107 protein-coding genes and 1 tRNA gene (2 of these 108 cut by a window edge) are annotated in these 111,016 nt (G+C 68.9%); 58 read left to right on the forward strand and 50 right to left on the reverse strand.

The genetic code is table 11. The features are described from left to right. From glpD to ABLE93_RS17240, 4 genes are all read right to left on the reverse strand, one after another. Positions 1-656 carry the beginning of a glycerol-3-phosphate dehydrogenase gene (gene glpD, locus ABLE93_RS17225; protein ID WP_348841079.1) on the reverse strand. Its footprint begins 847 nt before the window's first position, so 656 of the gene's 1,503 nt are visible here — the first part of the coding sequence; its start codon is at positions 654-656; the stop codon falls past the left edge of the window. Between the two features lie 140 nt (positions 657-796). After that, positions 797-1,558: an SDR family NAD(P)-dependent oxidoreductase gene (locus tag ABLE93_RS17230; RefSeq protein WP_348841080.1), complete on the reverse strand. Its 762-nt coding sequence runs from the start codon at positions 1,556-1,558 to the stop codon at positions 797-799. Positions 1,559-1,598: 40 nt separating this feature from the next. Further along, positions 1,599-3,221 (reverse strand): acyl-CoA synthetase, encoded by a 1,623-nt coding sequence (locus ABLE93_RS17235; RefSeq protein WP_348841081.1) that lies wholly within the window; start codon positions 3,219-3,221, stop codon positions 1,599-1,601. A gap of 82 nt (positions 3,222-3,303) precedes the next feature. Beyond that, positions 3,304-4,200 carry an IclR family transcriptional regulator gene (locus ABLE93_RS17240; RefSeq protein ID WP_510183048.1) on the reverse strand — a complete coding sequence of 299 codons (897 nt, stop codon included), beginning with the start codon at positions 4,198-4,200 and terminating at the stop codon, positions 3,304-3,306. Positions 4,201-4,403: 203 nt separating this feature from the next. Here ABLE93_RS17240 and ABLE93_RS17245 point away from each other — a divergent pair, with 203 nt between their 5' ends. Further along, on the forward strand, positions 4,404-5,438 hold the full coding sequence (locus ABLE93_RS17245) for a TRAP transporter substrate-binding protein (RefSeq protein WP_348841082.1): 1,035 nt from the start codon (positions 4,404-4,406) through the stop codon (positions 5,436-5,438). A gap of 259 nt (positions 5,439-5,697) precedes the next feature. Beyond that, positions 5,698-7,560, forward strand: coding sequence for a TRAP transporter large permease (locus ABLE93_RS17250; protein ID WP_348841083.1), 1,863 nt, complete (start codon positions 5,698-5,700; stop codon positions 7,558-7,560). Positions 7,561-7,593: 33 nt separating this feature from the next. On the opposite strand, the gene ABLE93_RS17255 is transcribed toward ABLE93_RS17250, so the two are convergent. Then, a complete protein-coding gene (locus tag ABLE93_RS17255) occupies positions 7,594-9,216 on the reverse strand; it encodes an alpha-amylase family glycosyl hydrolase (protein ID WP_348841084.1) in 1,623 nt (540 codons plus the stop codon). 155 nt (positions 9,217-9,371) lie between these two features. Between ABLE93_RS17255 and ABLE93_RS17260 the strand changes: the two genes are divergently transcribed. After that, complete coding sequence (locus ABLE93_RS17260) at positions 9,372-10,487, forward strand: NAD(P)/FAD-dependent oxidoreductase (protein WP_348841085.1); 1,116 nt, start codon at positions 9,372-9,374, stop codon at positions 10,485-10,487. Positions 10,488-10,771: 284 nt separating this feature from the next. Here ABLE93_RS17260 and typA read toward each other — a convergent pair whose 3' ends face one another. Next, the gene (typA, locus tag ABLE93_RS17265; RefSeq protein WP_348841086.1) at positions 10,772-12,601 is read right to left on the reverse strand and encodes a translational GTPase TypA; all 1,830 of its coding nucleotides are present in this window, start codon (positions 12,599-12,601) and stop codon (positions 10,772-10,774) included. 217 nt (positions 12,602-12,818) lie between these two features. On the opposite strand from typA, the gene ABLE93_RS17270 reads away from it, so the two are divergent. After that, positions 12,819-13,244, forward strand: a complete 426-nt coding sequence (locus ABLE93_RS17270; RefSeq protein WP_348841087.1) for an ion channel — start codon at positions 12,819-12,821, stop codon at positions 13,242-13,244. 54 nt (positions 13,245-13,298) lie between these two features. After that, positions 13,299-14,675 carry a PP2C family protein-serine/threonine phosphatase gene (locus tag ABLE93_RS17275; RefSeq protein ID WP_348841088.1) on the forward strand — a complete coding sequence of 459 codons (1,377 nt, stop codon included), beginning with the start codon at positions 13,299-13,301 and terminating at the stop codon, positions 14,673-14,675. A 316-nt stretch (positions 14,676-14,991) separates the two neighbouring features. Here the strand turns inward: ABLE93_RS17275 and ABLE93_RS17280 are convergent, their stop codons facing one another. Continuing rightward, positions 14,992-15,549 carry a hypothetical protein gene (locus ABLE93_RS17280; RefSeq protein ID WP_348841089.1) on the reverse strand — a complete coding sequence of 186 codons (558 nt, stop codon included), beginning with the start codon at positions 15,547-15,549 and terminating at the stop codon, positions 14,992-14,994. Between the two features lie 78 nt (positions 15,550-15,627). Further along, a complete protein-coding gene (locus ABLE93_RS17285; RefSeq protein ID WP_348841090.1) occupies positions 15,628-16,620 on the reverse strand; it encodes a GlxA family transcriptional regulator in 993 nt (330 codons plus the stop codon). Positions 16,621-16,808: 188 nt separating this feature from the next. On the opposite strand from ABLE93_RS17285, the gene ABLE93_RS17290 reads away from it, so the two are divergent. The 5 genes from ABLE93_RS17290 (at position 16,809) to ABLE93_RS17310 (ending at position 23,363) form a co-directional block, all read left to right on the forward strand. Continuing rightward, entirely contained in the window at positions 16,809-18,155 is a 1,347-nt protein-coding gene (locus tag ABLE93_RS17290) for an L-serine ammonia-lyase (RefSeq protein WP_348841091.1), read from the forward strand. A gap of 118 nt (positions 18,156-18,273) precedes the next feature. After that, positions 18,274-19,527 (forward strand): sarcosine oxidase subunit beta family protein, encoded by a 1,254-nt coding sequence (locus ABLE93_RS17295; protein WP_348841092.1) that lies wholly within the window; start codon positions 18,274-18,276, stop codon positions 19,525-19,527. Positions 19,528-19,535: 8 nt separating this feature from the next. Further along, positions 19,536-19,823, forward strand: coding sequence for a sarcosine oxidase subunit delta (locus ABLE93_RS17300; protein WP_348841093.1), 288 nt, complete (start codon positions 19,536-19,538; stop codon positions 19,821-19,823). Beyond that, positions 19,823-22,828, forward strand: coding sequence for a sarcosine oxidase subunit alpha family protein (locus tag ABLE93_RS17305; protein ID WP_348841094.1), 3,006 nt, complete (start codon positions 19,823-19,825; stop codon positions 22,826-22,828). Before ABLE93_RS17300 ends, ABLE93_RS17305 begins: the two co-directional genes overlap by 1 nt. Then, entirely contained in the window at positions 22,821-23,363 is a 543-nt protein-coding gene (locus ABLE93_RS17310; RefSeq protein ID WP_348841095.1) for a sarcosine oxidase subunit gamma, read from the forward strand. The genes ABLE93_RS17305 and ABLE93_RS17310 overlap by 8 nt, the downstream gene beginning before the upstream one ends. 127 nt (positions 23,364-23,490) lie before the next feature. Here ABLE93_RS17310 and ABLE93_RS17315 read toward each other — a convergent pair whose 3' ends face one another. The 3 genes from ABLE93_RS17315 to ABLE93_RS17325 form a co-directional block, all read right to left on the reverse strand. After that, positions 23,491-24,510: a peptidoglycan -binding protein gene (locus tag ABLE93_RS17315; RefSeq protein WP_348841096.1), complete on the reverse strand. Its 1,020-nt coding sequence runs from the start codon at positions 24,508-24,510 to the stop codon at positions 23,491-23,493. A gap of 12 nt (positions 24,511-24,522) precedes the next feature. Further along, positions 24,523-25,632, reverse strand: coding sequence for a flagellar motor protein MotA (locus ABLE93_RS17320; protein WP_348841097.1), 1,110 nt, complete (start codon positions 25,630-25,632; stop codon positions 24,523-24,525). A 72-nt stretch (positions 25,633-25,704) separates the two neighbouring features. Beyond that, entirely contained in the window at positions 25,705-26,352 is a 648-nt protein-coding gene (locus tag ABLE93_RS17325; protein ID WP_348841098.1) for a DUF938 domain-containing protein, read from the reverse strand. Positions 26,353-26,754: 402 nt separating this feature from the next. Between ABLE93_RS17325 and ABLE93_RS17330 the strand changes: the two genes are divergently transcribed. Genes ABLE93_RS17330 through ABLE93_RS17355 form a run of 6 tightly spaced genes read left to right on the forward strand, consistent with a single transcriptional unit; the run spans position 26,755 to position 34,182 of the window. Next, on the forward strand, positions 26,755-27,675 hold the full coding sequence (locus tag ABLE93_RS17330) for an AAA family ATPase (RefSeq protein ID WP_348841200.1): 921 nt from the start codon (positions 26,755-26,757) through the stop codon (positions 27,673-27,675). 13 nt (positions 27,676-27,688) lie between these two features. Beyond that, positions 27,689-28,786, forward strand: a complete 1,098-nt coding sequence (locus tag ABLE93_RS17335; protein ID WP_348841099.1) for a DUF58 domain-containing protein — start codon at positions 27,689-27,691, stop codon at positions 28,784-28,786. After that, on the forward strand, positions 28,783-29,307 hold the full coding sequence (locus ABLE93_RS17340) for a DUF4381 domain-containing protein (RefSeq protein WP_348841100.1): 525 nt from the start codon (positions 28,783-28,785) through the stop codon (positions 29,305-29,307). The genes ABLE93_RS17335 and ABLE93_RS17340 overlap by 4 nt, the downstream gene beginning before the upstream one ends. Then, on the forward strand, positions 29,304-30,323 hold the full coding sequence (locus tag ABLE93_RS17345; RefSeq protein ID WP_348841101.1) for a vWA domain-containing protein: 1,020 nt from the start codon (positions 29,304-29,306) through the stop codon (positions 30,321-30,323). Before ABLE93_RS17340 ends, ABLE93_RS17345 begins: the two co-directional genes overlap by 4 nt. Next, positions 30,323-32,392, forward strand: coding sequence for a tetratricopeptide repeat protein (locus ABLE93_RS17350; protein WP_348841102.1), 2,070 nt, complete (start codon positions 30,323-30,325; stop codon positions 32,390-32,392). The genes ABLE93_RS17345 and ABLE93_RS17350 overlap by 1 nt, the downstream gene beginning before the upstream one ends. Next, entirely contained in the window at positions 32,389-34,182 is a 1,794-nt protein-coding gene (locus ABLE93_RS17355) for a BatD family protein (RefSeq protein ID WP_348841103.1), read from the forward strand. The genes ABLE93_RS17350 and ABLE93_RS17355 overlap by 4 nt, the downstream gene beginning before the upstream one ends. 70 nt (positions 34,183-34,252) lie before the next feature. On the opposite strand, the gene ABLE93_RS17360 is transcribed toward ABLE93_RS17355, so the two are convergent. Then, positions 34,253-35,218 (reverse strand): DUF1775 domain-containing protein, encoded by a 966-nt coding sequence (locus tag ABLE93_RS17360; protein ID WP_348841104.1) that lies wholly within the window; start codon positions 35,216-35,218, stop codon positions 34,253-34,255. 78 nt (positions 35,219-35,296) lie between these two features. Beyond that, positions 35,297-35,665, reverse strand: a complete 369-nt coding sequence (locus ABLE93_RS17365) for a hypothetical protein (protein ID WP_348841105.1) — start codon at positions 35,663-35,665, stop codon at positions 35,297-35,299. A 161-nt stretch (positions 35,666-35,826) separates the two neighbouring features. Here ABLE93_RS17365 and ABLE93_RS17370 point away from each other — a divergent pair, with 161 nt between their 5' ends. After that, positions 35,827-37,302 carry a protein adenylyltransferase SelO gene (locus ABLE93_RS17370; protein WP_348841106.1) on the forward strand — a complete coding sequence of 492 codons (1,476 nt, stop codon included), beginning with the start codon at positions 35,827-35,829 and terminating at the stop codon, positions 37,300-37,302. Between the two features lie 311 nt (positions 37,303-37,613). Here ABLE93_RS17370 and groL read toward each other — a convergent pair whose 3' ends face one another. Together groL and groES are read right to left on the reverse strand one after the other, a co-directional pair. After that, positions 37,614-39,260 carry a chaperonin GroEL gene (gene groL, locus ABLE93_RS17375; RefSeq protein ID WP_348841107.1) on the reverse strand — a complete coding sequence of 549 codons (1,647 nt, stop codon included), beginning with the start codon at positions 39,258-39,260 and terminating at the stop codon, positions 37,614-37,616. Between the two features lie 80 nt (positions 39,261-39,340). Continuing rightward, on the reverse strand, positions 39,341-39,628 hold the full coding sequence (gene groES, locus ABLE93_RS17380; RefSeq protein ID WP_348841108.1) for a co-chaperone GroES: 288 nt from the start codon (positions 39,626-39,628) through the stop codon (positions 39,341-39,343). Between the two features lie 347 nt (positions 39,629-39,975). Between groES and ABLE93_RS17385 the strand changes: the two genes are divergently transcribed. After that, positions 39,976-40,479: a hypothetical protein gene (locus ABLE93_RS17385; protein WP_510183051.1), complete on the forward strand. Its 504-nt coding sequence runs from the start codon at positions 39,976-39,978 to the stop codon at positions 40,477-40,479. Between the two features lie 23 nt (positions 40,480-40,502). Here the strand turns inward: ABLE93_RS17385 and glsA are convergent, their stop codons facing one another. The 6 genes from glsA to hemC form a co-directional block, all read right to left on the reverse strand. Next, positions 40,503-41,510 (reverse strand): glutaminase A, encoded by a 1,008-nt coding sequence (gene glsA, locus ABLE93_RS17390; protein ID WP_348841110.1) that lies wholly within the window; start codon positions 41,508-41,510, stop codon positions 40,503-40,505. A 248-nt stretch (positions 41,511-41,758) separates the two neighbouring features. Beyond that, positions 41,759-43,564 carry a translation elongation factor 4 gene (lepA, locus tag ABLE93_RS17395; RefSeq protein WP_348841111.1) on the reverse strand — a complete coding sequence of 602 codons (1,806 nt, stop codon included), beginning with the start codon at positions 43,562-43,564 and terminating at the stop codon, positions 41,759-41,761. 91 nt (positions 43,565-43,655) lie between these two features. After that, positions 43,656-45,455 (reverse strand): heme biosynthesis protein HemY, encoded by a 1,800-nt coding sequence (locus tag ABLE93_RS17400; RefSeq protein ID WP_348841112.1) that lies wholly within the window; start codon positions 45,453-45,455, stop codon positions 43,656-43,658. After that, entirely contained in the window at positions 45,452-46,996 is a 1,545-nt protein-coding gene (locus ABLE93_RS17405) for a COG4223 family protein (RefSeq protein ID WP_348841113.1), read from the reverse strand. The genes ABLE93_RS17400 and ABLE93_RS17405 overlap by 4 nt, the downstream gene beginning before the upstream one ends. A 107-nt stretch (positions 46,997-47,103) precedes the next feature. After that, positions 47,104-47,802: a uroporphyrinogen-III synthase gene (locus ABLE93_RS17410; protein ID WP_348841114.1), complete on the reverse strand. Its 699-nt coding sequence runs from the start codon at positions 47,800-47,802 to the stop codon at positions 47,104-47,106. Between the two features lie 187 nt (positions 47,803-47,989). Continuing rightward, positions 47,990-48,949, reverse strand: a complete 960-nt coding sequence (gene hemC, locus ABLE93_RS17415; RefSeq protein WP_348841115.1) for a hydroxymethylbilane synthase — start codon at positions 48,947-48,949, stop codon at positions 47,990-47,992. A gap of 81 nt (positions 48,950-49,030) precedes the next feature. On the opposite strand from hemC, the gene tsaD reads away from it, so the two are divergent. Then, positions 49,031-50,101, forward strand: coding sequence for a tRNA (adenosine(37)-N6)-threonylcarbamoyltransferase complex transferase subunit TsaD (gene tsaD / locus ABLE93_RS17420; protein WP_348841116.1), 1,071 nt, complete (start codon positions 49,031-49,033; stop codon positions 50,099-50,101). Between the two features lie 3 nt (positions 50,102-50,104). Continuing rightward, positions 50,105-51,088, forward strand: coding sequence for an NAD(P)H-dependent glycerol-3-phosphate dehydrogenase (locus ABLE93_RS17425; protein ID WP_348841117.1), 984 nt, complete (start codon positions 50,105-50,107; stop codon positions 51,086-51,088). Between the two features lie 20 nt (positions 51,089-51,108). Here the strand turns inward: ABLE93_RS17425 and ABLE93_RS17430 are convergent, their stop codons facing one another. Both ABLE93_RS17430 and ABLE93_RS17435 read right to left on the reverse strand, forming a co-directional pair. Further along, positions 51,109-51,858 carry a YkgJ family cysteine cluster protein gene (locus ABLE93_RS17430; protein ID WP_348841118.1) on the reverse strand — a complete coding sequence of 250 codons (750 nt, stop codon included), beginning with the start codon at positions 51,856-51,858 and terminating at the stop codon, positions 51,109-51,111. 196 nt (positions 51,859-52,054) lie between these two features. Then, the gene (locus ABLE93_RS17435; protein ID WP_348841119.1) at positions 52,055-52,354 is read right to left on the reverse strand and encodes an antibiotic biosynthesis monooxygenase family protein; all 300 of its coding nucleotides are present in this window, start codon (positions 52,352-52,354) and stop codon (positions 52,055-52,057) included. A gap of 200 nt (positions 52,355-52,554) precedes the next feature. On the opposite strand from ABLE93_RS17435, the gene ABLE93_RS17440 reads away from it, so the two are divergent. Both ABLE93_RS17440 and ABLE93_RS17445 read left to right on the forward strand, forming a co-directional pair. Next, on the forward strand, positions 52,555-52,968 hold the full coding sequence (locus tag ABLE93_RS17440; RefSeq protein ID WP_348841120.1) for an EVE domain-containing protein: 414 nt from the start codon (positions 52,555-52,557) through the stop codon (positions 52,966-52,968). Then, complete coding sequence (locus tag ABLE93_RS17445) at positions 52,935-53,618, forward strand: class I SAM-dependent methyltransferase (protein ID WP_348841121.1); 684 nt, start codon at positions 52,935-52,937, stop codon at positions 53,616-53,618. Before ABLE93_RS17440 ends, ABLE93_RS17445 begins: the two co-directional genes overlap by 34 nt. 13 nt (positions 53,619-53,631) lie before the next feature. Here ABLE93_RS17445 and ABLE93_RS17450 read toward each other — a convergent pair whose 3' ends face one another. Then, positions 53,632-53,940, reverse strand: a complete 309-nt coding sequence (locus ABLE93_RS17450; RefSeq protein ID WP_348841122.1) for a metalloregulator ArsR/SmtB family transcription factor — start codon at positions 53,938-53,940, stop codon at positions 53,632-53,634. 324 nt (positions 53,941-54,264) lie between these two features. Between ABLE93_RS17450 and ABLE93_RS17455 the strand changes: the two genes are divergently transcribed. Continuing rightward, positions 54,265-54,340: transfer RNA gene (locus tag ABLE93_RS17455), tRNA-Ala, on the forward strand. Positions 54,341-54,602: 262 nt separating this feature from the next. Further along, complete coding sequence (locus tag ABLE93_RS17460) at positions 54,603-55,694, forward strand: patatin-like phospholipase family protein (RefSeq protein ID WP_348841123.1); 1,092 nt, start codon at positions 54,603-54,605, stop codon at positions 55,692-55,694. Positions 55,695-55,708: 14 nt separating this feature from the next. Here ABLE93_RS17460 and ABLE93_RS17465 read toward each other — a convergent pair whose 3' ends face one another. Continuing rightward, on the reverse strand, positions 55,709-56,599 hold the full coding sequence (locus tag ABLE93_RS17465; RefSeq protein ID WP_348841124.1) for an AraC family transcriptional regulator: 891 nt from the start codon (positions 56,597-56,599) through the stop codon (positions 55,709-55,711). A gap of 134 nt (positions 56,600-56,733) precedes the next feature. On the opposite strand from ABLE93_RS17465, the gene ABLE93_RS17470 reads away from it, so the two are divergent. Beyond that, positions 56,734-57,489, forward strand: coding sequence for an SDR family oxidoreductase (locus ABLE93_RS17470; RefSeq protein WP_348841125.1), 756 nt, complete (start codon positions 56,734-56,736; stop codon positions 57,487-57,489). A gap of 46 nt (positions 57,490-57,535) precedes the next feature. Here the strand turns inward: ABLE93_RS17470 and ABLE93_RS17475 are convergent, their stop codons facing one another. Next, positions 57,536-58,225 (reverse strand): GntR family transcriptional regulator, encoded by a 690-nt coding sequence (locus ABLE93_RS17475; RefSeq protein WP_348841126.1) that lies wholly within the window; start codon positions 58,223-58,225, stop codon positions 57,536-57,538. Between the two features lie 448 nt (positions 58,226-58,673). Between ABLE93_RS17475 and ABLE93_RS17480 the strand changes: the two genes are divergently transcribed. The 7 genes from ABLE93_RS17480 (at position 58,674) to ABLE93_RS17510 (ending at position 64,731) form a co-directional block, all read left to right on the forward strand. After that, the gene (locus tag ABLE93_RS17480) at positions 58,674-59,468 is read left to right on the forward strand and encodes an SDR family NAD(P)-dependent oxidoreductase (protein WP_348841127.1); all 795 of its coding nucleotides are present in this window, start codon (positions 58,674-58,676) and stop codon (positions 59,466-59,468) included. Between the two features lie 4 nt (positions 59,469-59,472). Beyond that, positions 59,473-60,279 (forward strand): SDR family NAD(P)-dependent oxidoreductase, encoded by an 807-nt coding sequence (locus tag ABLE93_RS17485; protein WP_348841128.1) that lies wholly within the window; start codon positions 59,473-59,475, stop codon positions 60,277-60,279. Positions 60,280-60,289: 10 nt separating this feature from the next. Beyond that, positions 60,290-61,054 (forward strand): SDR family NAD(P)-dependent oxidoreductase, encoded by a 765-nt coding sequence (locus ABLE93_RS17490; RefSeq protein WP_348841129.1) that lies wholly within the window; start codon positions 60,290-60,292, stop codon positions 61,052-61,054. A 13-nt stretch (positions 61,055-61,067) separates the two neighbouring features. Then, positions 61,068-61,838, forward strand: coding sequence for an ABC transporter ATP-binding protein (locus ABLE93_RS17495; protein WP_348841130.1), 771 nt, complete (start codon positions 61,068-61,070; stop codon positions 61,836-61,838). After that, entirely contained in the window at positions 61,835-62,698 is an 864-nt protein-coding gene (locus ABLE93_RS17500) for an ABC transporter permease (protein WP_348841131.1), read from the forward strand. The genes ABLE93_RS17495 and ABLE93_RS17500 overlap by 4 nt, the downstream gene beginning before the upstream one ends. Positions 62,699-62,780: 82 nt before the next feature. Next, entirely contained in the window at positions 62,781-63,773 is a 993-nt protein-coding gene (locus ABLE93_RS17505) for an ABC transporter substrate-binding protein (RefSeq protein WP_348841132.1), read from the forward strand. A 7-nt stretch (positions 63,774-63,780) separates the two neighbouring features. After that, the gene (locus tag ABLE93_RS17510; protein WP_348841133.1) at positions 63,781-64,731 is read left to right on the forward strand and encodes an alpha/beta fold hydrolase; all 951 of its coding nucleotides are present in this window, start codon (positions 63,781-63,783) and stop codon (positions 64,729-64,731) included. On the opposite strand, the gene ABLE93_RS17515 is transcribed toward ABLE93_RS17510, so the two are convergent. From ABLE93_RS17515 to ABLE93_RS17525, 3 genes are all read right to left on the reverse strand, one after another. Further along, positions 64,728-65,306 (reverse strand): FtsH/Yme1/Tma family ATP-dependent metallopeptidase, encoded by a 579-nt coding sequence (locus ABLE93_RS17515; RefSeq protein ID WP_348841134.1) that lies wholly within the window; start codon positions 65,304-65,306, stop codon positions 64,728-64,730. The two genes, ABLE93_RS17510 and ABLE93_RS17515, sit on opposite strands and share 4 nt — an antisense overlap. A 94-nt stretch (positions 65,307-65,400) precedes the next feature. Continuing rightward, on the reverse strand, positions 65,401-66,207 hold the full coding sequence (locus ABLE93_RS17520) for an SDR family NAD(P)-dependent oxidoreductase (RefSeq protein WP_348841135.1): 807 nt from the start codon (positions 66,205-66,207) through the stop codon (positions 65,401-65,403). Between the two features lie 22 nt (positions 66,208-66,229). After that, entirely contained in the window at positions 66,230-66,940 is a 711-nt protein-coding gene (locus ABLE93_RS17525; RefSeq protein WP_348841136.1) for a glutathione S-transferase family protein, read from the reverse strand. A 184-nt stretch (positions 66,941-67,124) separates the two neighbouring features. Between ABLE93_RS17525 and ABLE93_RS17530 the strand changes: the two genes are divergently transcribed. The 8 genes from ABLE93_RS17530 to mtnK all read left to right on the forward strand — a co-directional run bounded on the left by ABLE93_RS17530 (position 67,125) and on the right by mtnK (position 74,252). Then, positions 67,125-67,838: a glutathione binding-like protein gene (locus ABLE93_RS17530; protein ID WP_348841137.1), complete on the forward strand. Its 714-nt coding sequence runs from the start codon at positions 67,125-67,127 to the stop codon at positions 67,836-67,838. Between the two features lie 60 nt (positions 67,839-67,898). After that, positions 67,899-68,489 (forward strand): TetR/AcrR family transcriptional regulator, encoded by a 591-nt coding sequence (locus ABLE93_RS17535; RefSeq protein ID WP_348841138.1) that lies wholly within the window; start codon positions 67,899-67,901, stop codon positions 68,487-68,489. A gap of 40 nt (positions 68,490-68,529) precedes the next feature. Next, positions 68,530-69,276, forward strand: a complete 747-nt coding sequence (locus ABLE93_RS17540) for a haloacid dehalogenase type II (RefSeq protein WP_348841139.1) — start codon at positions 68,530-68,532, stop codon at positions 69,274-69,276. A 141-nt stretch (positions 69,277-69,417) separates the two neighbouring features. Beyond that, positions 69,418-70,254: a TIGR04282 family arsenosugar biosynthesis glycosyltransferase gene (locus tag ABLE93_RS17545; protein ID WP_348841140.1), complete on the forward strand. Its 837-nt coding sequence runs from the start codon at positions 69,418-69,420 to the stop codon at positions 70,252-70,254. Between the two features lie 30 nt (positions 70,255-70,284). Next, the gene (locus ABLE93_RS17550; RefSeq protein ID WP_348841141.1) at positions 70,285-71,367 is read left to right on the forward strand and encodes a radical SAM protein; all 1,083 of its coding nucleotides are present in this window, start codon (positions 70,285-70,287) and stop codon (positions 71,365-71,367) included. Next, the gene (locus ABLE93_RS17555) at positions 71,367-72,086 is read left to right on the forward strand and encodes a glycosyltransferase family 2 protein (RefSeq protein WP_348841142.1); all 720 of its coding nucleotides are present in this window, start codon (positions 71,367-71,369) and stop codon (positions 72,084-72,086) included. The genes ABLE93_RS17550 and ABLE93_RS17555 overlap by 1 nt, the downstream gene beginning before the upstream one ends. 9 nt (positions 72,087-72,095) lie before the next feature. After that, positions 72,096-72,974 carry a nucleoside phosphorylase gene (locus ABLE93_RS17560; RefSeq protein ID WP_348841143.1) on the forward strand — a complete coding sequence of 293 codons (879 nt, stop codon included), beginning with the start codon at positions 72,096-72,098 and terminating at the stop codon, positions 72,972-72,974. 18 nt (positions 72,975-72,992) lie between these two features. Beyond that, positions 72,993-74,252, forward strand: a complete 1,260-nt coding sequence (gene mtnK, locus ABLE93_RS17565) for an S-methyl-5-thioribose kinase (protein ID WP_348841144.1) — start codon at positions 72,993-72,995, stop codon at positions 74,250-74,252. Positions 74,253-74,292: 40 nt separating this feature from the next. Here the strand turns inward: mtnK and ABLE93_RS17570 are convergent, their stop codons facing one another. Next, positions 74,293-74,757, reverse strand: a complete 465-nt coding sequence (locus ABLE93_RS17570) for a PRC-barrel domain-containing protein (RefSeq protein ID WP_348841145.1) — start codon at positions 74,755-74,757, stop codon at positions 74,293-74,295. A 128-nt stretch (positions 74,758-74,885) separates the two neighbouring features. Here ABLE93_RS17570 and ABLE93_RS17575 point away from each other — a divergent pair, with 128 nt between their 5' ends. From ABLE93_RS17575 to ABLE93_RS17595, 5 genes are all read left to right on the forward strand, one after another. Then, positions 74,886-75,524, forward strand: a complete 639-nt coding sequence (locus tag ABLE93_RS17575; RefSeq protein ID WP_510183049.1) for a cytochrome b/b6 domain-containing protein — start codon at positions 74,886-74,888, stop codon at positions 75,522-75,524. Between the two features lie 12 nt (positions 75,525-75,536). Further along, on the forward strand, positions 75,537-76,325 hold the full coding sequence (locus tag ABLE93_RS17580; protein ID WP_348841147.1) for a molybdopterin-dependent oxidoreductase: 789 nt from the start codon (positions 75,537-75,539) through the stop codon (positions 76,323-76,325). 37 nt (positions 76,326-76,362) lie between these two features. Then, entirely contained in the window at positions 76,363-78,360 is a 1,998-nt protein-coding gene (locus ABLE93_RS17585; protein WP_348841148.1) for a hypothetical protein, read from the forward strand. Between the two features lie 257 nt (positions 78,361-78,617). Then, complete coding sequence (locus tag ABLE93_RS17590) at positions 78,618-79,295, forward strand: NrsF family protein (RefSeq protein ID WP_348841149.1); 678 nt, start codon at positions 78,618-78,620, stop codon at positions 79,293-79,295. Positions 79,296-79,384: 89 nt separating this feature from the next. Continuing rightward, the gene (locus tag ABLE93_RS17595) at positions 79,385-79,924 is read left to right on the forward strand and encodes a sigma-70 family RNA polymerase sigma factor (RefSeq protein ID WP_348841150.1); all 540 of its coding nucleotides are present in this window, start codon (positions 79,385-79,387) and stop codon (positions 79,922-79,924) included. Between the two features lie 246 nt (positions 79,925-80,170). On the opposite strand, the gene ABLE93_RS17600 is transcribed toward ABLE93_RS17595, so the two are convergent. From ABLE93_RS17600 to ABLE93_RS17610, 3 genes are all read right to left on the reverse strand, one after another. After that, positions 80,171-80,464: a substrate-binding domain-containing protein gene (locus tag ABLE93_RS17600; RefSeq protein WP_348841151.1), complete on the reverse strand. Its 294-nt coding sequence runs from the start codon at positions 80,462-80,464 to the stop codon at positions 80,171-80,173. A 237-nt stretch (positions 80,465-80,701) separates the two neighbouring features. Beyond that, entirely contained in the window at positions 80,702-81,325 is a 624-nt protein-coding gene (locus ABLE93_RS17605; protein WP_348841201.1) for a pyridoxamine 5'-phosphate oxidase family protein, read from the reverse strand. 125 nt (positions 81,326-81,450) lie between these two features. After that, entirely contained in the window at positions 81,451-82,344 is an 894-nt protein-coding gene (locus ABLE93_RS17610) for a LysR family transcriptional regulator (RefSeq protein WP_348841152.1), read from the reverse strand. A gap of 123 nt (positions 82,345-82,467) precedes the next feature. Between ABLE93_RS17610 and ABLE93_RS17615 the strand changes: the two genes are divergently transcribed. From ABLE93_RS17615 to ABLE93_RS17635, 5 genes are all read left to right on the forward strand, one after another. Beyond that, a complete protein-coding gene (locus ABLE93_RS17615) occupies positions 82,468-83,079 on the forward strand; it encodes a glutathione S-transferase family protein (protein WP_348841153.1) in 612 nt (203 codons plus the stop codon). Positions 83,080-83,282: 203 nt separating this feature from the next. Then, positions 83,283-83,771, forward strand: coding sequence for an ester cyclase (locus ABLE93_RS17620; RefSeq protein ID WP_348841155.1), 489 nt, complete (start codon positions 83,283-83,285; stop codon positions 83,769-83,771). A gap of 35 nt (positions 83,772-83,806) precedes the next feature. Beyond that, a complete protein-coding gene (gene nthA, locus ABLE93_RS17625; RefSeq protein ID WP_348841156.1) occupies positions 83,807-84,439 on the forward strand; it encodes a nitrile hydratase subunit alpha in 633 nt (210 codons plus the stop codon). Then, positions 84,436-85,098, forward strand: coding sequence for a nitrile hydratase subunit beta (nthB, locus tag ABLE93_RS17630; protein ID WP_348841157.1), 663 nt, complete (start codon positions 84,436-84,438; stop codon positions 85,096-85,098). The genes nthA and nthB overlap by 4 nt, the downstream gene beginning before the upstream one ends. After that, entirely contained in the window at positions 85,082-85,453 is a 372-nt protein-coding gene (locus ABLE93_RS17635) for a nitrile hydratase accessory protein (protein ID WP_348841158.1), read from the forward strand. Before nthB ends, ABLE93_RS17635 begins: the two co-directional genes overlap by 17 nt. An 18-nt stretch (positions 85,454-85,471) precedes the next feature. On the opposite strand, the gene ABLE93_RS17640 is transcribed toward ABLE93_RS17635, so the two are convergent. The 5 genes from ABLE93_RS17640 to ABLE93_RS17660 all read right to left on the reverse strand — a co-directional run bounded on the left by ABLE93_RS17640 (position 85,472) and on the right by ABLE93_RS17660 (position 90,589). Further along, positions 85,472-86,263 (reverse strand): ABC transporter ATP-binding protein, encoded by a 792-nt coding sequence (locus tag ABLE93_RS17640; RefSeq protein WP_348841159.1) that lies wholly within the window; start codon positions 86,261-86,263, stop codon positions 85,472-85,474. A 4-nt stretch (positions 86,264-86,267) separates the two neighbouring features. Next, positions 86,268-87,074: an ABC transporter permease gene (locus ABLE93_RS17645; RefSeq protein WP_348841160.1), complete on the reverse strand. Its 807-nt coding sequence runs from the start codon at positions 87,072-87,074 to the stop codon at positions 86,268-86,270. Beyond that, on the reverse strand, positions 87,071-88,477 hold the full coding sequence (locus ABLE93_RS17650) for a dihydroorotase (RefSeq protein WP_348841161.1): 1,407 nt from the start codon (positions 88,475-88,477) through the stop codon (positions 87,071-87,073). Before ABLE93_RS17650 ends, ABLE93_RS17645 begins: the two co-directional genes overlap by 4 nt. Positions 88,478-88,538: 61 nt before the next feature. Beyond that, positions 88,539-89,567, reverse strand: a complete 1,029-nt coding sequence (locus ABLE93_RS17655; protein WP_348841162.1) for a CobW family GTP-binding protein — start codon at positions 89,565-89,567, stop codon at positions 88,539-88,541. A 20-nt stretch (positions 89,568-89,587) separates the two neighbouring features. Next, complete coding sequence (locus ABLE93_RS17660) at positions 89,588-90,589, reverse strand: ABC transporter substrate-binding protein (RefSeq protein ID WP_348841163.1); 1,002 nt, start codon at positions 90,587-90,589, stop codon at positions 89,588-89,590. 152 nt (positions 90,590-90,741) lie between these two features. On the opposite strand from ABLE93_RS17660, the gene ABLE93_RS17665 reads away from it, so the two are divergent. Beyond that, complete coding sequence (locus tag ABLE93_RS17665) at positions 90,742-91,500, forward strand: IclR family transcriptional regulator (RefSeq protein ID WP_348841164.1); 759 nt, start codon at positions 90,742-90,744, stop codon at positions 91,498-91,500. 110 nt (positions 91,501-91,610) lie between these two features. Here the strand turns inward: ABLE93_RS17665 and ABLE93_RS17670 are convergent, their stop codons facing one another. Further along, positions 91,611-92,126, reverse strand: coding sequence for an SDR family oxidoreductase (locus ABLE93_RS17670; protein WP_348841165.1), 516 nt, complete (start codon positions 92,124-92,126; stop codon positions 91,611-91,613). Positions 92,127-92,135: 9 nt separating this feature from the next. Between ABLE93_RS17670 and ABLE93_RS17675 the strand changes: the two genes are divergently transcribed. The 3 genes from ABLE93_RS17675 to ABLE93_RS17685 all read left to right on the forward strand — a co-directional run bounded on the left by ABLE93_RS17675 (position 92,136) and on the right by ABLE93_RS17685 (position 94,834). Further along, the gene (locus ABLE93_RS17675; protein WP_348841166.1) at positions 92,136-92,630 is read left to right on the forward strand and encodes a hypothetical protein; all 495 of its coding nucleotides are present in this window, start codon (positions 92,136-92,138) and stop codon (positions 92,628-92,630) included. 141 nt (positions 92,631-92,771) lie between these two features. Then, the gene (locus ABLE93_RS17680; RefSeq protein ID WP_348841167.1) at positions 92,772-94,007 is read left to right on the forward strand and encodes an ABC transporter substrate-binding protein; all 1,236 of its coding nucleotides are present in this window, start codon (positions 92,772-92,774) and stop codon (positions 94,005-94,007) included. 56 nt (positions 94,008-94,063) lie between these two features. After that, a complete protein-coding gene (locus ABLE93_RS17685) occupies positions 94,064-94,834 on the forward strand; it encodes an MOSC domain-containing protein (RefSeq protein ID WP_348841168.1) in 771 nt (256 codons plus the stop codon). Positions 94,835-94,866: 32 nt separating this feature from the next. Here ABLE93_RS17685 and ABLE93_RS17690 read toward each other — a convergent pair whose 3' ends face one another. The 5 genes from ABLE93_RS17690 to ABLE93_RS17710 all read right to left on the reverse strand — a co-directional run bounded on the left by ABLE93_RS17690 (position 94,867) and on the right by ABLE93_RS17710 (position 99,154). After that, complete coding sequence (locus ABLE93_RS17690; RefSeq protein WP_348841169.1) at positions 94,867-95,796, reverse strand: LysR substrate-binding domain-containing protein; 930 nt, start codon at positions 95,794-95,796, stop codon at positions 94,867-94,869. A gap of 123 nt (positions 95,797-95,919) precedes the next feature. Then, positions 95,920-96,954 (reverse strand): CobW family GTP-binding protein, encoded by a 1,035-nt coding sequence (locus tag ABLE93_RS17695; RefSeq protein ID WP_348841170.1) that lies wholly within the window; start codon positions 96,952-96,954, stop codon positions 95,920-95,922. Continuing rightward, entirely contained in the window at positions 96,951-97,178 is a 228-nt protein-coding gene (locus ABLE93_RS17700) for a hypothetical protein (protein WP_348841171.1), read from the reverse strand. Before ABLE93_RS17700 ends, ABLE93_RS17695 begins: the two co-directional genes overlap by 4 nt. A 106-nt stretch (positions 97,179-97,284) precedes the next feature. Then, complete coding sequence (locus ABLE93_RS17705; protein WP_348841172.1) at positions 97,285-98,166, reverse strand: polysaccharide deacetylase family protein; 882 nt, start codon at positions 98,164-98,166, stop codon at positions 97,285-97,287. A 19-nt stretch (positions 98,167-98,185) separates the two neighbouring features. Then, the gene (locus ABLE93_RS17710) at positions 98,186-99,154 is read right to left on the reverse strand and encodes a PDR/VanB family oxidoreductase (protein ID WP_348841173.1); all 969 of its coding nucleotides are present in this window, start codon (positions 99,152-99,154) and stop codon (positions 98,186-98,188) included. A 220-nt stretch (positions 99,155-99,374) separates the two neighbouring features. On the opposite strand from ABLE93_RS17710, the gene ABLE93_RS17715 reads away from it, so the two are divergent. Further along, positions 99,375-100,055 (forward strand): hypothetical protein, encoded by a 681-nt coding sequence (locus ABLE93_RS17715; RefSeq protein WP_348841174.1) that lies wholly within the window; start codon positions 99,375-99,377, stop codon positions 100,053-100,055. Between the two features lie 124 nt (positions 100,056-100,179). On the opposite strand, the gene ABLE93_RS17720 is transcribed toward ABLE93_RS17715, so the two are convergent. Both ABLE93_RS17720 and ABLE93_RS17725 read right to left on the reverse strand, forming a co-directional pair. After that, positions 100,180-102,270 (reverse strand): Ig-like domain repeat protein, encoded by a 2,091-nt coding sequence (locus ABLE93_RS17720; RefSeq protein ID WP_348841175.1) that lies wholly within the window; start codon positions 102,268-102,270, stop codon positions 100,180-100,182. Positions 102,271-103,582: 1,312 nt separating this feature from the next. Then, positions 103,583-104,473 carry an EamA family transporter gene (locus tag ABLE93_RS17725; protein ID WP_348841176.1) on the reverse strand — a complete coding sequence of 297 codons (891 nt, stop codon included), beginning with the start codon at positions 104,471-104,473 and terminating at the stop codon, positions 103,583-103,585. A gap of 285 nt (positions 104,474-104,758) precedes the next feature. Here ABLE93_RS17725 and hglS point away from each other — a divergent pair, with 285 nt between their 5' ends. Further along, a complete protein-coding gene (hglS, locus tag ABLE93_RS17730) occupies positions 104,759-106,123 on the forward strand; it encodes a 2-oxoadipate dioxygenase/decarboxylase HglS (RefSeq protein WP_348841177.1) in 1,365 nt (454 codons plus the stop codon). A gap of 46 nt (positions 106,124-106,169) precedes the next feature. Here the strand turns inward: hglS and ABLE93_RS17735 are convergent, their stop codons facing one another. Next, positions 106,170-106,859, reverse strand: a complete 690-nt coding sequence (locus ABLE93_RS17735) for an MSMEG_1061 family FMN-dependent PPOX-type flavoprotein (RefSeq protein WP_348841178.1) — start codon at positions 106,857-106,859, stop codon at positions 106,170-106,172. 254 nt (positions 106,860-107,113) lie between these two features. Here ABLE93_RS17735 and ABLE93_RS17740 point away from each other — a divergent pair, with 254 nt between their 5' ends. After that, a complete protein-coding gene (locus ABLE93_RS17740) occupies positions 107,114-107,893 on the forward strand; it encodes a class I SAM-dependent methyltransferase (protein ID WP_348841179.1) in 780 nt (259 codons plus the stop codon). Positions 107,894-107,903: 10 nt separating this feature from the next. Continuing rightward, positions 107,904-108,884, forward strand: coding sequence for a LysR substrate-binding domain-containing protein (locus ABLE93_RS17745; protein ID WP_348841180.1), 981 nt, complete (start codon positions 107,904-107,906; stop codon positions 108,882-108,884). An 18-nt stretch (positions 108,885-108,902) separates the two neighbouring features. Here ABLE93_RS17745 and ABLE93_RS17750 read toward each other — a convergent pair whose 3' ends face one another. The 3 genes in view from ABLE93_RS17750 to ABLE93_RS17760 are tightly spaced (at most 9 nt apart) and all read right to left on the reverse strand, a layout consistent with a single transcriptional unit that may run on beyond the window. Further along, positions 108,903-109,193, reverse strand: a complete 291-nt coding sequence (locus tag ABLE93_RS17750; protein WP_348841181.1) for a YciI family protein — start codon at positions 109,191-109,193, stop codon at positions 108,903-108,905. Positions 109,194-109,202: 9 nt separating this feature from the next. Further along, the gene (locus ABLE93_RS17755; RefSeq protein ID WP_348841182.1) at positions 109,203-110,129 is read right to left on the reverse strand and encodes a carbon-nitrogen hydrolase family protein; all 927 of its coding nucleotides are present in this window, start codon (positions 110,127-110,129) and stop codon (positions 109,203-109,205) included. After that, positions 110,130-111,016: the 3' portion of an FAD-binding oxidoreductase gene (locus ABLE93_RS17760; RefSeq protein WP_348841183.1), read on the reverse strand. 139 nt of this gene lie beyond the right edge of the window; only the last 887 of its 1,026 coding nucleotides appear in the window; its start codon lies off the right edge, out of view; it ends in the stop codon at positions 110,130-110,132.

The following is a 111,016-nucleotide window of genomic DNA, read 5'->3' on the forward strand; positions in this document are numbered from 1 at the left end:
AGCACCTCCCCCGCCCACGGGCCGGCGGCGTCCACCAGCACCCGCGCCTCCACCGTTTCGGCCAGGCCGGCGCGCTCGGTGGCGATCACCCACCGCCCCGCCGCACGCTGGGCCCCGGTGACGCGGGTGCGCGGGCGGATGGAGGCGCCGCGATCGGCGGCATCGCGGGCGTTGAGCACCACGAGGCGCGAATCCTCCACCCAGCAGTCGGAATATTCAAACGCCCGCGCAAGGCCCGGTCGCAGCGGCAGGCCGGCGGGGTCGCGCCGCAGGTCGAGCGTTCGGGTGGGGGGCAGCAGGCGGCGCCCGCCCAGGTGGTCGTAGATCCACAGGCCGAGCCGCAGCATCCAGGCGGGCCGCAGGCCCGGATGGTGCGGCAGCACGAAGCGCAGCGGCCAGACGATGTGCGGGGCGATGCCCCACAGCACCTCGCGCTCGGCCAGCGCCTCGCGCACCAGGCGGAACTCGTAATATTCGAGATAGCGCAACCCGCCGTGGATGAGCTTGGTGGAGGCCGAGGAGGTGCCTGAGGCGAGGTCGGCCTTCTCGAACAGCACCACCGAGAGCCCGCGCCCAGCCGCATCGCGGGCGATGCCGCAGCCGTTGATGCCGCCGCCGACGATGGCGAGGTCGAAGACTTGCCCGCTCTCATCCATCTCCGCCTCCGGGGCGCGCCGCCCGGCGGCGGCCGCCAGAATCGGTGCGTGCTCCCCCAGGGACGATGACCGAGCGGCGGGCGGCGTCAACGCCCTCCGCGCCCGTCCGCCGTAGTCGGGTGTGGACGACGATGCCGGCGCTACAGGCCGATCAGGCCGCCGGCGGTGAAGCCGCCGTCCACGTTAATGGTCTGGCCGGTGACGTAGGACGATTTCTCCGGGTCGAGCAGGAAGGCGATGGTCCCCGCCATTTCCTTCGGCTCGGCATAGCGCTTCAGCGGCACCGTGCGCAGCCACGCGGCGCGGGATTCGGCGGTGTGGACCGCCTTGACCAGCGGCGTCTCCACCGGTCCGGGGGCGATGGCGTTGACGCGGATGCCCATCGCCGCGAACTCCACAGCGAGGATCTTGGTGAGCACCACCACCGCGCCCTTGGACGAGCCATAAGCCGAGCGCCCGAGATTGCCCCGGATGCCGGAGACCGAGGCGATGTTGACGATGGAGCCGGCGCCGCGCGCCTGCATCACCTTCGCCGCCTCGCGCGCCATCAGGAAGGTGCCCACCACGTTCACGTCTAGGATCTTGCGGAACAGCTCCGCAGAGGTCTCCAGCGCCGGGATATCGCGGGCGATGCCGGCGGAATTGACCATGCCCCACAGCGGTCCGAAGCTCGCCTCCGTCTCGGTGACGAGCTTCACCACCTGCGCCTCGTCGGAAATGTCCGCCTCAACCACGCGCGCCGCGTCGCCATGGGCGGCGAGGGCCGCGCGGGCCTTCTCCACATTTTCCGGCACGAGGTCCGCAGCGACGACGCGCCAGCCCTCGGCCAGAAGCTCCTCCACCACAGCGAGCCCGATGCCGGACGCCCCGCCCGTCACGATGATGCTTCCCTGCCTTGCCACGGCGTTCCTCCCTAAGGGTGATGGATGGTGATGGTTGCGCTCAGATCAGCCCGCGCTCGGCCAGCGCCTCGCGCACCATTTTCTTGGTGATCTTGCCGTAGGCCGATTTCGGCAGCTCGGCCCAGAAATGCACCCGGCGGGGCAGTTTGTAGCGGGCGACCTTGCCATCGAGGAAGGCGACCAGTTCCTCGTCGGTGACGCTCTGCCCGTCTCTCAGCACGCAGACGGCGACGCCCACCTCGCCCCACATGGGATCGGGCACGCCGAGGATCGCCACCTCGGCGATAGCGGGGTGGGTGAGCACCTTCTCCTCCACCTCGCGCGGATAGACGTTGGAGCCGCCGGAAATGTACATGTCCGAGGCGCGGCCGGTGATGTAGACGAAGCCCTCCGCGTCCATGTGGCCGAGGTCGCCGGTGCGGAACCAGCCGTCGCGGAACGCCTTCGCATTGGCTTCGGGGTTGTCGTAATAGCCGGCCAGCACCGCCGGGCCGCAGACGCAGATCTCCCCGGTCTCGAAGGGCGCGACCTCGCGGCCTGCGTCGTCCTGGATCTGCACCTGCATGCCGGTGCGCTCGAAGCCGCAGGTGCCGATCTTCACATGCGGGCCGTCCTCGGGATCGTGCAGGCGCGGCGGCAGGACGGTGATGTTGCCCGTCACCTCGCCGAGGCCGAAATACTGCACCAGCACCTTGCCCAGCTTCCTCAAGGCAAACTTCTGATCCTCCCGGTACATGGGCGCGCCGGCGTAGATCACATAGCGCAACGAGGAATGGTCGAACCGGTCCACCGACGGGTGCTCGGTGAGGAGCTTGGTGATGGTGGGCACGGTGAACATGTTGGTCACGCGCCATTCCTCCACCAGCCGCCACGCCTCGGCCGCGTCGAACCGCTCGGAGGGCATGAGGATGGTCTTCACCCCGCGCGCCACCTGCACCAGCTGGTGGATGCCCGCCCCGTGGGAGAGCGGCGCCACCACCAGGGAGGCGTCCTCCTCCGTGGTGCCGGGCATCAGGTCGCACAGGTGATTGGTGATGACGAAGGCCATCTGGCCGTGGGTGAGCACCGCCGCCTTGGGCCTGCCGGTGGTGCCGGAGGTGAAGAAGAACCAGCAGGGATCGTCGTGCTCCACGTCGGCCACGGGCACGCGCTCCCCGAGCCGGGCGGCGACGAGGGCGCCATAGTCCGGCCCGAAGGGCGCTTCGCCGATGGCGATGACCGTGCCGAGGTCCGGCACCGCCGCTTGCACCGCTGCCACATGGGCGGGAAAGTCGCGATGGCAGATCATCACCCGCGCCCCGGCGGCGGAGGCGAGATAGGCGACCTCGTCCGGGGTCTGGCGGAAATTGGTCGGCACCCACACCGCGCCGAGGCGGAAGGTGGCGAACAGGCTCTCGAACATTTCGAGGCAGTTCTTCGACTGCACCAGGATGCGGTCGCCCTTGGTCACGCCGCGGGCGGCAAGCTCCGCCGCCATGGCATCCGCACGCGCGTCCATCTCGCTCCAGGTCACGGTGCGCTCACCCTCGACGAAGGCGATGTGCGCCGGCAGCCGCCGCGCCTGCTGGCGCAGGAAATGGGACAGGTTCATCACCCTCCGGCTGATCCGGGCGACGCCGCCCTTGGGCGCGTCGGCCGGGGCGGAAAGGGGACTTGCGGACATGGACGTGCTCCAATGGATAGGCGGGGCAGGGACGGCAGGAGGCCTGCGCCTCGGCCGCATCCTCCCGGCGATGGTGCGGGTTTCAGGGGACCGCCTTGGCGACGATGCGGGCGGGCCGTGGCGGCGGGGGGTGCTCGGCGCGCGCTCCGCCCAACTGGGCCTCCAGCAGCGCGGCCTCGCGTTTGAGAAGGGGCACGAGCTCGCCTTGCCGTTCGGCCGTCAGGCGGCTCTCGATGGCGGCGAGGGAGAGGGCGCCCAGGGGTCGCCCGTTCGGTGCGCGCACCGGCACGCCGATGCCCCACGAGCCGGCCACGTAGAGGCCGGGGTTCAGGGCATAGCCGCGAGCCCGCGTATCGGCGATGGCGGCGCGCAGCACCGCAGGCGGATAGCCGGGATAGGCGGCGGCCAGCGCATCGGCATTCGCCTCCAGCACCCACTCCGCCTCCGCATCCGGCAAGGCGGCGAGCAGAGCGAGGCCGCCGGCGCCGATACCGAGGGGGTGCCGGTCCCCGGCCTGGAGCACGTGGGTGCGGATGGGAAAAGTGCCCTCCTCGCGGTGCAGGCACACGGAGAAGGCGCCCCGCGGCACCGACAGGAAGGCGCAGTCGCCGCTGGAGCGGGCGATGCGCGACAGCCCGTCAAGGGCGAGGGCATGGATCCCGAAACGCGTCCCGGCTAGGGTGCCGAGGACATAGGCTTCCGGCCCCACATGGTAGCGGCGGGTCGTCTCGTCCTGATCGAGCAGGCCGGTGCGCACCAGGGCGAGGAGCACCCGGCGCACGGTGGGCTTGGGCAGACCCGAGAGGGAGACGAGATCGGCAAGGCGCGCCCCGGCCGGCGCGGCGCGGCCCACCAGCAGCAGCAGGCGGACCGCGCGCTCGATGCTCTGGGTGCCTCCGACCGCGGCCTCGGGCGCGCCGGTGCCCGCCTCATGCCGCTGCCCCGATCGGACCGAAGGCAGCTTCGGTGCCCGTCCCACGCGCGCTCCCTGATCCATGATATGGACCTAGATGTTGATATCATTGAGATCGCAGCAACGCAGCGTCTGCATCGACCTTAACCCCCTTGCGAAATCGCGACAAGCGGGCCAGCATGTGCGTCGGGAAAAGAGGTCCATATATTGGACCCAATGGAAACAAGGCCGGCCATTCGAGCGCCGCGCCACCAGGAGGAGCACCGAGGATGAACGTGACCCGTCGCACCCTGATGAAGGCGGGCGCCGCCACGGCGCTGGCCGGAGGCGTGTTCGCCCCGGCGGTCTTCGCCCCCCATGTCGCGCGGGCGCAGAGCGCGGAATTCTCCTACAAATACGCCAACAACCTGCCCGTCACGCACCCCATGAACGTGCGCGCCGGCGAGATGGCGGAAAAGATCAAGGCCGAGACGCAGGGCCGGGTCGAGATCAAGGTGTTCCCCTCCAGCCAGCTCGGCGGCGACACCGACATGCTGAGCCAGCTGCGCTCGGGCGGCATCGAATTCTTCACCCTCTCCCCGCTGATCCTCTCGACGCTGGTGCCCAACGCCTCCATCAGCGGCATCGGCTTCGCGTTCCCCGGCTATGGCGAAGTGTGGAAGGCCATGGATGGCGACCTCGGCGCCTATGTGCGCGGCCAGATCGCCAAGGCCGGCATCGTCGCCATGGACAAGATCTGGGACAACGGCTTCCGCCAGATCACCACGTCCACCAAGCCCATCGAGACCGCCGCCGATCTCAAGGGCCTGAAGATCCGCGTGCCGGTCTCGCCGCTGTGGACCTCCATGTTCAAGGCGTTCGAGAGCGCCCCCGCCTCCCTCAACTTCGCCGAGGTCTACACCGCGCTGCAGACCCGCACGGTGGATGCGCAGGAGAATCCCCTCGCCATCATCTCCACGGCGAAGCTCTACGAGGTGCAGAAATACTGCTCCGTCACCAACCACATGTGGGACGGCTTCTGGTTCCTCGCCAACCGCCGCGCGTTCGAGAAGCTGCCGGAGGACCTGCGCGCCGTGGTGGCGAAGCACATCAACGCCGCCGGCGTGCTGGAGCGCGAGGATGTGTTCGCGCTCAACGGCACCCTGCGCAAGGAGCTCACCGAGAAGGGCCTCGTCTTCAACGAGCCGAAGGTGGAGTCCTTCCGCGACCAGCTGCGCAAGGCCGGCTTCTACGCCGAGTGGAAGGGCAAGTATGGCGACGAGGCCTGGGCCACTCTGGAGAAGTACACCGGTCCCCTGTCCTGAGCCGTCGGAAGCGCCGCGGCCCGGCACAATAGTGGCGCCCCACCCTCTCCCTTGGGGAGGGTGAGGGGCCGCCGCGAAGCGCCAGCACCCGTGTCCCGCAAATCTCGCCGCCTTCGGCCCGGATCCTCCCGCAAGGGAGGGTTCGGAAGGCGGCGTCGGGGGCAGACGTCTCCTTCGGCGAGACGCACGGCGCATTCTTGCCTATGGTTCTGGCCGGCCCGGAGGGGCCCCATCGAGAAGACCCAACGGACCCGTAAAGATGGCCTCAGCCGCCGACGACACCCTGACCCTCGCCGCCGAAAGCGAAGCCCCCCGCGCCGGCTCGCGCTTCATGCGCCCGGTGGAGGCGCTCGCCGCCCTCCTTCTGGTGGTGGTGGTGTCGCTGCTTCTGGCGGGCGCGCTGTCGCGCTATCTGCTTTCGCTGCCCATCATCTGGGGTGATGAGGTGGCGTCCATCGCCTTCATCTGGCTCGCCATGCTCGGCTCGATCATCGCCATCGACCGCAACGAGCATCTGCGCCTCACCCTGTTCCTCAAGGCCCTTCCGGACGGCGCGCGACGCTTCGTCGACACCTTCGCCCTGCTGCTGGTGGCCGCGCTGCTCCTCGCCCTCGCCTACCCGGCCTATGACTACGCGTCGGAAGAGAGCTTCATCACCTTGCCGGCGCTGGGCATCGCCGGCAGCTACCGGGCGGCGGCATTGCCGGTGGGCATCTGCGCCATGGCGGCGCTGGCGGTGGCCCATGCGGTGCGCCGCGCCAGCCTGCGCGACCTCGCGCTCTCCCTCGCCATCATCGCCGCCGTGCTGGGCGCCCTGTGGCTGGCGAGCCCCGCCCTCATCAAGGCCGGCAACGGCGCCATTGCCCTCTTCCTCATCGGCTTCGTGGCGCTGGCGCTCGCCGCCGGCGTGCCTATCGCCTTCTGCTTCGGCATCGGCACGGTGTGCTATCTCGCCTTTGCCACCCATGTGCCTCTGCTGGTCATGATCGGCCGCATGGACGAGGGCATGAGCAGCCTCATCCTTCTCTCCGTGCCCGTCTTCGTGCTGCTCGGCTGCATTCTCGATTCCACCGGCATGGGCAAGGCCATCGTCGATTTCCTCGCCTCCCTGCTGGGCCACGTGAAGGCCGGCATGTCCTACGTGCTGCTCGGGTCGCTGTTCGTGGTCTCGGGCATCTCCGGCTCCAAGGTGTCGGACATGGCGACCGTCGCCCCGGCCCTCTTTCCGGAGATGAAGCGCCGCGGCCACAAGCCGAAGGAGATGATCGCCCTCCTCGCCACGGGCGCGGCCATGGCGGACACGGTGCCGCCCTCCATCGTGCTCATCGTGCTCGGCTCGGTGGCCGGCGTCTCCATCGCGGCCCTGTTCACCTCCGGCTTCGTGGTGGCCATGGTGCTGCTGGCGGCGCTGGCGGCGCTCGCCCGCTTCAAGGCGCGGGACGAGGACATGACCGGCGTGCGCCGGCCCACCATGGCGATGGTCTGGCGCACCGCTCTCGTGGCCATTCCGGCGCTGGTGCTGCCCTTCCTGATCCGCAGCGCGGTGTCCGGCGGCGTCGCCACCGCCACGGAGGTCTCGACCATCGCCGTGGTCTACGCCCTGTTCGTCGGCATCGTGCTCTATGGCGGCATCAGCCTGAGAACCTTCTACGGCATGCTGGTGGAGACGGCGGCCCTCACCGGCGCTATCCTCGTCATCCTCGCCTGCGCCGTCGCCATGGCGTGGGCCATCACCCAGGCCGGCATCGCCGGCTCGCTGGCCGATTTCATGGCCGGCCTGCCGGGCGGCTGGATCGGCTTCATGGCGGTGAGCATCCTCGTCTTCCTGGTGCTCGGCTGCATCCTGGAAGGCCTGCCGGCCATCGTGCTCATGGCGCCGCTGATGTATCCCATCGCCCGCAAGCTCGGCATCAACGACGTGCATTATTCCATGGTCATCGTCACGGCCATGAACATCGGGCTGATGACCCCGCCCATCGGCATCGGCTTCTATCTCGCCTGCAAGATCGGCAACGTCTCGCCCGACGAGGCCATCAGCGCGATCTGGCCCTATCTCGTGGCGCTCTTCGCCGGCCTCATCCTCGTGGCGGCGGTGCCCTGGATCTCCATCGGCCTTCTGTGAGGCGCCTCGCGCCGGCGAGCGCGATCGCGCGCCTCAGGGCTCGAGCCGCACCACCACGCCCTCGTTGGGCCTGAGGTCGATGGTTCCGGCCACGTGCTCCTCCGCCCGGTCGCACCAGGTGGATAGCAGGATGCGCCCGGCCACCACCATGTCCGGGATAGTGGCGCTCAAAGGCTCGCCGCCGAGGTTGAGCGCCACCAGCAGCGTCTCCCCCTCCCCCTGACGCAGATAGGCGAGGAGATCGCCCGCCGCCGTGAGCGGCAGCCAGGAGCCCACCGAGAGGGCCGGATGGCTGCGCCGCAGGGCAAGCAGCGCGCGCGTGAGCGTCAGCATGGAGGCCGCCGCCCCCTGCTCCGCCTTCACGTTCACCTCGGTGTAGTCGTCCGCGAGCGGCAGCCACGGATCCACGGTGGAGAAGCCGGCGAAGGGACCATCGTCCCACTGCATGGGCGTGCGGGCGCCGTCGCGGCCGAGGCCGAGGCCGGGCACGTTCTTCTCGAACGGGTCCTGGATGCGGTCCGGCGGGATCTCCACCTGGGTCATGCCGATCTCGTCGCCGTAATAGAGCGTGGGGGTGCCGCGCAGGGTCAGAAGCAGCATGGCCGCGACGCGCGCCTGATCGGGCCCGAGCCGGCCGGCGACGCGGGGCCGGTCATGGTTGGAGAGCACCCAATTGGGCCAGCCTCCCTCCGGAATCGCCGCCTCGTAGGCTGCGATCAGCGGCGCCAGAGCGCGCGCGGTCCAGGGCGCGTTCAGCAAGGTGAAGTTGAAAGGCAGGTGCACGCCGTCGTTGTTGGCACCGTAATAGGCGGCGATGCGGTCCAGCGGCAGATAGGCCTCCCCCACCAGCACCCGCCCCGGATAGGCGTCGGCCACCGCGCGCATGCCGGCGATCACCCCCATCAGCTCCGGCCGGTCGCCGGTGTAGAGATGGATCAGCGCCGCGTGCGGGTTCATCCCGCTGGTGAAATCCGGATTGGGCGGATTGTCGCGAAATTCCTCGTCCTTGACGACATGCCACAGCGCGTCGACGCGGAAGCCGTCCACGCCGCGGTCGAACCAGAAGCGCAGCACGTCGTGCATCGCTTCCACCACAGTCGGATTGCGCCAGTTGAGGTCCGGCTGCTCCTTCAGGAAGGCGTGGTAGTAATATTGCTTGGTCTTGGCGTCGTATTCCCAGGCGCTGCCGCCAAATTCCGACAGCCAGTTGTTGGGCGGCCCGCCGTCGGCCGCGCCGTCGTGCCAGATGTACCAGTCCCGCTTGGGATTATCCCGGCTGGAGCGCGATTCCTCGAACCACGGATGAGCCTGCGAGGAATGGTTGGGCACGAAGTCGAGGATGATCCTGATCTCGCGCGCATGCGCCGCGGCGATCAGGCGGTCGAAGTCGTCGAGCGTGCCGAACAGCGGATGGACGTCTGTATAGTCGGCCACGTCATAGCCAAAATCGTCCATCGGCGAGGGATAGATGGGCGAAATCCAGATGGCGTCGATGCCGAGCTCGGCGAGATAGTCCAGACGCGAAAGGATGCCGGCGAGGTCGCCGACGCCGTCGCCGTTGGCATCCTGAAACGAGCGGGGATAGATCTGATAGATCACGCCGGACTGCCACCACAGCGGCCCCGGCCGCACCTGTCCCGTTCCGTCCGCCGCCATGCGCAAGCCTCCGCTCGGTCCGGCTCCGCACGCCGGCCTCCCCTGGAGAAGTGTCAGCAGCTTGGTTCGGTTTCATGACGCGGACAGGGCACGAGGTTCAATCGGGCGATACAGCGCTCTAATCTCGTCGGCGATTCGGAGCGGACGGGGCCGGCATGGATCGGGTGGACTGCATCGTGGCGGGGGCGGGCGTCGTCGGACTCGCAGTGGGGCGGGCGCTGGCGCAGGCCGGCCGCGAGGTGGTGGTCGTGGAGGCGGCGGACGCCATCGGCACCGGCACGTCCTCGCGCAATTCCGAGGTCATCCACGCCGGCATCTATTACGACCCCGGCAGCCTGAAGGCCGAGCTGTGCGTGAAGGGCCGCGACCTGCTCTATGCCTACTGCGCCAGCCACGGCGTCGGCCACAAGCGCATCGGCAAGCTCATCGTCGCCGCATCCCCCGAGGAGGTGGGCTATCTTGAAAAGCTGGCGAAGACCGGCGCCGCCAACGGCGTCAATGACCTCGTGCTGCTCGACGCGGCGCAGGCAATGGCGCTGGAGCCCGCGCTGGCGGTGCACGCGGCGCTGCTCTCCCCTTCCACCGGCATCGTCGATTCCCACGGCCTGATGCTGGCCCTGCTGGGCGACATGGAGGCTGCGGGCGGCATGCTGGCCCTGTCGTCGCCCATCGTCTCGGCCGGGTCGGACGCCGAAGGGCTGGTGGTGCGCACCGGCGGCGCCGAACCGCTGACGCTGGGCTGCCGGCTGCTGGTGAACGCCGCCGGCCTCGATGCCCCGGCCCTCGCCCGCGCCATCGACGGCCTGCCGGCGGACGCCGTGCCGCGCGAGACCATGGCCAAGGGCAATTATTTCACCTGCGGCCGCAAGGTGCCGTTCCGCCACCTCATCTATCCGGTGCCCGAGCCCGGCGGCCTCGGCACCCACCTCACCCTCGACCTTGCGGGCCAGGGGCGGTTCGGTCCGGACGTGGAGTGGGTGGGCGAGCGGCGCTACGAGGTGGACCCGACCCGCAAGGGCGCCATGATGGCCTCCATCCGCCGCTATTGGCCGGACGTGCGCGAGGACGACCTTTCCCCCGGCTACAGCGGCATCCGGCCCAAGATCCCGGGCGTGGACGGGAAGGCTCCGGATTTCGTCATCCAGGGGCCGGCGGACCACGGCGTGCCGGGGCTCATCAACCTCTTCGGCATCGAATCACCGGGGTTGACGAGCTGCCTCGCCATTGCGGAAAGGGTGGTGGAGGTGGAGGTGGCGGTGGTGGAAGGATAGGGCGGCATCGCGCCCGCTTCCGCGCCCCCGATCCTCACCGGCCGTCGCCCTCCGGCTTGACCGGAGGGCCCATGGTCGCGCTTGTTCCGGTGTCCGCGCGATGGTTCTGGCGGGGGGATGGACCCTCCGGTCAAGCCGGAGGGCGACGGCGGTTTAGGTCCGCGCCAAGCGAGAACATCCTGCAAACACAGAAGCGCTACCGGTCAGGAGCAGTCGGTCCCCCCAAACAAAAAGGGCAGCGGCCGGAACCGCTGCCCTCTTCGAAATCCCGTCGCGGACGGCCCTCAGGCCAGCTCGGATTCCTTCTCGCGCTCCTTGCGCTTGCGCTCGTTGGGATCGAGGTAGCGCTTGCGCAGGCGGATGGACTTGGGCGTCACCTCCACCAGCTCGTCGTCCTGGATCCAGGCCAGCGCGCGCTCCAGCGTCATGCGGATGGGCGGGGTCAGGCGCACCGCCTCATCCTTGGAGGTGGTGCGGATGTTGGTGAGCTTCTTGCCCTTCAGCACGTTCACTTCCAGGTCGTTGTCCCGGTTGTGGATGCCCACCAGCATGCCCTGATACACCTTCCAGCCCGGCTCGATGATCATCGGGCCGCGGTCTTCCAGGTTCCAAAGGGCATAGGCCACCGCCTCGCCGGGCTCGTTGGCGATCAGCACGCCGTTGATGCGGCCGGCGATCTCGCCCTTGTAGGGGGCGTAGCCGTGGAAGAGGCGGTTCATGATGGCGGTGCCGCGCGTATCGGTGAGCAGCTCCGACTGGTAGCCGATGAGGCCTCGGGTGGGGGCGTAGAACACGAGGCGCTGGCGGTTGCCGCCGGAGGGGCGCATCTCCACCATCTCGGCCTTGCGCTCGCTCATCTTCTGCACGACCGTGCCGGAATATTCCTCGTCCACGTCGATGAGGACTTCCTCGATGGGCTCCATGACGGCGCCGGTGGCCTCGTCCTTCTGGAACACCACGCGGGGCCGCGACACGGCGAGCTCGAAGCCCTCGCGGCGCATGGTCTCGATCAGCACCGCAAGCTGGAGTTCGCCGCGGCCGGAGACGAAGAAGGAGTCCTTCTCGGTGGACTCTTCGATCTTCAGCGCCACGTTGCCTTCCGCCTCGCGCAGCAGGCGATCACGGATGACGCGGCTCGTCACCTTGTCGCCCTCGGTGCCGGCGAGCGGCGAATCGTTGACGATGAAGGTCATGGTGACGGTGGGCGGGTCGATGGGCTGGGCCGCCATGGGCTCGGTGACTTCGAGCGCGCAGAAGGTGTCGGCGACCGTGCCCTTGGAGAGGCCGGCGATGGCGACGATGTCGCCCTGCACGCCTTCCTCGATGGGCTGGCGCTCAATGCCGCGGAAGGCGAGGATCTTGGAGACCCGGCCCTGCTCCACCAGCGTTCCGTCCTGCGCCAGCACCTTGACGGACTGGTTGGGCTTGATGGAGCCGGAGGTGATGCGGCCGGTGATCATGCGGCCGAGGAAGGGGTTGGCCTCCAGCAGCGTGCCGATCATGCGGAACGGGCCGTCGTCCACGGTGGGCTCGGGCACGTGCTTCAGCACCAGGTCGAACAGCGGCGCCATGCCCTGGTCGGACGGGCCTTCCGGGCTTTCGGCCATCCAGCCGTTGCGGCCGGAGCCGTAGAGGATGGGGAAGTCGAGCTGCTCGTCGGTCGCGTCAAGCGCCGCGAACAGGTCGAACACCTCGTTGATGACCTCGGTGGCCCGGGCGTCGGAGCGGTCCACCTTGTTGATGGCCACGATGGGACGCAGGCCGATCTTCAGCGCCTTGCCGACCACGAACTTGGTCTGCGGCATGGGGCCCTCGGCGGCGTCCACCAGCACGATGGCGCCGTCCACCATGTTCAGGATGCGCTCCACCTCGCCGCCGAAGTCGGCGTGGCCGGGGGTGTCGACGATGTTGATGCGCGTGTCCTTCCAGACCACCGAGGTGGCCTTGGCGAGGATGGTGATGCCGCGCTCCTTTTCCAGGTCGTTGGAATCCATCACGCGCTCGGCCACCCGCTGGTTCTCGCGGTAGGAGCCCGACTGCTTGAGCAGCTCGTCCACCAGCGTGGTCTTGCCGTGGTCGACGTGGGCGATGATGGCGATGTTGCGCAGCTTCATGGGCCGTCCAGCACGAAAACGCGGGTCCGAAGTGCTCGGGCCCGCCTGAGAACAGGGATATTGCGGCGCAAAATACACACAAACCGATCAAGATCAATGCGCGCGCCGCGGCGAGGCTGGGACACGACGGCCGGGCTCAGGCTTAAACCTTGTCCGCGGCCTTCGCCTGGGCCATTGCCAAAGGCGTGTCGCCGGGCGGTTCCGGCAGGGGTGGACCATGGGCGAGTCATTCGTCATCGGCGTTCTGACCAGCGTGCTCACCATCGCCATTCAGGCGCTGGCGACCATCCTCGCCATCCGGCTGGTCCGGCTCATCGCCCGCCATCTGCCGCCGCGCCAGCGGGTGGGCGCCCTGGTGCTGGTGATGGCGAGCGCCGGCACCATGCTCACCCTTGCCCATCTCGTGGAGGTGGCCGTCTGGGCGCAGCTCTACGCGCTGGTGGGGGCGGTCCCGATGGAGGATGCCTATTACCTCGCCTTCGTGAACTTCACGACGCTCGGCTACGGCGACATCCTGCCGGCGCCGGACTGGCGGGTGCTGGGCCCCTTCGCCGCGGCAAACGGCATGCTGCTGTTCGGCTGGTCCACTGCCGTCCTGTTCGCCGTTCTCACGCGCTCCCTGCACATCCTGCATTTGCGGTAAGGCCGTCCCGCCCGGTGCGCTATAATGGCGGCAGGCGAGGAAGCTTCAGGCCGCATGACCCTGGTGACGAACAAGATGCCCGAAACGCCCGCCATGGGCCTGCCCGACGCGGAAGCGGCGGCGCGGACCATGGCGCAGCATCCCTATTTCGCGGATTTTCCCAAGGCGGAGCTCCGCGCCCTCATCGCCGACGGCGAGTGGATCGAGGCCGAGCCGGGCACGCGCCTTATCCGGCGGGGCGATCTCGGCACCTTCGCCTTGCTGGTGCTGGAAGGCACGGCCGGGGTCACCATCGACACGCCCTATGCCCATGTGGAGCTGGCCCAGCTCGAGGCGCCGGCCGTGGTGGGCGAGATCGCCGCCTTTACCGGCGTGGCGCGCACCGCCCATGTGGACGCGCTGACCCCGCTGCGCGCCGTGCGCCTGCCCGCCGCGGCGCTGGAGGCGGCCGGGCGGGCCCATCCGGGGCTGCTGTCCGCGGTGATGCGCCAGTTCGGCCACCGGTTCGAGACCTTCAACCGCGCCTTCGGCTTCTACGCCAACGCGCTGAACGCGCTGGAGCGCCGCGACTTCGACCTGCGGCTGCTCGACGAGCTGCGCAATCCCCTGCCGGAGCTGGAGGACTTCACCCAGTCCTTCCGCCGCCTCGCCGAGGCCATCATGACCCGCGCGGCGGAACGGCGGGAGATGGCGAATGCCGCCGCCATACAGCGCTCCATGCTTCCGGCGCCCCTGCCCGAGGCGGCGCTCGCCGGCCGGGCGGAGATCTTCGCCGCCATGCAGCCGGCCAAGGAGGTCGGCGGCGACTTCTACGATTATTTCGTCCTGGACGGGCACCGTCTGGTGGTGACGCTGGGCGACGTGGCCGGCAAGGGCACGCCGGCGGCGCTGTTCATGAGCGCGACGCAGACGGCGCTGCGCATGGTGCTGAGGAGCGAGCCGGACCTCGCCGTGGCGCTCGCCCGCGTCAACGATCTGCTGTGCGCCACCAATGGCGAGGACATGTTCGTCACGGTGTTCTGCGGCGTGCTCGACCTCGACACCGGGATCCTGACCTACTGCAATTGCGGCCATACGGACTGCATGATCCTGCGGGCCGACGGCACCCTGGCGCGCCCGCTTGCCACCGGCATGGCCCTCGCCATCATGGCCGGCGCCCGCACGCGAGCCGAGACGGTCCGGCTCGAGGCGGGCGACCGTCTGTTCCTGTTCTCGGATGGCCTGACGGACGCAGTGGATGCCGCCGAGGCGGTGTTCGGCGAGGCCCGCCTCGACGCCGCCGCCACCGCGCTGCGCCATCTGCCGCCGGACGGCTTCATCACCGCCCTGTTCGACCACATCACCGCATGGTCCGGCCCGGAGCCGCAGTTCGACGACATGACGGCGCTGGCGGTGACGCTTCGCGGCAATGCGGGCGCCGGTGCTGATTAGGCGAAACGCTGGCCGCCCGACGGCGAGCGCCGATCATCCTCCGCAGGAAGCCGGAAGGTGACGACCAGACCACGATCCTTGTCCCGGTAAATGCCACTATCGAGGACATGCTCGTCTTCCTCGTTGAGCGACCATCGGGGGACCCCAGTGATCTCCTGGAACGCCCACAGTCGGAATTCTGCCCGGGAGAGTTCGGAGCGGGGCTGGAGACATCTCCCATGGGCCGTGTTGTTTTCCACGGTGCACAACGGAGTGTATCCGTCGGGGCACGTCATTGTTCCCCCAGGCGGGTTGTCGCATGTACACGTGTCCGCCATCAGACCCTCCTTACAATGTAATTTCCACTCACAAGATCCACCGTATATGACGGAATACTTCCGGATGGTGCGAGGTATTGCAGGCCGATCAAGGCATTTTCGACACTTTTAAATCTGTACTCTTGAGGGGCGATTTTCTGATGAAGAGCTGATGACGTGAAGCCTTTAATCGTCACAGTTACGCCTGCCGCCTGACGAATCAGATCAACGGCCTCTTCGAACGTGCATCCCGGCAGAAACTTGAGGCACCAGGATGTGATCCCCGATCCCGGCATCCAGCGGACCACCGCAACTGACGCCGCGATCAGAGCAAGACCGATGATCGTTGAAGCCCAGACGGGCACGTCAGTCCGCGATATGGGTCGGCCGGTCAAATACTCGATGGCAGCATATGCGAGATCAGCCCACCACGGGCTCGAAATTGCGCCAACCGCAAGGGCGCCAAACGCGATCGCAATGCGCGGATACGCACTTCCCCGTATCCGCTGCCACAGGCCCACAATCCTTTCGATGATCGCGAGCAATTCCTCGATCCAAGGACGCATCGGCACGTTCACCTAAAAGCGGATGCCGCATTGCGCGAGAGTGTGCCACAGCACACTTAAAAGTCGAGTTCAAGTTTCGTCGGGGCGTCCTCAGGACGGCTCGAACACCCGCGCTGAGGCACCCTCGCCCGACGGCCGCGCGGCGCTGCGGCGGAAGGCGGCCGGGGTCATCCCGAAGCGGGCCTTGAAGGCGCGACCGAGGTGGGAGCCGTCGGCAAATCCAAGGTCGGCGGCGATGCGGGCGGCGGAGAATGCCGTATTGGCCAGCATCCAGCGGGCGTGACGAAGGCGCAGCGCGAGATAGCTTTCCTGCGGGCTCTCCTTCAGCCGCTCGGCGAACAGACGCTCAAGCTGGCGGGCTCCCACCCCCAGCGCGGTGGCGAGGGCAGCAACGGTCAACGGCTCGGCGAGGTTCTGCTCCATCAGAAGCAGCGCGCGGGACACCCGGTCGTCGCCCACGCTCCCCTCGGCGAGGCGCGGCGCCGGCTGGGCGCTCTCGGCCGCGCGCGGCCGGTCGATGAGCAGGATGTTGAGCGCCTTCTGCGCCGCCGCTGCACCGAGATGCTCGGTCACCAGCCTGGCCGCAAGGTCCGCTACGCCGGCCCCGCCGGAGCAGGTGATGCGATCGCGGTCCACCACGAAGAGCTGGTCGGCCACCGGCACCAGAGCCGGAAACTCCTCCAGGAAGTCATGGTAGTGATACCAGCTCACGCAGCATTTGCGCTGCGCCATCAGCCCCAGCCGGCACAGCACGAAGGATCCCGTGCACACGCCGATCAGCGTCACCCCGGCCGCCGCCGCCCGCGCCAGATAGGCTCCGATGGCATCCGGCAGAGGCGGCGTGCCGTGCAGCAGGCCGCCGACCACAGCGATATAATCGAAGCCGGCGGGGTCGGCGAGATCGCTGCCGGGCTGGATATCGATGCCGCAGGAGGAGCGCGCGGCACGCCGGTGCGGGCTCATCACCTGCCAGGAGCAGTCGATGGGGCGCGAGCGATCCCCCTCGTCGGCGGCGAGCCGCAACACGTCCACAAAGCTGGAGAAGGCCGTCAGGGTGAAATTGTGCATCAGCACGAAGCCCACGCGGAGCTTCGCGGTCTCACCGGCTCGGAAGGGGCGCAGATGTCGCATCTGTTATAGACAATGTCGCAGGACGACGGGACCGGCAAGCCGACACCCGTCATGATGCAGACGCGTCCGTTCGCACGACACGCGGGGTGCCGCCGCCGCGTGGCGCCGGCCGGACAAGGACGCGCAGGCGGAGGAACGGGATGACCGGGGTGTTCGACCTGTTCAAGATCGGCATCGGGCCCTCGTCGTCCCACACGGTCGGCCCCATGGTGGCGGCGCGCCGGTTCCGCGAGGCGCTGCCGGAGGGGGCCGCGCGCATCACCGCCGAGCTGTTCGGCTCGCTGGCCTGGACCGGCAAGGGCCACGGATCCGACCAGGCCATCTTCCTCGGCCTCATGGGCGCGCGCCCCGACACCCTCGACCCGGACGAGGTGCCGGCGCTGGTGGCGAAGCTCCATATCCGCAAGCAGATCGACCTTGGCGCGCGGACCCTCGCCTTCGATCCCGAGCGCGACCTGACCCTTGATTTCGACACCCTGCTGCCGCTGCACTCCAACGCCATGCGCTTCCGCGCGCTTTCGGCGACGGATGAGGTGTTGGCCGAGCGGGTGTTCTATTCCATCGGCGGCGGCTTCGTGGTGGAGGAGGGCGAGCCCCGCGAGGCTGAGGGGGCGAACGTCCCCCACCCCTTTTCCACCGCCGCGGAGCTGCTTTCCGCCTGTGCCCGCTCGGGCCTGTCCATCGCCGGACTGCAGATGGCCAACGAATGCGCGCTTCGCCCGCCCGGCGAGGTGGAGGCGGGGCTCGACGCGCTCCTCGCCGCCATGTTCGCCTCCATCGACCGCGGCCTGGCGCAGGACGGCGCCTTGCCCGGCAAGCTCAGGGTCCGGCGGCGGGCCAAGGCGATCCGCGAGAAGCTGGAGGCCGACCGCGTCGCCAACCTCAGGCCCCCGCACGAGATCATGGACTGGGTCTCGGTGTTCGCCATGGCGGTGAATGAGGAGAATGCGGCCGGCGGGCGCATCGTCACCGCGCCCACCAACGGCGCGGCAGGCATCATCCCCGCAGTGCTGCGCTACGTCCGCGACATCTGCCCCGGCACCACCCACGCCCAGCTGCGCGACTTCCTGCTCACCGCCGCGGCGGTGGGCGCGCTTATCAAGCGCAACGCCTCCATCTCCGGTGCGGAGGTCGGCTGCCAGGGCGAGGTCGGCTCCGCCGCCGCCATGGCCGCGGCGGGCCTCGCCGCGGTGCTGGGCGCCACGCCGGCGCAGATCGAGAATGCCGCCGAGATCGCCATGGAGCACCACCTCGGCATGACATGCGATCCCATCGGCGGGCTGGTGCAGATCCCCTGCATCGAGCGCAACGCCTTCGGCGCCAACAAGGCCATCGCCGCCGCCTCCCTGGCGCTGAGGGGCGACGGGGTGCACCACGTCTCCCTCGACCAGGTCATCGAGACCATGCGCCAGACGGGTGCCGACATGCAGTCCAAATACAAGGAGACCTCCCAGGGCGGTCTCGCGGTCAACGTCCCGGAGTGCTGAGGGCTGCCGCACGCTTTCGCCTACTTGTCGGATTCATTCCAGAAAATCGTCGCATGCGTTCAAGAGCGGTCGCCGGCCGGGGCGCATCATGCGCGGCGAAACATCGGGACAGAGGTCCATGCGCCGCTTCTCCATCTCCTCCCTTCTTTCCGAGGCGCTGAACGCCCACCAGGGCTGGAGCCGCCAGTGGCGCAACCCGGAGCCCAAGCCGGCCTATGACGCCATCATTATCGGCGGTGGCGGCCACGGCCTCGGCGCGGCCTATTACCTGGCGAAGGAGCACGGCCTCACAAACATCGCCGTGCTGGAGAAGGGCTGGATCGGCGGCGGCAACTCGGGGCGCAACACCACCATCATCCGCTCCAACTATCTCTATGACGAGAGCGCCGCCCTCTACGAGCATGCGGTGAAGCTGTGGGAAGGCTTGTCGCAGGACCTCAACTACAACGTCATGTTCTCCCAGCGCGGCGTGCTGATGCTGGCCCACACCCAGCACGACGTGCAGAGCTTCAAGCGCCACGTCTATGCCAACCGCCTCAACGGCATCGACAATGAATGGCTGACGCGGGAGGAGGCCAAGGCCTTCTGCCCGCCGCTGAACATCTCCCCCGACATCCGCTACCCGGTGATGGGCGCTGCCCTCCAGCGGCGCGGCGGCACGGCGCGGCATGACGCGGTGGTGTGGGGCTATGCCCGCGCCGCCGACGCGCTGGGCGTCGACATCCTCCAGAATTGCGAGGTCACGGCCATCACCCGCGGGCCGGACGGCGCCGTGACCGGCGTGGAGACCACCCGCGGCCCCATCCGGGCGAAGAAGATCGGCGTCTCGGCCGCCGGGCACACCTCCATGGTGATGGCGATGGCAGGCGTGAGGATGCCGCTGGAGAGCTTCCCGCTACAGGCGCTCGTCTCCGAGCCGGTGAAGCCGTGCTTCCCCTGCGTGCTCATGTCCAATGCGGTGCACGCCTACATCTCGCAATCGGACAAGGGCGAGCTCGTCATCGGCGCGGGCACGGACCAGTACGTGTCCTACAGCCAGCAGGGCGGTCTCCACATCACCACCCACACGCTGGACGCCATCTGCGAGCTGTTCCCCCAGTTCACGCGCATGAAGATGCTGCGCAACTGGGGCGGCATCGTCGACGTGACGCCGGACCGCTCGCCCATCATCGGCAAGACGCCGGTGCCCGGCCTCTATGTGAATTGCGGCTGGGGAACGGGCGGCTTCAAGGCGACGCCGGGCTCGGCCCATGTGTTCGCCCACACCATCGCCCGCGACGCGCCCCACCCCATCAACGCCCCCTTCACCCTCGACCGCTTCCGCACCGGCCGCCTCATCGACGAGGCGGCAGCGGCGGCTGTTGCGCATTGAGGCCCAAGATGCTGCTCGTTCCCTGTCCCTATTGCGGCCCGCGCCCAGAGGTGGAATTCCGCTGCGGCGGCGAGGCGCACATTGCCCGTCCGGCCGATCCCGACGCCCTCGATGATGCCGCCTGGGCCGAATATCTCTTCATCCGCAAGAGCCCCAAGGGCGTCCATGCGGAGCGCTGGCTGCACGCCCACGGCTGCGGGCGCTGGTTCAACGCGCTGCGCAACACGGTGAGCGACGCCTTCATCGCATCCTATGAGATGGGCCAGCCCCGTCCCGACAGCGCGGGAGGCCGCTGATGGCGCAGGATTTCCGCCTTGCGAATGGCGGCCGCATCGACCGGTCGCGGCCGCTGGCCTTCACCTTCAACGGCCGCGCCGTGGACGGCTATGACGGCGACACGCTCGCCTCCGCGCTGCTCGCCAACGGCATCCGGCTGATGGGGCGCTCGTTCAAGTATCACCGCCCGCGCGGCGTGCTGACCCACGGCGCGGATGAGCCCAATGCCCTGTTCAACGTGGACCGCGGCCCTGGCCGCGCCGATCCCAACAACCGCGCCACGATGGTGGAGGCGGTGGCGGGGCTCAAGGTGTCCTCGCAGAACCATTGGCCGTCGCTGGAGCACGACATCGGCCAGGTGAACGATCTCGTGGCGCCGGTGCTCACCGCCGGCTTCTACTACAAGACCTTCATGTGGCCGCGGTCCTTCTGGGACAAGCTCTACGAGCCAGCCATCCGCGCTGCGGCCGGCCTCGGCGTCGCTCCGGACGTGCCGGATGCCGACCGCTACGTCCACCGCAACGCCCATTGCGACGTGCTGGTGGTCGGCGCGGGGCCGGCCGGCCTCGCGGCGGCCCTGGCGGCGTCGGAGAGCGGCAAGCGCGTCATCCTCGCCGACGAGCAGGCGGAGATGGGCGGGAGCCTGCTGGCGGACCTCACGTCCGGCATCGACGGCCAGAGCGCATCGGCCTTCGTGACGGAAGCCTTGGCGACGCTCAAGACGCGGCCGAACGTGACACTGCTCACCCGCACCACGGCGTTCGGCTACTACAACCACAACCACGTCGTCCTCACCGAGCGCGTCACCGACCATCTCGCCATGCCCGATCCGAAGCTGCCGCGCGAGCGGCTGTGGCAGGTGCGCGCAAGCCAGGTGGTGCTCGCGACCGGCGCCCACGAGCGTCCGCTCGCCTTCGCCGACAATGACCGGCCGGGCATCCTGCTGGCCGAAAGCGTGCGCACCTATGTGAACCGCTACGCCGTCGCGCCGGGCCGGCGCATCGTCTTCGCCACCAACGGCGCCTCCGCCTATCGCGCTGCGGCCGATGCCAAGGCGGTGGGGCTGGACGTGACGATCGTGGACCTCCGCCCCGAGGCGGAGATCGGCCCGGAGCGCGCGCTCGTTTCCGGCATCGAGCTTCTCGCCGGCCACACGGTGGTGGGCTCCACCGGCGGCAAGGCGGTGAGCGGGCTGATCGTGGCGCCGCTGTCCGCCGGCCGGGTCGGCGCACGGCGCACGCTGGCCTGCGATTGCGTGGGGATGTCTGGCGGCTGGACGCCGGCCGTGCATCTCTTTTCCCAGTCGCGCGGCAAGCTCGCCTTCCGGAGCGAGATCGACGCCTTCGTGCCGGGCACCTCGGTGCAGGCGGAGCGTTCCGCTGGCGCCTGCAACGGCACCTATGGGCTGGGCGATATCCTCGCCGAGGGCTGGGCTGCGGGCGCCGATGCCGCGGGTGCGCCCGCCGCGCGGAGCTTCGCGACCGCGCCGCCCACCCCCACCGGCTTCAGGCCCGCACGGGTGCTGCCCACCGACGGCGATCCCAGGAAGGTGCGCGCCTTCCTCGATTTCCAGAACGACGTGACCGCCAAGGACATCGGCCTCGCCGTGCGCGAGGGGTTCGAGAGCGTCGAGCATGTGAAGCGCTACACCACCAACGGCATGGCCACCGACCAGGGCAAGACCTCCAACATGGCCGCCCTCGGCCTCGTTTCGGAGATCCTGGCGAAGGACATCCCGCAGGTGGGCACCACCACCTTTCGCCCGCCCTATACGCCCGTCACCTTCGGCGCCATCGTCGGCTCGGCGCGCGGGGAAACCTTCGACCCCATCCGCACCGCGCCGCTGCACGCGTGGGCGGTGGAGCAGGGGGCGACATTCGAGAACGTCGCGCTCTGGCGCCGCGCCTGGTACTTCCCGAAGGCGGGGGAGGACATGCACGCCGCGGTTGCCCGCGAATGCCGGGCGGTGCGCGAGGCCGTCGGCATCTTCGATTCCTCCACCCTGGGCAAGATCGAGGTGACGGGGCCGGATGCGGCGGAATTCCTCAACCGCATCTTTCCCAACAGCTGGCTGAAGCTGGCGAGCGGCAGCTGCCGCTACGGCCTGATGCTGAAGGAGGACGGCTTCGTCTTCGACGACGGCATCGTCGCGCGCATGGCGCCCGACCGCTTCCACGTCACCACCTCCACCGGCGGCGCGCCGCGCGTGCTCGCCCACATGGAGGACTATCTCCAGACCGAATGGCCGGAGCTGAAGGTGTTCCTCACCTCCGTCACCGAGCAATGGGCGGTGATCGCCCTGCAGGGGCCGCGCGCCCGCGCCGTGCTGGCGCCCTTCGTGGAGGGCATCGACCTCTCGCCCGAAGCCTTCCCCCACATGGCGGTGCGCGAAGGCACCATCCTCGGCGTGCCGACGCGCCTGATGCGCGTCTCCTTCACCGGCGAAGCGGGCTACGAGATCAACGTGCCGTCCGATTACGCCCGGGCGGTCTGGGAGGCGCTCTACGACCATGGCCAGCGCTTCGGCATCACGCCCTACGGCACCGAGGCCATGCACCTGCTGCGGGCCGAGCGCGGCTTCGTCATCGTCGGGCAGGACACCGACGGCACGGTGACGCCCGACGACCTCGGCCTGTCGGGCATGGTCTCCAAGGTGAAGCGGGATTTCGTCGGCAGGCGCTCGCTGGCCCGGCCGGATATGGCGCGGGCCGACCGCAAGCAGCTGGTGGGCCTCCTCAGCGATGACGGGCGCACGGTGCTGGAGGAAGGCGCGCAGATCGTCGCCGATCCGGCCCAGGCGCTGCCCATGACCATGCTGGGTCACGTCACCTCGTCCTATCTCAGCCCCACCCTCGGCCATCCCATCGCCCTGGCGCTCGTGTCCGGCGGGCGCGGCCGGCTGGGCGAACGGCTGCATGTCACCACCCCGGCCGGCTTCACGGCGGTGAAGGTGGTGGCGCCGGTGTTTCTCGATCCCGAAGGCAAGCGGGTGAACGGACCCGCGGAAGGAGCGCTCCATGTCTGAGCCGACATTCGCCCCGGCGCGCCGCACGCCGATCCTCCCGGCGGGCGGCGCCGGACTGCTGCGCGTCCTGCTGCCGGCGGATCGCCTCGTCCTTCGGCTGCGGGGCTTTTCCGGCGTGGCGGGCGGCTTCGACCTTTCCGGGCCGCTCAACAGCGTCCGCGGCACACCGGAGCGCTTCGCCGCGCGGCTCGGGCCGGACGAGTGGCTGCTGGTGTGCCCGCCCGGCGATGGCGCCATGGCGCAGGCCGCGCTGGCTGCGGATCTCGCAGGGCATTTTCACGCGCTGGTGGACGTGAGCCATCGCAACGTTGCCCTTGCGGTGAGCGGCCCCCATGCGGCGGAGATCCTCAACGCGGGCATCGCCCTCGACCTCACCGATGCCGCCTTCCCGGCGGGCTCGGCGACACGCACCCTGCTGGGCAAGGCCGAGGTGGTGCTGGTGCGCGCCGGCACGGACTACCGGGTGGAGTGCTGGCGCTCGTTCGCGCCCTATGTCCACGCCTTCCTGGGCGATGCCGCGCAGGCGTTCGACTGACCCGACAGAGCCGGTCTGCCTTCTCAGCTCAAGGGGAGCGGCAGCGGGTGAGGAGATGCGTCGGCGTGTGCCGCGGCACCGCGTCTCCATGCCCTCGGCAGCGCGCCGTCGTCCGCCGGCCGAGCTCCTACCGCTCGGTGAGCTTAAGCTCGATGCGGCGGTTGCGGGCGCGGGCGTCGTCAGAGGTGGCGGAATCGAGAGGCTGGAATTCGCCGAAGCCGGCAGCAATCAGATGCCCCGGGCTCACGCCCTTTGAGATGAGATACTGCACCACCGCGATGGCGCGGGCGGACGACAATTCCCAGTTGGAGGGGAATTGAGCGTTGGAGATGGGCCGGCTGTCGGTGTGCCCGTCGATGCGCAGGGCCCAGGGAATATCCGCCGGGATGCTCCGCTCCAGCTCCAGGATGGCGCCGGCGAGCTTGTCCAGCTCGCCACGCGCCTCCGGCCGGGGGGTCGCGGCGCCCGGATCGAAGAAGACTTCCGACTGGAACACGAAGCGGTCGCCCACGACGCGCACGTCGGGCCGGTTGCCGAGGATATCGCGCAGGCGGCCGAAGAATTCCGAGCGGAAGCGCGTCAGTTCCTGCACCCGCTGCGCCAGCGCCACGTTCAGGCGCCGCCCGAGGTCGGTGATCTTGGACTGGCTCTCGACGTCGCGCTTCTCGGCGATGTTGAGGGCCTCCTCCAGCGCCGCCATCTGCCGGCGCAGGGCGGAGATCTGCTGGTTGAGCAGCTCGATCTGGGCCGCGGCGCGGGCGGCGAGATCCTTCTGCAGGTCGACTTCGCGGGAGAGCGCCTGGGTGCGACCCTGGTCCGTCGGGGCGGGGACGGCGACGATCTGCCCGCGCAGCCGGTCGCGCTCGGATTCGCTCGCCTCAAGCGAGGCGCGGACCGAGGCGATCTCGCTCTCGCTGGACTGGGCGGTGGCGCGCTCCAGCGCCAGAAGGTCGGTGAGCTGGCGGATCTGCGCCTGGAGGCGCTGCATCACGTCGTCCTTGCCCGCCATCTCCTGGGTGAGGAAGAACTGGGTCAGCATGAACACCGACAGCAGGAAGATGAACACCAGGAGCAGCGTGGACAGGGCGTCCACGAAGCCGGGCCAGTAGTCGATGTGACGGTCGCGTCCGCGCCTGCCGAGGGCCATGCCGCGCTCCGCTCAGGACCGCCGCGCGCCGGGGGCGGGGGCGGGAGCCGGAGCGTCCGCCTCGTCCTCGATGCGGCGGAGGATGCGGCGCAGCTGCTCCTGCTGGGCGCCCTGGACCTCGATCATCTGCTTCAGCAGGGCCTGCTCGGAGCGCATGTGGGTGACGAGGCCCTGGAGGCTCTCGGCAAGCTGCGCCATGGCCGTGGTGACGCGCTGGGAGCCCGCCTCGGTCATGGTCTTCTCCAGCCGGCCGATGGCGGTGACGAGGGGGTCCATGTCGATGACCGGCGGCGGCAGCGCGAGCGGGGCGGCGGGCGCCGGCGTCATCAGAGGCGGCGGGGCGACGGTCCCGACCGGCACCGTGGCAGACAGGGGCGGCCGGGGCGCCTCGCGCGGCGTCTCGTCGAGGTCGCGGACGGTGGTGGAGAGCCAGTCCTCGAGGTCGGTATAGAAGCGGGTCTGCGCCTGGCCCGCCTGGAGGTCGAGGAAGCCCAGCACCAGCGAGCCGGCAAGGCCGAACAGGGAGGAGGAGAATGCCGTGCCCATGCCGCCCAGCGGCGCGGCAAGACCGCTCTTCATGTCCTCGAAGATCGAGCCGGCATCCGGCCCCACCTGCAGCGACCCGATGACGGCGCCGATGGACGACACCGTCTCCAGCAGACCCCAGAAGGTGCCGAGCAGGCCGAGGAACACCAGCAGGCCGGTGAGGTAGCGCCCCATGTCCCGGCTCTCGTCCAGGCGGGTGCCGATGGAATCGAGGATGGAGCGCATGGTCGCCTGAGAGATCGACATGCGGCCCACCCGGTCGCCCAGAAGCGCGGCCATGGGCGCGAGCAGGGTGGGCGGGCGCGCCACGGCAAGGCCGGGATCGGACAGGCGGAAGGAATTGACCCAGTCCACTTCCGGAAACAGCCGCGCCGCCTGACGGATCGACAGGATGATGCCGACCGCCAGCACACCGAAGATGACGCCGTTGAGCCCCGGATTGTTCAGGAAGGCGCTGACGATCTGCCGGTGCAGCACGGCCGCAAGGGCCGCGCAAAGCGCAAGGAACACCAGCATCCGCACCAGGAAGATGCGCGGGGAGGAGACCTTGATGAAGGGATCGACGACGCGCGCCATGCGGTTTCCTCGAACAGGGACGGGTCACGAGCGCAGAATCGGGGCGGGGTTGTGGCCCACACCGCCGTTTGACTATGGCACAGGGGCGGCACCCGGCGAAACATCCATAACCTTGCGGAACACCAGAGAAAGATTGTTGGCCGGCATTTCCACCACCCGGGCAAGGACGAGGCCGTGCCGCGAAGCGCAGGCGGCCACCTCCGCGAGGGGCCGCAGGCCGAAGCGCGGGTCCTGGCGCTTGAGGTCGAGGTCGAAGGCGATGTTGCTGGGCGCGGTGGGCACGCCGTCCCTGAGATAGGCGCCATAGGTGAACAGGATCCCGTCCGGCGGCAGGCGCGCGCCGGCGCCGCGCATCAGGCCCTCGGTCGCCTCCCACGGGCTGATGTGGATCATGTTGATGCACACCACCGCATCCACCTTGCCCACCGGCCACGTCTCAGCCGAGGCATCGAGGGCAAGCGGCTCCCTGACGTTCGCGAGGCCTTCGGCAGCGATCCAGGCGGCGATGGACGCGCGGGCATAGGGCGAGGGATCGGAAGGCTGGAACACGAGATGGGGGGCGCGACGGGCGAAATGCACCGCATGCTCGCCAGTGCCGCTGGCGATCTCCAGAACCAGGCCTGAGCTCGGCAGCAGCGGCAGCAGGATGTCGCCGATGGGGCCGCGGTTGTTGAGCGTGGCCGGCGCCGAGCGGCGCGCGTCGGGAACTTCGGCGGACAAGGCGGGCTCCGGGGCGGCAGGGCAGTGATGACGCGATCTTGACCCCTCCGCCGCCCCCGCTCAACCGCGGCCTTGTCCGAGGGTGCCGTCTGCCGCCATCTGCCGCATGGGCGGGCACGCCGCGGATGCACGGGCGGTTTTCCGCTGCCCGTCCTTGCGCCACCGGGTGCGCCGGCTGAATTATGAACGCAAGATTAGATGTGACGCCGCAGCCGCGGCGATATAAGGAGCCGACGAGATTGGCGGGACCGGCCCCCCGCCTTCGGGATTACCGCCTCAATGACCAGCAGCCGTGACGCCTCATTTCTGGACGCCGCCCGCAAGGAGCCCCTGCCCCGCCCTCGCCCCGGCGCGGCGGACCGGGCCGCGCTCGCCCGCGCGTTCGACGAGCTCTCGGCCTATATGAACGCCTGCATCCTGGGCCAGCCGGCCTTCGTGGAACTGCTGCTGATCGCCGTCTTGGCCGACGGCCACCTCTTGGTGGAGGGCGCGCCGGGCCTCGCCAAGACCAAGGCCATCAAGGCCCTGGCCCACGCCATCGACCTCACCGACCAGCGCATCCAGTTCACCCCGGACCTTCTGCCCTCCGACCTCACCGGGACCGACATCTACCGCCCCGAGGACGGCAGCTTCCAGTTCCAGGAAGGTCCGGTGTTCCACAATTTCATCCTGGCGGACGAGATCAACCGTGCCCCGGCCAAGGTGCAGTCGGCCTTGCTGGAGGCCATGGCCGAGCGGCAGGTGACGGTGGGGCGCACCACCCGCCGCCTGCCGGCGCTGTTCATGGTCATGGCCACCCAGAACCCCATCGAGCAGGAGGGTACCTATCCCCTGCCCGAGGCCCAGCTCGACCGCTTCCTGCTGCATGTGCGCATCGACTTCCCGGACGTGGACGCCGAGCGCCAGATCCTGCGCCTGGTGCGCGGCGAGGCGCGGGGCGAGGCACCGGACTTCGGGGCGCCGCTGCCGCAGGAGGTGGTGTTCGCCGCCCGGCGCGAGGTGCAGGGGGTGCACATGGCAGAGCAGGTGGAGGAATATCTGCTTCAGCTGGTGCAGGCGACGCGCCGGCCCGAGCTCTATGGCGCCGATCTGGCGGGGCTCGTCGGCTTCGGTGCCAGCCCGCGCGGCACCATCGCCCTCGACCGCTGCGCCCGCGCCCACGCCTGGCGGCGCAAGCGCGACTATGTCATTCCGGAGGATGTGCAGGCCGTGGCCAAGCCCGTGCTGCGCCATCGCGTGCTCATGACCTTCGAGGCGGAGGCCGACGGCGTGACCAGCGACGACTTCATCGACCTGCTGCTCGCCCGGGTGCCGGTGGGCTGAGGGCGGCTTTCGAATGGCCGGACCCGATTCCCGAGCGAAAGCATCGACCGGCCTCCTGGGCGTGCTGGCTGGCCGGCGCCCCGAGGCGCCCGCGCGCGCCCGGACCGCCGAGCCCGCACCCGCGGCCCACGCGCAGCACCAGGACGCGGTCGCCCGCCAGCCCGCGCCCGCGTCCCACGCGCACCATGGCGTGGTCGCCCGCCTCTCCGACCTCATCGCCACCCGGCCGCGCGGCGGCGGCAGCTTCGCGTCCGCCAACCGGGTCAGCACCCAGCTTTACGGGGGCCACCGCTCCGCCTTCCGCGGCCGCGGCATGGAATTCGATGAAGTGCGTGCCTACCACCCCGGCGACGATGTGCGCACCATCGACTGGCGCGTGACGGCCCGCACCGGCCGCACCCACACCAAGCTGTTCCAGGAGGAGCGCGAGCGCCCGGTGCTGCTACTGGTGGATGCCCGCGCCGCCATGCGCTTCGGCACCCGCGAGAGCTTCAAGTCGGTGCTGGCGGCCAAGGCGGCGGCGGTGCTGTCGTGGGTCGGCATCGCCGGCGGCGACCGGGTGGGCGGCGTCGTGCTCTCGCCCTCCGGCCTCGCCGCCTTCCGGCCCGAGCGCAGCCGGCGACGCATCCTCGCCTTCATCGGCGCCATCGCCGACGCCACCGCCGAGCGGACCGGCCCCCCCGCCGCGGAGCCCTCCCTCGCCGACGCCCTCGCCCGGCTGCGGACCCTGATGCGGCCGGGCACGCTGGTGTTCCTTATCAGCGACTTCGGCGATCTCGACGCCCATGCGGCGCGGGAGGCGGGCCGCCTCGCCATGGACGGGCCGGTGACCTGCGTCTTCACCTTCGACCGGCTGGAGGCGCAGATGCCGGGCCCCGGCGTTTTCCCGGTGACCGACGGCGCCGCCGTGGCGCGTCTCGATGCCGATCGAGCGGCCTTGAGGAGCGCCTATGCCCGGCGCTTCGCCGAGCGGCGGGGCGCGCTGGAGCACCTCGCCCGCGAGCGCGGCATGGTGCTGGTGGACCTCGAGACCGGCACGGACCCGGCCGACGCGCTGAACCCCGAGCGGCTGCGCCGGGCCGGCCCGCCCGCGCGGCGGACCGTGGCATGATCGCGCCGGCCATGGCCGCCCCCGATTTCTCCACCCCCACGGTCCCTGGATCGCCGGGCACCGAGGATCCCCTGGCCGCCCTGCGCGACATCCACCTGCCGCCGGAGGTGCCGGTCTGGCCGCCCGCCCCGGGCTGGTATGCCCTCGCCGGTCTGGTGGTGCTCGTTCTGATCGTGCTCGCCATCCGCGAATGGCGGTGGCGCCAGACCCTCGCCTACAAGGCGCTCAAGGCGTTCGACGCGGCGCTGGGGCCGCCCGGCGCGGCCGATGCCCAGCAGGTGGCGGTCGCCGCCTCGGACGTGCTGCGGCGTCTCGTCCGCGCGCAGGGCGGCGATAGGCAGGCGGCGCTCACCGGCGCCGCGTGGTCGGGGCTCCTCGCCTCCGGCCGGCGGGGGCTTGCCCCGGCGGAGGCGGCCTTTCTTGCCGAGGCGCCCTATGTCCCGCCCGGATCGGCGGCCGGCGGCGTCTCGGCCGACGCCCTCGCCGCCGCGGTGCGGCGCTTCATCCGGGCGCGCGCATGATCACGCTGGAATGGCCCCTCATGCTGGCGCTGCTGCCGCTGCCGCTGCTGGTCCGTCTGCTGCTGCCAAGGGCGCGGGAGGAGCGGGCCGGCGCCCTGCGCCTGCCGTTCTTCGCCGACCTGGCCCTTGCCGGGCTGGTGACGCCCGGCCGGCCGCGCTGGCGGCGCACCCGGCTCGCGGCGCTCGCCTTCATCTGGACCCTGCTGGTGATCGCCGCCGCCCGCCCCGTGCATGTGGGCCGGCCGCTGGAAATCCCGGTGGAAGGCCGCGAGATCATGCTGGTCATCGACCTCTCCGCCTCCATGTCGCAGCGCGACCTCTCACGCGGCGGGGGACCCATGGACCGGCTGCAGGTGGTGAAGGGCGTTGCCGACGACTTCATCGCCCGCCGCGCCGGCGACCGGGTGGGACTGATCCTGTTCAGCACCCGCGCCTATGTGCAGGCGCCGCTCACCCTCGACCGCCGGGTGGTACGCGACCTGCTCGCCGAAGCCAGCATCGGCATGACCGGGCGCAATACCTCCATCGGCGATGCCATCGGCCTTGCGGTGAAGACCCTGCGCGACCGGCCCTCCAAGGACCGCGTCGTCATCCTCCTCACCGACGGCGCCAACACCTCCGGCGTGCTCGATCCGCTGGAGGCGGCCGCCATCGCTGCCAAGGAGAACCTGCGCATCCACACCATCGGCGTCGGCGCCGACGGCCTCGATTTTACCCCCGGCGGGGCGATCAACCCCTCGGCCGATCTCGACGAGGCGTCGCTGAAGGCCATCGCCGCCTTGACCGGCGGCAAGTATTTCCGCGCCCGCGACGAGAAGGGCCTGACCGCCATCTATGCGGACATCGACCAGCTGGAACCGGTGGCGGGCGACCCGCAATATGTGCGGCCCACCTATGCCCTGTTCTTCTGGCCGCTGGGCGCCGCGCTCGCGGCGAGCTTTCTGTTCGCCGCTGCGCTGCTCCTCCCCCGGGCCGCCGGGCGCAAGGCCCCAGCCCCCGTCGCGGAGGCGCCGTGATGGCCGGGGCGTTCCACTTCCTGCGGCCGGAATGGCTGCTGGCCCTGCTGCCGGCGGCGCTCCTCGCCGGCCTCCTGCACCGCCGGCTGCGCCAGGGCCGCAACGACTGGGAGCGGGAGGTGGACCCGCATCTGCTCGTCCATCTCGCCTCCCCCGGCCGGCGGACCGCCGGGCAATGGCCGGCCGTGCTGGCCTTCGCCGCATGGACCGCCGCCGTCTTCGCCATGGCCGGGCCCACCTGGCAGAAGCTGCCGCAGCCGGTCAGCGGGCGCCTCGACCCCGTGGTGGTGGCGCTGAGCCTTGCCCCCAGCATGGCCACCACGGACGCCAGCCCCGACCGGCTCGCCGCCGCCCGCTTCAAGATCGCCGACGTGCTGACTCGCATGCGCGGCGGCGAGGTGGCGCTCGTGCTCTACGCCGACATGCCGTTCACCGCGGCGCCCTTGACCGAGGACGCCCGGGTGGTGTCGCAGATGCTGCCGGACCTCGCCACCGACCTGATGCGCGGCAATGCCGACCGCCCCGAGGACGCCATCGACCGGGCGGTGGTGCTGCTGAAGGGCGTGGGCGCCATGAGCGGGCGCATCCTGCTGGTCACCGATGGGCCGGGCGACGACCCGCGCCTCGCCCAGACGGCGGCGAAGACGGCAGCGGCGGCCGGTTTCAAGGTGAACGTCATCGGCGTCGGTGGCAGCACGGTCGCACCCATCGATGATGCCGGCCTGAAGGCCCTCGCCGCGGCGGGTCAGGGCAGCTATTCCCCCCTGACCGCCGACGACCGCGACATCGAGCGCACGCTGCCGCCGGTCACCGCGGGTGGCGGCGGGGTCACCGACAGCGAGGGCTTCACCGCCGACGTCTGGGCCGACATGGGGCCATTCGTGTTGCTGCTCGCCGTGCTGCTGGCGCCCCTCGCCTTCCGCCGGGGCTGGATCGCCGTGCTGGCGCTCGCGGCGCTGCCGGCCCTGATGCCACACGGCGGAGCGCAGGCGCAGGCGCTGCCGGCGACCTGGGACGATCTGTGGTGGCGGCCCGACCAGCAGGGCGCCGCCGCCTTCGACGCCGGCGACTATGCCGGTGCAGCGCAGCGCTTCGAGGATCCTGCGTGGCGGGCGAGTGCGCTCTACAAGGCCGGAGACTATGCCGGCGCGGCCACCGGCTTCGCCGGCCTGCCCGGCGCCGACTACAACCGTGGCAATGCGTTGGCGCGCGCCGGACGGCTGGAAGAAGCGGTGGCGGCCTATGATGCCGCCCTCGCCGCGACGCCGGACGACGCCGACGCCCAGTTCAACCGCGACCTCGTGCAGAAGCTGATCGACGCCCGCAAGAAGCCCGATCCCCCACCCGGCGGTGGCGGTAGCGGTGGTGGCGGCGGAGGTGGAGGCGGCGGAGGTGGAGGCGGCGTTGGGGGCCAGTCCTCCGGCGGCGACGGACAACGGCAGAAGCCGGACGACAAGCAAGGCGCCGGCAATCCGCCCCCCGACCAGAACAAGCCGGGCCAGCAGGCCGGGGATGGCACCAAGCCGCCCGCCCCGCCCCCGCCGGACGCCGGATCGCCTCCGGGTGCCACGAACCCGCCACCCGGACCTGCGCCGCTGCCGCCGCGCCGGCCGTCCGAGCTCGCGTCCAACGCCCAGCAGCCGCAGTCCCCCCAGCAACAGCCGCCCCAGCAGCAGCCCGCGCAGCAACCGCCGCCCCAAAGCCCACCGCAGCAGCAGCAGCCTCAGGCGGCCCTGCCGCCGACGCCCCCACCGCCCACGCCGCCTGCGGATGCGCCGCCCCCCATTCCGCCGGCGCCCCAGCCCGGCGCCGGCCTGCCGAAAGGCAAGGAGGATCCGAACACCGCCTTCGACGCGCCGCCAGCTGCCCCCTCGCAGCCGCAGGCTCCGCCTGCGTCGCCGCCGCCAGCGGCCAGTCCGCAGACTCCTCCTGCCATCTCCGACGACGCCCAAAGCCGCGAGCAGGCGCTGCGCCAGGTGCCGGATGATCCCGGCGGCCTTCTGCGCGCCCGCATCCGCGCGCAATATACCGGCCGTCCCGTCGCCGTCCCCGAGGAGGACCAGCAGTGACCCGCCTGGCCCGACCCCCGCGCCTGATGTTCGCGACGCTGCTCGCCTGTGCGCTCCTCCTTGTCGCGACGCCGCTCCTCGCCGGGCCGTTCAAGGCGAGCATCGAGCGCCTTCCCATGGACCAGGGCGACACCTTCGAGCTGGTGCTGAGCCTGACCGGCCGCGACAGCCTGGAGCCGCCCAACGTGACCCCGCTGACGCGGGATTTCGACATTCTCCAGCGCGCCAAGCGCAGCCGCACCGAGACCGTGGCCGGGCGGCCGGTGGAGGTGAACGAGTGGGTGCTGACGCTGTCGCCCAAGCGCGCCGGCCGCCTCACCATCCCGCCGCTGACCCTCGGCACCGAGACGAGCCAGCCCATCGACATGGACATCGCCGCCGGCAGAGCCATCGAGCCGCCGGACGACGGCCCGATCTCGATGGCGGTGGAGGTACAGGCGAGCCCGCCCTTCTACCTGCAGAGCGAGATACCCGTGGTCGTGCGCATGTTCGACCGGGTCGGCGCCATGGAGGCCAATGCGGAGCAGCCCGCCGCCGACGGCGCCACCTTCGCTCCCGATGGCCAGCTGCGCCGCTACACCCGCAGCTTCGGCCGCCTGCGCTACCGCATTGTCGAGCTGCGCTACATCATGCGGCCGCAGCGCGCCGGCACCCTGCTCATCACCCCCGTGGCGCTGCGTGCCACCATCCCCACCTCGCCCCCCGGCCAGCAGGAGCAGGCGCGCACCCTCGGCCGGCCGGCCATGCCGTGGCTCGGGGGAGCGTTCGATGCCGGGCGCAAGATCACCGTTCTGTCCAACCCGGTGGAGGTGGAGGTGCGGCCCCGCCCGTCAGGCGTCACCGGCTGGTTCCTGCCGGCCCGCGCCGTTCGCCTCACCGAGGGCTGGTCCAAGCCGCCCGCCGATGCACGGGTCGGCGTCGCCTTGACCCGTACGCTGCGGCTGGAGGTGAAGGGCGCGAGCCCCGGTCAGCTTCCGCCCCTCAAGGCGGGAGAAGCGGACGGCGTGCGCCAGTATGCGGACGAGGACCGGCCCCAGGCGACCCAGGTGGAGGGCGGTCCGGGCGCGGTGGTGGAAACCCGCGTCACCGTGGTGCCCACCCGGCCGGGCACCCTCACCCTGCCCGCGGTGTCCGTGCCGTGGTGGAACGTCGCCACCAACCGCGCCGAGACGGCCACCCTGCCGGCCGTGGTGCTGAACGTGGCGCCGAGCGCAGATCCGGCCGGCGCACCCGCGCCTGCGCCCGTTGCGGCCGCGCCGCGCACGGCGGCGCCGGCCCCCGCCGCGGCCGAGGAACCGGGCTGGCCGATCCGCGACGTGCTCGCCATCGGCGCAGTGGCCGCGCTGATCCTGACCTTCATCACCCTTTCGGGCCGCCGCGGTGGCCGGCGGCCGGCTGAACGGGCGGCCACGCCCGAGCGTCTCGCCGCGCCGCCCTCGGTGCGTCGACGCCCACCCTTGCGGCGCGCCCCGGCGGTGCCCCTGGATGAGAAGGCCGCCGCCCGCGCCGTGGAGGCCGCCTGCCGCCAGGGCGACGCGAAGGCCGCCCACCGCGCCTTCCTCGCCTGGAATCGCGCGGCCGGGCCGGGCCACGCCGGAACCGCATCCGCCCGCACGCCGGCCATGGCGGCGGCCCTCGACGGGGTGAGCCACCACCTTTATGCCGCCACCGGCGACCGGTGGGATGGCAGCGCCTTTCGCGCCGCCTTCGCCGCCGAGCGCAAGGCCGCCCGCAAGCCCGTCGCCCGCGGGGCCCGTGGCCTTGCGCCGCTCTATCCCCGAACGCGCTAGGTTCTGAGGACCGCGCGCCGGGACCCGCGCGCGTTACGTCAACGCGCGCGGTCAGGCCGATCGGCGGGCCTCAATGGTGCTGGTGGCCGCCGGCCGCAGCGGCGGCATCGCCGGCCTTGGCGCCGATGCTCCGCACCTCGTAGCTCACGTCGACCTTGCCCGCCTTTTCGAAGGTCAGGGTTCCGCTCACCGTCTCGCCCTCCTTCAGCGGGGTGGTGAGGCCGGTGAACATCAGATGATAGCCGCCGGGCGCAAGCTCCACCGTCTGGCCGGGCGGGATCTCCAGCCCGCCGGTGAGCTGGCGCATGGTCATGACGCCGTTGGACATGCCCATCTCGTGGACCTGCACTTCCGAGGAGCGGGCGAAGGTGCCGCCCACCAGCCGGTCGGGGGTGGTGCCGGTGTTGGTGATGCGCAGGAATCCGCCGGCCACCTTGGCGCCGCCGGGCGTGGCGCGGCTCCACGGCGCGTCGATGACCAGCGCATCGGCCTGGGCGACCCTGGCGACGGCAGGCGTGCCGCCAGGGGCCGCGATCTTCAGCACCGGGGCGGGCTGCGCCGCCTTCTCGCCGGGGCGGGCGACCTCCACCCAGCGAAGCTCGCCCTTCTCGCAGGTCTGCACCACCGGCACGGGCACGGCGCGCGCGCCGGCCTCGGGCGCGAGATAGGCGATGAAGACGAACTCGTCATACTGGCCGTCCGGCAGACTGCCGCCGCTCCAGCGGATGGACTTCACCCCCTCCCTGACCTCCTTGCCGTGGAAGGCATAGGCGCGGTCATAGGCGCCGGCCTCGGCGGCGAGGGTCCAGCCGGGCTTGGGCATGGGCTTGGCGGCGACGAGCCCGTCGGGGATGGTCACCTTGAGGGAGGTGGTGGGCGAGCCCTCGCAGCCGTGCCCCACCTTGAGCACGGCCTTGTAATAGGTGCCGGCGACGGCGTCGGACTTCTCCAGCGTGACATGGGCGGAGGCGGGAGCGGCGGCGAGGCCGGCTGCGACGGCAGCGGCGAGCGCGCCGAAAATGGCGGTACGGGTCATGAAAAATCCTTGCGGCAGGCGCCGGCCCCGCGGGGCCGCGACGCGTCCGGTTTCAGCTCTGAGTGACGAAACGGGCGGTCAGGCGCGGGCCGGCGGGCCGGTGGCCTCGAAGGCGAGGCGCAGTGCGGGCGCCACCGCGCCAGCAGCATCGGGGCCGAAGCCGAGGGCGATGAGGTGCGGCGCGGGCGGGGCGAAGGCTTCGGCCGGAGCATCGAGCAGCGGCGCAGGGGCGCTCGCCGCGCAGCCGAGCACGCAACATAAGGCTGCGGAATCATGCCCGGTATCGGGATCGGACGCGCCGCCCGAGCACAGCAGGTCGGTGCCCGCCGCAAGGCGCAGCCCCGCATGCTGCGCCATCGCCGCGCCGCCCAGCACCGCCTGGGCGAGGACGAGATAGGCGAGAGCGAAGCGGACGAGGACCGCCTGCCATGAAAAGCGCCGGAGCATGGGCCATGGCTTAAGGCCCGTGCCCGCCCGCGGCAAGGCCCGCCAAGCGCGGCGGGTGCGCGCGGCGGCCGCGCTGGACAGGGGCGGGCGAAGCCTGCACCCTTCCCGGGATCGTTCGTGTCCCGGGACTGCCCCATTCCGAGCCCGGGGGAGATTTGCCCATGTCCGCCCCGTTTCCCTTCGACAATTCCTATGCCCGCGAGCTTCCGGGCTTCTATGCCCCGGCGGCGCCGACGCCGGTGGCCGCGCCCGCGCTGGTCAAGGTCAACGCCCCCCTTGCCGAGGCCCTCGGCCTCGACGCCGCGGCGCTGGCCGCGCCGGAAGGCGTCGCGGTGTTCGCCGGCCTCGCGGTGCCGGAGGGCGCCGAGCCCATCGCGCTCGCCTATGCCGGGCACCAGTTCGGGCACTTCTCGCCGCAGCTCGGGGACGGCCGCGCCATCCTCCTCGGCGAGGTGGTGGGGCGCGACGGGGTGCGCCGCGACATCCAGCTCAAGGGCTCCGGCCCCACGCCCTTCTCCCGCCGCGGCGACGGCCGCGCGGCGCTCGGGCCGGTGCTGCGCGAATATATCGTGAGCGAGGCCATGGCGGCGCTGGGCATCCCCACCACGCGGGCGCTCGCCGCCGTCACCACCGGCGAGAGCGTGGTGCGCGAGCGGGCGCTGCCCGGAGCGGTTCTGGCGCGGGTGGCGGCGAGCCACATCCGCATCGGCACCTTCCAGTTCTTCGCCGCCCGCAAGGCGACCGATGCGGTGAAGCAGCTCGCGGACTACACCATCGCCCGCCACTATCCCGAGCTTCAGGGGGCGAAGGAGCCGTATCTCGCCCTGCTCGACGCGGTGATCGGCCGGCAGGCGGCGCTGATCGGCCGCTGGCTCAACGTGGGCTTCATCCACGGCGTGATGAACACCGACAACATGTCGGTCTCGGGCGAGACCATCGATTACGGCCCCTGCGCCTTCATGGACGCCTACGACCCCAACACCGTGTTCTCGTCCATCGACGAGATGGGCCGCTACGCCTACGGCAACCAGCCGGACATCGCCCACTGGAACCTCGCCCGCTTCGCCGAATGCCTCATCCCCATCGTGGACGCGGACAAGGACGCGGCCATCGCCGCCGCCAACGCCACGCTGGGCACCTTCCCCGCGCGCTTCTATGCCGCCTATCACGCGGGCCTTTCCGCCAAGATCGGCCTGCCGGAGGCGGGCGAAGAGGACGTGGCGCTGGCCCACGATCTCCTCAACCTGATGATCCCCTCCAAGGCCGACTTCACCCTCACCTTCCGCCGCCTCGGCGCGCTGGCGGAGAATGCGGGCGCGGGCGGGCCGGTGCGCGACCTGTTCCTCGACCGCGAGGCCTTCGACGCCTGGGCCGAGCGCTGGCGCGCACGGCTCGCCGCGACGGGACGCACGGGCGCCGACATCCGCGCCGGGATGGACCGGGTGAACCCGCTGTTCGTCCCACGCAACCATCTGGTGGAAGGGGTGATCTCCGCCGCCATCGAGCGCGGCGACTACGGCCCGTTCGAGGAGCTGAACCGCGTGCTGGCGCGGCCCTACGAGGAGCAGCCGCAGTTCGCCGCCTATGCGGGGCTGCCGCCGTCCATGGAGGGGTATCGGACATTTTGCGGGACGTGAGGGACGAGCGGCGATCGCCCGCTGCGCCGGTTTCGCTCTGGTCCTCGGATCGGCGCTTCGGCAGGCGAGTTGGTTTCCGTGCAGCTCGCGGCGCCGTCGTCCTCCGACTTGATCGGAGGACCCGTGGGGTTGCTCGTCCCTGTCTCCGGACACCCGCTCCAGCGGATGGATGGGCCCTCCGGTCACGCCGGAGGGCGACGGCAGCGAAAGGATGAGGGTGTCGGCCCTTCGACCGCCCCCCGGGCACACTCCCAAAAGAAAAGGGCGCGGCCGAAGCCGCGCCCTCTCTCATTTCTGGACCGCTGGATGGATCAGAAATCCATGCCGCCCATGCCGCCCATGCCGCCGCCGGGCATGGAGGGCATGCCGCTGTCCTTCTTCGGCAGCTCGGCGACGAGCGCCTCGGTGGTGACGAGAAGGCCGGCCACGGAGGCGGCGTCCTGCAGGGCGGTGCGCACCACCTTCGCCGGATCGACGATGCCGGTGGCGATCATGTCCACATACTCTTCGGTCTGGGCATTGAAACCGAAGGTCGGATCGTTGGACTCCTGCACCTTGCCCACCACGATGGAGCCTTCCACGCCGGAGTTCTCGGCGATCTGGCGGATGGGGGCCTCGAGGGCGCGCAGGACGATCTTGATGCCGGCAGTGATGTCGGGATTGTCCGACTTCACCAGCTCAACGGCCTTCTTGGCGCGCAGCAGGGCGACGCCGCCACCGGGAACGATGCCCTCTTCCACCGCGGCGCGGGTGGCGTTGAGCGCGTCGTCCACGCGGTCCTTCTTCTCCTTCACCTCGACCTCGGTCGAGCCACCGACGCGGATTACCGCGACGCCGCCCGCGAGCTTGGCCAGCCGCTCCTGGAGCTTCTCGCGGTCGTAGTCCGAGGAGGTCTCCTCGATCTGCGCCTTGATCTGGTTCACGCGGGCCTCGATGTCGGCCTTCTCGCCGACGCCGTCCACGATGGTGGTCTTCTCCTTCTCGAGGATCACCTTCTTGGCGCGGCCGAGCTGGGCGAGGGTGACGCTCTCCAGCTTGATGCCGAGGTCTTCCGAGATCACCGTGCCGCCGGTGAGGATGGCGATATCCTCCAGCATGGCCTTGCGGCGGTCACCGAAGCCGGGGGCCTTCACCGCCGCGACCTTGAGGCCGCCGCGCAGCTTGTTCACCACGAGGGTGGCGAGGGCCTCGCCTTCCACGTCCTCGGCGACGATGACGAGCGGACGGCCGGTCTGCACCACGGCCTCGAGGACCGGCAGGATCGGCTGAAGGCCGGAGAGCTTCTTCTCGAAGATGAGGAGGTAGGGCTCTTCCAGGTCGGCGATCATCTTCTCCGCATTGGTGATGAAGTAGGGAGAAAGATAGCCGCGGTCGAACTGCATGCCCTCGACCACCTCGAGCTCGGTCTCGGCGGTCTTGGCTTCCTCGACGGTGATGACGCCCTCGTTGCCCACGCGCTGCATGGCGCCGGCGATCATCTCGCCGATGGAGGCATCGCCGTTGGCGGAGATGGTGCCCACCTGCGCGACTTCCGCGGAGGACGACACCTTCTTGGCGCGGCCCTGGATGTCGGCGATGGCAGCGGCGACGGCGAGGTCGATGCCGCGCTTCAGGTCCATCGGGTTCATGCCGGCGGCAACCGCCTTGGCGCCTTCCTTCACGATGGACTGGGCGAGCACGGTGGCGGTGGTGGTGCCGTCGCCGGCCTTGTCGTTGGTCTTGGAGGCGACCTCACGCACCAGCTGGGCGCCGAGGTTCTCGAAGCGGTCCTCGAGCTCGATCTCCTTGGCGACGGAGACGCCGTCCTTGGTGATGCGCGGGGCGCCGAAGGACTTCTCGATGACCACGTTGCGGCCCTTGGGGCCGAGCGTGACCTTCACGGCATTGGCGAGGATATCGACGCCACGCAGCAGCTTCTCGCGCGCATCGCCGGAAAACTTGACTTCTTTGGCAGCCATGACGGCCTCCTGATTGGATTTATCGTTGCCGGGTCAGGCGCACAGCGAGTGGTGCGCCACGTCGGGCTCGGCGGTTCGGATCAGCCGATCACGCCGAGGATGTCGCTTTCCTTCATGATGAGCAGATCCTGCCCGTCGATCTTCACCTCGGTGCCGGACCACTTGCCGAACAGCACCTTGTCGCCGGACTTCACGTCCAGGGGCACGAGTTTGCCGGCCTCGTCGCGGGCGCCGGGTCCCACCGCGATCACCTCGCCCTCCTGGGGCTTCTCCTTGGCGGTGTCGGGGATGATGATGCCGCCGGCGGTCTTCTGCTCGGCTTCGATGCGCTTGACCACAACGCGGTCGTGCAGGGGGCGGAAGGTCATTGATGATACCTCTTCGGGGAGCGCGAGCCAGATGCCCGCCGGTTCTGGCACTCTTGATAGAGGAGTGCCAAGCTCGACGCCGGAGATAAGCGGCCGCCTGCTCCCCGTCAAGGCGCGCCGCAGCATCGAACCCGGACGCGGGCGCGAACGAGGGCGTGGGGGCCGGCTAGCAAAACGGTAACGCGCCGTGGTTTATGCTTCCTACAAGCTGGACCGTAGCCGGAGGCGCTGAGGCCCCCGACGGCATCGACGCGGGCGGCGCCAGCCTTTATGGTCGGTCAACCGGCTGGGTATGGTCGAGTTTCTGGTTCCAGGCGGCGGGAGGCCTCGGAGAGCACATGACGAAGATGATTGCGGGATCCAAGTCCGGGGTGGGGCGCACGCGCCGCGCCATGCTCACCGGCGCGACCCTGACCCTGCTGGCCCTCGGGCTCGCCGCCTGCGAGACCACCCCCACGGCTCCGCCGCCGCCGGCCCGGCCGCAATACACCAGCCCGATCCCGGCCGAGCGCCTCGTGGGCCGCTGGGGCCTTGCCGCCTACCATCGCCCGGACGACGCCACCCGCACGGAAAACCAGGCCCGCGCCACCTGCGGCAGCAATCCCTACGTCATCACCGCCGGCCCCAACGGCGGCGTCATGATGTATCTCGCCGACGACAACAAGCTGACCGAGCTGGTCTCCAAGCAGTCGGGCAACGGCCCGGTCTATATCGGCCCGCCCGAGGACCCGGCCGGCGGCGAGCGCGACCGCCAGGTGGTGCGCTTCGACGGCAATGTGCTGGTGCTGAAGTTCGTCGACCCCGAGGTCGCCAAGCGCTACGGCAGCATGATCTACGTGCGCTGCTCCTGACCTGACCCGCCTTTCGCCGGCGCTCACCGCCCGAAGGCGGTGAGCATGGCGGAGCCGCGGTTGGTGGGATCGAACAGGTGGAGGCCGAGCTCCTCGGCCAGTTCGCGGAAGGCGGCGATGCCGCGCACCGAATTGCCCTTGGCGTCGAGCCGCGGCGAATAGGTGGCGATGCCGAGCTGCCGGTTGACCACGCCGAGGATGCCGCCCCCCACCCCGCTCTTGGCCGGCACGCCCACGTCGAAGGCCCAGTTGCCGGCGAAATTGTACATGCCGCAGGTGAACATCACCGCCAGCGTGGCGCGCACCGCCTCCACCGAGAAGGCGGCGCTGCCGGTGAGCGGGTTCTCGCCGATGTTGGCCAGCGTCGCCCCCATGCGGGCGAGGTCGGATGCGGTGACCAGGATGGAGCACTGGCGGAAATAGAGGTCCAGGGTGGCGTCCACGTCGGCCACCAGCGCCCCCGCGCTGGTCAGCAGATGGGCAATGCCGCGGTTGCGGTGCCCGGTTGCCGCTTCCGAGCTGTAGACCGCCTCATCGACCGACAGGCTGCGTCCGGCGGCGGCCGAGAAGCGGTCCAGCACCATGGGGAAGGCATCCGCCCCCAATTCCTCGGCGATGAGCCCGGACACGGTGATGGCGCCGGCATTCACCATGGGGTTGAACGGGCGGTTGGTGTGCGGATCGAACACGATGGCGTTGAAGGCATCGCCCGAGGGCTCGACGCCCACCCGCGACAGCACCTTGTCCCGCCCGGCGATCTCCAGCGCGAGGCAGAAGGCGAAGGCCTTGGAGATGGACTGGATGGTGAACGGCACCTCGGCATCGCCGGCGGAGACCACCTCGCCCTCCACCGACACCACGGAAATGCCGAAGCGCTCGGGATCGACCCGCGCCAGCTCGGGGATATAGCCCGCAAGCTCGCCGGAGGTGTCGCCGCGCACCCGCTCGAGCGTGTGCTGCACCACAAGTTCGAAGCCGTAGCCGGACGGCGTGCTCGGATTCTCGGCCGGTGCGTGCGGGCTCATCGCCATGAAAATCCCCCTGGCCCAATTGCGGCCGCCGCAGGACGGTGGCGGCAGGCACGCGCGGGCATCCCACAGCCAAGCATGATGCGTGCCATCGGGTCCGTCACCCGCGGATGAGGCGGCTTCCGAAACGGAACGCGCGGGGACCGGTTTGGAGCGCCGGCCCAGGAAAAAATCGGACCGCGCCGGGCCGGCGTCAGGGTCTTCGCTGCCTTTCGCGATACCTCTTTAAGGCTCGGAAGAGACGTGCCGCCTCACTCGTCCATCTTCAGGGCGGCGATGAAGGCTTCCTGGGGAATCTCCACCTTGCCGAACTGGCGCATCTTCTTCTTGCCTTCCTTCTGCTTGTCCAGAAGCTTGCGCTTGCGGCTGATGTCGCCGCCATAGCACTTGGCCGTCACGTCCTTGCGCAGCGCCTTGATGGTCTCGCGGGCGATGATCTTGGCGCCGATGGCCGCCTGGATCGGAATGTTGAACAGGTGCTGGGGAATGAGGTCCTTCAGCTTCTCGCACATCACCCGGCCGCGGGCGTCGGCGCGGGCGCGGTGCACCAGCATGGAGAGCGCGTCCACCGGCTCACCATTCACCAGGATCGACATCTTCACGAGGTCGCCGGGGCGATACTCGGTGATCTGGTAGTCGAACGAGGCATAGCCCTTGGAGATGGATTTCAGCCGGTCGTAGAAGTCGAACACCACCTCGTTCAGCGGCAGATCATAGGTGACCATGGCGCGCGCGCCCACATAGGTCAGCTCGATCTGGGTGCCGCGCCGGTCCTGGCAGAGCTTCAGCACGCTCCCCAGATAATCGTCCGGAGTGAGGATGGTGGCGCGGATCCACGGCTCGCGGATCTCCTCGATCTTCACCACGTCCGGCATGTCGGCCGGATTGTGTAGGTCGATCACCGAGCCGTCGGTCATCTGGATCTCATAGATGACCGAGGGGGCGGTGGCGATGAGGTCGAGGTTGAACTCGCGCTCCAGCCGCTCCTGGATGATCTCCAGGTGCAGCAGCCCGAGGAAGCCGCAGCGGAAGCCGAAGCCCAGCGCGGCGGAGGTTTCCATCTCGAACGAGAAGCTGGCGTCGTTGAGGCGCAGCTTGCCCATGGCGGCGCGCAGGTCCTCGAACTGGGCCGCATCCACCGGGAACAGGCCGCAGAACACCACCGGCTGGGCCGGCTTGAAGCCCGGCAGCGCCGCCTCGCACGGGCGCTTCTCCTCGGTGATGGTGTCGCCGACACGGGTGTCCGCCACCTCCTTGATGGAGCCGTTGAGGAAGCCGATCTCGCCCGGCCCCAGCTCCGCCAGCGCCACCATCTTGGGGGTGAACACGCCCACCCGGTCCACGTCGTAGGTCGCGTCGGCCGCCATCATCTTGATGCGCTGGCCCTTCTTCAGCACGCCGTCGACCACGCGCACCAGCACGACGACGCCGAGGTAGGTGTCGTACCAGGAGTCCACCAGCAGCGCCTTCAGCGGCGCCTCGCGGTCGCCGAGGGGCGGCGGCAGGCGGGTGACGATGGCCTCCAGCACCTGGTCCACGTTGAGCCCGGTCTTGGCCGAGATGCCGATGGCATTGGAGGCGTCGAGGCCGATCACGTCCTCGATCTGCGCCTTCACCTTCTCCGGTTCGGCGGCGGGCAGGTCGATCTTGTTGAGGACGGGGACGATATCGTGGTTGTTGTCGATGGCCTGGTAGACGTTGGCCAGCGTCTGCGCCTCCACGCCCTGGGAGGCGTCCACCACCAGGAGGGAGCCCTCCACGGCGGCGAGCGAGCGGTTCACCTCATAGGCGAAGTCCACGTGCCCGGGGGTGTCGATGAGGTTGAGCGTGTAGGTCTCGCCGTCCAGCGCCTTGTAGGACAGGCGGACGGTCTGCGCCTTGATGGTGATGCCGCGCTCGCGCTCGATGTCCATGTTGTCGAGCACCTGCTCGGTCATCTCGCGCTCGGAGAGCCCGCCCGTCATCTGGATGAGGCGGTCGGCGAGTGTCGACTTGCCATGGTCGATATGGGCGACGATGGAGAAGTTGCGGATGTGCTTCTGGGCGCTGGCGGTCATCCGCGCCGCATAGCATCGGCGCGGGGCGGCCACAAGGCGCGCCGCTCCGGCGCGCAACCCGCGGAGCGGGCGAAAGCCCGCCCCGTCCGGGTCACAATCCCATCAGGCGGCGGGACTTGGGCGCGGGAGCCGGCTCCTCCGTCGCATCCGCCTCGGGGCCGGGATCGTCGGGCAAAGGCGGCAAGGCAATGATGGGATCGGGCCGGGCCTCCGGCCGGGCGCCGCGGCCCCGGTCGGCCGCCGGCGGGGCGGGGGCGGCCGCTTCCGCCGGTGCGGCCGGAGCGACGAGGGGCGGCGACGGGACGGCGACCGGCGCCGGAGCCGGCAGCGCCTCGGACGGCTTGGCCGGCGCAGGCTCGGGCTCCGCGCTTGCGAGCGCCTTCGCCTCAGCCTGCGCCTTGGCCTCGGTTTCGGCGCGCGCGCGGGCTTCCGCCTCCGCCCGGGCCTCGGCCTCGATGAGGGCGGCCGCATCGGCCTCGGCCTGGGCTTCCGCCTCCGCTTCGGCGGCGGCGATGGCGGCGAGCTCGGCGGCCTTGGCCTCCTCGCTGGCGCGCACGGCGGCGATGGCCGCCTTCACCCGCTCGGCCTCATGCTCCAGGATGGGCGTGGCCGAGACGCCGGGCGGTACCTCCCAGACGAAGGCGTCGAGCCGGCCAGATACGGGCGAGATGGGCGCCCAGCGGTCCGAGACCACCCCGTCAGCGATCCAGGCCGGATCGCGATTGGCCCGCACGGCGCGGGCCGTCCACTCGCGGGCCTTGCCGATGTCGGCATGCTCGGCAGCTTCCAGCTCGGCCATCAGCAGGCACACGCGCTGGCTCGGCTCGGTGAGCAGCGGTTCCAGCACCAGGCGGGCCTGGCGGAACTCCTGCGCGTCGATGGCGGCGCGGGCGAGGGCGATGGCGCTCTCGCGGTGGGACGGCGCCTTGTTGGCGAGGGTGCGGATGCGCTTCAGCCGGTCATGGGCGGCATCGCCGGGGCGCAGATAGGCCTCCACGTCCGCCAACTCAGGGTGCGGGTTGGCGGCGAACGCGGTCTCGACGATCTTCGCCGCCTTGCGCAGCTCGCCGGCGCTGCCCAGCAGGCGGCCGGCGCAGGCGGCGGCGGGCACGAGGGTGGGGGCGAGGCGCACCGCCTCCACCGCCTTCTCGCGCGCCACCAGCGGATCGGAATGCTCCAGCGCGACCGCCTCGGCGGCGAGCAGCACGGCGCGGCGGCGGCGGTATTGGGCCTTGTCGATGCCCTTTTGCGCCATCTGGCGCTCCAGCACGGCGCGGGCGCCCACATAGTCGCCGCCGGCGCAGCGCGCCTCGATGACCGCCTCGGCGGCCCAGCCCAGCGTCGGAGCGGCGGAGGCCGCCTCCTCGGCGATGGCATAGGCGGCGAGCTTGTCGCCGGCCTTGCGGGCCTCCATGTGCAGGCCGCGCAGGCCGAGCAGCCGGGTGGCAGGATCGTCCACCATGGCGCGGAAGGCGGCCACGGCCACCTCGTGCTTGCCGTCGAGCTGCGCCGCCTGGGCGGTGAGCAGATGGGTCAGCGGCTCGTGGGGCAGCAGGCGGGCCGCATCGGCACGGGCCTGCCGGACGGCGGCATTGTCGCCGATGCCGACAGCGAGGAGGCCGCGGGTCACCGCATTCCAGCCCTTCTCGCGCCGGCGGCGGCGGGAGAAGGCGGCGACCATGCCCGGCGAGCGCACCAGCAGCGACAGGAGCCGCCAGAGCAGCAGCAGCACGCCGGCGACCACCGCGATGACCGCGAGGGCCACCGGGACCGTGGTCTCCACCCGCCAGCCTTCCCACACGACGGCGATCTCGCCCGGCCGGTCGGCGAGCCAGGAGACGCCGAAGGCGATGGCGGCGAGGAGGATGAGAAAGAGGACGAGGCGGATCACTGCGTCTTCCCCGAAATGGTGGCCAGCTGCTGCTGGTACAGCGTTGCAGCGACCCGCACCGCCGTGGCGCGGGCCTCGATGTCACGCATCACCAGAAGGCGCTGCTGCACGGTCTCCGGCAGCTGCTTCAGGGTGCGCAGGGCATCCTCCAGCTGGCCGGACCGCACCTGGGTGACGGCGGTGGCGATGAGCCCCTCGGCATCCACCCCGCCGGGGCCGGAGGCGGGACGCACCTTCACCAGGTTCTCGGCCGAGGCCATCAGCCGGTCCACGAGGGACGCGCTGGGATCGGCGGGCGCCGGCGCCGGGGTGCCGATGGCGGCGGCGCCTTCCCGGGCGAGCCGCTCGGCGAGCTTCGCCGGCGGGGCGAAGCCGTCGCCGGCCGATGCGGCGAAGGGGTCGAGCGCGCCCGCGCCGCCCCCGAGGGTCGCCTTGGCGGCGGCAAGCTCCGAGGCGAAGGGTCGGCCGGACACCACGGCGTCGCGGAAGCCGGCGATCACCACCAGACCCGCCGCGTTGCGGTTGAACTGGCTGGCGCTCGCGGCGGCGGCCGCGATGTCCTTCTTCAGGGCGTCTAGGCGCGGCCCGATGGCCTGGATCTGGCCGGCCAGCTCCTCGGACTTCGGCCCCATGGCCTTCACCTGCGCGGTCAATTCCTGGATCTGGGTGACCAGACCCTGAACCTGCGCGCCGAGGGCCTGAACCTGCCCGCCCGCCTGCTGTGCGGCGCCGTTGGCGGCGCCCACGGCGGCCTGCAGGGCGCTGTCGCTGGTCTTCAGGGCCTCCAGGTCGCGGCGCAGGGTGGCGACGGCCTCGCGGCCGGCATCGGCGCCGGCCTTCAATTCGTCCACGGTCTTCACCAGCTCCGGCGGAACCGCCGGGGGCGGCGGAGCGGCGGGAGCCGCTGCCAGGGGAACGGCCTGAGCCTCCGGCGCGGGCGGCGGGGCGGCGGGGGCGGCCTTGAGGGCGGCGACGGCCTCCTCCAGCTGCTTCAGCGCGGCCTCGCTGCGATCGAGCCGGTCGGACAGGCCGGTGAGGATGGCGGGATCGGCCGCCGGGCGCGCCTCCAACGCGGCGATGCGCGATTGCAGCGGCGCGAGATCGACGCGGGGCGCTGGCTGAGCGACGGGGGCCGGTGGCGGCGGCGCGGGCGGATAGAGCTGCGGCAGCGCATACCACAGGCCGCCAGCGACGGCGCCACCCCCGACCACACCGGCCAGGAGCGCGCCGAGCAGAGAACCGGAGCGCGCCGGGGCGGGCGCAGGGGCCGCGGGCGGCGGGGTGTCCGCGACGGCGGCCTCGGCCGCCTGCTCGGCGCTCGCCGGCTCGGTGTCGGGGGGAAGATCGGTATCGTGGGCTGCCGCGCGGTCGGATGCGAAGGCGACATCGTCCGCCGGAGGGGGCGGCGCGGCGGCGCCGGCGGTGCCATGCTCCGCCGCAACCTCCTCGGCCTTCAGATCCAATGTTGGCGGGATGCGGGGCGGACGGGAGGAGAAGTTCTCCGTCTTCGGATCGTCGCTCGCCGGAGTGTCGGTGGCCATCGGCGTCGCTCGTGCCTCCCTCGTCAGATCGGACCCTTTTGGATCCGGGATAGACTGCCCGACGCCGCGCCGCAACCGCCCGCCGTCAAAGCCACATCAAAGCCGCGTCACAGCAGCTCGAACAGCGCGTCCTCGTTGGGCTGGCCGGCGACTTCCACCGCCAGCCCGGCGCGGACGAACGGCTCGGCCACCTGCTCGGAGAGGCACAGTTCGCGCACACCGGTCAACGCGTCGTTAAGCCCCGCGGCGGCGACGCAGCTGAGCAGCGTCTTCACCGTACGCTGGGAGAAGTGCAGCGCGGCCGTGACGGTTCCCGCCGCCAGGGCGGCGCGCGCCTCCTCCGACAAAGCGTCGGCCGGCGCGGCGCCATAGATGATGACAAGCTCCAGCGCGATGCCCGGTGCCGCCAGGAGCGCCTGAAGATCGGCGGCCCGGTCCTCGCCTGCCGGATTGAGCACCCGCGCGCCCTTGGGCAGTGCCTCGGCGATCCGCCCGGCGAGGGCCGAGGCATCGCCGTCGCAATCGGTCACCTTGGAAAAGCCCACCGCCCGCGCCTCCTTCGAGGTGCGCGGCCCCACCGCGAAGGCCGGCAGCTCAAAAAAGCGCCGGGCGTCCGGATGGGCGGCGAAGGCCGTCACGCCGTTGATGGAGGTAAAGGCGACCGCATCGAACGGCCCCGCCGGAAGCTCCGGCATGAGCGGCGCGATGCGCAGCATGGGATCGACGGTGACTTCATGGCCCAGCGCCGTGAGGCGCTTGGCGGTCTGGCTTGCCGCGGGCTGCGGCCGGGTGACGAGAATATGCATGGCGACTACTCGCGGATGGTCAGCTTGAAAACGGCCGAACGACCCCCTCCCGATGAGGAGGAGGGCTGGGGAGGGGGCACTCCCCAAAAATCAAGAAAAGCGCCGCTTGAGGCGGACGCACGAAACCCGCGGCCTTCCGCCTGCCCGGCCAGGCGGCACACGCGGCGCAACAACCCGCGGCGCTCCCTCACAGGCCGAGGGCGCGGGCCGGGCCGCTGGCCCGAAGCGCGGTGCCGAGCGCCGTACCGAGCGCCGCGGCGTCCGCCAGCGGCGCCTCGTCGGCCGCCTCGGCCGCATCGGCGCCGTCCGGCGTCATGATGAGGCCGGAGAGCCGCACCCGTGCGCCCTCCACCCGGGCGAGGCCGGCGATGGGCGTGCGGCAGGAGCCGTCCAGCGCCGTGAGGAAGGCCCGCTCGGCGGCAAGCGCGATGCCGGTATCGCGGCAGGCGATGGCGGCGATGGCCGCGTTGGTGGCCGCATCGTCGATGCGGCACTCGATGGCCACGGCCCCCTGCCCCACCGCGGGCAGGAAGTCCGCCGTCTCCAGAACGCAGCTCGCGGCCGAGGCGAGGCCGAGGCGCGAGAGGCCGGCGAAGGCGAGCAGCGTGCCGTCGAAATCCCCGTCCTTCACCCGCGCGAGGCGGGTGTGCACGTTGCCGCGCAGCAGCTCCACCTTCAGGTCCGGCCGCAGCCGGCGCAGCTGCGCCTCGCGCCGCAGGGAGGCGGTGCCGACCTTCGCGCCCGCGGGCAGATCGGCAAGGCTCGCCCCCGCCTTCAGGATCAGCGCATCGCGCACGTCGGCGCGGGGCAGGTAGCCGGCGAGGTGCAGCCCCTCGGGCAGGAAGGTCGCCACGTCCTTGGCGGAATGCACCGCGAGATCGACGCGCCCGTCGAGCAGCGCCTCCTCGATCTCCTTGGTGAAGAGGCCCTTGCCGCCGGCCTCGGAGAGCGCGCGGTCCTGGATCTGGTCGCCGGAGGTGCGGATCACCTCGATCGCCACCTGCGCCGGCTCCACCTTCAGCGCCGCGGCGAGGGCCGCCTGCACCGCATGGGCCTGCCACAAAGCGAGGGGGCTGCCGCGGGTGCCGATGCGCAGCACCGGGGCCGCGGCTGACTTTGCGTCTTCCAAATTCGTATTCTCGGTCATGGGTGCGTACAATGCGCGAGGGAATCGAAACGGCAAGAGCGGCTTTGCGGCGCAGCACGCATCGCCTGGGAGGGATGGGGCTTGGGCGATCTTCTGGTGCTCGGCATCGAGACCACCTGCGACGAGACGTCGGCGGCGGTGGTGGCGCGCTCGCCCTCGGGTGCGTCGGACATCCGCTCCAACATCATCCGCTCGCAGGTGGAGATCCATTCGCCCTACGGCGGCGTGGTGCCCGAGATCGCCGCCCGCGCCCATGTGGAAATCCTCGACCATGTGGTGGCCGAGGCGATGCGGCAGGCCAACGTGGACTATTCCGAACTGTCGGGCATCGCCGCGGCGGCCGGGCCGGGGCTGATCGGCGGGGTCATCGTCGGCCTCACCACCGCCAAGGCCATCGCCCTGGCGGCCAAGAAGCCCCTGGTGGCGGTGAACCATCTGGAGGCCCACGCCCTCACGGCCCGCCTCACCGACGGCGTCGCCTTCCCTTATCTGCTGTTGCTGGTCTCCGGCGGCCACACCCAGCTCCTCGCCATCGAGGACGTGGGGCGCTACACCCGACTCGGCACGACGCTGGACGATGCGGTGGGCGAAGCCTTCGACAAGGTGGCCAAGATGCTGAGCCTGCCCTATCCCGGCGGGCCCCAGGTGGAGGCGCAGGCGAAGCTCGGCTACGCCGCCCGCTTCGCCTTTCCCCGCCCCATGCTGGGCCGGCGCGAGCCGGACTTCTCCCTTTCCGGCCTCAAGACCGCCGTGCGGCTGGAGGCCGACCGCCTCGCCCCCCTCTCCGACGACGACGTGGCGGACCTGTGCGCCAGCTTCCAGGCGGCGGTGGTGGACCTCATTGCCGATCGGGTGCGCGCCGGTGCCCGCGCTTTCCGCGACCGTCTGGGGCGCGGCCCCACCGCATTGGTGGCGGCGGGCGGCGTCGCCGCCAATGCCATGATCCGCGAAAGCCTCGCCAAGGTGGCGGCGGAGCTCAACACCCGCTTCGCCATGCCGGCCCCCGCCTTGTGCACCGACAACGGCGCCATGATCGCCTGGGCCGGCGCCGAGCGCCTTGCCCGCGGCCTGCGCGACCGGCTCGACGTGAGCCCGCGCGCCCGCTGGCCGCTGGACCCGGCCGCCGCCGCATCGGCCACGGCGCGGGCCTGAACCGTGGCGGATCAGGCGTTTCGACGCATCGGCGTGATGGGGGCCGGCGCCTGGGGCACCGCCCTCGCCAATGCCGCCGCCCGCGCCGGCCGCGAGGTGGTGCTGTGGGGGCGCGATCCGGCCGCCATGGCGGCGCTGGCGGCGGAGCGCGAGAACCGCGCCGACCTGCCGGGCATCGCCCTCGACGGTGCCGTCTTCCCCACAGACCGGATCGACGCCCTCGCGGCGACTGACGCCGTGCTGCTCGTGGTGCCGGCGCAGGCCTGCCGGGCGGCACTCGCCCGGTTCGCCCCGCTGGCGCGGGACGGCCTGCCGGTGGTGTCCTGCGCCAAGGGCATCGAGCGCGGCACCCGCGCCTTCATGAGCGAGGTGATCGGCGCCGTTCTGCCGCAGGCGCGCCCGGCGGTGCTTTCCGGCCCGAGCTTCGCCAGCGACGTCGCCGCGGGCCTGCCCACCGCCGTGACGCTGGCTGCGGCGGACGCGGGACTCGCCGAAACGCTGGCGGCGGCGCTGGGCTCGTCCACCCTGCGGCTCTATCACTCCACCGACGTGCGCGGGGTCGAGATCGGCGGGGCCGCCAAGAACGTGCTCGCCATCGCCGCCGGCATCGTGGCCGGGCGGCGGCTCGGCGCCAGCGCGGCGGCCGCGCTGGTGGCGCGCGGCTTCGCCGAGCTGCTGCGCTTCGGCCTCGCCTACGGGGCGAAGGCGGAGACCATCACCGGCCTGTCGGGCCTCGGAGACCTCATTCTCACCACCTCCGGCCCGCAATCGCGCAACTTCGCCTTCGGCCGGGCACTCGGTGCCGGCGATCCCGTGGACGGCAAGCTGGCGGAAGGCGCCTTCACCGCCTCGGTCCTGGTGGAGATGGCGGCGGCCAGGGAGCTGGACGTGCCTGTGAGCGCGGCGGTGGACGCGGTGCTCTCCGGCCGCATCACCATCAACGAGGCCATCGAGGCACTGATGGCGCGGCCGCAGAAGGCGGAATAGGACCGGCGGCGACGTCCCCCTCACGCCTTCAAGGCATCGAAAGTGCGCGCCATCTCGGCGGCGGTGACATGGCTGATGACCGCGCCTGCCAGGAAATCCTCGCCGGCAGCGAAGGCGGCTTCCGAATCCGGCCGCGCGAGGGCGAGGCGCAGCGCCTCCACCAGATCATAGAGCGCCCAGGGCCGCCCGGCATCGCGCAGGGCCGATTGCAGCGCCCCCTGCACCAGCGCCCGCACGGTGCGGTGCGATTCGGAGACCGGAACGTCGTCCGCCTCGCCTTCCAGCGCCGCGATGCAGGCGTCGGCGTCGAACGACACATGGCCGCGGCAGGCGAGCGGGCGCACCGGATAGATCACGCAGATGCCGTCCACCACGAACGGACATTCGCGCCCCAGCGCCATGGTGCCGGACGTGCCCGGCTCGGCCGCGGGCGTAGCGGCGAGGCGGGCGGCAAGGTCGATGCCGACCTTGCGGAAGCCTTGCGCCATGGAGCGCATATAGCGCGCCACCATCATCACCTCGGGCGCTGTGGCCGCCACCTGGATGGCGCAGCACGTGCCGCAGCCCTTGCGGCAGGCGAGGGGCGGCAGGTCCTTCGCCTGCTCCGCCACATTGTGCTCATAGCTGGAGAAGGCCTGCATCCAGATGCGGTCGAGCAGGTCCGCCGTGGCCGCATGGGCGCCGAGGGTGGCCGCGAACGCCGCCTGCTGGGCGCGGAAGAAGGCGGCCGGACCTTCGGTCTCGGCAGACGGATGGGACGCGACCGCCACGGCAAGCCTCCATTCATGCCCCGCTGGGGTGATCGGCAAGGCTGGCCTGCCCGGACCGCCCGGACATTGAGATGGGTCAAGGTCTTCCGAAAGCCCATCGCGCCGGAGGGCAAGCAAAAGGCGGGCGTGCCGCGACAGGCCCCCCGGCCAGGGCGCGGCCCGGCCAGGGAGCGTCATCGCGGCGCTTGGGGCAGCGTCAGAAGAAGCTGCCGACCACGCTCGTGTGCTCCACGGTCGGCGGCGAGGCAAAATGCGGTCCGGCGAGGCGGCGCCATTCCTGGAATTCCGGCGAATTGCGGAAGTGGACCATGTGGTCCTCCACGGTGTCCCAGGTGACCACGAGATAGTAGCGCGAGGGCGTCTCCACGCAGCGCTCGAGCGACAAAGCCGTGCAGCCGCGCGACTTCTGGAAATAGGGCGCCGCCTCCTTCACCGCCGCCTCGAATGCGGCTTCGGAGCCTTCCTTGATGTCGAGCGTGGCAATCTCGTAGACCATCGTGCGTTTCCTCGTTTCCGGCGGCCCGTCCGCGCCGCCGCGGCGGAGATTAGGCCTTCGCATGGGCGAGGCAAGACGTGTCGGCGTTCGAGGCAAGCCGGTCCGCCGCTCCCCTCACCGCCCCTCTTGCCATTCCCCTTGCCAAGCTGCGGCGGACGCGGCAAACCCGCAGCATTCTTTGCCGGAACGCGAGCATTGCCATGGCCCACTGGCTCTACAAGTCCGAACCCTTCAAATGGTCCTGGGAGATGCAGGTGAAGGCCGGCGCCAAGGGCACCCATTGGGACGGGGTGCGCAACCACCTCGCCAAGCAGCAGCTCATGGCCATGAATAAGGGCGACCGCGGCTTCTTCTATCATTCCAACGAGGGCAAGGAGATCGTCGGCATCGTCGAGGTCATCAAGGAGGCCTATCCCGACCCGTCGGACGCCTCCGGCAAGTTCGTGATGGTGGACATCAAGGCGGTGAAGCCGCTGAAGAGCCCCGTCACCCTCGCCGCCATCAAGGCCGATCCCCGCCTCGCGGAAATGGCCCTCATCAAATTCTCCCGCCTCTCGGTGCAGCCGGTGACGGACGAGGAATGGGACATCGTCTGCGGGCTCGGCGGGGTGTGAGCGGCCCCATCGCCGACCCTGCCGCCTTCATCCGCGCCGAGACGCGGCTGCGGCCCGTGCCGCTGGTGCCGGAGGTTTCGCTCCACGTGGCCGACGAGGCAGTGCCCATCTGGCATCGCACCGAGGAAGAGCTGGGCGAGCTCGGCCTGCCCCCGCCCTTCTGGGCCTTCGCCTGGGCCGGCGGGCAGGCGCTGGCCCGTCATGTGCTGGACCATCCCGGGACGGTGCGCGGCCGGCGCGTGCTGGATTTCGCCTCGGGCTCGGGCCTCGTGGGCATCGCCGCCATGAAGGCGGGCGCCGCCTCGGCCGCCTGCGCGGACATCGACCCGTTCGCGGCGGCGGCGATCGCCCTCAACGGCGCGGCGAACGGCGTCGTCCTGTCCTCGTTTCAGGCAGACCTCATCGGCACGGACGACGGCTGGGACACCGTGCTCGCCGGCGACATCGCATATGAGCGGGATCTGGCGGAAAAAGTCTTCGCCTGGCTCCTCGCCCTCGCTGCGCGCGGCGCCACGGTGCTGATCGGCGACCCCGGCCGAACCTACCTGCCCAAGGCGCAGCTGGAGCGGCTCGCCGAATACAGCGTGCCGGTGACGCGCGAGCTGGAGGACATGGAGATCAAGCGCACCGCCGTCTGGCGTCCGCGCTGAACGGCGGGGCCACTCAACCGCCCGACCCGCGGGGGCAGAAGGCCTCGTGCAGCGCCGCGATCACAAGGAGCACCTCGGCGCGGGCGATGCGGTAATAGACGCTCGTGCCGGCCCGCCGCGCCTCCACCAGCCCGTCCGCCCGCAGCCGCATGAGCTGCTGCGACATGGGCACCTGGTCGATGTCGAGCTCGTCGCGCAGCTGCGCCACCGATTTCTCGCCGTCGCCCAGCGCGCACAACACCATGAGGCGCTGCGGATGCGACAGGCTGCGCATCAGCTCAGCGGCCTGCTCGGAGGCCGGCAAGAGTTCGGTGACATTCATGGATCGAAATTTACGAAATTTGAATGTAATTGACGGGACCGCGCCCTGGACCGGGCAGCGGCAGTCCCGAAGGATAACGCGCCTGCCGCGCAGCGTCACCGTCCTTGCGGGTGGCAGGGTGGAAAGCGCCGGCGCTCGTTCCGCTCGGGCACCGGCTGAGCGCGCCGCATCGCCCGCGCGGGCCCCGAGGTCCGGTGTGCGGATGCGAGGGCGGGGGCGCAATCCGGGGCTTGGCAGGACAAGGGGAAGATCACCGTGGGACGGCCACTTTTCCCCGCTTGACAGCATGGGGGGCCAAATCATAAATGGCGCCTCCCTCGGAACGGGGCCGTAGCTCAGATGGGAGAGCGCTGCAATCGCACTGCAGAGGTCAGGGGTTCGATTCCCCTCGGCTCCACCAAGAAACTCCGCGTCCTCAAATAATCTTAAGAGATCTCGACGCGGGAGACGTTATGTCCTGCGCCTGCATCTGGGCCGTAAGGACCATATTCCAAAGTATCCGCACCGGCCGTGACGCAGCGTCGTATTGCTGGCGGAGGTTGGCGGGGCCCGGGTCGCACTCCCCGTGCCGCTGAGGAAGAGTTGAAGCCGTTCGCCTTCATTTCCCCGTATAAACATCCCGACAAACAAGACTCGGGATGGTGACGCACGGAGGGATCGCCATGCTCTCGCGCAGAAGTCTCTTCAGTCTGGCGGCTGGCCTGACCGCGGCCGCGGCGCCGCCCTTTTCGACCGCTACGCGCGCCGCCGAAGCGCAGGTGCCGGCGTCGGACGCGGCGCGGCTGGCGGCAGCCATTTCCGATCGGCTGTTCGATGGCGACGGTCTCGCCCGCGCCGTCCCCGACGCGCCGACCGTCAGCGACCTCGCCCGCGGGCGCGACCGCACGCTGGTCCTGGGCGGCGGCGGCGAATATTACGTCGCCTGGTACTGCGGCTTCTTCCACGGTCTGATGGAGCACGGCGTGGACCTCACCGCCGCAGAGATGGTGGTGGGGACCTCGGCGGGCGCCTATCTCGGCTCGTCACTGCTGTCGGGCCGCTTCGGCCAGTTGCGCACCGAATTCGAATTCTTCGGACATTTTCCAACCCTGTTCGCCAAGCTGGCGCCGGTGAGCGCGCCCAATGCGAGCCAGAAGCGCGCGCAGGAGATCAATTTCTCGGTGAAGGACGGCACGCCCCAGTCCATCCGCGCCATCGGCCACGCGGCCCTCGCGGCCGACAACCATCTCAATGGCGATGGCGTGGAGCGCCTTGCATGGCTGCTGACCGGCGACAGCCGGACGGGGTGGCCCACGCCCAAGATGTTCACCACCGCCAACGATTGCTACACGGGCGAACGCCTCGTGGTGCATCGGGACGTGGCCGTGAAGAATGCCATCCCGCTTGCCCACGCGGCGGCGGCAAGCTCGTCGCTCCCCGGCGTCATCGGGCCGACGCAGCTCGGCCAGCGCTTCTGCATGGATGGCGGAATCTCCAGGACCTGGGCGCACACCGACCTCGTCGCCGGCTCCAGGCGCGCCATCGTCATCACCTTGACCAATGGCTACGAAGGCGCGCTGCTGAGCGGCATTCCGCACGACATCCACAAGGAGATCGCGGCCCTGGAGAGCGTCGGCACCAAGGCCATGCTCATCATCGCCGGCACCCCGCCAGGCGTGAACCTCCTCGACCCCACGCAGATCGCGCCGGCGCTCCGCGCGGGATACACCCGCGCGGCCACCGAGGCGCCGAAGATCAAGGCCTTCTGGGCGTAGCCGGCCGTCGGGCCTCAGGCCGCCGCGGCGCCTCTGCGCTTCGCGGCCTCGATGTCGCGCACCGGCGGCGCGCCGAACATGCGGCCGTACTCGCGGGTGAATTGCGGCACGCTCTCGTAGCCCACCGCGAAGGCCGCCGTGCTGGCGCTCGCCCCCTCCCACAGCATCAGGCGCCGGGCCTCGATCAGCCGCAGGTGCTTCTGGAACTGCAGCGGCGAGAGCGAGGTCACGGCGCGGAAATGCTGGTGGAAGGCGGAGGGGCTCATGCCCGCATCCGCCGCGAGGCGCTCCACCGGCAGGCGCTCGCGGAAGCCGCCGCGCAGCGCCGCCACCGCGCGGGCAATGCGGTTCACATGGCCTTCCGGCCAGCCGAGGCGGCGGATGGCAGGGCCGTGCGCGCCGGCCAGCAGCCAATAATGCATCTCGCGCACCAATTGGGTGCCGAGCACCGGCAGTGAGGCCGGCCGGTCCAGCAGACGCATGAGCCGCAGCGCCGCGTCCGCCACCTCGGCGTCCGTGGGATCGACCCGCACCGGCGCATGGTCGCCGTCCTGCGCCGCAGACATCTCCGCCCCGAGGCCGGAAATCACCGACGGGTCCAGTTCGAGGACGAGGGAGAGATAGGGCGCCATGGGGCTCGCGCGGGTGATCTGGCTTACTGTCGGCACGTCTGCGGTGATGAGCAGGGACTGGCCGGCGGAGAAGGCGAAGCTCTGCGTGCCCATGGTCACGTGCTTCGCCCCCTGGAGCACCAGGCACACCAGCGGCCGCGAGATGTCGTGGATCAGGTCGCTGGGCGCCGTCGCCCGCACGGTGGCAAGACCCGGGATGGCCGTCGCGGCGACACCGTGGACATTGGCATGGGCCTCGCCGTGGCGGCGGACGGCATCGAGCAAGCTGGTCATGAAGCAAATCTAGACCAGCGGGGGCCGCCGCGCACCTCCTTCTGGAGGATCAGGCAAGGAATGCCGAGCATCCGGCAACCGCGCCCGTGGCGGGCGGGCGATACCGTCTCCGTCACGAGAAACGGAGACGGACCATGACCAAGATTGCCCTGGTGACCGGCGCCAGCCGCGGCCTCGGCCGCAACACCGCCCTCAGCATCGCCCGCCACGGCGGCGATGTGGTCCTCACCTATCAGAGCCGTGCCGGGGACGCCGCGGCGGTGGTCGGTGAGATCGAGGCGATGGGCCGCAAGGCGGTCGCCCTCAAGCTCGATACCGGCGACGTGTCGGCCTTCCCCACCTTCGCCGATCGCCTGCGCGCCGCCCTCGTCGAAACCTGGCAGCGCGAGACCTTCGACCATCTGGTGAACAATGCCGGCCATGGCGACTACGCCCTGATCGGCGAGACCACCGAGGCGCAGTTCGACCGTCTGGTGGATGTGCACTTCAAGGGGGTCTATTTCCTCACCCAGACCCTGCTGCCGCTGCTCGCCGACGGCGGGCGCATCGTCAATCTCTCGTCCGGCCTCACCCGCCTGTCCTATCCGGGATACGCCGCCTATGGGGCGGTGAAGGGCGCCGTGGAGGTGCTGACCCGCTACATGGCCAAGGAGCTGGGCGCCCGCGGCATCGCGGTGAACACGGTGGCGCCGGGCGCCATCGAGACCGATTTCGGCGGCGGCGCCGTGCGCGACAATCCCGAGCTCAACCGCAGCTTCGCGCAGATGACGGCGCTCGGCCGCGTCGGCGTGCCCGACGACATCGGGCCGATGATCGCGGGCCTCCTGTCCGAGGACAGCCGCTGGATCAACGCCCAGCGTATCGAGGTGTCGGGCGGACAGGGCATCTGATTCGCACGCCACGGACATCCCGATAGGCCGGCGTTGCGGCGTCGGCCTACCGAGGCCCTTGGAAGGCGAAGCTCGGGAGCCTGAGCACCCATTCACCCGAGCGCTGGAGGTGGAGCCGCATCTCCCGTTCGGCGGCCGGCGCGTCACCGGCGAGGATGGCCTCGGCCACGCGCACGTGGTCCTGCTGGGAGCTCTGCATGTTCTCCGGCTGCATCACCTGCCCCACCTGGAACATGACCACCGGCAGGTGCAGCGTCTCGATGAGGTCGGTGAGCATGGTGTTGCCGCTGATCTTCACGATGGACCGGTGGAACAGGCGGTTCTGCTCCATGAAGACATGCGCCTGAAGCATCTCGCCCGTGGGCCGCACCCGCGACCAGACCCCCGCGAACAGCGACCGGTTGCCCCCCACCCCAATATGCTCCGCGGCAAGGCGCGCGCCGAGGCTTTCGAGATTTTCGCGGATCTGGAACAGGTCGCGCACCTGCTCGCGCGAGAGCCGGCGCACCACGGCGCCGCGGTTGGGGATGATCTCCAGCAGGCCGTCCGCCTCCAGCCGCCGGAACGCCTCGCGCACCGTGCCGCGGCTGATGCCGATCTCGGCTGTCAGATCCCCCGCGATCAGCCTTTGGCCAGGGACGAGGCGCCCGGCGAAAATCGCCTCCCTCAGCCGCTGGACGGTGTGCTCCACCGTCTGGCCATGCCGCCCATCCCCACCCGATCCGTTCACCGCCATCGCCGACCCCGCGCCGCCTGACGCAAATTACCACAGGAGACCTTGACACAACATCTATCCAACAAGATTATCCTACAATCCTGGTGCAAACGAAACAACACCGAGCCAGGGCGGGCAAAGACCCGCAGGAAACGCCAGCCCAGCAGGCCCAAGCGAGGTAGCCGATGACATCCAGCCCGATTTGATGGGCTGCGCTCCGACGGCCGGGCCGGCGCATTCGCGCGGCGCGGCGGCGGAGCCGGCAGCACCCTTCCCTCATCCGCATGGCAGCCGCGGCCGGTGCCGTGGCGCCGCGCGCGGCCAACGCCCGACCGGCCCCCCACGCAGGCGGCCGACCCCGGCCGCGGCGTGCGTGCGCGATCCTCCCTTTTCCCCGGCGCGCGGCGCGGCGCCGGCAGCGCTGACGCGGCCCTGCGCCGCCCGATCTTCACCTCAAAGGACGACAGACATGGATCTCGGTATCAAAGGGCGCGTGGCCATCGTGAGCGGCGGAAGCCGGGGCATCGGCAGGGAGGCGGCGCGGGAATTTCTCGAAGCCGGCGTCAAGGTGATGATCTCGTCCCGCCACGGCGACGAGGCGGCGGCCACCGCTCAGGAGCTGGCGGAGAAGACCGGCGGCGAGGTCCGCGCCATGCAGGCGGATTCCCGTGTCGCCGCCGACACCGAGAAGCTGGTGGCCGAGACGGTGGCGGCCTTCGGCACCGTGGACATTCTCGTCAACTGCGCCGGCACCATGTATTCGGGCCGCTTCGAGGAAATGACCGAGGACGGCCTCAAGAACCAGCTGGAGACCAAGCTCTTTGGCTGGATGCGCGCGATCCGCGCCGTGGCGCCCATCATGCGGGAGAAGAAGTGGGGCCGCATCGTCAGCCTCATCGGCGGCGCCGGCAAGGAGCCAGACCCCTACATGTTCGGCTCGGCCATCACCAACAGCGGCCTGCTCAACATGACCAAGTCGCTCTCCACCGAATTCGGGCCGGACAACGTCCTCGTCAATGCCATCTGCCCCGGCTGGGTCGCCACCGACCTGTGGCGCCGCAACGAGGAGGGGCTGAAGAAGGATCTCGGCGTGGACAGCACCGAGGAAGCCCGCCGCCTCGCCGCCAAGAAGAACGCCCTCGGGCGCTTCGGCCGCCCCGAGGAACTGGCCAACGCCATCGTCTTCCTGTGCTCGGAGCGGGCGAGCTACATCACCGGCGTCTCGCTCAATACGGACGGCGGCCGCCTCAAGGGGCTCTGGTGAGGCCATGAACCTTGCCCTGGCGGACAGGACGGCTATCGTCACCGGAGCCTCGCGCGGGATTGGCTACGCCGTGGCCGCGCGCTTGCTTGCGGAAGGCGCGCGGGTGGCGATCTGCGGGCGCGATGCCCGCAGGCTCGACAACGCGGCCGAGACGCTGCGCGCCGCCGGCCCGCCGGGGACCGGGGAGCGCGTGGTGGCGGTGGCCGCGGACACATCGGTCGCCGCCGACCGCGCTCGCCTCGTCGAGGTGGCCCACGCGCGGCTGGGGCGCATCGACATCCTGGTCAACAACGCCGGCACCCACATTCGCGCCACGCTGGACGACATGACCGACACCCAGCTGGAACGCCAGCTCGGCGACAAGCTCTTCGGCTTTCTCGGCATGATCCGGCTGGTGATGCCCGTGATGCGGATGCAGGGCGGCGGCAGCATCGTCAACATCATCGGGCAGGCGACGCGCCACCCGCACCCGGACCGTCTGCCCTCGGGCATCGCCAATGCGGCGGCGCAGGCCATGTCCAAGGCGGCGGCGGACGCGCTGGCGGGCGACAACATCCGCGTCAACTCCGTGTGCCCGCAATATATCGAGACCGACATCCTCGGCGGCGTCATCGCCAAGGAGATGCGCGAGCGTGGCCTCGACCATGCGGGCGCCGCCCGCGGCTTCACCCGCGCCAACGTGCTGGACCGCCTCGGCACGGCGCAGGAAGTGGCGGATCTCGTCGCCTTTCTCGCCTCGGAGCGCGCCGGCCACGTGGCCGGCAGTTCCGTCTCGGTGGATGGCGGCTATCATCGTCACGTGTTCGGCTAGGGGAGCGACGATGGATCTCGAGCTTTCCGGCAGGACGGTCCTGATCTCAGAGGGCGGCACGCCGCTCGGCCGGGCGGTGGCGCAGCGCCTCGGCGAGGAAGGCGCGCGCATCGCCTTCGGCTCGGGCACCGCTGGCACGGCGGGGCCGGCGCCGGCCGAAGGGTTCGGCATCCCCCTGTCCGGGATGGCGCCGATCCCCGCCATGCGCCATCTGGTGCAGGCGGCGCGGGCGGTGCTCGGGCTGCCCGACATCCTCGTCGCGGAGGTCGCCGATCCGCTGGAGGGCACGCTGGACGAGGTGGATGCAGAGCGCGCCTCGGCCTATCTCGGCGGCGCCGTCGCCGGGCTGTGGGCCTTCGTCGAGGCCGGGGCGGCGGACATGGCGGCGGGTGGGCGCATCATCGTGCTCATCAATGCCGCGGGAAAAATCCCCGCCCGAGACTACATCGCCGCCGCCGTCGCGGGCGCGGCGCAGCACGCCTTCGTCAAGACCGCCTCGGACCATTTCGGCCCGCGCGGCATCACGGTGAATGCGGTGTGCGTCGGCGCCATGGGGCCGGCCGCCGCCGGACGCGCTGCCATCGGCACCGAGCCCTGGCTCGGCCGCGGCCTCGGCCAGCAGGAGAGCGGCTTCGGGCTTGCGCCGCCGCTCGGGCGCTGGTGCCGGCCGGAGCAGGTGGCGGACGCCGTCGCCTTCCTCGCTTCCGCCCGCGCCGGCTTCGTCACCGGCGCCAACATCGACGTAGACGGCGGCCAGCAGCGGCTGATCTTCTGAACGGGAAACGCGCATGATCGAGCTTCAGCACATCAGCAAGACGTTCAAGAAGAAGGACAGCGCCCTGCACGCGGTCGAGGACGTGAGCCTGAAGATCGCGCCGAAGTCCATCGTCGCCCTGATCGGCCCGTCGGGCTGCGGCAAGTCCACCCTGCTGAACATGATCGCCGGCCTCTATCCGCCCTCGCAGGGCCGGGTGTTCTACGACGGCCACCGCGTCGCCGACGTGAACACCAACGTCGGCTACATGACGCAGAAGGACAATTTGCTGCCCTGGCGCACGGTGCTGGACAACGTGGCCTTCCCGCTGGAGGTGGCCGGCATGCCCCAGGCCGAGCGGCACGAGGCCGCCCGCCGGCTGCTCGCTCTGGTGGGGCTGTCCGGCTTCGAGATGAAATATTCGCACGAGCTCTCCGGCGGCATGCGCAAGCGCGCCTGCCTTGCGCGCATGCTCATCTACAAGCCCAACGCGCTGCTGCTGGACGAGCCCTTCGCCGCCCTCGACGCGCAATTGCGCATCGCCATGCATGCCTTGCTGATGCGCCTGTGGGAGGAGCAGCAGCAGACCATTCTCTTCGTGACCCACGATCTGGTGGAGGCGATCACCCTCGCCGACCGGGTGGTGGTGTTCACCCGCCGCCCGGCGAGCATCGTGCTGGAGCAGGAGATCGACCTGCCGCGCCCGCGCGACGTGCACGAGGTGCGCTTCACCGAACCCTTCCACCACATCCACAATGCTTTGTGGGACCGCCTGCGCACCCAGTATGACGAGGTGCGCCTGTGAGCCCGGCCAAGGCGGCAGATCTGGAGACCCGCGCCATGCAGACCCCCGGTTCGGCCTCCGAGGACCAGCCGCCCGCCCGCGAGCGGCGGCCTCTGGCCGACATGGGCACCGCCCCCATGATGGGGATGCAGATCCTGCTCGGCATCGCCCTGCTCGTGGTGTGGCAGCTGGTGTCGGGGCGGCTCATCGACAACTTCCTCATCAGCAATCCGCTGGCCATCGCCAGGAAGCTGTGGGACTGGACCGCCAACGGCTCCATCTTCATCCACATCTGGGCGACGGTGCACGCCACGGTGCTGGGCTTCCTCATCGGCGCGGCGGCGGGCGTGGCGGGCGGTGTGTGGCTCGGCCTCTCGCCCTTCCTCAGCCGGTTGCTCAATCCCTACATCTGGGCGTTCAACGCGGTGCCCAAGGTGGCGCTCGCGCCGCTGTTCATCCTGTGGTTCGGGCTCGGCATCGAATCCAAGGTGGCGCTCGCCGCCATCCTGGTGGTGTTCCTGGTGTTCGTGAACACCTATGCCGGCGTGCGGGAAGTGGACCAGGACCTCATCGACGGCGCCCGGCTGATGCGCGCCTCGCGCCAGCAGATCCTCATGAAGGTCATCCTGCCCTCCTCGCTGACCTGGATCTTCGTCGGGCTGAAGACGGCGGTGCCCTTCGCCCTCATCGGCACCATCATCGGCGAGATGATCGCGGCGAACCGGGGGCTCGGCTACCTGGTGCAGCGCGCCGGCAGCGATTTCGACACCGCCGGCGTCTTCGCCGCGCTCCTCGCCATCGCGGCCCTCGCGGTGGTGTTCAACGAGATCGTCGGCTCGGTGCAGTCGCGGCTCGACGCGTGGAGGATTATCAGCCGCTGACGCCAAGGGCGGGACCTCGATCCACGCATCACAACAAGAAGAGGCCGACCCCGCCAAAGGGGCGGCACAACGGGAGGAACGGATGAAACACAGCATCAGATTGACGCTGGCGGCCCTGTGCGCCGGACTTTTCTTTCACGCGCCAGCCAAGGCCCAGGAATTGGTGCGCATCGCCAACATCGGGCACGGCTATTATGCCGGCCCGCTCTATGTGGCCATGCGCGAGGGCCTGTTCGAGAAGCACGGACTCAAGGCCGACGTGACCTTCATCAAGGGCGGGGCGCTGGTGTTCCAGGCGGTGCTCGGGCGCAGCGCCGACTTCGGCATCCTGAGCTACGAGCACGTCCTCACGGCGGCGGCGCAGGGCAAGAACATCGTCTCGGTGTTCAACGTCACCACCCGCCCCCTCAACAACCTCATCTCCACCAATGCGCTCTACGACGCCTATCCCAACGCCAGCATCGAGACCAAGGTGCGGGCGCTGAAGGGCAAGAAGGTGGGCGCGCCCTCTGCCGGCGGGTCCGGGGAGAAGATGCTGGGGGTGCTCGCCAAGCGCTACGGCCTTGCGCTGCCCGGCGACGTGGAGCTGGTCTATCTCGGCACCGACGCCTCCTCCTACGTGGGCGCCTTCCGCGGCCGCATGGTGGATGCCGGCATCCCGTTCGAACCGGCGGGCGCGGTGGTGGAGCAGGAAGGGCTGGGCAAGATCTTCATCAATCTGATGAACGGCGAGATCCCCGAGTTCCGCGACCTGGTCTTCATGACCCTCGCCACCCATCCCGACATGCTCAAGGAGCGGCCGGAGACGGTGCGCAAGGTGGTGGCGGTCTTCCTGGAGGCGCAGAAGATCCTGCTCGATCCGGTGCGCGGCAAGGCCATCATGGGCGCGGAATTCCCCGACATGTCCCCCGCCACCAACGACAAGGCCTATGAGATCGTCCGGCAGATCTGGAGCACGGACGGGCGCATGAGCCTGGAGGGCGCGAAGAAGGTGTTCGACTTCCTCCAGCCGGCGGGGACGGTGCCGGTGGTCTATGAGAACACCTTCACCAATGCCTACCTTCCCAAGAACTGAGGCGGCCATGACAGGGGACGTGCGCGGCGAGGAGCACTGGGCGCGCAAGGGCGCGGTGGACCTCTTCCTGTGGCGCAAGGTGCTCGCGCGCGAGCTCTTGCCGCGCGAGGGCCGGGCTGGCGGGGCGGCGGGGGGCCGCCCGCCGATCGTCCTCGTCCATGGCTCCTCCACCAGCGCCATTCCCTCCTTCGACCTCCAGGTGGCGGGGCAGCCGGACTATTCCTTCATGGACTGGCTGGCCCGGCGCGGATGGGACGTGTGGACCCTCGACCACGAGGGCTACGGCCGCTCCACCGTCACGGACGGCAATTCGGACGTTTCCTGCGGCGCCGACGACCTTGCCGCCGCGACCCCCGTCATCGCCGCGGCGACGGGGGCGACGGGCCTCTTCGTCTACGGCATGTCCTCGGGCGCGCTGCGGGCGGGTCTGTTCGCGCAGCGGGCGCCTGACGTGGTGCGCCGCCTGGTGCTCGACGCTTTCGTGTGGACGGGTGAAGGCTCGCCCACCCTCGCCAAGCGGCGGGAGGGCGTCGCCGAGTTCCGCGCCAGCAACCGCCGGCCCATCAGCCGCGCCTCCATCGAGAGCATCTTCCTGCGCGATCTGCCGGGCACCACTCACCCCGCCGTGATGGCCGCCTGCGCCGAGGCGCAGATGCAGCTGGGCGATTCCGTGCCCACCGGCACCTATCTCGACATGACCACCCATCTCCCGCTGGTGGAGCCCAGCGCCATTGCCGCCCCGACGCTGATCGTGCGCGGCGAGCACGACGGCATCGCCACGGTGGACGACCTCCTCGCCTTCTTCCGGCGGCTGCCCAGCGGCGACAAGCGCTTCGCTAGCCTGCCCGGCATCGCCCATGTGAGCCCGCTCGGCATCCGCCGCCATCTGCTGTGGAACGCCGTCGACGAATTCTTCGCCGCTGGACTGGTGGAGGATGCGGAGGGCGGTGCGGCCTAGATCCGCCGCTGCCACGGGTTGGCGGAGAGCTTAAGCTGGCCCTGCACCACCCCGTGGCGCAGCAGGATGTCATCGAGCGCCGCGCGGCCAATGGCGAGGGCTTCGGCCAGATGGTCGGCGATCTCGGCGATGGCCGCCTGCGCCTTCTCGTGCAGCGCGATCTGTCGGGCGAGATCGGTGCAATAGCCCATCAGCATGGAATTGTGATCGTGGCTGAGGCCGAGCTGCGCCTGCAGTTTGCGGATCTCGAAATCGTCGGTGCGGTGGGAGTTGATGGCCGGGACGTAGAGGGGCGCGAGCGTACGCCAATACTCCGCTTCGGCGATCTGCCCGGCGAGCAGGATGACGATGGCGTCCTGGACATACTGGCGGTCCGCCTTGACGCTCAGATCGAGCACCACCGCGTCCTCGCCCTCGAAGCGCGTGGCGCCGCTCAGCCCGTGCGGCGCCCGCAGCACCACCTCGGCCACCGGACGCTTCAGATAGCGCGCCACGAGCGCGTGCCCCGCCTCGTGCACCGCGACGGCTTTGCGCCGGATCGCCAGCGGAATCTCGTGGGCAGGCGTGGCGGTCATGGGTGGTCGCAGTCGGGCAGCGGCGGAAGAGAAACCTATAGCATCCCCGCCGCCATCCGCCGAACCGCCCCGGCCGGAAGGACCGCCCGCTTCCCTAGAGCGCTGCGTGGTCGCGCACCGCCTCGGCCAGCGCCGGCTTCAGATCGGCGAAGCGGCGGTCGAGGGCGAGCGGATCGGTGCGGTTCAGGGCGATCATCTGCGCCCGCACCTCGCCGCCCCGCACCACCTCGAAGGCATCGGCGAGAACGGCGGCGACGACAGCCTGCGCCACCGCCTCGGCCGGTTCCTTGGTGAAGCCCACCTCCGGCCCGGCACGGCTGGTGCGCATCATCGGGGTATCGGTGGCGCCGGGATAGACGGTCAGCACCCGCACGCCCTCCCCGACAAGCTCACGCCGCAGCGCCTCGTCGAAGCGCGCGAGGCCCGCCTTGACGGCGGCGTAGGTGGCGTAGAAGGGAATGCCGATGAGGGCGATGGCCGAGGCGACGTCGACGATCAGCCCGTCGCCGCTGGCCCTGAGCGCCGGCAGGGCCGCGCGGGTGAGGAAGATGGGCGCGAGGAGGTCCACCTCCACCATGGCGCGGATCTCCGCCTCGGTGGTCTCCTCCAGCCGGCCGGCGCGCACGCCGCCCGCATTGTTGACGAGCATGTCGAGCCCGCCGAGGTGCTCCAGCACGCCGTCCAGCATGGCGGCGCGGCCGGCGGGATCGCTCACGTCGGCGCCGATGGCGTGGACGGTGCCGCCCCGCGCCTGCAGCTCGCCGACCGCGGCATCGAGCACGTCCCGCCGGCGGCCGGTGATGACCACGTGCGCCCCCTTCTCGAGCAGGGCGGCGGCGATGGCGCGGCCGATGCCGCTGGAGCCCCCGGTGAGGAGGACCCGCTTTCCTTCGATCTGCATGGCGTCTCCTTCGCCCGCCCGCTCACTCGGCGGCGGCGGGCGGATAGTTGGAGGGATAAAGCGCGCGACGGCTGGCCTCGTCGCTCGCCGCCTTGAAGCTCAGATCCTGGCCCACCGCGCGCGCCCGCACCGCCGCAGGGCGAGCGTCGATGGCGGCGAACCAGCGGGCGAGGTGGGGGAAGGCCGCCAGCGGCTCGGCCTCGCCCTTCATCACCCGCGGCGCGCGGATGAGCCAGCCCCAGGCCGACATGTCGGCGATGGTGTAGCCCTCGCCCACCAGGAAGCTGCGCGTCGCCAGATGGTCGTCGAGGACGCGGTAGTGGCGCTCCACCTCCCGCCGGTAGCGATTGACGGCGTAGTCGAGGCCCTCCGGCGCCACATACTGGAAATGCACCGCCTGCCCGCTGAACGGGCCGAGGCCGCTCGAGAGGAACATGAGCCAGGAGAGCAGCTCCGGCCGGTCCTGCGCGGCGCCGAGAAACTGCCCGGTTTTCTCGGCGAGATAGAGGAGGATGGCGGTGGAATCGAACACCCGCGTCTCGCCGCCGCCGGGGCCCTCGGTATCGACGATGGCCGGCACCTTGCCGTTGGGATTGATGGCGCGGAAGGCCGGCAGGTGCTGCTCGCCCTTGGCGGTGTCCACCGGAACCAGCTCATAGGGAAGGCCGGTCTCCTCCAGGAGGAGCGCGACCTTGGCGGGATTGGGCGTGGGATGGAAATAGAAGCGGATCACGACGTCACCTACCCCTTCTGTGCGCCTGGAGGACGGCGCATTTGCATTTTAGATCGACTGATATAGAATGCACGGCGACGCCGGGATGGCAATATCCCCGGACTGATCGCGCCGAACTTTCTGCGCCGGAGCGGCTCCCCACCCCGCTTTGTTGCCCAGAAGTGGCCACTCAAGAGGCTTGAATATGATAGATCTTTATTATTGGCCGACCCCCAACGGCCACAAGATCACGCTTTTTCTGGAAGAGGCGGGCCTCGATTATCGCATTCTTCCGGTGGACATCAGCGCGGGCGACCAGTTCAAGCCGGATTTTCTTGCTATCGCACCCAACAATCGCATGCCGGCCATCGTGGATCATGAACCGGCCGACGGCGGCGCGCCGCTCTCGGTCTTCGAATCCGGCGCCATCCTGCTCTATCTCGCCGAGAAGACGGGCCGCTTCCTGCCCGCAGACGCGCGCGGCCGGGCCAACGTCAGCCAGTGGCTGTTCTGGCAGATGGGCGGGCTCGGCCCCATGGCCGGGCAGAACCACCATTTCAGCCAGTATGCGCCGGAGAAGATCCCCTACGCCGTTGACCGCTACGTGAAGGAGACGAACCGCCTCTACGGCGTGCTCGACAGCCAGCTGGCGGCGAGCGCCGCGGCGGGCGGCGCCTTCGTGGCGGGGGCGGACTATTCCATCGCCGACATGGCCATCTATCCCTGGATCGTGCCGCACAAGCGCCAGAGCCAGGACCTCGCCGAATTTCCCCACCTGAAGACCTGGTTCGAGGCGGTGGCGGCCCGTCCGGCGACCATCGCCGCCTATGCCCGCGGCGAGCCCTTCGCCACCCGTCCGGCGGTGACCGAGGAAGGCAAGAAGATCCTCTTCGGCCAGACCGCCCGCCGCGCGGGATGACCAAGGCCGGGGCAGGCGCTAGGCTCGCCTGTCCCCTCCGGCAGAAAGACCGCGTGAGACATGGCACGGCCCAGGGCGTTCGACGAAAACGAGGTGCTGGATGCGGCGGTCCGCTGCTTCTGGACGCGCGGCTACGAGGCGACCTCGGTGCGCGATCTCGCGTCCAGCATGGGGCTTACCGGCGCCAGCCTGTACAACGCCTTCGGCGACAAGCACGCGCTCTATGAGCGGGCGCTCGAGCGCTATGTGGACGAGAGCGTCGCCGACCGCATCCGGCGGCTGGAAGACCCCGCCGTCGCCCCCCGCGCGGCCATCTGCGGTTTCTTCGACGAGATCATGGAGCGCTCGCTCGCCGATCCGGACATGAAGGGCTGCATGGTGGTGAATGCCGCCGTGGAGCTCGGCCCGCACGATCCGCAGATGCGGGCCGCCGCGGCCCGTACACTCGGCGCGATCGAAGCCTTCTTCCGCGGCCGGGTGGCGGCGGGGCAGGGGGACGGCAGCATCGGCCGCCACCAGACGGCGGAGGATTTTGGCCGCATGCTGCTCGGCGTGCTGCTGGGCCTGCGCGTGCTTTCCCGCATCCGCCCGGAGCGCGCCCTGCTGGAAGGGGTCCTGCGCCCCGCCCTCGCGGCACTGGATCCGGCCTGACCACAATCGCCTCGGGACCCTCGCCGCAGAAAGGCGCGCCATGATCAAGGCCTTCGTGTTCGATGCCTACGGCACGCTCTACGACGTGCAATCGGTGGCCGACATCACCGAGCAGGCGTTTCCCGGCCATGGCGAGATCATCACCCAGATCTGGCGGATGAAGCAGCTGGAATACAGCTGGCTGCACTCCCTCATGGACGACTATCGCGACTTCTGGGCCGTGACGCGCGAGGCGCTGACCTACACCCTCGGCGTGCTCGGGCTCACCCCCTCCGAGCAGCTGTTCGACGACATCGCCGAGGCCTACAACCGCCTCACCCCCTATCCCGACGCGGCGGCGGCGCTCGGCGCCCTCACCGGCGTGAAGCGCGCCATCCTCTCCAACGGCAGCCCGCAGATGCTGGCGGCACTGGTGGGCGGTTCGCCCTTGCGCGATCTCATCGAGACGACGCTGAGCGTGGATGCGGCGCGCGTCTTCAAGCCCGATCCGCGCGCCTACGCGCTGGTGGAGGCCGAACTTGGGGTGAAGCCGCACGAGGTGGTGTTCGTCTCCTCCAACGGCTTCGACATCGCCGGGGCGAAGCGCTTCGGTTTCAATGTCGCGCGCATTTCCCGCGTGCCGCGGGACGCGCTGGCGCAGGAAATGGCCGGCGGCGCCACCGGCGGCGCGCTCAGTCCGGTCACGCTCTACAAAGCGCTCAGGACGCAGGAGGAGACGCTCGGCCACGCGCCGGACTTCGTCATCTCCAGTCTCGCCGACCTCGTCCGGCTGCCCCGCGCCGCCTGAGGCGCGCGGCCTCTCCCGCACGACGCAATCGCTTTGCCCCTGCGTGGGCTCGCGGCCTTCGTTCACGCCTGCGTGAGGCGTGTAACGCCGCCTGCCCCGCCAGCGAACTCCCCTGCGACGCACATCTGAGCGGGGCGAGCGATGACCCAAGCCACCGGCGGTTTCTCCGGTTCCCGGCAAGGCCGGACGACGGATACCTGCGCCATCGCCGTCATGGCCAAGGCCTCTGCGGCGGGGCGCACCAAGACGAGGCTCTGCCCGCCCCTGTCGCCCGAGGAAGCCGCGGCCTTCAACACCGCCTTCGTGCAGGACATCGTCGGCAACATCCTCGCCGCCGGCAGATCCGCGCCGGTGACGCCCTATGTGGCCTACGGACCGGCGGGCGCGGGCGCCTTCTTCGACGACATCCTGCCGCCGGGCATCGCGCGCATCGAGGCGGCCCTCGCTGGCTTCGGCGCCTGCCTCCGGTCAACGCTGGGGCATCTCTTCGCCCTCGGGCATCCGGCCGGGGCGGTGCTCAATGCCGACAGCCCGACGCTGCCGCCCGCGCTTCTCGCGGAGATGGCCGACATGCTGGCGCGGCCGGGCGAGCGCGCCGTGCTCGGGCCCTCCACGGACGGCGGCTATTACGTGCTGGGCCTCAAGACGCCGCGCTGGCGGCTGTTCGAGGACATTGACTGGAGCACCGAGCGCGTGTGCCGGCAGACTCTGGCGCGCGCGGCCGAGATCGGCCTCGACGTGCACCTGCTGCCCCCCTGGTACGACGTGGATGACGCGTCGGCGCTGCGCCTGCTGCATGGCGAGCTTTTCGAGGATCTGCCATTCGGCACGTCCGGCCTACCGCGCGGCGCTGCGCGCCATACGGAACGGCTGATGCGCCGGCTCCTTGCGACGCAGGACCTCGCCGAACGCCTCGGCCTGCCGAGGTCCGTGCCCGTTCGCGCGCCCGACGATCTGCCGCAGCTGCGCGCCTCGTGATCCATCCATCCCCTTGACGGATAACGCCCCATGAACCTCATCACCCCCGGCGGCACGCTCGATGCCCGTCGCTATTTCGAGCGGGCGGAGGCGAACCGCACCAGCGTCCCGGTGCGGAAGCCGGTGTGCCTCTATCTGGAGACCACCAACCGCTGCAATCTGCTCTGCACCACGTGCCCGCGCACCTATGAGGAGCTGGAGCCCCCCGCCGACATGAGCTGGGAGCTGTTCACCTCCATCGTGGACCAGATCCCGGATCTCGAGCGCTGCGTGCTGCACGGCATCGGCGAGCCCATGCTGGTGCCGGACCTCGACCGCATGGTGCGCTACCTGAAGGACCGCGGCACCTATGTGCTGTTCAACACCAATGGCACGGTGCTGAACGAGAAGAACGGCCGCGCCATGATCGCCGCCGGGCTCGACGAACTGCGCGTGTCCCTCGACGCCTCCAATGCCGCCTCCTATCGCGCCATCAGGGGCAAGAACTATTTCGACCGCATCCTGAAGAACGTGCGTGCCTTTCGCGAACTCCAGGAGCGCGAGGGCCATGCCAACCCGCGCGTGTCGGCCTGGCTGACCGGCCTCAAGGAGACCATCTCCGAGCTGCCGGCCTTCGTGAAGGTGGCCGCGGAGCTGGGCGTCCGGGAGGTCTACCTCCAGCGCCTCGTCTTCTTCGATGAGGAGGCCATCGGCCTCGCCCGGCCCGATCAGGCGCTCTATGAGCAGATCAATTCCGACGAGGCCCGCTTCATCGAGGAGGCAACGCAGATCGCCCACGCTTTGGGCATGGTCTTCTCCGCGTCCGGTGCCGCGTCCGAGCCGGGCATGAGCCTGAAGCGGGACCCGTCGGGATCGGCCGCGTCCGCCTCGCCCTGGTCCATGTGCCGGCGCCCGTGGACGGTGATGTATTTTACCGCCAACGGCCGCGCGCTGCCCTGCTGCATCGCCCCCTTCGCCCAGCGCGGCTACGAGAATTACACGCTCGGCGACGCCACCCGGCAGAGCCTGTCCGAGATCTGGGAGGGCGAGGCCTATCGCTGCTTCCGCGACGGACTTCTTTCCGAGGCGCCGCCCGCCGCCTGCGCCAATTGCGGCCTGCGATGGAGCCTGTGATGGCAGCCTCAGATCGCATCGCCCTCGTCATCCCGACGCTGAACGAGGCTGAGACCATCGGCACCACCCTGGCCGAGATCCCGTCGGGGATGGTGGACGAGGTCATCGTGGCCGATGGGGGATCGACGGACGCCACCCGCGCCATCGCCGCCGCGGCCGGCGCCCGGATCGTCGCCCCGGGGCGCGGCTTCGGCCGGGCCTGCCTGGAAGGCGCGCGGGCGACCTCCTCCGACATCATCGCCTTCATGGATGCCGATGGCGCCGACGATCCCGCCTTCCTGTCCGCGTTGCTGGCGCCGCTGAAGGCGGGGACGGCGGACTTCGCCATCGCCTCCCGCACCCGCGGCGTGCGCGAGGCCGGCAGCATGGCCTGGCATCAGGTGGCGGCGGGCCGCGCCGCAGGCCTCGGCATGCGGGCGCTCTACGGCGTCGCCTATTCCGACATGTGCACCTTCCGCGCCATCCGCCGCGATGCCCTCGTCGGCCTCGGCATGCGGGAACTGACCTACGGCTGGAACATCGAGATGCAGATGCGCGCCGCCCGCGCCGGCCTTGCCATCGTCGAGATCCCTGTCGCCTACCGCCGCCGCCGGGGCGGCGTCTCCAAGGTCGCCGGCAACCTCGCCACCTCGATCACCGCCGGGACCCGCATCGTCTCCACCTTTCTGCGGGTGGCGACCAAGCTGTCCGGACCCGCCGCCGCGCCGAACAAGATGTGAGACCCTTCCATGCTGCTACAGCCTTTGCCCGAAACCGACGATGCCGAATGGCCGGCGCGCGCGCCGCTTCCCTCCGGCTTCCTGCCGCTGATCGAGCGGGCCGACCATCGCGCCCCTTCCGTCTTCCGGCCCGAGAACATGATGCGCGAGGCGCGGCGGCAGAAGGGCCTCGCCGCCGGGCCGGTGCCGCGCGTCGTCCTGCTCGATCCCGACGGCGACATGGTGGACTTCGTGCGCGCCCATCGCGCCGCGCGCCGCTCGCCGGTCTGGGCCTGCTACCACACCGACATGTGGGAGTGGGAGGAGGACGGGCTCGCCTTCGGCATCGTCGGCTACGCGGTGGGCGCATCCTTTTCCGTGTTGGTGGCGGAACAGGCCTTCGCCTGCGGCTGCGCGCTGCTGGTCTCCGTCGCCTCCGCCGGCCAGATCGCCGACCACGCGCCGCCCTCCTATCACATCCTCATCGACCGGGCGCTGCGCGACGAGGGCACGAGCTATCACTATCTGCCAGCGGCGCCCTTCGTGGCGGCGGATCCCGGCCTGGTCCGCGTCGCCCGGCAGGCCTTCGCCGGTGCCGAGGGCCCGGTGCTGACCGGTGCCACCTGGACCACAGATGCCCCCTTCCGCGAGACCGAGGCGGCCATCGCCCGCCGCAAGGCCGAGGGGCTGCTGGCGGTGGAGATGGAGGCGGCCGCCCTCTACGCCTTCGGCCGCGCCCAGGGCCGGCCCGTGCTGTGCCTCGCCCATGTCACCAACCAGCTCGGCTGCGTGGATGGCGACTTCGAGAAGGGCGACCACAACGGCGCCGCCCGCTCCATCGCCCTCGCCGCCGCCTTCGCCCTGGCATGGGATGAAAACGCCCGCGCCGAAACGCCTGACGCCCGCTGAGACAGGGAGCCGACCGCCATGCTGGAGCGCATTCCCTACCGCCCCCTCGATTGCGCGAGCCTGCCGCAGCGGCTCGGCGACCGGCCGGAGCTTCTCGCCCCCCTCGGCCCGGCCACGGGATGGCGGGTGCGCGAGGTGGGCGACGGCAACCTCAACCTCGTCTTCATCGTGGAGAGCGACGCCGGCTCGCTGGTGGTGAAGCAGGCGCTGCCCTATGCCCGCGTGGTGGGCGAGAGCTGGCCCATGTCGCTCGACCGCGCCTTCTTCGAGCATGAGGCGCTGAAGCGCCTCGGCGCGCGCGATCCCGGGCGGGTGCCGGACCTCAAGCTGTTCGATCCCACCCAGGCGCTGCTGGTGATGGAGCACCTGACGCCCCACACGGTGGTGCGCCGCGCGCTGATGGCGGGGGAAGAGCTGCCGCGCCTTGGCGAACACGTCGGCCTCTATCTCGCCCGCACCCTGTTCCGCGGCTCGGACTGGTCGCTGCCCACCGCTGTCCGCAAGGCGGACCTTGCCCTGTTCGCCGGGAATGTGGAGCTCGCGGGCATCACCGAGGAACTGGTGTTCTCCGACCCGTTCAAGGACGCCCCGCTCAACCGCCATACGCCGGGGCTGGAGGCGGCGGCCCTGGCCGTGCGCTCCGACCGCGCCCTGAAGATCGCCGCGCAGGAGATGAAGGCGCGCTTTGCCACCTGCGCCGAGACCCTGCTGCATGGCGACCTGCACACCGGATCGGTGATGGCCACGGCGGACGACACCCGCGTGATCGACGCGGAATTCGCTCTCTACGGCCCCATGGGATTCGACGTGGGCGTGCTGCTGGCCCACCTGTGGATGGCCTGTTTCGCCCGCAGCGCCCACCATGGCGACGCTCCATCCGCGGACCGCGCGGGGGCGCGGCTGCTGGCCTGCGCGGAGACGTGCTGGCAGGTGTTCGCCGCGGAATTCGCCCGCCTGTGGCGCACCGAGCGCACCGGCATCCTCGGCGGGTGCGACCTGTTCGAGGACCAGGGCGACAGCGAGGGCAGCGAAGCCGCCCTGGCCGGGCAGCTCGCCACCGTGTGGCGCGATGCGCTGGGCTTTGCCGGCATCGAGATCCACCGCCGCATCCTCGGCCTCGCTCATGTGGCGGAGTTCGAGACCATCGCCGATACCGGCCGGCGCGCGGCGCTGGAGCGCAGGGCACTGGCCTTCGGACGGCACCTGGCGGTGAACCGGCATGCCCTCGACACCCCGGCCGCCGTGACCTGCGCGGTCCTGGCGGCGGAGGGCGTGTGATGGACCGCCCCCGGCCTTCGCGCGCCGCGCAGCCCCGGCCTCACCTGCGGGTGATGGCGATGCGGATGACCTCGTCGGCGGATACAGCCGCCGTGTCCTTCGCCGCCCAGGTGGCGAGGCTCGGCAGCGCGTCGCGCGGGATGTCGAGCAAGGCGATCTGCCGGCCGAGGATGGCCACGGTCTCGATGGGCACCGCCACCGGCCGGCCGCCCTGGCCGAACCAGCCGCCGACGCCCACCACCAGCACGATGCCGCCTTCGGGCGTGCGCGCCACGGCGCGCACATGGCCGAGCGTGCGGTCGTCGAAGTCCAGCAGCGGCAGGCCGACGAGATCGCCCACACGCACCTTCTGGGGAAAGCGCCGCTCCATCCGCTCGGCAGGGGAGAGGCTGTCATCGGCGGGCTCGAGCTGGGTGCCGGCATGGGGCGCCCCCGCCGCGAGGGCGGACGCCGCGGGCGCCGCGGCGGCGAGGGCAAGCGCCAGGAAAATGGGGGCCGCACGCATGGTCTTCACCTCTCGTGAATTGTACATTTCGCCGAAACGCTACACCATTTCATCAAGTAATCAACAAATAAATACATAATGTAAGCTTGGAAACGACAATGAATACATCATCTCAACGCACGAGGCGCATGCATCCGCTGCCGATCAGGATCATGCACTGGACCAATGCCATCGCCATGGTGGTCATGATCGGCAGCGGCTGGAAGATCTACAATGACGAGGTGATCTTCGGCTTCCTGCACTTCCCGCAGGAGATCGTGCTCGGCATCTGGGCCCAGCACGCGCTCCAATGGCACTTCTTCGGCATGTGGATCCTGGTCTTCAACGGCCTGTTCTACCTCGCCTACGGCATTGCCACCGGGCGCTTCGCCCGGCTGTTCTTTCCTATCCGCCCGCGCGAGGTGCTGGCGGAGATGGTGGCGGCGCTCACCTTCCGCCTGAAGCATGCCGACCTCACCCACTACAATGCGGTGCAGAAGCTGCTCTACGTGGGCGTCATCTCGATCATCATCCTCCAGGTCGTAACCGGCCTTGCGATCTGGAAGCCGGTGCAGTTCTCCTTTCTGGTGAGCCTCTTCGGCGGCTTCCAGGGGGCGCGGCTGGCGCATTTCATCGGCATGGCGGCCATCGTGGGGTTCATGGTGGTCCATGTGGCGCTGGCGCTGCTCGTGCCGCGCACCATCCTCGCCATGCTCACCGGCGGCCCCCGCGTGCCGGCCGAAGACCCACACCCCCAGGGCGCGCCCGCGCCCACCACGCCCCATTGACCGGAGGCGACCATGGCTTTCCGCAATCCCTTCGCCGCCCGCCCCTCCATCACGACGCCCGACCGGAGCCTGCTGGTCGAGAACCGCAAGCTGATCGAGACCATCGACCGCCGCAGGGTGCTGCGCGGCGCCTTCAGCCTGGGCGCCCTCTCTCTGCTGACCGGCTGCGACATCTCCGATCGCGGCGCGGTGCAGGGCGTGCTGCGCAAGGTCTCGGACTTCAACGACGGCGTGCAGGCGGCTCTGTTCGATCCGCACAAGCTCGCGCCCACCTTTTCCCCCGATCTCGTGGTGAAGCCGCCGCGCTTCAACGCCTATTACGAGATCGACGAGGTGAAGCCGGTGGACGCCGCCACCTGGAAGCTGGAGCTCTCCGGCCTCATCAAGGACAAGCGACCCTGGACGCTGGAGCAGATCTACGCTCTGCCCGAGCAGGAGGAGATCATCCGCCACATCTGCGTGGAGGGCTGGGACTATATCGGCCAATGGTCGGGGCCGAACCTGAAGGACTTCCTCACCCGTATCGGCGCCGACCTCTCGGCCAAATACATCGCCTTCTACGGCAACGACGATTACATGGAGAGCATCGACATGGCCTCGGCGCTCCATCCCCAGACCATCCTCGCCACCAAATACGCCGGCGCGCCCATCACCGATCCCTTCGGCTTCCCGCTGCGCCTGCGCACCGCGGTGAAGCTCGGCTTCAAGAACCCCAAATGGATCCGCGCCATCGAGGTGACCAACACCTATCCCGAGGGCTTCTGGGAGAAGCAGGGCTTCAACTGGTTCGCCGGCCTGTGAGCGCCGCCGCGGACCGCCCGCCCGGGAGCTGACCGGCATGGTGGCGACCTCCCAAGTGTGCGCTGCGATCCTCGCCGGCCTGCTCCTGTGGTGCGGGCCGGGCTGGCTGATCGCCCGCGCGCTGGCGCTGTCCCGCGCCCCGGCGCTGGCGCTGGCGCCGGGGCTGGGCTTCGCCGTGCAGACCATGGCGATGCTGGCGCTCGCCCCCGCCACAGGCGTGTCCCGTGCCGCCATCCTCATCGTCACGGCGCTGGTCTGCATCGGCGCGCCGCTGCTGCGCGGGCGCCGCGCGGCCGAGCCGGCGTGGCCAGGCGAAGCGCTGCTCCTGCCCGCCCTCGCGGTGGCGGCGGTGCTCGCCCTCATCCCCGCGGCGGCGGTCCTGCCCAAGATCGGGGCGGACGGCGCGGTCGCCCTCGCGGCGCCGCTCTACGACCATGCCAAGGTCGCGCTCATCGACGAGATCGCCCTCCACGCGACGGTGCCGCCGGCCAATCCGGTGTACGGCGCCGGCGGCGCGCCGGGGATCGTCGCTTATTATTATCTCTGGCAGTTCGGCGCCGCCGAGCTGGCCATCCTCACCGGCGCCACGGGGTGGGAGGCGGATGCGGCGGCCACCTTCCTCTCCACCTTCGCCGCTCTGGCGCTGGTGGCCGGCCTCGCATTCCGGCTGAATCCCTCCATGTCCGCGCCCCTGCTGGCGCTGGCGGCGGCGGCCTCGGGGGCGTTGCGGCCGCTCCTCGCCGGCCTGTTCGGGGCGGGCGTCGACCAGGTCATCGAACCGGCGACCGGCCTTGCGGGCGTGCTCTACCAGGCGAGCTGGAGCCCGCACCACGTGGCCGCCGCGGCCTGCGGCCTGCTCGCCGTGTGGCTCATGGCCGAGCTGCGCGCGCGCCCGTCCGTGGGCGGCGTGGTCGTGCTGGCACTGGTGGTCGCCGCGGGCTTCGACGCCTCGCTGTGGGTGGGCGGCGTCACCTTCGCCCTCGCGGGCGGCGCCGCCGCGGCGGTCCTCGCCGTGCGCCGGCCAGCCGAGGGGCGCGGCCGCTTCCTGGCGGCGATGGCCGCGGCGGCCCTGGGCGCGCTGGCGCTGGCGGCACCGGTCCTGCTGGCGCAAATCGATGTCGCGGCGGCGCGCGGCGGCGCCCTGCCCCTGCGGCTGGAGCCGTTCGCCGTGCTGGGGCCCGGAATCCCCGCCGGCGTGCGGCGTCTGCTGGATGCTCCGGCCTTCTGGCTGGTGCTTCTGCCGGTGGAGTTTCCCGCGATCGCCTTCGCCGGGGCCGCCGGACTTGCCGCGCTGCTGTGGCGGACCGAGGCGGCGACGGCGCGGCTGGCGTGGGCGCTCGCCGCCTTCGCCCTCGGCGCCTTGGTCGTCAGTGCCGTCCTCGCCAGCACGGCGGGGGAGAACAACGACCTTGGCTGGCGCGCGGTGCTGCCGGCCGTGCTGGTGCTCGCGGCCGGCGCCGGCGCCGGCCTTGCCGGCCTGCTGCACGCGCGGCGATGGGCGACGCTCGCCGCGGCGGGGCTGCTCGTCGCGGCCGGGCTGCCGGACACCGGGCGGCTCGCCGCGGGCAATGTCAGCGGCGAGCCCAGCGCCGATGGCGCAACCTTCGCCGGCGATCCGGCGCTGTGGGCGGCGGTGCGCCGCGAGGTGGCGGCGGACGCGCGCCTCGCCAGCAATCCGGGCCGGCTGGAGCGGCTCGCGCCCTGGCCGGTGAACCTGTCCTGGGCGCTGCTGGCGCGGCGCCGCTCATGCTTCGCCGGGCCCGAGCTGGCCCTCGCCTTCGCGCCGCTGACGCCCGATGCACGTGCCGACGCGAGCGATCTGTTCGCCCGCGTGTTCGACGGCGCCGCAACGCCGGACGACCTCGCGCGGATGCACGACGCCTTCGGCTGCGCCGCGGCGGTGGTGACGGCGCAGGACGGCGCCTGGCGCAAGGATCCGTTCGCGGCGAGCCCGCTCTTCCGCCTGGCGCAGGAGGAAGGCGGGCGCTGGCGCATCTATGTGGCGGCCGGGCCGCGGCCCGGCCCACCCCCATGAGGGCCCCCGGCGGCCGGGACCGCCGCCGGTCCCCGCGCCGTGCGGGCGCGCCCAAGGATGGGGGGAGCAGCGCCGGCCTGGGCGCCGTAAGGCACGATGGCGGCGGCAGGCGCCGCGGCGGGAGCGGCCGGCCGCTCCTTGCATTCGCCGCACCCGGGATGGATGATCCCGAGGGTTTTCGCCGCGGCGCGAGCGCCGGCGGCCGGCACGGGATGCGTCCAACTGCGGGCGCTCCAAGAAGGGAAGGCGGGTTCAGGATGCGCGAGGGCATGCGCTTCGCGGGACAGAAGGGGGTTTCCACCGACGCGCTGATCGACGCGCTCGCCGGCGATCTGCGCGCCGCCCCGGCGACCTCCGTGCGCCGGACGCTGGCGCTCGCCTTCGCCTTCGGCAGCGCGGTGTCGGCGGCGGCCATGCTGTGGCTGCTCGGCCTGAGGCCGGACATGGCCACCGCGTTCGCCACCCCTGCATTCTGGATCAAGCTCATGTTTCCCGCCGGCCTCGCCCTGGCCGGGCTGATCGCCGTGGACCGGCTCGGTCGTCCCGGCGCGCCGGCCGCCCTCGGCTATGGCGTCGGGATCGGCGTGATCGCCGTCATGGCGCTGCTCGCGGTCCTTCAGCTTGCGATGGCGCCCCCGGAGGCCCTGCGGCCGCTGCTGCTCGGCCATACCATCGACCATTGCACCGCGCTCATCATGCTGCTCGCTCTGCCCATCTTCACCGCCGGCATGTATGCCATGCGGCAGATGGCGCCCGTGCGCCTGCGCCGCGCCGGCGCAGCAGTGGGCGTCGCGGCCGGGGCGCTGTCGGCCGCCATCTACGCCATCGCCTGCGACGAGACGGCGCTGCCCTTCGTGACCTTGTGGTACGGCGCGGGTATCCTCCTTATGGGCCTTCTCGGCGCGCTGCTGGGCCGGCCCCTGCTCCGGTGGTAAGCGCCAACGCCCGAGAGCGGACACCACGGCGGCTTGAATTTTAGTGCAAGCGATCTAGAATGCCGGGGCCGGGTGGAGCGGAGGGGAACGTGTCGGTGCCGAACCCGCCGCTCGACGCCCTGATGATCGCCGCCCAGTCGGGCGACGAGGCCGCCTATCGCACCCTCCTGAAGGCCCTGTCGAGCGCCCTGCGAGGCTATTTCGCGCGGCGCCTCGGGGGCGATGCCGCGGTGGAAGACCTGGTGCAGGACACCCTCATCGCCATCCACGAGCGCCGCGCCACCTACGATCCGCAACGGCCGTTCGCGGCCTGGTTCTTCGCCATCGCCCGCTACAAGCTGGTGGACCATCTGCGCGCGGCGCGGCGGAGCGCCACCACGCCGGTGGAGGACATCGAGGACATGGCCGGCGCGGACGAGGAACTGTCTACCGCCGCGCGGCTCGATCTCGAGCGCCTTCTGGACGCCTTGCCGCAGCGCTCCCGCGACATCGTGCGGACGGTCAAGATCGAGGGCGAGAGCGTCGCCGAGGCCGCCCAGCGCTCCGGCCTGTCGCCCATCGCCATCCGCGTGCTGCTGCACCGCGCGGTGAAGGCCATGTCGGCCAAGGCGGGCAATTCCCGCTCCTGACGTACCCTCCGCCGCCGCTTGCGCCAAAGCCATCATCGCTTTGCGGCCGATCGCTTGAGCCGACCTGCAAAGGCGCAACGGTGAAGACGGCGCTGAAGACTTTCCTTCAGAGAGCGCCGTACATACAATGCAAACGCCACGACATGGGGGTTTGTGCAGAGATTACAGTTCCAATCTCTCCGGTGTATTTCGATTGTATTGGTTCTAGAATAATTCGAATATATCTGAATCTCCGTCCGCGCAGGGTTATTTGACGCCGCAGGCGTGCCGCGACCGGTGGACCCTGCGGCTCTTCAGGATGTATTCGAAGGAGACGGCCTCCCCATGAGCTGAGGCGGTGGCGCTGTTCACGACAGGTGTCAGACCTAGCTCCCCATAGATCCAGCCGAAGCGGGAGCCGGCGCCGAAGGCGGTCAGCTTTCCTCCATTCGCCATCACCAGCAGCACCGTCCCGGTGAGCATGATCTTGCCCCGCGCATGCTCGACCGCCATCTCGCCCGCCGCAAGCGGTCCGACTGCGGCCAGCAGCGCCAGCGTCATCGCCAGAAAGATCGGCAAGATGCGACCGAATGAGACTGATTTTAGAACAAGTACAATGGACAAGGATACGCACGCCGTTTCTACAATTATTTTTGACCCTTGCTTAAAATTCACGATCTACTTAAAAACAAGTAGCATTTCCGCGCGACGTTGCACAGCAGAGGCTGAAAATGCAGCCCGCTGCCCTTTGCCGCGGCGACACGCGCCACGGGTCGCCCGTCTGCCGGGGTCAGGCGATCACGCCCGCTGGGCCAGCGCCGTCCTGAGGGCGGCGTTTTCCGCTTCGAGCTCGCTCAGCCGCTCGCGCAGGGGCAGGATTGCCTGTGCGATCTCGGCCTCGGTGAAGCGCGGGGTGATGTGCTGCGGGCAATTCCAGTCGAACACTTCGAGCCGCAGCTTGAAAATCCGCTCCGGCTTCGCCTTCGCGTCGGGATCCAGCACCCGCTCGGCCAATGCGGGGTCGGCGTCGAGCGGCACAGCGGCCACGTGCCCCAAGATCTTGAGCCGAGCCCGGCGCGGATAGTCCATCATGATGAGCGAGACGCGATCATCCGCCCGCAGGTTGCCGAGGCTGATGTATTGGCGGTTGCCCCGATAGTCCGCCAGAGCAAGCGTCGTCTCGTCGATGACCTTGACGAAGCCACGCGCGCCGCCGCGATGCTGAACATAGGGCCATCCGCTCTCGGAGACCGTTGCCATGTAGAAGCTGTCGCGCTCGGCAATGAACGCGGCCTCTCTGGGCGTGAAGCGGTCGAATTCGCGGTTGCCCTTGAAATCCTCCCACAGCTCGCGCACGCCCATCTCCTGCTGCGCGGCACGCACGCTCGGCGTCACGGCGATATCCATGAATCCGTAGGACACGGCCTTCTCCTCTCGGCAAAAGCAAATGACTTGGTTTCCGATAGATAGGCTGCCGGACGCTTCCGCATCATGGGCCAAGTTCGAGACAGTCACTTCCATTGAATGGAATGAACCGACGCGAGAGCCTATCGCAGCACGGCGCGCAGGCGGGGGGCCGCGAAATCCAGAAACACCCTGAGCTTCAGCGGCAAAATCGCCTGCGGGAGATACACCAGATGGACCGGGGCCGCCGGAAGCTCGAACGCTTCGAGCAGCGGCACCAGAAGGCCATCCTCAACCGCCCGCCTGGCCTGATAGGACATGACGCGGGTGATCCCGACGCCCGCGATGGCCGCGTCAACGGCCGCCTCGGCCGTGTTTACGGACAGGCGCGGGCGGATGGATGTGGAAATGTCGTGTTTTCCCTCCCAGAAAGTCCAGTTTTCAGCCGAGAGGATGCCCTCGAAGGCAACGCAATCATGGGCGGAAAGATCGCGCGGATGTGCCGGTTGCGGGTGGCGCGCCAGATAGTCGGGACTGGCGTACAGCGTGCGGCGGACGGATCCGAGGCGCTGGGCGATCAAATGTTGTTCGGTCAGATCGCTGATGCGCAGGCCGACGTCCATGTGCTCGTCGGCGAGGCTGATGGACCGGTCGCTGAGCGCGAGGCGGATGTTGATGTCCGGATAGGTCTTCAGGAAATCGGTGATTACGGGCAGCACGTGCAGGCGGCCGAACACGATTGGGGCGGTCATCGTAAGATCGCCCTTCGGCGCGAGATATTCGCCCGACGCGTGCCGCTCCGCCTCCTCGACCCGTCCCAGGATTTCGCGTGCCGCGCGCGCATAACCCTCCCCCGCCTGCGTCAGCAGCGCCTTGCGGCTGGTGCGGGTGATGAGTGAGACACCAAGATGGGCCTCGAGCTCGGAGATCTTCCGGCTCACGGTGGGCAGCGGCGCGTGCAAAGCGCGTGCGGCGGCGGACAGGCTGCCATTGTCCACAACCGCCAGCAGCACCCGCATGGCATCGAGTCGGTCCATGCCCACCTTCCATAAAACAAGAGGCTACTTTTATAAACTCCCATCTACTACAACATACCGGAAGGAATAGGTCTTTGCAGTCCCTGAGATCGCGGGTCGCAAAACGCTGCAAAGGATCCTGCCGTGAAACTTCATCACTATCCGCTTTCGGGCCACGCCCACCGCGCGGTTCTGTGCCTGTCGCTGCTGGGCGTGGAAGCGGATCTCGTGGAGGTCGACGTTCCCAATCGTGGACACAAGACGCCGGAGTTTCTGAAGCTCAATCCCTTCGGCCAGATTCCGGTCCTCGAAGACGATGGCGTCGTCGTGAATGATTCCACGGCCATCCTTGTCTATGTGGCGACCAAGTTCGGCCGCACGGACTGGCTGCCCGACGACCTTCCCACGCGCGCAAAGATCCAGAAATGGCTATCCGTGGCGGCGGGCGAGATCGCCTACGGTCCGTGCGCCGCCCGGCTCATCACCGTCTTCGGTGCCGACTTCCGCGCAGCGGAAGTGATTGCCCGCGCCCATCGCATTCTCAAGCTGATCGACGACGAGCTGAGCACCCATCCCTTCATCGTCGGCGACGGACCCACCATCGCTGACATTGCCCTCTACAGCTACATCGTCAATGCGCCCGAGGGGAACGTGGACCTCTCGCCCTACCCGCACGTGGGCGGCTGGCTCGCCCGCATCGAGGCGCTCCCGGGCTTTGTCGGCTTTCGCAAAACTCCGGCCGGCCTCGCCGCCTAGCCCACGGCTGCGGCCGGATCGCCGGCCGCGCCCTCTCGCAGGAAGCGACCCTGCCTGACAGTAGCAAAGCGACCGCTTCCCGTGGCATGACGGCGAACGTGCGTTGTCGCGCCGGCGGCGTGTCGCTGAAAGGGACGCCGCCGGCCCCCGTCAGGCCGGTGAGCGTCCCTGCCGGCCCGATCCTTTCATCTGCGGAGGCAGACATGAATCCCACCATGGACGGCGAGGCGCCGATGACTTTCGAAGGCCGGACCCTGAGCCCCCAGAAAGAGATGGTGCGCAAGTTCTACAAGGACATGTGGGATCATGCGGACGTGAGCCTCATTCCCGAGATCTTCCACGCCGACTTCACGTTCCGCGGCTCGCTGGGGCCCGTCCTCGTGGGTCACAGCCAGTTCGCCGACTATGTGCGCTGGGTGACCGGTTGCCTTGAGAACTATACCTCGGACATCTTCGTGATGATGGAGGAAGGCGCCCAGGTCTCCGCCAAGCTGCGGTTCCACGGCATCCACCGCCAGCCCATGTTCGGGCTTGCGCCCAGCGGCCGGCACGTGTGGTGGAACGGCGCGCCCATCTTCACCTTCGAGGGCGGCCTTGTCCGCGACCTGTGGGTGTTGGGCGACGTCTATGGCCTCATCAACCGCATCGAGGACAATATGCTGGCGGCACCGGAGTTCCGGACGGTGGCGTGAGCCGCAGGGCGGGCCGCGCGCGCAGGGAGAACAGCATGTCGGGCGATCACGAGCACGATCACGACCACCATGAAGGCAGCACGCTGTCCGAGATGGACCTGAGGGTTCGGGCGCTGGAGACGCTGCTGGTGGAGAAGGGCTATGTGGACCCGCAGGCCCTCGACCTCATCATCGAGACCTACGAGACCCGCATCGGCCCGCGCAACGGCGCGCGTGTGGTGGCAACCGCCTGGCTCGACCCGGACTTCATGACCGACCTGCGCCGGGATGCCTCGGCCGCCATCTCTTCCCTCGGCTATGGCGGCCGGCAGGGCGAGACCATGGTGGCGCTGGAGAATACCGAGACCGTGCACAACATGGTCGTGTGCACCCTGTGCTCCTGCTACCCCTGGCCGGTGCTGGGCCTGCCGCCGGCCTGGTACAAGAGCGCAGCCTACCGTTCCCGTGCCGTCATCGACCCCCGGGGCGTGCTTGCGGATTTCGGAGTGAGCCTTCCGGCCGAGACGGAAATCAGGGTGTGGGATTCCACCGCCGAGGTGCGCTACCTCGTCATCCCGCAACGGCCCGCCGGCACTGAGGGCTGGGATCTCGACGCCCTCGCCGCCATCGTCACCCGCGATTCCATGATCGGAACGGGCCTCGTCACCCTGCCGGGAGCGGCGGCATGAACGGAGCACACGATCTCGGCGGCATGGAGGGATTCGGCCCCGTCATCCCCGAACCCGTCCACGCCCCGTTCCACGCCGAGTGGGAGCGCCGCGTGCTCGCCACCACCGTCGCCTGCATGGCCATGGGCGTGTGGAACATCGACGCCATGCGCGCCAGCCGGGAGAATTTGCCTCCGCCGGAATACCTCACCTCCACTTACTACGAGATCTGGTTCAAGGGCCTCGTCTCCCGCCTCCTCCAGGAGGGGCTTGTGTCCGCCGCCGAGGTGGAAAGCGGCGTCGCCGAAGCGCCGGGCCGGCCGGTGCCCAATGTTTTCACCGCAGACAAGGTGGCACCGGGGCTCGCCGCCGGCTCCCGATACACCCGCGATCCCGACCGCCCTGCCGCCTTTGTGGCGGGGGAGCGGGTCCGTGCCCGCGAGATGAACCCCACCCACCACACCCGCCTGCCCCGCTATGCCCGCGGCAAGGCCGGCGTGATCGAAGCCGTGCGCGGTTTCTTCGTGTTCGCCGATGCCAATGCGCAGGGCCTCGGGCCGCAGCCTCAATGGCTTTACACGGTCCGCTTTGCGGGGCGCGAGCTGTGGGGTCCGGAGGCCGATCCCACCCTTTCGGTGAGCATAGAAGCCTGGGAGAGCTATCTTGAGCCTGCCGACTGATCGCCTCGCCCCCAACGGCCTTCCGCCCGACGGCCCCATCTTCCGCGAGCCCTGGGAGGCGCGGGTGTTCGCGCTCGCCGTTTGCCTCAGCCGGTCAGGCCTGTTCACATGGTCGGAATGGACCGAGGCCCTGGTGGCACGCACCAAGACCTCGGATTGCGGCGCGGCCACCTACGACGTGTGGCTCGATACGCTGGAAGGCCTTCTCATCACCAAGGGGGCCGCGAATCGCGCCCTCATCGACATGCTGCGCGATGCCTGGCGGACAACAGCGGAGGCGACGCCCCACGGTCGCCCCGTTGTCCTCGCGCCGGGCGTGCTCGCAGCCCTGGTGCCATCCGGCAGCGACACCTGAGCCGGCCGCGGCCGACGCTCACGCGCGGTTGTCGGCCACCGCGCTTCTCACTTCATGCTCGATGAGGTGCCAGATTCGGTCCACGAGGGCGCCGAACGCCTCGTGGCGCTTCACCTCGAGCGCGCGCGGGCGCGGCAGCGGAACCGGGATCTCCTCGCGGACCGAGCCGGGGCGCGCCGAGAAGACGATCACGCGGTCGGAGAGGAAAACCGCCTCGTCGATCTGGTGCGTGATGAGCAGGACCGTGGTGCCGCTCTTCTGCCAGATGTTGAGCAGCTCCGTCTGCATGATCTCGCGCGTCTGCGCGTCGAGCGCGGCGAAGGGCTCGTCGAGCAGCAGGATCTTCGGGTTCACCGCCAGCGCGCGGGCGACGTTCACGCGCTGGCGCATGCCGCCCGAGAGCTGGTGCGGATAATGCTGCTCGAATCCCTTCAGCCCCGCCATATCGATGAAGCGCTGTGCCGTGGCGTGGGCGTCGCGCTTGGGCGTGCCGGCGATGGTGAGGCCGTAGGCGACATTGTCGATCACCGGCTTCCACGGCAGGAGCGCATCCTGCTGGAACACCATGGCCCGGTCCGCGCCCGGGCGCGTCACCGTGTGGCCGGACACCTTCACCACGCCGGAGGAGGCCGGCAGCAGGCCGTCGATGATGCGCAGCAGCGTCGACTTGCCCGATCCGCTCGCCCCCACGATGGAGACGAACTCGCCTTCGCGGATGGAGAGGTTGATGTCGCGCAGCGCCTCCACGGAGGGCTTGCCCGTGCGCTCGAAGACCTTGTTGATGCCTTCGATGGAAAGAGCCTGTGCCATCCGTTTACTCCTGCCGCCACGGCGCGAGCCGGCGTTCCAGCCACTCGAAGAAGATGCTGCCCATGAGGCCCAGCAGGCCGAGCATGATGACGTAGGCGAGCAGCGTCGCGGTGTCGAAGCTCTGTCCGGCGGCGAGGATGGCGAAGCCGAAGCCGGCGAACGAGCCGAAGAACTCGGCGATGATGATGGCCACCAGCGCCCGCGCCCAGGCGACGCGGATGCCCGAGACGATGAACGGCACCGCGAAGGGCAGCGTCACCGTGGTGAACACCTGCCAGCGCGAAGCGTTGAAGGATCGCGCCGCCTCGATGAGGGCCTTGTCCGTGGCCTTCAGCCCCGTTTCCGTTGTCACCAGCACCGGGAAGATGGTGAAGATGGTGACGAGCACGAATTTCGAGGCGAAGCCGAGCCCGAGCCACGCGATGAACAGCGGCGCCAGCGCCACCAGCGGCACCGAGTTCAGCGCCGTCAGCATCGGCCCGGCGGTGAGCGCCAGCAGCCGGCTCGACGCCAGCGCGAGGCCGATGGCGACGCCGATGATGACCGCCACCGGGAAGGACGCCGCAACCGCGCTCACGGTAGCAAGCGCGTTGGTCCACAGCGCCCCGTTGGCGCTCTCCTTGGCAAGCGCCTGGAAGACCTCGGCCGGCGGCACCAGCAGCAGCTTGTTGGTGACCACATAGGTCGCCAGCACCTGCCAGACCGCCAGCACGAAGGCGAGCGAGATGAGCATCCGCAGGATGCCGGCCGCGCGCGAGCGCCCTTCGAGGAAGTCGTAGACGCTGCGCCAGAAGGGAGCGGCGGCGGTCATTCCGCCGCGGCCTTGTGCGCATGACGGGCGGTGGAGACGGCCTGCTTGCCGTAACCTTTCTCGCCCACCACCTTGCCGTCCACATAGATGGTGCGGCCGCGCAGAATGGTGCGCACCGGCTTGCCCTTGAAGCGGCGGCCGGCATAGGGGCTCCAGCCGACGAGGGAGAGCACGTCCTCGTCCCGCACCTCATATTCGGTGTCGAGATCCACCAGCACGAGGTCGGCGTCGTAGCCGGGCTTGATCTCGCCCTTGCGGTCGAGCCGGAACAGGCGCGCCGGGCGGGTGGAGGTCGCTTCCACCACGCGCTCCAGGGGCAGCTTGCCCTCGGTGGCGGCGGTCAGGAACATGGAGAGGTAGAACTGGGTCGAGGGCGTGCCGGTGTGGGCCTTCCAGCCGTCGGTCCAGCCGATTTCCTTCTCCTCGCGGGTGTGCGGGGCATGGTCGGTGGCGATGATGTCGATGGTGCCGTCGCGCACGCCTTCCCACAGGCCGGGCACGTTCTTCTCCGGCACCCAGTAGGAGAGCGCATAGGAGCCGAGGCGCTGGATCGCCGCCCACTCGCAGCCGAGGAACAGCGCCCAGGGATTGAGTTCGCACGTCACCTTCTGGCCGCGGGCCTTGGCCTCGCGGATGAGCTGCACCGAGCCGGCGGTCTGGGTGTGCAGGATGTGGAGATGGCAGCCCGCCGCCTTCTGCAGGCGCAGCAGGGTGGCGATTGCGGTCTCCCAGATCACGCCGTCATGGGCGGCGTAGGCCTTGGCGTAGGCGAGGGCGTCGCGCTCCCCGCGCGCCCAGAATTCCTGTTCGATCACGTCCATCAGGGCCTGATCGTGGGGATGGATCATGAGCGGCACGTCGTGGGCGGCGGCGGCCTTCATGATCTCCAGGATCTTGCCGTGGTCGTGCACGCCGATGCCCGGCATGTGCGGATAGGAGCGGCCGGTGTCCACCACCATGAAGAACTTGAAGGCGGCGATGCCGGTCGCGGCCATGGCCGGCACTTCCTCGAGGAGGGTAGGCGCGGGATTGAAGTTCCAGTCCACCACCGCGTCGCGCTCATAGATGGCGAACTGCTTCTCCAGCAGGTCCAGGGTGTTGGGCGGCGGGGTCACGTTGGGCATGGCGACCGAGGTGGTCACGCCGCCGGCGGCGCACTGGAGCGTCGAAGTGTAGATCGTGTCCTTGTATTCGAAGCCCGGCTGCGAGCCCTCGCGGTGGTGCGAGTGCATGTCGATGACGCCGGGCAGGATCGCGAGGCCCTTCGCATCGATCACCTCGGCGGCGGCAGGCTCAAGACCGGGCTCGAAGATGCCTGCGATGGCGCCGTCCTTGATGCCGATGGAGGCCTCGAAGCGACCGTCCGCGGTCACGACGAGGCCGTTCTTGATGATGGTGTCCAATGAACTCTCCCGAGGACGAGGCCCGCACGGGCCGATTTGATAGAGAAGGGCCTGAGACGCGTCAGGACGCCATATCGAGGACGACGGGGCGGGTGCGGATCACGTCCAGCACCTCGGTCACGTACTCCCGCGAGAGGCCACGGGTGATGAAGACGATGCGCGAGCCGTCGAGCCCCTCCGGCCAGGCGGAGAGCTCCACCGGCGGCGAGAAGAGGCGCTGCACCGCCTGCACCACCACCGGCTTCGACCGGCCGGCGATGGCGAGGATGCCCTTCACCCTTAGGAGGTCGTCGCCGTGGGCGATGGCGAGTGCGTCGAGCCACGCCGAGACGTGCTCCCAGTCCAACGGCGTATCGAAGGCGAGGCAGAAGGAGCCGATGTCCTCCCGGTGGCGCACCGGATCTGCCGCCTCGAACGCTTCGGCGCGCAGCCAGGCGCGGACCTCGCTCGGCCGGGTGTTGGGATCGGCGGGATCGATGCCGTCGAGCAGCGTCGGTTGGGCCAGCTCCGAAAGCGAGGATCGATGCAGCCGCGCGCCGGGGGCGAGGGCGGCGATGCGGGCCTCCAGCGGTGCGAGATCGGCACCCGCGAGGTCCGCCTTCGTCAGCACCACCTCGTCGGCGACGCCCACCTGCTTGCGCGCTTCCGCGTGGCGGTCGAGCGTGCCCATGCCCTGCACCGCATCCACTGCGGTCACCACCCGCCCGAGGCGATAGGTGCGCGCCACGGGGAAGGTGATGAGGGCCTGGATGACCGGGCCGGGATCGGCCATGCCGGTGGTCTCGATGATGACCCGGGCGAAGGCCTTCACCTCGCCCCGCGCCCGCTTCTCCGTGAGGTCGCGCAGCGTCTCCACGAGATCGCCCTTCACCGTGCAGCACAGGCAGCCGGTGGACAGCTCGATGGTGTTGTCGGAGCTTGCGGCAATCAGCGCATGGTCGATGCCGATCTCGCCGAACTCGTTGACGATGACGGCGGCGTCGCTCAGCGCCGGGTCGCGCAGCCAGCCGTTGAGGAGCGTGGTCTTGCCCGATCCGAGGAAGCCGGTGAGCAGCGTCACCGGCGTCCGCATGTCGCGAAAATGGGCCATGGTGCCGGCTCCCCTCGGGCTCACTTGCCGGCGATGTAGCTCGGGTCGTAATAGCGCTTGAGGTCGAAGGCCTGGGTCTGGGGATCGCCCCCCACGGCCGCGTCGATCTTGTAGAGGTTTTCGAGGCCGGCCGCCTTCACGGAAAGATCGGCGGGAATCGCCTTCTGCTCCTTCACGATGAAGGCGTAGGAATCCTCCACCACATCGCGCGGGGTCTTGGTATAGGCGGCGAGCACGTCGATGGCCGCATCCTTGTTGGCCGGGTCGTCGATGAAGGCGGCCGCCTCCTTCAGCGCCTGCGTCAGCGCGATGGCCGCGGGGCGGGTGGCGGGGGCTTCGCCCCAGGACTTGTTGAGCACGAGGGGCGTCTGCACATAGGGCTCGCGATAGACATCGAGCAGCACGGCGCCGTCGCGCCCGGCGAGGGTGTCGAAGGGGGCGATGAGGAGCGCGCCGGCGACCTGCCCGTTGCCCATGGCGATGATGCGGTCGCGCGAGTTGGCGATGGACACCATCTGCGCGCCGGCCGGGTCCACGCCCGCCTGCTTCAGCTGATACTTCAGGAGGTTGGCCGTGCCGCCCTTGACCGCTCCGGCGGTCAGCGGCTTGCCGGCGAGATCCTTCACCGAGGCCGTGCCCTTGGCGCCGTAGAGGCGCAGGATGGTCTTGTCGAGCACGGCGCCGGCGATGATGACCGGGGCGCCCTTGTCGATCGCGCGGACGGCGAGGTCGCCGAGCGCGATCCCGGCATCCGCGCTGCCGGACGCCACCGCCTGCAGCAGCGCCGGGCTGTCCGAGGCGCGCAGCTCGCGGACGGTGATATTCCGCTTGTCGTAGAAACCTTTTTCCATGGCGATGGCGTGCAGCCACAGAAGCGCGCTCGGGGCGAGCACAGCGAGCTTCACCTCGGTCTTCGGGGCGCCTTGCGCAGCAGCGGGGGTGATTGGCAGTGCGGTAGCGCAGCTCAGGGCAATGGCCGCGGCCAGAGCGGCAGCGAGGCGGCGTGTCACGACGCGCTTCATATCTCTCTCCGGAAGAAGGACGCGTCTTGCTGCGCGTCAGCTGACCAAAGAGTGCTCGATCTTCCGGCGGTCTTCAAGCATATTTCGCAACCTGTAGGAATTTTGCCAAATTCCCGTCCAACGATATAAAGTATCATTCTCTGGGGGTGCGCGTGGCCAGCAGGATTCTCCAGGTCATGGGATTGTTTCGCGGGCGCCCATGGCCGTTGACGGTGGAGGAGATCGCCCAGGAGACGGGCGTTTCCCAGAGTTCCGCCTATCGGGACGTACAGGAGCTTTGCCGGGCCGGCTTCCTCGATCCGGTGATCGGCGCCGGATATGTGCTCGGTCCCGCCTTCATCGAGTACGACCGCCTGCTGCGGCAGGGCGACACGCTCATCCCCATCGCCTCCCGGGTGCTGCGCGAATTGCTGGATCAGACCACGCAGCGCGCGACGGCCATCCTCTGCCGTCGTTACCGGGACACGGTGATGTGCGTGCATCAGGAGCACGGCAGCGCGCCCCATCCCATCACCACCTACGAGCGGGGCGTCGCCATGCCCCTGTTTGCCGGCGCGTCATCCAAGGTGGTGCTGGCGCATCTCGACGACCGGTCGCTGAAGCGCATCTATCTCGACAATGAGGACACCATCCGCGCCCGCCTCGGCCATGGGGACTGGAAGGCCTTCAAGGCGGAGGTGCGCGCGATCCGCCGCGACGGAGTCGTGGAAACGGTCTCCGAGGTGGCGCCCGGCCGCGCCGGCATCGCGGCGCCGGTCCTCGTGAACAAGCAGGTCATCGCGGGCGTCAGCCTCGTGCTCGCGGCCGAAGACCTTGAGCGCAGCTCCGGCAGCTTCCGGGCCGCCGTGATTGCTGCCGGGCGGCAAATATCCGACGAGATCGCCGGCAGCGGGACCTGGGTCGCGCGCTAGCTGCCCCGGGATCGCTGTCCTGATGCCTTCCTTGTCGCGCCGCCGCGGGCCGCGATAACGCGACGAGCATCCCTTGGCTTCACCGCCCAATCCGGACATTGGTGGGTAGGTCAGAGCGACGCCTTTCCGATCGAGGCGCCTCCGTCCACGTGCAGCGTCTGTCCGGTGATGAAGGCCGCATCGTCGGACAACAGGAAGGCGATGGCGGCGGCGATCTCCTGCGGCGTCCCGAACCGCCCCATCGGCACGCCGGACAGGTAGCGCGCCTCGCCCGCGCTGCCCGGCGCATTGTTGGCGCGGAACAGCTCGGTCTCTGTCGGCCCCGGCGCAACCGCATTCACCGTGATTCCCGAGGTCGCAAGCTCCAGGGCCCAGCTGCGGGTGAAGCTCACCAGCGCCGCCTTGGCCGCAGCGTAGGACGTGCGCTCCAGCGCGCCGAGGATGGTGAGGCTGGAGATGTTGACGATGCGGCCCCAGCTTCGCGCCCTCATGCCGGGCAAGGCGGCCTGGACGACGGCGAGCGCGGGATGGAGATTGGTCCGTAGCACCTCGTCAAGGGTTTCGGCGTCGATCGCTCCGAGCGGCTCGGCGCGCACCAGCCCGACATTGTTGACGATGCCGTCCACCGGGTCGGCGTGGGCGATCTGCGCCAGCCGCGCGCCGGCGCCCGTGGTGCTGAGATCGAGTGCGTGGAGCGCTCCAGGAAAGCCGTCGCTCCTGTGCCGCGCGATGCCGATGACGCGGTGGCCTGGTTGCCGGGGTCAGACAGAATTGGGAAAGAAGGGAAGACGCTGCGCATGCGCCACCTGAAGCACCCGCAACTCCATATTGCGATATGGGCACCAGATGCCGCGATAGGAGGTGATGAGCTTCCTGGCTGGTTGCCTCGAAATCTTTATCCAGAACGCGATCGCGGCGCGCAGACCACACGTGCTTATTCCCGCGCTTGGAGCTTCGAGATAGACTCTCGCTGCCTTTTCGATATTCGCGGGCTTCAAATCGATCATCGTTTCGACGTTTACATTCGACGCACCCGCTCCACGTCTCTCGGCGATCGGCTCACATCTTTCAATTGCCCGGAACGGGCATTCGGCGTCGAAGTAAAAGCGAACCCGACGGACCCGGCTTAAATGGCCCTCGCAGGGACCGATGAGCTTGGCTCATTCGTTGGCGCCAAAAAATGGCTTGTACCCCGTAAACATCCGGTGAGATTCAATCATCAACGAGAAGGAAAAAAAATCCCCCATAGGCCGTGGAACGGGGAATTATAGATGATTAAATTGAAGTCGATTGCCTATACTGGAGCCGTATTCGCCAGCTTGGCGTCCTTTCCGCAGGCAGATGCGCAGAGTGGCGGCAATCCGGCATTCTCCGACGGGGTGGTCAAGCTCGGTGTCCTCACCGACATGTCAGGGCCCTACGCCGATTACGCCGGTAACGGCTCCTTCACGGCGGTGAAGATGGCGGTGGAAGATTTTGGCGGAAAGCTCGGCGGAAACCCCGTCGAGGTGATCGTCGCGGACCATCAGAACAAGAGCGACGTCGGCGTTTCCATCGCGCGGGCCTGGTACGACGTCGACAAGGTGGACGCCATCTTTGACATCTCGAACTCCGCGGTCGCCCTTGCCGTTGCGGGGGTTACGAAGGAAAAGAACAAGGTGGTCATCCTGGGCGGCGTCAGCACCCCCAAGATCACCACCGACACCTGCACGCCCAACAGCGTCCAGTACATCTACGATGCGAACGCGCTTTCCAACGTCGTCGGCAAGGCGATCGTGCGTGATGGTGGCGACTCCTGGTTTTTCCTCACAGTGGACTTCGCCTTTGGGCACGGCCTTGAGAAGACCACTGCGGACGTGGTCAAGGCGAGCGGCGGCAAGGTGCTTGGCAGTGTTCGTTTCCCCCTGAACACGGCGGATTTCTCCTCCTTCCTGCTTCAGGCGCAGGCCTCCAACGCAAAGATCATCGCCCTCGCCAGCGCCGGCTCTGACACCACAAATGCCATCAAGGGCGCGACCGAATTCGGCATTTCCAACACCGGCCGCCAGCGGGTCGCGACGCTGCTGACCTTCATCACCGACGTTCACAGCATGGGCCTCGCCCAGGCGCAGAATCTGCTGCTCGCCACGGCCTTTTACTGGGACGGGGACGGGGAAACACGCAAGTTCGCCAAGCGCTTCCATGAGCGGATGGGCAAGATGCCCACGATGGTGCAGGCCGGAATGTACTCCGCGGCCATGCATTACCTGAGGAGTGCCGAGAAGTCTGGGACGGATGCCGGCGCCGAAGTCGTTGCCCAGATGAAGGCCGGCCCGATCGACGACTTCTTCTCCAAGGGCGGACGCATCCGACCCGACGGCCTGCATGAGCACGAGATGCAGCTGATGCGTGTGAAGACGCCGTCAGAATCCAAGGCGCCGTGGGACTATTATGCGCTGCTGTCTACCGTCCCGGCTGCGGAGGCCTTCTCCCCCATGGTTCCCGGCGCCTGCGCCGCCATCAAGTGACGCAGGGGCGCGGCGGCCATCGCTGCCACCGCGCCCGTTCTCTCATCGAGGCCAGAATGCGCATCGTCAATCTGTTCCGCTACCCGGTGAAGGGCCTGTCAGCCGAAGCCATGGGCGAGGTAGTTCTGGAGGCCGGCTTCGGCTTTCCCCTCGATCGCAAATATGCGGTGACGGACGGGTCATTGCAGTTCGACCCCGCCGCGCCGAAGCCGGCGCCCAAGACCCACTTCCTCATGCTGGCCAAGCATGAGAACCTCGCCCGGCTGAAGTCGCGCCTGATTGAGGCCGACGGCCGGCTGGAGATCCGCAACGGGGTGGACGTGCGCACCTTCGCGCTTGACGATGCCAAGGAGCGGAGCGCCCTGGCACGCTTCCTCGCGGGCGTGGTGGATGTGCCACTGCCTGGCGAACCGGACGTCGTCCATGCCCCCGGCCATCAGTTCACCGATGTCAGCGTCCACTCGGTCGCGCTCATGCGCTCCATTTCCCTGATCAACCTGACCACGGTGGCAGACCTGTCGGCCCATCTCGCCTTGCCGCTCGATCCCATCCGCTTCCGCGCCAACCTCTATTTCGAAGGTCCGGCCGCCTGGAGCGAACTGGATTGGGTGGGGCGGCGCCTCGGCATCGGCGAAGTGGCGCTGAAGGTCGTCCGGCGCACCAAAAGATGCGCCGCGACCAGCGTCAATCCAGATCTGGCGGTCCGCGACGTCAACCTGCCCATCGCCATCCGCGATTACCAGGGCCATGGCGACCTCGGGATCTACGCAGAGGTCGAGGCCGGCGGCAGGATCGCGGCCGGTGATCGTATCGAACTGCTCGACTGAGCGCGAGCGCGCGGCTGGCGGACGGTGCACGCTCAATACTGCCCAACGAGCCACCCTGAAAAGAGCTTCACCTCGCTCGTCAGGGCCTTGTCCCTCGGGCAGAGCAGGTAGTATCCCCCAGCGCTGCGGACGCTGAGCTTGAACGGCTTCACCAGCTCATCGCGCCAGTCCACATTGTCGATCTCGATGGTGGGCACACAGGCGATGCCCTCCCCGTCGCGCGCAGCCATGACCGCCATGAAGGAATGGCCGACATCCACGCGCCCGGCGCCCTGCAGGGGAGCGGCGCCGGCGGCGTGGAGCCAGGCGGCCCAGCAGTCCGGCCGCTTCATGTTGTGGATCAGGCGAAAGCGCCCGAGGTCGCCCAGCGAGGCGATGGGGCCGTGCTGCTCGAACAACCGGCGGCTCATCACCGGCGTGATACGATCCTCCCAAAGGGGCGTGACCGACACATCGTCCCACGTCTCCGTCATCCGGAAATCGATCTGCGGGGCGTCCGGATCGAAGGTCGCGCCGGGAAGCTTGCCGACGCGCAGCGCCACATCGACGCCTTCCCTCTTGAAGTTCACGGGCTCCAGCGAGGACGAGACCTGCAGGCGGATTTCAGGATAGGTCATCATGAAGGTGGTCAGCCGCTGCATCAGCCACAGGACGCCGATGGTCGGCAGGACGCTGACCGAAAGAGAGCGCGCTTCCTGCAGGCTCTGCACCGTGGCGCGCTCGATCTCATCGAGCGCCGAGATGGCAGCTGCGAGATAGTTCTGGCCGAAGGGCGTCAGTTCCACCTGCCGGGTGAGGCGCCGGAAGAGCGGCGCGTGGAGGAAGTCCTCGATAAGCTTGATCTGCCGGCTGATGGCGCCCTGGGTCACGTTGAGTTCGTCGGCAGCCTTGGAGAAGCTCAGATGGCGACCGGCCGCCTCGAATGCGCGCAGAGCCAGCAGCGGCGGCAGGCGGCGCTTCATCGGCGGCCCGCGTCGGCGTCACGTCCTGAAATGCCATGTCGCATGTGAGGCGTCAGCATGGCGGAACTCTAGCCCCCCGGATCAGCGGATTTCAACGTGTTCTCTGGCTGACGGGGGCATCGTCTACCACGCGGCAGTCCCTTCGCCGACGCACGCCGCGAACGAGCGGACGATCCGCTCCCCGGGCAGGCCGTCCACGATGAACACGAGGAAGGATGGCAGCTCCGCATCGCCCTCCCGCTCCATGTGCTCGGGGAAATAGGCGATGTGCCGCACACAATTGATGAGCACCGGCGCATCCGCCCCCTTCAGGGTGAGGAAGCCCTTGATGCGCAAGATGCGGTCGCCATGACGGTGGAGCAGCAGCGACAGCCACAGGGCGAGGCGGCTCCACTCCAGCGGCTGCTCCACACGGAGGCAGAAGGTCTCGGGTCCGGCCGGCAGGCACGAGAAGGCGACGACCGGCGGCCGTGGGGCTGGCCCGAGGCTTTCCCCCCGCCAGCGTCCTGCGCCGGCACCGCGGGCGATGCGGTCGGCCCTCAAGTCCGCGGCCTGCTCGACCAGCCAGCCGAACTGCGTCTCGACGGCGGGACGGCGCGGCGCGAGCGGCTGCACGCGGGCCACGTGGGCGTCCACCGCCGCCAAGGAGTTGGGGGCGGCCATATCGGTCTTTGTGATCAGGACGACGTCGGCGGCCTCGATCTGGCGCCGGTGCTCTGCGGCATCGAGACTCTCCAGGGCGTGGACCGCGTCGACGAGCGTGACGACGAGGGCGATCCGCAACTGGCCATCGAGATAGGGGTCTGACGTGATGGTCGCAATCACCGCCAACGGATCGGCGAGCCCGCTCAACTCGAGGATCACGCGGTCGAAGTCCTTCCGCGTCCGATGCAGGGCAAGCACCCCGTGCAACTCTTCCTTGACCCCGCGGTCGATTCGGCAGCACAGGCACCCGTTGGCGAGAAGCGCGACCGCGCCGGTATCGTTGCGCAGGAGATGATCGTCCACGCCGAGAGCCGCAGCCTCGTTCACGAGCATCAACGTGCGCGTGAAAGCAGCCTCATCGAGCGCCCGGCGCAGGAAGGTTGTCTTGCCGCTGCCGAGGTATCCGGTGACGATAAACACCGGGAGGCGGAGGTCGCCTACCGGCCGGATCATCGTGTGCCGGCTGTGCCGGCCTCCATGTGGGCGATGAAGGCGTCATCCAGCGGGTCGACGGGGCGGCCCGACAGGCGCGCGACGCCGTCCCAAACCTCAGGCAATGTCTCGACGATCAATGCGCCGCCAGCCCTGTCCTCAAGGATCCACGAGGTCAGCATCCAGTCCCGCACCGCAATGCCGGCGTGGGCGCAGATCATCGCAAGCGCGCGGGCCTGGGCCATGCGCGCGACGGCGGGAAGCGGATCGCGCCCCCTGCCTGCGGGATGCCGACCGGGGCTCGACCAATGGCCCATGCCGCTCCATATGCCGCACATGCCGCACACGGGTTCAGCCCGCGAATGGATGGGCGCGGTCGAACTCGCTGGCAATGGTCTCCAGCGTCTTGAATTCGACGCCGGGAAGCCGCGCCATGTGCTCGATCAGGCGTGAGAGCATCCGCAACACCTGTGGCCGGCCGGCGACGTCGGGATGCAGGCAGAAGCAGAAAACCGCCTCGTCCAACTCCTCGTAGACCCAGTCGAACTGCTCGCGCCACAGTTCCTCGATGTCCTTCGGATTCATGAAGCCGTGGCTGTTCGGCGACTTCTTGATGAACATCATGGGCGGCAGGTCATCGAGATACCAGCTTACGGGAATCTCGATCAGCGGCGTCTCCTTGCCCCGTGACAGGGGCTTCATCCAGCTCGATGCCGGCTGGCCATAGTCGATGGCGGTCCAGCTGTCGCCCACGCGCAGGCGATAGCAGGAGAAGTCGCGATGCATCATGGAGTGGTCGTAGAGAATGCCACGCTCCATCAGAAGGCCCGGGGTGTTGGGGCTCAGCTCCCACCATGGCGCGGCATAGCCCACGGGACGCCGCCCCGCGAGGCCGGTCAGAAGCGCGATGCAATGGTCCAGGACATCTGCCTCCTGAGCCGGCGACATGGCGAGCGGGTTCTCATGGGTGTAGCCATGCAGGGCGATCTCGTGCCCGCGTGCCACGACCTGCGCCATCTCGGCCGGAAACGTCTCGACCGAATGGCCGGGGATGAACCAGGTGGTCTTCAGGCCGTAGCGATCGAACAGGTCGAGAAGCCGGAGGCTCCCCACCTCGCCCGCAAATAGGCCGCGAGAGATGTCATGCGGGGAATCCGCACCGCCGAACGTGCCGATCCAGGCGGCGACCGCATCCACATCGACGCCGAATGCACAGGTGATCTTCTTCGCCATGTCATGTCGCCTGAAGGTTTCAGATATCGAGAACGAGAACCGAGCCGGCCTCGGCGCGGGCCGTGCAGACCGCCACGTAGCGGCTGCGCTCCACGTCACCGAGGCAGGTATCGCGATGGATCGGCGCGCCGGAAAGCCAGCGCGTCAAGCAGGTGCCGCAATAGCCCTCGCGGCAGGAGTGGTCGACGTCGAGGCCCTCCGCCAGGAGGCTGTCGAGGATCGTATCGTCCGGCGCGATTTCGACGGTGATGCCGCTTTGCGCGCACGAGACGGTGAACGAGGTCTGTGACGCATCGGATGCCGGAAGCGGCGTGGCGCCGAATGCTTCGAAGTGCAGGCTGAGCCCCTCGAGCTCCTCACCGACGCCGCGCACCGCCGCCATCAGGCCGGCAGGCCCGCAGCAATAGATTTGGGTTCCCACCAGCTGCGCTCGCAGAAGGGCCACGACGTCGAGTCCGCGAGAGGGGTCGCCACCATCCAGCACGAACTGCACTTGACCGTGGATCCGCGGCGCGAGGAGTTCCTCGAAATAGACGATGTTCTCCTCACGCCGGCTGCAAACCACGAGGCTGTAGGCGCGCCCTTCGCGTTCGCAGGTATCTGCCATGCAGAGCAGCGGCGTCAGGCCAATTCCACCGGCAATGAGCAGCGTCCGCTCGGCCGAACGAAGCGGGAAATGGTTGCGGGGCAGCCCGATCTCGATCGTTGCGCCCACATTCAGGTGCTGGTGGATCCAGCGCGATCCTCCACGTCCATCCGTCGCCACCTGAACCGCGACGACATATGGCTCACCCGCACGATGCGGTCGTACCAGCGAGTATTGTCGGACACCAATCCCCGGAATTCGAACATCGATGTGCGCGCCAGCTTCGTAGCTCGGGAGCAAAAACCCATCATATGCATCTAATTCTATCTCAATGACATCGGGATTTAATACGCGCCTTGCCACGACATTAGCTATTATGCTCTCGCATTCGGACTGTTTCATCCTGTTAAATCTCTATTTTTTCAAAATTCATGTTTTCACACTCCAGATTCTCTGACAAACGATTTGTGATTTGGCATGCATCAGTTTCCCTCATGCTTGACGACTCACCGTGGGAAGAGGGGCGAGCGCACAAGGCTGCGGATGGCTGAGCATCCATTCAGCGCAACACATACTTGGCGCGCTTGACGAAGTTGCTCGGACAAAGAGGGCAGTTGCAGTCTTGCTACGGCCCTATATCGCGAAGACCGAACGGGCGACCGACGTCGAAGGCAAACTGTTTGATCGGATCGACCAACCTGCCGCCCTCAATGCCTCCGGTCCCTTTCAGATGGAAGCCTCGGTCGTGCCGCAGCGCTTCTTCGTTCCCGGCCGGCGCGGCTATGAGTCCATGCAGGCGCTGCGCAACGCCGCCCCGGGCGCTATCGCGCAAATCCGGGAGTACGCCATCAGCACCCTGTGCAAGGCGGCACAGAGCCCCCTTGACGGCACGCTGGACCCGGCCAAGGTGCAGGCGTGGCGGCAGAAGCAGGCCGACGCCCTTCACGCCATGCCCGAGTTGGACCGCATGTTGGCCGACCCCCTGTCCGAGGAGGAAATGGCCACGCTCCAGGCCATCGCTGCGGATCTCAAGCGCTCAAAACCGCTCAATCGCGGCGGTGAAGATCCCCGGCGGGTCGAACACCGCGCAGGACATGGCAGCATTGGCGAAGAGCACGAACGCGCAGTCGTGGCTCGCCCGTATGCTCTCCTCGGAGCGCTAGCCAGTGCCGAAGCGGCGTCGGGCAGCGCGCTTGGAGGGAAAGCTGGGCGCTGCCGCCGGCGGCGCTGGCGGCGCGCACTTCGGCCGTATCATCGAGACCATGCGACAGGGTGGGCTTCAGAGCCGTGGACGACATCGTAAGGGACGCGATGTTGAACCCGGAGGGCGCCCGCGCCTTGCTGGCGAAGGTGTCGGCCGAGCGAATTGCGAAAAGGCCAACGTGCTTTACGACCAGAATTTTAGCGATAGCTTTTGGCTTTGACAGCTACAAAACTTTCAGTCGAACGCCTCCGAAGGAGAATGGCTTGTAATAGGCGTCCCCTGGGTAGCGGGCTGTGAAGGTATGCCCTCCCCGTGGTCCGCTTGACAGGGTGAGTGTCGCAAGCGTGCCATTGGCCTGGAGCTTCGCGGTGCCCACCAGCTTCTGTCCGTCGTAAAACTGGACGGGTCCGGTGAGCGCCGGGGAGCCGATGGAGAGCAAGCCCGGGCTCACGCCATAGCTATTGGGCACGTACCATGTGGTCTGTGACATGGCCGGCTGGAGCACCGCGTTGAGGGTGATCAGGCTGCCCGCCGCAACCGCGTTGGTGCCCTGCGCGAGATAAAGCTCGCCCGTGAGGAAGGACCACCGCTCCGCCGGGCAGGGGTTCGCGCGGCTGGGATTGGTGAGGAGTGCCCGGCTGGGGTAGTGATTATCCTGAAGCGTCCACTGGAGCGGCGGCTTTGGCGCTGGGCCGTCCAGATGGTTCAGCCCGCTTGGATAGATGTTCTCTAGCGCAAAGATGTTGTTGCCGACTGCGGTCAGCTGGGTGAGGGGGGTCACGCCCTGCTGGACGTCGTCGAACACGAGGTTCTGCCACTTGAACCGGTTGTTGGTCGTCTTGCCCGGCTCGGCTGACAGCTGGACGAGATAGCTTCCGCTGCCTTGCTGCGCCACGCCGTTCTGCATTGCCGGAAACTGCTCGCTGGGGGCAAGAACGTGGACGTCCTTGAACCAGACGTTTTGCACAACTGGTTGGCTGCCCTTTGGCGCGCCGGCCGGCAGGGCGATGGTCGGACTGATGCGGAACGGCCGCGCCACATCCTTCAGGCACACTTTATTGAAAAGAATGTCGGAAAACTCGAAGCCGGGCACCTGGGGAGCCTTGCGCAGATTGGTGTCCAGTTGCATGCCCTGAAGGTCGCCCGTTGCGTTGGGCAGGGCCTGGCTGTAGCAGGTCAGCCGGGTCTGCGGGTTCGGCATGGGCACACCGGTGGGGTCGATGCCGTTGATGAGGACGCGGCCGCAGAGGCCCTCTGTCTCCCGCTTGAAGCTCGCCACTTGGCCGGTCATGGCGAGGTCGTTGACGACGACATTGCTGATGCCCGCGCCGTCACCCGCCAGAAGGGCCACGCCGCCCTTGCCGTACAAGGTCGCACCCTCCACGGTCACGTAGCGCGTGCGCTCGGTGGCCCGGGCGGCCGTCAGCACCACATCCTGGTCGCCATTGGCGATGGTGACGTCCCGCACCAGAATGTTGCTGCCGTTCAAATCGAAGCCGTCGCTGTTGGGTACGTTCCAGGGCGACTGCACCTTCACGCCCCAGATGGTGACGCCGATGCCGCCAATCATCACCGTATGGAACGGTGGATTGCGGATGGTTATCTTGTAAAGCGTCATGTCATGCTGAAGGGTCTTCTGCGGTGAGGGGCCGGCATATATCATCGGCGGGCTGGCCTGTTCGCAACTTTTCTGGGTTTGCGGGTCGGTCGCGCCGCATCCTTTCTGCTTTTCCTGCAGAAGATCCCACCAGGCGCCCTGGGTGAACTGCCCGTTGCGGATCAGGCCGCGCTGCGCCTGGCCATCCAGAATGCCGTAGCCGTAAACCCCGCTGCCGGCGCCGAAGGTGATCAGGGCCTGGCAGGCACCGTAGATCGGGTTGTCCGACGTGACGGTGCCGCAGACGTGGGTCGTATCAGGCATTTGGAACCGGGCGGGGTTGCGACTGGCAAATACGGTGACACCCCCGTCAATGACCAGCGAAACCCCGAGCGGCAACGACAGCGGCTCAACCAGGAAAGCATTCAGGGTGGGGATCGCGCCGAGTGTGAGGCGGACAGCGCGGCCGGACGGGCACTTTTGGAGCGCGGCCTGGATCATCTGGGTCTGCCGCGCAGACTTGGCATCCTCCTCCGCAGCGGAATTCCCGGCGATGGGGCTGCCGGTCGCATCGATCCTCAAGGGAGCTGGGAATGTCGCGCAGGCGGCCGGTAAAGTGGGTTCGACGGGGAGCCGACGGTCCTGCGCAGCGGCATCGGTGACCCATAGTGCCAGGCTGAGAAGGGATGAGATGCACACACTGAATGCCTGCCCCACGGCTACCCCCTCATTTCTGGGTTGTGCAATATTGCTATACCATTCCCGATGATGCGGCGAGGGTCTGAGGAGAGCGGAGCGGTCAGTTCTAAAGTCTCGCCACGCGAGTGTAAGGACCTATGCCGGTGCTAATTGGCGGCATCGGGCGGCCTGGGGTCATCGTCACCCCCGATCTTGTCCATGGCGAGTAGCCGAGCGTCTTCAGCAGCCTCAAGTTAACCGCCAGCGCCTTCCTGTTCCCATCGCTTGGCGCCGGGGATCGAGCCCCTTTGGCCCGACCGAGGCGGGACATTCAACTGCGCTGGGCAAGCCCGAGGCGCAAGGGCGGCAGTAATGGAGAGAGAGCGCATTGCCAGGATCGGATGGCGCCGGGTGGCTTACCCCGTTTGGAGTGCACGGAAGCTGGCTCTCCTAGCAGTCATTTTCGCCGACTATAAGCGCGCGGTCGCAGTGTTGGAGCGACGCACATACAATGCCGTTAAGTCGTGATGGCCGTTGGTCGTGTCGTGAGGGCTGGCACCTCAAGACAGGGAGCGGCCTTAGGCTCGGCGCAACGGTATTTCGCGGCGCTGATGGGCACTCCCGGTGCATCGACACTTGAGGCTCTGACAGACAGAAGCCCGATCTATGCTGAGCTCGCTCGCCATCTGGGGAGCGACGTGAAGGCGCTACGCGCGGAAATGGCAACCGTCCGCGCCAACATCGTTCACGGCTGTGGGAACGGTCCCGACGGCCGGTCGTGCGCGGTCACGAAAATTCTGGGATTCGAGAGTTGGCAACCGCCGATCGCTGCCAGCATTAAAGCCACGATCACCACGCGCCCAATCTTGCCCATTTCTGCCCCCCGACATCTCCTTGCAACCATAGCGGTTATACCCGTAGCGCAACCTGCGACCAAATTGCATGATGCAGTAGAGCTAACCCACGAGGCCGTGCGGGCGTGTCGTGGGGTTTTGGCGCTTGATCAATCGAATCAGACGTTGCTGTTGACCGACGATACTTCTCGACCTGACCCTAAGCGGACTGTGGAGAGGTCCGCTTTCGAGGCTAGCTGCGTACCTCTGCCTGAGTCCACAAAACTGAGGGTGGACCATTAAGATACTCTCCGGCGGCAGTATTAACTCCAGTCGGTCGTGATCCAGCACACGACCGAGCAACCATTTCCCTTCAGGCTAATGGGCAGATCAGGGACACCGCAGTAGCTTGATTTGCGATCCGCTGCACAACGGGTAGCGCTTCACTTTGGCTGAGCCGCGCCCCGGTGGAGGAGATGTCGCCTCGAGATGTATGAACTCCGCGTTGATTATCCAATTTAAGCTGTGGCGCAGATTAGCATGGAGACCCCAACTATGATTAGGACTATTCCGCACATCTCGCGAAACGATACGTTTTGCTTGAATATAAAAGTAGATACTACCTGCGCGAACAGGATCTCGATGGTGGCCAGCGTCCTGACGTTCGACGCAGCTGTGATGGCAAATGCGAGGAACCAGAAGGCAGATCCGAGCGCGCCCATTAAGCCCGCGAACATGGATGGCCGCCACAGACGGAGTATCCGGCGCAGGACGAGCGGATCGCGCAGGGCAAGGAACAAGGTGAGGGTCCCCGCCTGCATGGCGAGGCTGACCACCAGCGCAAAGGTCGCCGCCACGACGAAGTTGGGATAGGCAAGCGCGAGGATAGCCCCCCGATAGCCGATAGCCGACAGGGCGAACATGGCGCCCGCTCCGAGACCGAGCAAAGTCGACCCGAGGCGAACGGCGTCCGCGGCGGCGGGCTTGATGGACATGGTCAGGACCCCTGCCGTGGCGACGATGATTGCCACGGCCGCTCCCGCGCTGATCTGGTCATGCAGGAACACGAGCCCGAAGACGGCGACCTGCACCGGCTCGGTCTTGATGTAGGCCGTGGCCGCCACGAACGACCTGCGGTTCATGACGGAAAGCATCAGTGCGGTGGCGATGATCTGCGATAGCGCTCCGAGGACGATCCAGGGCCAGAAGCCCGGCGTCGTAAGCGACGGCGGCGGCAGTTTGGTTACGACCATCGTGCCGATGAGGAACAGGACGGCGAACGGAAAGCCGAACAGAAAGCGGACGTGCGTCGCGCCAGCGGTACCGAGCTTCGTTGTCAGCTCCCGCTGCATGGCATTGCGGGCCGTCTGCGCAGCGGCCGCGATGATCGTAAAAACAGCCCAGAGCATAAAACGAGGTCGCCTCGATCAAGTGCTGGCCGCACGCAATCTGACCGCAGCGCTGGCCAACGCGCTATCGCCCAATCCTAAGACCGACCGGAGGTATAGCGCGCGTTACGGTATTCGCGGGTTGAGATTTTTGCGAGTCGCTCTGCAACAAATTTAAGAGGCGCCCTCCTCCGCGTACGATTATCTGTACGTGAAGTCATCGCGGCGGAGTTCGAGTCAAGAAATACAGCCGAAGCCGCCAGTTATCGTTGCCGGTGTGCCGGAAGCGCACAAGCTGTGGGTTCAATGATGTCTAATTTCGCATCGCCCGATGAAATCCGGACCCTTCTCTCAAGCGCGATGTCCGACATGTACAGGAAGGAGGTCCCGCAGTACGGCGCGCTGCTCGAACTCGTCAAGGAGGTCAACGGCGAGGTTCTTGCGGCCGATCACGACCTGAAGTGTGCGATGACACGGGCCGGCGAGATCGACAGACTCGACGTGGAGCGCCACGGTGCCATCCGTCTGGGCACGGCCGAAGAACTGGCCACAATCCGGCGGCTGTTTGCGGTGATGGGCATGCACCCGGTCGGCTATTATGACCTCTCCGGGGCCGGCACTCCGGTCCACGCCACGGCCTTTCGCCCCATCGATGACGCTTCGCTGCGGCGCAATCCCTTTCGGGTATTCACCTCGCTTCTGCGCCTCGACCTGATCGAGGACGAGGCGCTGCGGGCGCGGGCTGAACACTTGCTGAGGCGCCGGGCGATCTTTACGCCGCGGACGCTGGTGCTCATCGATCTGTCCGAGCGGCAGGGTGGACTGGCACAGCCCGAGGCGGAGGAGTTCGTGTGCGAGGCGCTTGAGACCTTCCGCTGGCACCGCAAGTCCCCCGTCGATCATGAAACCTATCAGGCACTGCACGACGCGCACCGGCTGATCGCGGATGTTGTCTGCTTCAAGGGGCCTCACATCAATCATCTGACGCCGCGGACGTTGGACATCGACGCGGTGCAGCGCCGGATGCCGGCCAAGGGCATCTCGCCCAAGGAGGTCATCGAAGGGCCGCCGCGGCGCCAGTGTCCGATTCTCCTTCGTCAGACCAGCTTCAAGGCGTTGGAGGAGCCTATCGAGTTCGTCGCGGCCGAGGGAGAGGCGTCGGTCTCTACGCATACTGCGCGCTTCGGCGAGATCGAGCAGCGTGGCGTCGCGCTGACGCCGGAGGGACGTCGTGTCTACGATACGCTGCTTGCTCGGTTCCTGGCATCGCCCCCGAAGCCATACGACGAGGCTCTGGAACTGGCGTTCGCAGCGTTCCCCGACGATGTTGGGACCTTGCATGCGCAGGGTCTTGCTTATTTCCGCTACGAGCCCACGACGCAGGGCAAGGCTGCCCCCCGCGACGCGGTAGAGGGCCAGCCGTTGGAAAAATTGATCGCCGCCGGGTTTCTCCGCTTGGCGCCGATCATCTATGAGGATTTCCTGCCGGTCAGCGCCGCCGGCATCTTCCAGTCTAATCTCGGTTCCGCCCCGCGGCAGAGTTATGACGTCGCCTCAAGCCGCGTTGCCTTCGAGGCCGCGCTGGGAGCCAGTGTGCATGACGAGTTCAAGCTCTATGCCGAAACGGAAGCCGCATCGCTCCGCGATGCCTTGGCTGAACTCGGTCGCTGATGGCGGCTGCGTCGTCTCCCTTCTCTCTGGTGTGCGTCCACGCACTTCACCACTTCGAGGAGGTGAACAGCCTGTTTGAATAGCTCTCGTCGAGGATCTTCTGGATCGCGTCGACGCTTCCGTCGCCGATGACGCCACCGGTGTGATCGCGCAGGATGACCGCCATCTCCGACATCCGGCTGGCATCGGGCCAATCTTCGGGGTTCCAGACACGGGAGCGTTTCGCAGCCTTGGCGCAGTGCATGTAGGCTTCACGAATGCGCACCCCGATGCCGACGGTCGGCTCTGCGCCCATGACGGCGGCCTGCGCAAGCACGGTTTGGTCCTCGACCACCCAGCCCTCGCCATTGACGCGCAGGAAGTCCTCGTAGCCGGGGATCAGCACCATCAGGCCGATCTGCGGGTTCTGGATCAGGTTGCGCAATGTATCAGCGCGGCGGTTGCCGCTCAGTTCCGGGATGAGAAGGTGCTGGTCATCGAGCACCTTGACGAAGCCCGGCGTGCCACCGCGCGGCGAGCAATCGCAGCGACCCTCGCTGTCGCTCGTGGCCATTACGAGATAAGGGGACAGAGCGAAGAACATGGCGCAATGCGCGTCCAGCCTGTGCTGGACCTTGGCCGACGTGATCCTTGCCGACGGCTCCGGCACGATCTCGCGCAGCCGGGCCTCGGTGCGCACCACGGAGCCGAAGACGGGCGGCGTTTCGGGGGAGCCGGCTTGATGGGGCTGTAGCATTGGCGAGCCTTTGCAATCGGGGCGCGGGCGATCGCTGCCCGGCCGTTCGGGCGAACTTGCCGGAGAGCGCGGCGCCGCCAAATCGCGAAACGTCCAAGGCTGACTTGAGAAGACTTCAAGGCAATTGCGCTGGCGTCCGCGCCTGTTCCGACGCACCATGGGCAGCGCTTTCGGCACGATGGTCCCCCACGCTTCATCCGTCGACCCGTTTCATGGCCCGGCGACAGCCACAATCTTTGACAAGAGATCGCGCAATGGATCGTCAGGACCTCCTTTTCGCGCCTATCACGCCTTCGCAGGCCACGCACTTCGCCTGTGAGGCCCGCTTCGTCGCCGATTACGGAACCTCGGTCATCAAGCTTTTATCGCCGGAGCCGGGGGAGAAAATTCTCGACGTCGGCTGCGGCGACGGGACGCTCTCGCGCCTGGTGCAGGCCGGCGGGGCCGAAGTGGTGGGTATCGACATCGATGCGGCGATGGTCGAGGCCTCGCGCCAGAACGGCATCGATGCGCGGCTGATGGACGGTCGGGCTCTAGCGTTCCAATGCACGTTTGATGCTGCATTCTCGAATGCGGCCCTGCATTTCATGCGTCCCGTTCCCCTCGTGATCGAGAGCGTTGCGCGCGCGCTCAAGCCGGGGGGACGGTTCGCCGCTGAGCTCGGTAGCCATGGCAACATTGCTGCCATTACCACCGGTCTCGTCGCCGTGCTGGATCGTCGTGGGATCGATGGTGGCGCGCACATTCCGTGGGACTTTCTGACCGCCGAGGAATTCTGCGATTCCCTCGAGACTGCCGGCTTCTTGATCGATGCCGTGCATACGTTCCATCGGCCGACGCCGATGCCCTCCGGCGCCAAGGCATGGATCGAGAAACTGGGACGCTGGTTCCTGGACGCCCTGCCGCCCGAGCAGCGCGACGAGGCCTGCGAGGAAGCCGCGCGGCTCATGTCGCACACGATGAAAACGGCGCGCGGCCATTGGACCGCGGATTATCATCACCTGCGCTTCAAGGCGCGGCTGGCAACCAAGTGATGGGAGCCAAGTGACGAACGCCATCGACCCAGCTGAGTTGGAAAAGCGGCTCGCCAGCGCCGAGGCTACCGCCAAGCCGGGCTCGCCCACGCGCCGCGACCGGCTGCCGTCGTTGCGCTCGTTGCGGACCTTCGAGGTGGTCGGGCGTCATCTCAACATGCAGGGCGCGGCCGATGCGCTCTGCATCACGGTGTCAGCCGTCAGTCACCAGATCCGGCACCTTGAGGCGGAATTGCAGGTTGCCTTGTTCCGCCGCACCGGCCGCGGGCTGGAGCTGACGCGCGATGGCGAGGCGCTGCTGCCCGGATTGACGGCTGTCTTCGAACAGCTCGAAAGCACGGTCGAGAAATTCAGGCGGCGCTCCGGACCGCAGATCGTAACCATCAGCATGCCGGCCTCGTTCGCCATGCGCTGGTTTCTCGGCCGGCTGAACCGGTTCTACGCCATGTATCCAGATGTGGAGATTCGCGTGGCGACGCATGTCGGGCGCGAGGTGGAACGTAGCGCGACCGTCGACTGCTTCATTCACGTCGGTTCCAACGACTGGCCGGACCTGGAGGGCGAGCAGCTGTTCGCCGAGCATCTCGGCATCGCCTGCAGCCCCACCGTTCAGCGCCGTATCGAACAGGCCATCATCGCGCCCGTGGACATCCTGAAAAATCGCATGCTGAAAGCCGACGACAGGCCGGACGACTGGCAGCTCTGGCTCAATGCGACCGGCCTCTCCCTGCAGAGGGAGCAGCGGACGCTGTCCTTCTCCAGCCAGATTCTCGCCATCCAGGCAGCGATCGAGGGGCTGGGCGTGATCCTGACCGATCCGGTCGAGATCATGGACGAGCTGCAGACGGGGCGGCTGGTGCAGCCGCTCGATTCAAGCCTCGCGGTGGCGACGCGGGGCTATTATTTCTTCACGATGGCGGACGCCGAAAGTGCGCAACCGGTCGCGATCCTGCGCGATTGGCTGCGTCTGGAACTTGCCTCGAAACCTTGAGGGCGGGCACGAGGTCAGTCAGAACACAAGAGAGCCCAGGCGTCGCTTCCATTCCCACACCTGAAGCTCGGCGAAGATGCCGACGCCGGTGAAGGGATCATCCTGCGCGAAGGCGCGGGCTTGGGCGAGGGTGTCGCATTCGATCAGGAACATGCTGCCGCGGTCTTCACCCGTGTCAGGATCGCAATAGGGGCCGGCCGCAAGAATGCGGTCCTCGAACTGCCTGAGATAGTCGAGATGGGCGGCGCGCAGGCGTCCCCTCTCGGCGGAGCGGCCCGGTGCATCGATGCGGTGAACCACAAAGATCATGGCGTAGCCTCAGCCTGAGGACACGACCAGCGGCGAGCGCCGCGTCCTGGTCAGATGAAGCTGGACGACGTCCGGCCGCGCATAGTGCCCGATCGAATCGACCATCTCCTTCATGTCGGTGATGGAATCGAAATCGAGCTCCGCGTAAAGCACGGTCTCGCCATCGTGTGCGGGCTTGGCCAGGACCTTCCCGCCGGGCGCGATGATCGCCGAGCAGCCACCGCCGGGCTGCAGCTTGCCGCTGGCGGATTCGCCGAACTGGTCGATGATCTCCTGCGTCAGGACGCCGGTGGTCGAGATGACGAAGCACTGGCCCTCGAACGCATAGTGGCGCACCGCTGCGTCGATGATGCCGTCGATCCACGGCATGCCACCCGGCCAGTTGGCGACGTGAATCTGCTCGCCCTGCGCCTGGACGGCGTAACGGTATAGTGGATTGGAATGCTCGAAGCAGATCAGGGCGCCTAGCTTGCCAACCGAGGTCTCGTAGATATCCAGGTCGATACCGTCTCCGCGTCCCCAAGTCATGCGCTCGTGGTGGGTGGGGACGAGCTTGCGCCGGCAGCCGAGCACCTCGCCATTGGCGTCGATAATGAGCTGGCTGTTGTAAAGCGTGCCGCCGTCGCGCTCGTTGATGCCGATCACCGCCATGCACTTGGCTTTGCGCGCCGCCTCGCCCAGAAGCTTCACGGTGGGGCTGTCGAGCGTCACGGCCTGGTCGAATAGCCGGCGGAAGAAGGTGCGCTTGTTGGTGAAAGGGTCCCGTACCAGATTCCAATAGGGATAGCCGGGCAGGTAGGTCTCCGGAAAGACGATGAGCCGCGCGCCTGCCTTGCCGGCGTCGGCGATGGTTGCGCACGCCTTTTCGGTGCTGGCGTCGCGATCCAGGAAAACCGGCGCAAGCTGCGCGGCGGCGGCGATGAGCGATACGGCCATCTAGTTGGCTCCCGTCGGCTGGAATTCTTCGGCGAAGATCTGCTCTCGCGACATGCCCATATCGAGCAGCTTGCGGCGGGCGCCCTCGACCATCGCGGGTGGGCCGCACAGATAGGCAGTCGCCGTCGGTGGCGGGCCTATGAGATCGCTGGTGACGAGATCGACCGCGGTGCCGGTCGCATCCTGCCAATCATCGCCATGCGACATGGCGGCGACGAGGACGCGCAGCCCGGGGAAGATTGCCTTGAGCGCTTCAAGCTCGTTGCGATAGAAAAGGTCGCGGTCGGTGTTCACGCCGAAGGCAATTACGACGGGGCCGTCAGTGTCCCGGCGCCTGGCCCGCTCGCGTAGCATCGACAGCATCGGAGCCAGTCCCGTGCCGCCGGCGACCATAATGCAGGTCCCAGTCTCGCGGCGGCGATAGAAGGTGCCGAACGGGCCGGTTATGGACAGCACGTCTCCGGCCTTCGCCGAAGCCGACAGATAGGTCGACATGGCGCCGTTCGGCAGCGCGCGGATGAGGAAACCGACCTCCTCCTGCTCCGGCGGCGTCATCATCGAATAGGAGCGGACGGCATCGGTGCCGGGTACGCTGAGATTGACATACTGACCCGGCAGAAACGCGAACATGCGGCCGCCATGGCACTTGCCTGCGACCTCGAACACGCTGTCGGAGACGCGCCTGATCGCAGTGATCACGAGTTTGCGCGAGCGCCGCGGCAACTGCGAAATCCGCGTGTAGGGCATGCTCAGCCTGATCACGTCCGAGAGGGGCTTCGCCTGGCAGGGCAGGATCGCTCCTGCAGCGCGTTCGCCATCGTCGAGCGCGATCTCGTGTTCATCCTCATAGGCGATCTTGCCGCTCGCCATCTCGCACTTGCAGGTCT

It is taken from the genome of Xanthobacter pollutisoli (assembly GCF_040044995.1).
In the GTDB taxonomy this organism is placed as follows: Bacteria; Pseudomonadota; Alphaproteobacteria; order Rhizobiales; family Xanthobacteraceae; genus Xanthobacter.

What these genes read in the sequence shown, in the direction of transcription:
- ABLE93_RS17540 (WP_348841139.1), top strand. Translation starts at nt 68,530, where the DNA reads ATGATCAAGGCCTTCGTGTTCGATGCCTACGGCACGCTCTACGACGTG.
- ABLE93_RS17740 (WP_348841179.1), top strand. Translation starts at nt 107,114, where the DNA reads ATGGATCGTCAGGACCTCCTTTTCGCGCCTATCACGCCTTCGCAGGCC.
- ABLE93_RS17680 (WP_348841167.1), top strand. Translation starts at nt 92,772, where the DNA reads ATGATTAAATTGAAGTCGATTGCCTATACTGGAGCCGTATTCGCCAGC.
- ABLE93_RS17435 (WP_348841119.1), bottom strand. Translation starts at nt 52,354, where the DNA reads ATGGTCTACGAGATTGCCACGCTCGACATCAAGGAAGGCTCCGAAGCC.
- ABLE93_RS17505 (WP_348841132.1), top strand. Translation starts at nt 62,781, where the DNA reads ATGAAACACAGCATCAGATTGACGCTGGCGGCCCTGTGCGCCGGACTT.
- ABLE93_RS17645 (WP_348841160.1), bottom strand. Translation starts at nt 87,074, where the DNA reads ATGACCGCCGCCGCTCCCTTCTGGCGCAGCGTCTACGACTTCCTCGAA.
- ABLE93_RS17405 (WP_348841113.1), bottom strand. Translation starts at nt 46,996, where the DNA reads ATGGCCACCGACACTCCGGCGAGCGACGATCCGAAGACGGAGAACTTC.
- ABLE93_RS17315 (WP_348841096.1), bottom strand. Translation starts at nt 24,510, where the DNA reads ATGGCCCTCGGCAGGCGCGGACGCGACCGTCACATCGACTACTGGCCC.
- ABLE93_RS17545 (WP_348841140.1), top strand. Translation starts at nt 69,418, where the DNA reads ATGACCCAAGCCACCGGCGGTTTCTCCGGTTCCCGGCAAGGCCGGACG.
- ABLE93_RS17560 (WP_348841143.1), top strand. Translation starts at nt 72,096, where the DNA reads ATGCTGCTACAGCCTTTGCCCGAAACCGACGATGCCGAATGGCCGGCG.
- ABLE93_RS17705 (WP_348841172.1), bottom strand. Translation starts at nt 98,166, where the DNA reads ATGGCGAAGAAGATCACCTGTGCATTCGGCGTCGATGTGGATGCGGTC.
- ABLE93_RS17700 (WP_348841171.1), bottom strand. Translation starts at nt 97,178, where the DNA reads ATGGCCCAGGCCCGCGCGCTTGCGATGATCTGCGCCCACGCCGGCATT.
- ABLE93_RS17290 (WP_348841091.1), top strand. Translation starts at nt 16,809, where the DNA reads ATGACCGGGGTGTTCGACCTGTTCAAGATCGGCATCGGGCCCTCGTCG.
- ABLE93_RS17580 (WP_348841147.1), top strand. Translation starts at nt 75,537, where the DNA reads ATGGCTTTCCGCAATCCCTTCGCCGCCCGCCCCTCCATCACGACGCCC.
- ABLE93_RS17610 (WP_348841152.1), bottom strand. Translation starts at nt 82,344, where the DNA reads ATGGACCGACTCGATGCCATGCGGGTGCTGCTGGCGGTTGTGGACAAT.
- ABLE93_RS17295 (WP_348841092.1), top strand. Translation starts at nt 18,274, where the DNA reads ATGCGCCGCTTCTCCATCTCCTCCCTTCTTTCCGAGGCGCTGAACGCC.
- mtnK (WP_348841144.1), top strand. Translation starts at nt 72,993, where the DNA reads ATGCTGGAGCGCATTCCCTACCGCCCCCTCGATTGCGCGAGCCTGCCG.
- ABLE93_RS17410 (WP_348841114.1), bottom strand. Translation starts at nt 47,802, where the DNA reads ATGCATATTCTCGTCACCCGGCCGCAGCCCGCGGCAAGCCAGACCGCC.
- ABLE93_RS17300 (WP_348841093.1), top strand. Translation starts at nt 19,536, where the DNA reads ATGCTGCTCGTTCCCTGTCCCTATTGCGGCCCGCGCCCAGAGGTGGAA.
- ABLE93_RS17495 (WP_348841130.1), top strand. Translation starts at nt 61,068, where the DNA reads ATGATCGAGCTTCAGCACATCAGCAAGACGTTCAAGAAGAAGGACAGC.
- lepA (WP_348841111.1), bottom strand. Translation starts at nt 43,564, where the DNA reads ATGACCGCCAGCGCCCAGAAGCACATCCGCAACTTCTCCATCGTCGCC.
- ABLE93_RS17660 (WP_348841163.1), bottom strand. Translation starts at nt 90,589, where the DNA reads ATGAAGCGCGTCGTGACACGCCGCCTCGCTGCCGCTCTGGCCGCGGCC.
- ABLE93_RS17250 (WP_348841083.1), top strand. Translation starts at nt 5,698, where the DNA reads ATGGCCTCAGCCGCCGACGACACCCTGACCCTCGCCGCCGAAAGCGAA.
- ABLE93_RS17320 (WP_348841097.1), bottom strand. Translation starts at nt 25,632, where the DNA reads ATGGCGCGCGTCGTCGATCCCTTCATCAAGGTCTCCTCCCCGCGCATC.
- ABLE93_RS17480 (WP_348841127.1), top strand. Translation starts at nt 58,674, where the DNA reads ATGGATCTCGGTATCAAAGGGCGCGTGGCCATCGTGAGCGGCGGAAGC.
- ABLE93_RS17490 (WP_348841129.1), top strand. Translation starts at nt 60,290, where the DNA reads ATGGATCTCGAGCTTTCCGGCAGGACGGTCCTGATCTCAGAGGGCGGC.
- ABLE93_RS17360 (WP_348841104.1), bottom strand. Translation starts at nt 35,218, where the DNA reads ATGACCCGTACCGCCATTTTCGGCGCGCTCGCCGCTGCCGTCGCAGCC.
- ABLE93_RS17510 (WP_348841133.1), top strand. Translation starts at nt 63,781, where the DNA reads ATGACAGGGGACGTGCGCGGCGAGGAGCACTGGGCGCGCAAGGGCGCG.
- groES (WP_348841108.1), bottom strand. Translation starts at nt 39,628, where the DNA reads ATGACCTTCCGCCCCCTGCACGACCGCGTTGTGGTCAAGCGCATCGAA.
- typA (WP_348841086.1), bottom strand. Translation starts at nt 12,601, where the DNA reads ATGAAGCTGCGCAACATCGCCATCATCGCCCACGTCGACCACGGCAAG.
- ABLE93_RS17590 (WP_348841149.1), top strand. Translation starts at nt 78,618, where the DNA reads ATGCGCGAGGGCATGCGCTTCGCGGGACAGAAGGGGGTTTCCACCGAC.
- ABLE93_RS17350 (WP_348841102.1), top strand. Translation starts at nt 30,323, where the DNA reads ATGGCCGGGGCGTTCCACTTCCTGCGGCCGGAATGGCTGCTGGCCCTG.
- ABLE93_RS17585 (WP_348841148.1), top strand. Translation starts at nt 76,363, where the DNA reads ATGGTGGCGACCTCCCAAGTGTGCGCTGCGATCCTCGCCGGCCTGCTC.
- ABLE93_RS17340 (WP_348841100.1), top strand. Translation starts at nt 28,783, where the DNA reads ATGATCGCGCCGGCCATGGCCGCCCCCGATTTCTCCACCCCCACGGTC.
- hemC (WP_348841115.1), bottom strand. Translation starts at nt 48,949, where the DNA reads ATGACCGAGAATACGAATTTGGAAGACGCAAAGTCAGCCGCGGCCCCG.
- ABLE93_RS17515 (WP_348841134.1), bottom strand. Translation starts at nt 65,306, where the DNA reads ATGACCGCCACGCCTGCCCACGAGATTCCGCTGGCGATCCGGCGCAAA.
- ABLE93_RS17270 (WP_348841087.1), top strand. Translation starts at nt 12,819, where the DNA reads ATGGGCGAGTCATTCGTCATCGGCGTTCTGACCAGCGTGCTCACCATC.
- ABLE93_RS17445 (WP_348841121.1), top strand. Translation starts at nt 52,935, where the DNA reads ATGGGACATCGTCTGCGGGCTCGGCGGGGTGTGAGCGGCCCCATCGCC.
- ABLE93_RS17690 (WP_348841169.1), bottom strand. Translation starts at nt 95,796, where the DNA reads ATGAAGCGCCGCCTGCCGCCGCTGCTGGCTCTGCGCGCATTCGAGGCG.
- ABLE93_RS17330 (WP_348841200.1), top strand. Translation starts at nt 26,755, where the DNA reads ATGAACGCCTGCATCCTGGGCCAGCCGGCCTTCGTGGAACTGCTGCTG.
- nthA (WP_348841156.1), top strand. Translation starts at nt 83,807, where the DNA reads ATGTCGGGCGATCACGAGCACGATCACGACCACCATGAAGGCAGCACG.
- ABLE93_RS17550 (WP_348841141.1), top strand. Translation starts at nt 70,285, where the DNA reads ATGAACCTCATCACCCCCGGCGGCACGCTCGATGCCCGTCGCTATTTC.
- ABLE93_RS17535 (WP_348841138.1), top strand. Translation starts at nt 67,899, where the DNA reads ATGGCACGGCCCAGGGCGTTCGACGAAAACGAGGTGCTGGATGCGGCG.
- ABLE93_RS17310 (WP_348841095.1), top strand. Translation starts at nt 22,821, where the DNA reads ATGTCTGAGCCGACATTCGCCCCGGCGCGCCGCACGCCGATCCTCCCG.
- ABLE93_RS17370 (WP_348841106.1), top strand. Translation starts at nt 35,827, where the DNA reads ATGTCCGCCCCGTTTCCCTTCGACAATTCCTATGCCCGCGAGCTTCCG.
- ABLE93_RS17600 (WP_348841151.1), bottom strand. Translation starts at nt 80,464, where the DNA reads ATGACGCTGGCGCTGCTGGCCGCAGTCGGACCGCTTGCGGCGGGCGAG.
- ABLE93_RS17640 (WP_348841159.1), bottom strand. Translation starts at nt 86,263, where the DNA reads ATGGCACAGGCTCTTTCCATCGAAGGCATCAACAAGGTCTTCGAGCGC.
- ABLE93_RS17655 (WP_348841162.1), bottom strand. Translation starts at nt 89,567, where the DNA reads ATGGCCCATTTTCGCGACATGCGGACGCCGGTGACGCTGCTCACCGGC.
- ABLE93_RS17710 (WP_348841173.1), bottom strand. Translation starts at nt 99,154, where the DNA reads ATGAAACAGTCCGAATGCGAGAGCATAATAGCTAATGTCGTGGCAAGG.
- ABLE93_RS17305 (WP_348841094.1), top strand. Translation starts at nt 19,823, where the DNA reads ATGGCGCAGGATTTCCGCCTTGCGAATGGCGGCCGCATCGACCGGTCG.
- glsA (WP_348841110.1), bottom strand. Translation starts at nt 41,510, where the DNA reads ATGGCGATGAGCCCGCACGCACCGGCCGAGAATCCGAGCACGCCGTCC.
- ABLE93_RS17570 (WP_348841145.1), bottom strand. Translation starts at nt 74,757, where the DNA reads ATGCGTGCGGCCCCCATTTTCCTGGCGCTTGCCCTCGCCGCCGCGGCG.
- ABLE93_RS17245 (WP_348841082.1), top strand. Translation starts at nt 4,404, where the DNA reads ATGAACGTGACCCGTCGCACCCTGATGAAGGCGGGCGCCGCCACGGCG.
- ABLE93_RS17465 (WP_348841124.1), bottom strand. Translation starts at nt 56,599, where the DNA reads ATGACCAGCTTGCTCGATGCCGTCCGCCGCCACGGCGAGGCCCATGCC.
- ABLE93_RS17450 (WP_348841122.1), bottom strand. Translation starts at nt 53,940, where the DNA reads ATGAATGTCACCGAACTCTTGCCGGCCTCCGAGCAGGCCGCTGAGCTG.
- ABLE93_RS17735 (WP_348841178.1), bottom strand. Translation starts at nt 106,859, where the DNA reads ATGCTACAGCCCCATCAAGCCGGCTCCCCCGAAACGCCGCCCGTCTTC.
- groL (WP_348841107.1), bottom strand. Translation starts at nt 39,260, where the DNA reads ATGGCTGCCAAAGAAGTCAAGTTTTCCGGCGATGCGCGCGAGAAGCTG.
- ABLE93_RS17470 (WP_348841125.1), top strand. Translation starts at nt 56,734, where the DNA reads ATGACCAAGATTGCCCTGGTGACCGGCGCCAGCCGCGGCCTCGGCCGC.
- nthB (WP_348841157.1), top strand. Translation starts at nt 84,436, where the DNA reads ATGAACGGAGCACACGATCTCGGCGGCATGGAGGGATTCGGCCCCGTC.
- ABLE93_RS17685 (WP_348841168.1), top strand. Translation starts at nt 94,064, where the DNA reads ATGCGCATCGTCAATCTGTTCCGCTACCCGGTGAAGGGCCTGTCAGCC.
- ABLE93_RS17620 (WP_348841155.1), top strand. Translation starts at nt 83,283, where the DNA reads ATGAATCCCACCATGGACGGCGAGGCGCCGATGACTTTCGAAGGCCGG.
- ABLE93_RS17530 (WP_348841137.1), top strand. Translation starts at nt 67,125, where the DNA reads ATGATAGATCTTTATTATTGGCCGACCCCCAACGGCCACAAGATCACG.
- ABLE93_RS17520 (WP_348841135.1), bottom strand. Translation starts at nt 66,207, where the DNA reads ATGCAGATCGAAGGAAAGCGGGTCCTCCTCACCGGGGGCTCCAGCGGC.
- ABLE93_RS17385 (WP_510183051.1), top strand. Translation starts at nt 39,976, where the DNA reads ATGATTGCGGGATCCAAGTCCGGGGTGGGGCGCACGCGCCGCGCCATG.
- ABLE93_RS17440 (WP_348841120.1), top strand. Translation starts at nt 52,555, where the DNA reads ATGGCCCACTGGCTCTACAAGTCCGAACCCTTCAAATGGTCCTGGGAG.
- ABLE93_RS17475 (WP_348841126.1), bottom strand. Translation starts at nt 58,225, where the DNA reads ATGGCGGTGAACGGATCGGGTGGGGATGGGCGGCATGGCCAGACGGTG.
- ABLE93_RS17575 (WP_510183049.1), top strand. Translation starts at nt 74,886, where the DNA reads ATGCATCCGCTGCCGATCAGGATCATGCACTGGACCAATGCCATCGCC.
- ABLE93_RS17260 (WP_348841085.1), top strand. Translation starts at nt 9,372, where the DNA reads ATGGATCGGGTGGACTGCATCGTGGCGGGGGCGGGCGTCGTCGGACTC.
- ABLE93_RS17365 (WP_348841105.1), bottom strand. Translation starts at nt 35,665, where the DNA reads ATGCTCCGGCGCTTTTCATGGCAGGCGGTCCTCGTCCGCTTCGCTCTC.
- ABLE93_RS17755 (WP_348841182.1), bottom strand. Translation starts at nt 110,129, where the DNA reads ATGGCCGTATCGCTCATCGCCGCCGCCGCGCAGCTTGCGCCGGTTTTC.
- ABLE93_RS17235 (WP_348841081.1), bottom strand. Translation starts at nt 3,221, where the DNA reads ATGTCCGCAAGTCCCCTTTCCGCCCCGGCCGACGCGCCCAAGGGCGGC.
- ABLE93_RS17275 (WP_348841088.1), top strand. Translation starts at nt 13,299, where the DNA reads ATGACCCTGGTGACGAACAAGATGCCCGAAACGCCCGCCATGGGCCTG.
- ABLE93_RS17555 (WP_348841142.1), top strand. Translation starts at nt 71,367, where the DNA reads ATGGCAGCCTCAGATCGCATCGCCCTCGTCATCCCGACGCTGAACGAG.
- ABLE93_RS17255 (WP_348841084.1), bottom strand. Translation starts at nt 9,216, where the DNA reads ATGGCGGCGGACGGAACGGGACAGGTGCGGCCGGGGCCGCTGTGGTGG.
- ABLE93_RS17695 (WP_348841170.1), bottom strand. Translation starts at nt 96,954, where the DNA reads ATGATCCGGCCGGTAGGCGACCTCCGCCTCCCGGTGTTTATCGTCACC.
- ABLE93_RS17485 (WP_348841128.1), top strand. Translation starts at nt 59,473, where the DNA reads ATGAACCTTGCCCTGGCGGACAGGACGGCTATCGTCACCGGAGCCTCG.
- ABLE93_RS17335 (WP_348841099.1), top strand. Translation starts at nt 27,689, where the DNA reads ATGGCCGGACCCGATTCCCGAGCGAAAGCATCGACCGGCCTCCTGGGC.
- ABLE93_RS17345 (WP_348841101.1), top strand. Translation starts at nt 29,304, where the DNA reads ATGATCACGCTGGAATGGCCCCTCATGCTGGCGCTGCTGCCGCTGCCG.
- ABLE93_RS17460 (WP_348841123.1), top strand. Translation starts at nt 54,603, where the DNA reads ATGCTCTCGCGCAGAAGTCTCTTCAGTCTGGCGGCTGGCCTGACCGCG.
- hglS (WP_348841177.1), top strand. Translation starts at nt 104,759, where the DNA reads ATGATGTCTAATTTCGCATCGCCCGATGAAATCCGGACCCTTCTCTCA.
- ABLE93_RS17725 (WP_348841176.1), bottom strand. Translation starts at nt 104,473, where the DNA reads ATGCTCTGGGCTGTTTTTACGATCATCGCGGCCGCTGCGCAGACGGCC.
- ABLE93_RS17750 (WP_348841181.1), bottom strand. Translation starts at nt 109,193, where the DNA reads ATGATCTTTGTGGTTCACCGCATCGATGCACCGGGCCGCTCCGCCGAG.